110 protein-coding genes and 2 pseudogenes (1 of these 112 only partly in view) are annotated in these 109863 nt (G+C 71.1%); 57 read left to right on the forward strand and 55 right to left on the reverse strand.

All coding sequences use genetic code 11. The features are described from left to right. Positions 1-160: 160 nt before the first annotated feature. The 3 genes from ACLJQE_RS00005 to ACLJQE_RS00015 are packed head-to-tail and all read right to left on the reverse strand — an operon-like array spanning position 161 to position 2883. Positions 161-1117, reverse strand: a complete 957-nt coding sequence (locus tag ACLJQE_RS00005; protein ID WP_410636842.1) for a DNA polymerase domain-containing protein — start codon at positions 1115-1117, stop codon at positions 161-163. A gap of 31 nt (positions 1118-1148) precedes the next feature. Next, positions 1149-1952, reverse strand: coding sequence for an oxygenase MpaB family protein (locus ACLJQE_RS00010; RefSeq protein ID WP_410636843.1), 804 nt, complete (start codon positions 1950-1952; stop codon positions 1149-1151). A gap of 46 nt (positions 1953-1998) precedes the next feature. After that, the gene (locus ACLJQE_RS00015) at positions 1999-2883 is read right to left on the reverse strand and encodes a LysR family transcriptional regulator (protein ID WP_410636844.1); all 885 of its coding nucleotides are present in this window, start codon (positions 2881-2883) and stop codon (positions 1999-2001) included. A 90-nt stretch (positions 2884-2973) separates the two neighbouring features. Between ACLJQE_RS00015 and ACLJQE_RS00020 the strand changes: the two genes are divergently transcribed. Together ACLJQE_RS00020 and ACLJQE_RS00025 are read left to right on the forward strand one after the other, a co-directional pair. Then, the gene (locus ACLJQE_RS00020) at positions 2974-4266 is read left to right on the forward strand and encodes an FAD-binding oxidoreductase (protein ID WP_410636845.1); all 1293 of its coding nucleotides are present in this window, start codon (positions 2974-2976) and stop codon (positions 4264-4266) included. 89 nt (positions 4267-4355) lie between these two features. Then, on the forward strand, positions 4356-5519 hold the full coding sequence (locus ACLJQE_RS00025; RefSeq protein ID WP_410638251.1) for an acyltransferase family protein: 1164 nt from the start codon (positions 4356-4358) through the stop codon (positions 5517-5519). Here ACLJQE_RS00025 and ACLJQE_RS00030 read toward each other — a convergent pair. Then, positions 5516-5938, reverse strand: a complete 423-nt coding sequence (locus tag ACLJQE_RS00030) for a nitroreductase family deazaflavin-dependent oxidoreductase (RefSeq protein WP_410636846.1) — start codon at positions 5936-5938, stop codon at positions 5516-5518. The genes ACLJQE_RS00025 and ACLJQE_RS00030 overlap by 4 nt on opposite strands. A 94-nt stretch (positions 5939-6032) precedes the next feature. On the opposite strand from ACLJQE_RS00030, the gene ACLJQE_RS00035 reads away from it, so the two are divergent. Then, a complete protein-coding gene (locus ACLJQE_RS00035; RefSeq protein WP_091318273.1) occupies positions 6033-6497 on the forward strand; it encodes a MarR family winged helix-turn-helix transcriptional regulator in 465 nt (154 codons plus the stop codon). Here ACLJQE_RS00035 and ACLJQE_RS00040 read toward each other — a convergent pair. From ACLJQE_RS00040 to ACLJQE_RS00050, 3 genes are all read right to left on the reverse strand, one after another. Next, positions 6494-6853 (reverse strand): PLDc N-terminal domain-containing protein, encoded by a 360-nt coding sequence (locus ACLJQE_RS00040; RefSeq protein WP_410636847.1) that lies wholly within the window; start codon positions 6851-6853, stop codon positions 6494-6496. The two genes, ACLJQE_RS00035 and ACLJQE_RS00040, sit on opposite strands and share 4 nt — an antisense overlap. 57 nt (positions 6854-6910) lie before the next feature. Then, the gene (locus ACLJQE_RS00045) at positions 6911-7570 is read right to left on the reverse strand and encodes a hypothetical protein (protein WP_410638253.1); all 660 of its coding nucleotides are present in this window, start codon (positions 7568-7570) and stop codon (positions 6911-6913) included. 120 nt (positions 7571-7690) lie between these two features. Next, positions 7691-8368: a GNAT family N-acetyltransferase gene (locus tag ACLJQE_RS00050; protein ID WP_410636848.1), complete on the reverse strand. Its 678-nt coding sequence runs from the start codon at positions 8366-8368 to the stop codon at positions 7691-7693. A gap of 52 nt (positions 8369-8420) precedes the next feature. On the opposite strand from ACLJQE_RS00050, the gene ACLJQE_RS00055 reads away from it, so the two are divergent. After that, the gene (locus ACLJQE_RS00055; protein WP_410636849.1) at positions 8421-9263 is read left to right on the forward strand and encodes a PaaX family transcriptional regulator C-terminal domain-containing protein; all 843 of its coding nucleotides are present in this window, start codon (positions 8421-8423) and stop codon (positions 9261-9263) included. Here ACLJQE_RS00055 and ACLJQE_RS00060 read toward each other — a convergent pair. Next, positions 9250-9645: a RidA family protein gene (locus tag ACLJQE_RS00060; RefSeq protein ID WP_410636850.1), complete on the reverse strand. Its 396-nt coding sequence runs from the start codon at positions 9643-9645 to the stop codon at positions 9250-9252. The two genes, ACLJQE_RS00055 and ACLJQE_RS00060, sit on opposite strands and share 14 nt — an antisense overlap. 67 nt (positions 9646-9712) lie before the next feature. On the opposite strand from ACLJQE_RS00060, the gene ACLJQE_RS00065 reads away from it, so the two are divergent. Next, positions 9713-12055: a bifunctional salicylyl-CoA 5-hydroxylase/oxidoreductase gene (locus tag ACLJQE_RS00065; protein WP_410636851.1), complete on the forward strand. Its 2343-nt coding sequence runs from the start codon at positions 9713-9715 to the stop codon at positions 12053-12055. After that, a complete protein-coding gene (locus tag ACLJQE_RS00070) occupies positions 12052-13212 on the forward strand; it encodes an acyl-CoA dehydrogenase family protein (RefSeq protein WP_410636852.1) in 1161 nt (386 codons plus the stop codon). Before ACLJQE_RS00065 ends, ACLJQE_RS00070 begins: the two co-directional genes overlap by 4 nt. Here the strand turns inward: ACLJQE_RS00070 and ACLJQE_RS00075 are convergent. Both ACLJQE_RS00075 and ACLJQE_RS00080 read right to left on the reverse strand, forming a co-directional pair. Then, positions 13163-13780, reverse strand: a complete 618-nt coding sequence (locus ACLJQE_RS00075) for a DUF2306 domain-containing protein (RefSeq protein WP_410636853.1) — start codon at positions 13778-13780, stop codon at positions 13163-13165. The genes ACLJQE_RS00070 and ACLJQE_RS00075 overlap by 50 nt on opposite strands. A gap of 177 nt (positions 13781-13957) precedes the next feature. Further along, positions 13958-14356: a hypothetical protein gene (locus ACLJQE_RS00080; protein ID WP_410636854.1), complete on the reverse strand. Its 399-nt coding sequence runs from the start codon at positions 14354-14356 to the stop codon at positions 13958-13960. Positions 14357-14518: 162 nt separating this feature from the next. On the opposite strand from ACLJQE_RS00080, the pseudogene ACLJQE_RS00085 reads away from it, so the two are divergent. Both ACLJQE_RS00085 and ACLJQE_RS00090 read left to right on the forward strand, forming a co-directional pair. Then, positions 14519-14728, forward strand: a pseudogene (locus ACLJQE_RS00085) (helix-turn-helix domain-containing protein); the annotation flags it as partial. 93 nt (positions 14729-14821) lie between these two features. Further along, entirely contained in the window at positions 14822-15880 is a 1059-nt protein-coding gene (locus tag ACLJQE_RS00090; RefSeq protein WP_410638347.1) for a hypothetical protein, read from the forward strand. A 2-nt stretch (positions 15881-15882) separates the two neighbouring features. Here the strand turns inward: ACLJQE_RS00090 and ACLJQE_RS00095 are convergent, their stop codons facing one another. The 7 genes from ACLJQE_RS00095 to ACLJQE_RS00125 all read right to left on the reverse strand — a co-directional run bounded on the left by ACLJQE_RS00095 (position 15883) and on the right by ACLJQE_RS00125 (position 24439). Then, positions 15883-17286, reverse strand: coding sequence for a GH1 family beta-glucosidase (locus ACLJQE_RS00095; protein WP_410636855.1), 1404 nt, complete (start codon positions 17284-17286; stop codon positions 15883-15885). Positions 17287-17320: 34 nt separating this feature from the next. Beyond that, positions 17321-18319, reverse strand: a complete 999-nt coding sequence (locus tag ACLJQE_RS00100) for an ABC transporter ATP-binding protein (protein ID WP_410638255.1) — start codon at positions 18317-18319, stop codon at positions 17321-17323. After that, positions 18319-19305 (reverse strand): ABC transporter permease, encoded by a 987-nt coding sequence (locus ACLJQE_RS00105; protein WP_410636856.1) that lies wholly within the window; start codon positions 19303-19305, stop codon positions 18319-18321. The genes ACLJQE_RS00100 and ACLJQE_RS00105 overlap by 1 nt, the downstream gene beginning before the upstream one ends. Before the next feature lies 1 nt (position 19306). Next, entirely contained in the window at positions 19307-20287 is a 981-nt protein-coding gene (locus tag ACLJQE_RS00110; protein WP_410636857.1) for an ABC transporter permease, read from the reverse strand. Further along, positions 20284-21357: an ABC transporter ATP-binding protein gene (locus ACLJQE_RS00115; RefSeq protein WP_410638256.1), complete on the reverse strand. Its 1074-nt coding sequence runs from the start codon at positions 21355-21357 to the stop codon at positions 20284-20286. The genes ACLJQE_RS00110 and ACLJQE_RS00115 overlap by 4 nt, the downstream gene beginning before the upstream one ends. Before the next feature lie 17 nt (positions 21358-21374). Then, positions 21375-23045, reverse strand: a complete 1671-nt coding sequence (locus tag ACLJQE_RS00120; RefSeq protein ID WP_410636858.1) for an ABC transporter substrate-binding protein — start codon at positions 23043-23045, stop codon at positions 21375-21377. A 206-nt stretch (positions 23046-23251) separates the two neighbouring features. Then, positions 23252-24439 carry an ROK family protein gene (locus tag ACLJQE_RS00125; protein ID WP_410636859.1) on the reverse strand — a complete coding sequence of 396 codons (1188 nt, stop codon included), beginning with the start codon at positions 24437-24439 and terminating at the stop codon, positions 23252-23254. A 132-nt stretch (positions 24440-24571) separates the two neighbouring features. On the opposite strand from ACLJQE_RS00125, the gene ACLJQE_RS00130 reads away from it, so the two are divergent. The 4 genes from ACLJQE_RS00130 (at position 24572) to ACLJQE_RS00145 (ending at position 30438) form a co-directional block, all read left to right on the forward strand. Beyond that, entirely contained in the window at positions 24572-25807 is a 1236-nt protein-coding gene (locus ACLJQE_RS00130) for an ROK family protein (RefSeq protein WP_410636860.1), read from the forward strand. A gap of 471 nt (positions 25808-26278) precedes the next feature. Continuing rightward, on the forward strand, positions 26279-27490 hold the full coding sequence (locus ACLJQE_RS00135; protein ID WP_410636861.1) for an RICIN domain-containing protein: 1212 nt from the start codon (positions 26279-26281) through the stop codon (positions 27488-27490). Positions 27491-27730: 240 nt separating this feature from the next. Then, complete coding sequence (locus tag ACLJQE_RS00140; protein WP_410636862.1) at positions 27731-28588, forward strand: RICIN domain-containing protein; 858 nt, start codon at positions 27731-27733, stop codon at positions 28586-28588. Next, entirely contained in the window at positions 28585-30438 is a 1854-nt protein-coding gene (locus tag ACLJQE_RS00145) for a ricin-type beta-trefoil lectin domain protein (RefSeq protein ID WP_410636863.1), read from the forward strand. Before ACLJQE_RS00140 ends, ACLJQE_RS00145 begins: the two co-directional genes overlap by 4 nt. 341 nt (positions 30439-30779) lie before the next feature. Here ACLJQE_RS00145 and ACLJQE_RS00150 read toward each other — a convergent pair whose 3' ends face one another. After that, positions 30780-31502, reverse strand: a complete 723-nt coding sequence (locus tag ACLJQE_RS00150; RefSeq protein ID WP_410636864.1) for a GntR family transcriptional regulator — start codon at positions 31500-31502, stop codon at positions 30780-30782. A gap of 117 nt (positions 31503-31619) precedes the next feature. Between ACLJQE_RS00150 and ACLJQE_RS00155 the strand changes: the two genes are divergently transcribed. Genes ACLJQE_RS00155 through ACLJQE_RS00175 form a run of 5 tightly spaced genes read left to right on the forward strand, consistent with a single transcriptional unit; the run spans position 31620 to position 35857 of the window. Then, complete coding sequence (locus tag ACLJQE_RS00155; protein ID WP_410636865.1) at positions 31620-32864, forward strand: MFS transporter; 1245 nt, start codon at positions 31620-31622, stop codon at positions 32862-32864. A gap of 9 nt (positions 32865-32873) precedes the next feature. After that, positions 32874-33668 carry a putative hydro-lyase gene (locus ACLJQE_RS00160; RefSeq protein WP_410636866.1) on the forward strand — a complete coding sequence of 265 codons (795 nt, stop codon included), beginning with the start codon at positions 32874-32876 and terminating at the stop codon, positions 33666-33668. Position 33669: 1 nt separating this feature from the next. Further along, the gene (locus ACLJQE_RS00165) at positions 33670-34419 is read left to right on the forward strand and encodes a LamB/YcsF family protein (protein ID WP_410636867.1); all 750 of its coding nucleotides are present in this window, start codon (positions 33670-33672) and stop codon (positions 34417-34419) included. Continuing rightward, positions 34416-35027, forward strand: a complete 612-nt coding sequence (locus ACLJQE_RS00170; RefSeq protein ID WP_410636868.1) for a 5-oxoprolinase subunit B family protein — start codon at positions 34416-34418, stop codon at positions 35025-35027. Before ACLJQE_RS00165 ends, ACLJQE_RS00170 begins: the two co-directional genes overlap by 4 nt. Then, a complete protein-coding gene (locus tag ACLJQE_RS00175; RefSeq protein WP_410636869.1) occupies positions 35024-35857 on the forward strand; it encodes a biotin-dependent carboxyltransferase family protein in 834 nt (277 codons plus the stop codon). The genes ACLJQE_RS00170 and ACLJQE_RS00175 overlap by 4 nt, the downstream gene beginning before the upstream one ends. Before the next feature lie 177 nt (positions 35858-36034). On the opposite strand, the gene ACLJQE_RS00180 is transcribed toward ACLJQE_RS00175, so the two are convergent. The 5 genes from ACLJQE_RS00180 to ACLJQE_RS00200 form a co-directional block, all read right to left on the reverse strand. Beyond that, positions 36035-36661, reverse strand: a complete 627-nt coding sequence (locus ACLJQE_RS00180) for an alpha-ketoglutarate-dependent dioxygenase AlkB family protein (RefSeq protein ID WP_410636870.1) — start codon at positions 36659-36661, stop codon at positions 36035-36037. Positions 36662-36909: 248 nt separating this feature from the next. Further along, positions 36910-37968, reverse strand: a complete 1059-nt coding sequence (locus tag ACLJQE_RS00185; protein ID WP_410636871.1) for an alcohol dehydrogenase catalytic domain-containing protein — start codon at positions 37966-37968, stop codon at positions 36910-36912. A 29-nt stretch (positions 37969-37997) separates the two neighbouring features. Continuing rightward, positions 37998-38330, reverse strand: coding sequence for a transcriptional regulator (locus ACLJQE_RS00190; protein WP_354826286.1), 333 nt, complete (start codon positions 38328-38330; stop codon positions 37998-38000). Positions 38331-38649: 319 nt separating this feature from the next. Beyond that, positions 38650-39333, reverse strand: a complete 684-nt coding sequence (locus ACLJQE_RS00195) for a metal-dependent transcriptional regulator (RefSeq protein ID WP_086839591.1) — start codon at positions 39331-39333, stop codon at positions 38650-38652. 40 nt (positions 39334-39373) lie between these two features. Then, the gene (locus ACLJQE_RS00200) at positions 39374-39814 is read right to left on the reverse strand and encodes a GNAT family N-acetyltransferase (RefSeq protein WP_410636872.1); all 441 of its coding nucleotides are present in this window, start codon (positions 39812-39814) and stop codon (positions 39374-39376) included. 55 nt (positions 39815-39869) lie between these two features. On the opposite strand from ACLJQE_RS00200, the gene ACLJQE_RS00205 reads away from it, so the two are divergent. Continuing rightward, positions 39870-40187 (forward strand): hypothetical protein, encoded by a 318-nt coding sequence (locus ACLJQE_RS00205; protein WP_410636873.1) that lies wholly within the window; start codon positions 39870-39872, stop codon positions 40185-40187. 4 nt (positions 40188-40191) lie between these two features. Here ACLJQE_RS00205 and ACLJQE_RS00210 read toward each other — a convergent pair whose 3' ends face one another. Then, positions 40192-41778, reverse strand: coding sequence for an amidohydrolase (locus tag ACLJQE_RS00210; protein WP_410636874.1), 1587 nt, complete (start codon positions 41776-41778; stop codon positions 40192-40194). 101 nt (positions 41779-41879) lie between these two features. On the opposite strand from ACLJQE_RS00210, the gene ACLJQE_RS00215 reads away from it, so the two are divergent. Genes ACLJQE_RS00215 through ACLJQE_RS00230 form a run of 4 tightly spaced genes read left to right on the forward strand, consistent with a single transcriptional unit; the run spans position 41880 to position 45175 of the window. After that, on the forward strand, positions 41880-42617 hold the full coding sequence (locus ACLJQE_RS00215) for an enoyl-CoA hydratase/isomerase family protein (RefSeq protein WP_410636875.1): 738 nt from the start codon (positions 41880-41882) through the stop codon (positions 42615-42617). Next, positions 42614-44164, forward strand: a complete 1551-nt coding sequence (locus tag ACLJQE_RS00220; protein WP_410636876.1) for an ATP-dependent acyl-CoA ligase — start codon at positions 42614-42616, stop codon at positions 44162-44164. Before ACLJQE_RS00215 ends, ACLJQE_RS00220 begins: the two co-directional genes overlap by 4 nt. Beyond that, positions 44161-44796, forward strand: a complete 636-nt coding sequence (locus ACLJQE_RS00225; RefSeq protein WP_410638257.1) for a TetR/AcrR family transcriptional regulator — start codon at positions 44161-44163, stop codon at positions 44794-44796. Before ACLJQE_RS00220 ends, ACLJQE_RS00225 begins: the two co-directional genes overlap by 4 nt. A gap of 58 nt (positions 44797-44854) precedes the next feature. Continuing rightward, positions 44855-45175, forward strand: coding sequence for a hypothetical protein (locus ACLJQE_RS00230; protein ID WP_013230128.1), 321 nt, complete (start codon positions 44855-44857; stop codon positions 45173-45175). Positions 45176-45304: 129 nt separating this feature from the next. Here ACLJQE_RS00230 and ACLJQE_RS00235 read toward each other — a convergent pair whose 3' ends face one another. Next, positions 45305-46474 carry an acyl-CoA dehydrogenase family protein gene (locus tag ACLJQE_RS00235; RefSeq protein WP_308675995.1) on the reverse strand — a complete coding sequence of 390 codons (1170 nt, stop codon included), beginning with the start codon at positions 46472-46474 and terminating at the stop codon, positions 45305-45307. Between the two features lie 140 nt (positions 46475-46614). Between ACLJQE_RS00235 and ACLJQE_RS00240 the strand changes: the two genes are divergently transcribed. Further along, positions 46615-46935, forward strand: a complete 321-nt coding sequence (locus tag ACLJQE_RS00240; protein WP_410636877.1) for a hypothetical protein — start codon at positions 46615-46617, stop codon at positions 46933-46935. Positions 46936-47003: 68 nt separating this feature from the next. Next, positions 47004-47690 carry a 4'-phosphopantetheinyl transferase family protein gene (locus tag ACLJQE_RS00245; RefSeq protein ID WP_410638258.1) on the forward strand — a complete coding sequence of 229 codons (687 nt, stop codon included), beginning with the start codon at positions 47004-47006 and terminating at the stop codon, positions 47688-47690. A 192-nt stretch (positions 47691-47882) separates the two neighbouring features. Here ACLJQE_RS00245 and ACLJQE_RS00250 read toward each other — a convergent pair whose 3' ends face one another. After that, positions 47883-49043, reverse strand: coding sequence for an isochorismate synthase MenF (locus tag ACLJQE_RS00250; RefSeq protein ID WP_410638259.1), 1161 nt, complete (start codon positions 49041-49043; stop codon positions 47883-47885). 141 nt (positions 49044-49184) lie between these two features. After that, a complete protein-coding gene (mihF, locus tag ACLJQE_RS00255; RefSeq protein ID WP_158264088.1) occupies positions 49185-49496 on the reverse strand; it encodes an integration host factor, actinobacterial type in 312 nt (103 codons plus the stop codon). 444 nt (positions 49497-49940) lie between these two features. On the opposite strand from mihF, the gene ACLJQE_RS00260 reads away from it, so the two are divergent. The 7 genes from ACLJQE_RS00260 (at position 49941) to ACLJQE_RS00290 (ending at position 58978) form a co-directional block, all read left to right on the forward strand. Then, the gene (locus ACLJQE_RS00260; RefSeq protein WP_410636878.1) at positions 49941-51569 is read left to right on the forward strand and encodes a long-chain fatty acid--CoA ligase; all 1629 of its coding nucleotides are present in this window, start codon (positions 49941-49943) and stop codon (positions 51567-51569) included. Positions 51570-51669: 100 nt separating this feature from the next. After that, the gene (locus ACLJQE_RS00265) at positions 51670-52959 is read left to right on the forward strand and encodes an ABC transporter substrate-binding protein (protein ID WP_410636879.1); all 1290 of its coding nucleotides are present in this window, start codon (positions 51670-51672) and stop codon (positions 52957-52959) included. Next, positions 52956-53852 carry a carbohydrate ABC transporter permease gene (locus ACLJQE_RS00270; RefSeq protein ID WP_410636880.1) on the forward strand — a complete coding sequence of 299 codons (897 nt, stop codon included), beginning with the start codon at positions 52956-52958 and terminating at the stop codon, positions 53850-53852. The genes ACLJQE_RS00265 and ACLJQE_RS00270 overlap by 4 nt, the downstream gene beginning before the upstream one ends. Further along, complete coding sequence (locus ACLJQE_RS00275) at positions 53849-54664, forward strand: carbohydrate ABC transporter permease (RefSeq protein WP_410636881.1); 816 nt, start codon at positions 53849-53851, stop codon at positions 54662-54664. Before ACLJQE_RS00270 ends, ACLJQE_RS00275 begins: the two co-directional genes overlap by 4 nt. Before the next feature lie 440 nt (positions 54665-55104). Next, positions 55105-55698 carry a TetR/AcrR family transcriptional regulator C-terminal domain-containing protein gene (locus ACLJQE_RS00280; RefSeq protein WP_410636882.1) on the forward strand — a complete coding sequence of 198 codons (594 nt, stop codon included), beginning with the start codon at positions 55105-55107 and terminating at the stop codon, positions 55696-55698. A gap of 145 nt (positions 55699-55843) precedes the next feature. Continuing rightward, positions 55844-57568, forward strand: a complete 1725-nt coding sequence (locus ACLJQE_RS00285) for a TIGR03767 family metallophosphoesterase (RefSeq protein WP_410636883.1) — start codon at positions 55844-55846, stop codon at positions 57566-57568. A gap of 147 nt (positions 57569-57715) precedes the next feature. Beyond that, a complete protein-coding gene (locus tag ACLJQE_RS00290) occupies positions 57716-58978 on the forward strand; it encodes a peptidase C39 family protein (protein WP_410636884.1) in 1263 nt (420 codons plus the stop codon). A 39-nt stretch (positions 58979-59017) separates the two neighbouring features. Here ACLJQE_RS00290 and ACLJQE_RS00295 read toward each other — a convergent pair whose 3' ends face one another. Next, on the reverse strand, positions 59018-59467 hold the full coding sequence (locus ACLJQE_RS00295; protein ID WP_410636885.1) for a carboxymuconolactone decarboxylase family protein: 450 nt from the start codon (positions 59465-59467) through the stop codon (positions 59018-59020). 78 nt (positions 59468-59545) lie between these two features. Here ACLJQE_RS00295 and ACLJQE_RS00300 point away from each other — a divergent pair, with 78 nt between their 5' ends. Next, positions 59546-60415, forward strand: coding sequence for a sigma-70 family RNA polymerase sigma factor (locus tag ACLJQE_RS00300; RefSeq protein ID WP_410636886.1), 870 nt, complete (start codon positions 59546-59548; stop codon positions 60413-60415). 44 nt (positions 60416-60459) lie between these two features. Here the strand turns inward: ACLJQE_RS00300 and fdxA are convergent, their stop codons facing one another. After that, positions 60460-60876 carry a ferredoxin gene (fdxA, locus tag ACLJQE_RS00305; protein WP_410636887.1) on the reverse strand — a complete coding sequence of 139 codons (417 nt, stop codon included), beginning with the start codon at positions 60874-60876 and terminating at the stop codon, positions 60460-60462. Positions 60877-61015: 139 nt separating this feature from the next. Between fdxA and ACLJQE_RS00310 the strand changes: the two genes are divergently transcribed. Next, entirely contained in the window at positions 61016-62113 is a 1098-nt protein-coding gene (locus ACLJQE_RS00310) for an S-(hydroxymethyl)mycothiol dehydrogenase (RefSeq protein WP_410636888.1), read from the forward strand. A gap of 65 nt (positions 62114-62178) precedes the next feature. Continuing rightward, positions 62179-62733, forward strand: coding sequence for a gamma-glutamylcyclotransferase family protein (locus tag ACLJQE_RS00315; RefSeq protein WP_410636889.1), 555 nt, complete (start codon positions 62179-62181; stop codon positions 62731-62733). On the opposite strand, the gene ACLJQE_RS00320 is transcribed toward ACLJQE_RS00315, so the two are convergent. Then, complete coding sequence (locus ACLJQE_RS00320; protein ID WP_410636890.1) at positions 62711-64330, reverse strand: FAD-binding oxidoreductase; 1620 nt, start codon at positions 64328-64330, stop codon at positions 62711-62713. The genes ACLJQE_RS00315 and ACLJQE_RS00320 overlap by 23 nt on opposite strands. Before the next feature lie 97 nt (positions 64331-64427). Between ACLJQE_RS00320 and ACLJQE_RS00325 the strand changes: the two genes are divergently transcribed. The 7 genes from ACLJQE_RS00325 to ACLJQE_RS00355 all read left to right on the forward strand — a co-directional run bounded on the left by ACLJQE_RS00325 (position 64428) and on the right by ACLJQE_RS00355 (position 70100). After that, positions 64428-64991, forward strand: coding sequence for a TetR/AcrR family transcriptional regulator (locus ACLJQE_RS00325; RefSeq protein WP_410638260.1), 564 nt, complete (start codon positions 64428-64430; stop codon positions 64989-64991). After that, positions 64988-66526 (forward strand): glycerol-3-phosphate dehydrogenase/oxidase, encoded by a 1539-nt coding sequence (locus ACLJQE_RS00330; RefSeq protein WP_410636891.1) that lies wholly within the window; start codon positions 64988-64990, stop codon positions 66524-66526. The genes ACLJQE_RS00325 and ACLJQE_RS00330 overlap by 4 nt, the downstream gene beginning before the upstream one ends. Before the next feature lie 172 nt (positions 66527-66698). Then, positions 66699-66968 (forward strand): helix-turn-helix transcriptional regulator, encoded by a 270-nt coding sequence (locus tag ACLJQE_RS00335; RefSeq protein WP_410636892.1) that lies wholly within the window; start codon positions 66699-66701, stop codon positions 66966-66968. Then, the gene (locus tag ACLJQE_RS00340; protein WP_410636893.1) at positions 66965-67513 is read left to right on the forward strand and encodes a hypothetical protein; all 549 of its coding nucleotides are present in this window, start codon (positions 66965-66967) and stop codon (positions 67511-67513) included. The genes ACLJQE_RS00335 and ACLJQE_RS00340 overlap by 4 nt, the downstream gene beginning before the upstream one ends. After that, a complete protein-coding gene (locus ACLJQE_RS00345; protein WP_410636894.1) occupies positions 67506-68435 on the forward strand; it encodes an ABC transporter ATP-binding protein in 930 nt (309 codons plus the stop codon). Before ACLJQE_RS00340 ends, ACLJQE_RS00345 begins: the two co-directional genes overlap by 8 nt. After that, entirely contained in the window at positions 68432-69622 is a 1191-nt protein-coding gene (locus ACLJQE_RS00350; RefSeq protein WP_410636895.1) for an ABC transporter permease, read from the forward strand. Before ACLJQE_RS00345 ends, ACLJQE_RS00350 begins: the two co-directional genes overlap by 4 nt. Continuing rightward, the gene (locus ACLJQE_RS00355) at positions 69615-70100 is read left to right on the forward strand and encodes a GNAT family N-acetyltransferase (protein ID WP_410636896.1); all 486 of its coding nucleotides are present in this window, start codon (positions 69615-69617) and stop codon (positions 70098-70100) included. The genes ACLJQE_RS00350 and ACLJQE_RS00355 overlap by 8 nt, the downstream gene beginning before the upstream one ends. On the opposite strand, the gene ACLJQE_RS00360 is transcribed toward ACLJQE_RS00355, so the two are convergent. From ACLJQE_RS00360 to ACLJQE_RS00375, 4 genes are all read right to left on the reverse strand, one after another. Beyond that, on the reverse strand, positions 70090-71436 hold the full coding sequence (locus tag ACLJQE_RS00360) for a cryptochrome/photolyase family protein (RefSeq protein WP_410636897.1): 1347 nt from the start codon (positions 71434-71436) through the stop codon (positions 70090-70092). The genes ACLJQE_RS00355 and ACLJQE_RS00360 overlap by 11 nt on opposite strands. 61 nt (positions 71437-71497) lie before the next feature. Then, positions 71498-72814 carry a citrate synthase gene (locus ACLJQE_RS00365; RefSeq protein WP_410636898.1) on the reverse strand — a complete coding sequence of 439 codons (1317 nt, stop codon included), beginning with the start codon at positions 72812-72814 and terminating at the stop codon, positions 71498-71500. Positions 72815-73011: 197 nt separating this feature from the next. After that, positions 73012-73953, reverse strand: coding sequence for a carbohydrate kinase family protein (locus ACLJQE_RS00370; RefSeq protein ID WP_410636899.1), 942 nt, complete (start codon positions 73951-73953; stop codon positions 73012-73014). Between the two features lie 41 nt (positions 73954-73994). Further along, positions 73995-74576: a TetR/AcrR family transcriptional regulator gene (locus ACLJQE_RS00375; RefSeq protein ID WP_410636900.1), complete on the reverse strand. Its 582-nt coding sequence runs from the start codon at positions 74574-74576 to the stop codon at positions 73995-73997. Positions 74577-74677: 101 nt separating this feature from the next. On the opposite strand from ACLJQE_RS00375, the gene ACLJQE_RS00380 reads away from it, so the two are divergent. Together ACLJQE_RS00380 and ACLJQE_RS00385 are read left to right on the forward strand one after the other, a co-directional pair. Next, the gene (locus tag ACLJQE_RS00380; protein ID WP_410636901.1) at positions 74678-75814 is read left to right on the forward strand and encodes an acyl-CoA dehydrogenase family protein; all 1137 of its coding nucleotides are present in this window, start codon (positions 74678-74680) and stop codon (positions 75812-75814) included. Between the two features lie 49 nt (positions 75815-75863). Further along, complete coding sequence (locus tag ACLJQE_RS00385) at positions 75864-76397, forward strand: Uma2 family endonuclease (protein WP_410636902.1); 534 nt, start codon at positions 75864-75866, stop codon at positions 76395-76397. 199 nt (positions 76398-76596) lie between these two features. Here the strand turns inward: ACLJQE_RS00385 and ACLJQE_RS00390 are convergent, their stop codons facing one another. Together ACLJQE_RS00390 and ACLJQE_RS00395 are read right to left on the reverse strand one after the other, a co-directional pair. Next, positions 76597-77814, reverse strand: coding sequence for an amidohydrolase (locus ACLJQE_RS00390; RefSeq protein WP_410636903.1), 1218 nt, complete (start codon positions 77812-77814; stop codon positions 76597-76599). Between the two features lie 50 nt (positions 77815-77864). Then, positions 77865-78515, reverse strand: a complete 651-nt coding sequence (locus ACLJQE_RS00395) for a TetR/AcrR family transcriptional regulator (protein WP_410636904.1) — start codon at positions 78513-78515, stop codon at positions 77865-77867. A 103-nt stretch (positions 78516-78618) separates the two neighbouring features. Here ACLJQE_RS00395 and ACLJQE_RS00400 point away from each other — a divergent pair, with 103 nt between their 5' ends. Then, positions 78619-79002, forward strand: coding sequence for a VOC family protein (locus ACLJQE_RS00400; RefSeq protein ID WP_410636905.1), 384 nt, complete (start codon positions 78619-78621; stop codon positions 79000-79002). Between the two features lie 143 nt (positions 79003-79145). Here ACLJQE_RS00400 and ACLJQE_RS00405 read toward each other — a convergent pair whose 3' ends face one another. Further along, the gene (locus ACLJQE_RS00405; protein ID WP_410636906.1) at positions 79146-79631 is read right to left on the reverse strand and encodes a GNAT family N-acetyltransferase; all 486 of its coding nucleotides are present in this window, start codon (positions 79629-79631) and stop codon (positions 79146-79148) included. After that, positions 79598-80503: an aldose 1-epimerase family protein gene (locus ACLJQE_RS00410; RefSeq protein WP_410636907.1), complete on the reverse strand. Its 906-nt coding sequence runs from the start codon at positions 80501-80503 to the stop codon at positions 79598-79600. Before ACLJQE_RS00410 ends, ACLJQE_RS00405 begins: the two co-directional genes overlap by 34 nt. 66 nt (positions 80504-80569) lie before the next feature. Here ACLJQE_RS00410 and ACLJQE_RS00415 point away from each other — a divergent pair, with 66 nt between their 5' ends. The 4 genes from ACLJQE_RS00415 to ACLJQE_RS00430 are packed head-to-tail and all read left to right on the forward strand — an operon-like array spanning position 80570 to position 83875. After that, positions 80570-81148: a TetR/AcrR family transcriptional regulator gene (locus ACLJQE_RS00415; protein WP_410636908.1), complete on the forward strand. Its 579-nt coding sequence runs from the start codon at positions 80570-80572 to the stop codon at positions 81146-81148. Then, positions 81148-81981, forward strand: a complete 834-nt coding sequence (locus ACLJQE_RS00420) for an MBL fold metallo-hydrolase (protein ID WP_410636909.1) — start codon at positions 81148-81150, stop codon at positions 81979-81981. Before ACLJQE_RS00415 ends, ACLJQE_RS00420 begins: the two co-directional genes overlap by 1 nt. After that, a complete protein-coding gene (locus ACLJQE_RS00425; RefSeq protein ID WP_410636910.1) occupies positions 81978-82802 on the forward strand; it encodes an MBL fold metallo-hydrolase in 825 nt (274 codons plus the stop codon). The genes ACLJQE_RS00420 and ACLJQE_RS00425 overlap by 4 nt, the downstream gene beginning before the upstream one ends. Positions 82803-82858: 56 nt before the next feature. Next, the gene (locus tag ACLJQE_RS00430; protein WP_410636911.1) at positions 82859-83875 is read left to right on the forward strand and encodes a hypothetical protein; all 1017 of its coding nucleotides are present in this window, start codon (positions 82859-82861) and stop codon (positions 83873-83875) included. Here ACLJQE_RS00430 and ACLJQE_RS00435 read toward each other — a convergent pair whose 3' ends face one another. From ACLJQE_RS00435 to pdxH, 4 genes are all read right to left on the reverse strand, one after another. Further along, a complete protein-coding gene (locus ACLJQE_RS00435; RefSeq protein WP_410636912.1) occupies positions 83876-84430 on the reverse strand; it encodes a DUF3558 family protein in 555 nt (184 codons plus the stop codon). 23 nt (positions 84431-84453) lie between these two features. Beyond that, positions 84454-85719: an MFS transporter gene (locus tag ACLJQE_RS00440; RefSeq protein ID WP_410638261.1), complete on the reverse strand. Its 1266-nt coding sequence runs from the start codon at positions 85717-85719 to the stop codon at positions 84454-84456. 45 nt (positions 85720-85764) lie between these two features. Continuing rightward, a complete protein-coding gene (locus ACLJQE_RS00445; RefSeq protein WP_410638262.1) occupies positions 85765-86844 on the reverse strand; it encodes a transposase family protein in 1080 nt (359 codons plus the stop codon). 176 nt (positions 86845-87020) lie between these two features. Continuing rightward, positions 87021-87698, reverse strand: coding sequence for a pyridoxamine 5'-phosphate oxidase (gene pdxH, locus ACLJQE_RS00450; protein WP_410638263.1), 678 nt, complete (start codon positions 87696-87698; stop codon positions 87021-87023). Positions 87699-87927: 229 nt separating this feature from the next. Here pdxH and ACLJQE_RS00455 point away from each other — a divergent pair, with 229 nt between their 5' ends. Then, on the forward strand, positions 87928-89601 hold the full coding sequence (locus tag ACLJQE_RS00455) for a purine-cytosine permease family protein (RefSeq protein ID WP_410636913.1): 1674 nt from the start codon (positions 87928-87930) through the stop codon (positions 89599-89601). A 48-nt stretch (positions 89602-89649) separates the two neighbouring features. On the opposite strand, the gene ACLJQE_RS00460 is transcribed toward ACLJQE_RS00455, so the two are convergent. Further along, positions 89650-90360 carry a TetR/AcrR family transcriptional regulator gene (locus tag ACLJQE_RS00460; RefSeq protein ID WP_410636914.1) on the reverse strand — a complete coding sequence of 237 codons (711 nt, stop codon included), beginning with the start codon at positions 90358-90360 and terminating at the stop codon, positions 89650-89652. 88 nt (positions 90361-90448) lie between these two features. Between ACLJQE_RS00460 and ACLJQE_RS00465 the strand changes: the two genes are divergently transcribed. Continuing rightward, positions 90449-91549, forward strand: coding sequence for a lipase family protein (locus ACLJQE_RS00465; protein WP_410636915.1), 1101 nt, complete (start codon positions 90449-90451; stop codon positions 91547-91549). A 101-nt stretch (positions 91550-91650) separates the two neighbouring features. Here ACLJQE_RS00465 and ACLJQE_RS00470 read toward each other — a convergent pair whose 3' ends face one another. From ACLJQE_RS00470 to ACLJQE_RS00495, 6 genes are read right to left on the reverse strand one after another with little or no spacing between them, the layout of a single operon-like run. Then, positions 91651-92370: an urease accessory protein UreD gene (locus ACLJQE_RS00470; RefSeq protein WP_410636916.1), complete on the reverse strand. Its 720-nt coding sequence runs from the start codon at positions 92368-92370 to the stop codon at positions 91651-91653. After that, positions 92367-93062, reverse strand: coding sequence for an urease accessory protein UreG (ureG, locus tag ACLJQE_RS00475; protein WP_410636917.1), 696 nt, complete (start codon positions 93060-93062; stop codon positions 92367-92369). The genes ACLJQE_RS00470 and ureG overlap by 4 nt, the downstream gene beginning before the upstream one ends. Continuing rightward, positions 93052-93732: an urease accessory protein UreF gene (locus tag ACLJQE_RS00480; protein ID WP_410636918.1), complete on the reverse strand. Its 681-nt coding sequence runs from the start codon at positions 93730-93732 to the stop codon at positions 93052-93054. The genes ureG and ACLJQE_RS00480 overlap by 11 nt, the downstream gene beginning before the upstream one ends. Continuing rightward, the gene (locus ACLJQE_RS00485) at positions 93732-95447 is read right to left on the reverse strand and encodes an urease subunit alpha (RefSeq protein ID WP_410636919.1); all 1716 of its coding nucleotides are present in this window, start codon (positions 95445-95447) and stop codon (positions 93732-93734) included. Before ACLJQE_RS00485 ends, ACLJQE_RS00480 begins: the two co-directional genes overlap by 1 nt. A gap of 10 nt (positions 95448-95457) precedes the next feature. Beyond that, positions 95458-95790, reverse strand: a complete 333-nt coding sequence (locus ACLJQE_RS00490) for an urease subunit beta (protein ID WP_410636920.1) — start codon at positions 95788-95790, stop codon at positions 95458-95460. Positions 95791-95800: 10 nt separating this feature from the next. Continuing rightward, positions 95801-96103, reverse strand: coding sequence for an urease subunit gamma (locus ACLJQE_RS00495; protein ID WP_410636921.1), 303 nt, complete (start codon positions 96101-96103; stop codon positions 95801-95803). Between the two features lie 288 nt (positions 96104-96391). Between ACLJQE_RS00495 and ACLJQE_RS00500 the strand changes: the two genes are divergently transcribed. Beyond that, the gene (locus ACLJQE_RS00500) at positions 96392-97540 is read left to right on the forward strand and encodes a citrate synthase 2 (protein ID WP_410636922.1); all 1149 of its coding nucleotides are present in this window, start codon (positions 96392-96394) and stop codon (positions 97538-97540) included. A gap of 104 nt (positions 97541-97644) precedes the next feature. On the opposite strand, the gene ACLJQE_RS00505 is transcribed toward ACLJQE_RS00500, so the two are convergent. Both ACLJQE_RS00505 and ACLJQE_RS00510 read right to left on the reverse strand, forming a co-directional pair. Further along, on the reverse strand, positions 97645-98232 hold the full coding sequence (locus tag ACLJQE_RS00505; protein ID WP_410638264.1) for a TetR/AcrR family transcriptional regulator: 588 nt from the start codon (positions 98230-98232) through the stop codon (positions 97645-97647). A gap of 14 nt (positions 98233-98246) precedes the next feature. Further along, positions 98247-99942: pseudogene (locus tag ACLJQE_RS00510) on the reverse strand (SDR family oxidoreductase). A gap of 215 nt (positions 99943-100157) precedes the next feature. Between ACLJQE_RS00510 and ACLJQE_RS00515 the strand changes: the two are divergent. The 5 genes from ACLJQE_RS00515 (at position 100158) to ACLJQE_RS00535 (ending at position 105077) form a co-directional block, all read left to right on the forward strand. Next, positions 100158-100997 carry an ABC transporter ATP-binding protein gene (locus tag ACLJQE_RS00515; RefSeq protein ID WP_410636923.1) on the forward strand — a complete coding sequence of 280 codons (840 nt, stop codon included), beginning with the start codon at positions 100158-100160 and terminating at the stop codon, positions 100995-100997. Next, entirely contained in the window at positions 100994-101857 is an 864-nt protein-coding gene (locus ACLJQE_RS00520) for an ABC transporter permease (protein WP_410636924.1), read from the forward strand. The genes ACLJQE_RS00515 and ACLJQE_RS00520 overlap by 4 nt, the downstream gene beginning before the upstream one ends. After that, positions 101854-103014 (forward strand): sensor histidine kinase, encoded by a 1161-nt coding sequence (locus ACLJQE_RS00525; RefSeq protein WP_410636925.1) that lies wholly within the window; start codon positions 101854-101856, stop codon positions 103012-103014. Before ACLJQE_RS00520 ends, ACLJQE_RS00525 begins: the two co-directional genes overlap by 4 nt. Then, positions 103011-103631, forward strand: a complete 621-nt coding sequence (locus ACLJQE_RS00530; RefSeq protein WP_410636926.1) for a response regulator transcription factor — start codon at positions 103011-103013, stop codon at positions 103629-103631. Before ACLJQE_RS00525 ends, ACLJQE_RS00530 begins: the two co-directional genes overlap by 4 nt. A 105-nt stretch (positions 103632-103736) precedes the next feature. After that, positions 103737-105077: a serine hydrolase domain-containing protein gene (locus ACLJQE_RS00535; RefSeq protein ID WP_410636927.1), complete on the forward strand. Its 1341-nt coding sequence runs from the start codon at positions 103737-103739 to the stop codon at positions 105075-105077. 48 nt (positions 105078-105125) lie between these two features. Here ACLJQE_RS00535 and ACLJQE_RS00540 read toward each other — a convergent pair whose 3' ends face one another. Both ACLJQE_RS00540 and ACLJQE_RS00545 read right to left on the reverse strand, forming a co-directional pair. Beyond that, on the reverse strand, positions 105126-105443 hold the full coding sequence (locus ACLJQE_RS00540; protein ID WP_410636928.1) for a hypothetical protein: 318 nt from the start codon (positions 105441-105443) through the stop codon (positions 105126-105128). Continuing rightward, positions 105440-106321, reverse strand: coding sequence for a hypothetical protein (locus ACLJQE_RS00545; RefSeq protein ID WP_410636929.1), 882 nt, complete (start codon positions 106319-106321; stop codon positions 105440-105442). The genes ACLJQE_RS00540 and ACLJQE_RS00545 overlap by 4 nt, the downstream gene beginning before the upstream one ends. 68 nt (positions 106322-106389) lie before the next feature. On the opposite strand from ACLJQE_RS00545, the gene serC reads away from it, so the two are divergent. After that, the gene (gene serC, locus ACLJQE_RS00550; RefSeq protein ID WP_410636930.1) at positions 106390-107514 is read left to right on the forward strand and encodes a phosphoserine transaminase; all 1125 of its coding nucleotides are present in this window, start codon (positions 106390-106392) and stop codon (positions 107512-107514) included. On the opposite strand, the gene ACLJQE_RS00555 is transcribed toward serC, so the two are convergent. Further along, positions 107507-108718 carry a glycosyltransferase 87 family protein gene (locus ACLJQE_RS00555; RefSeq protein WP_410638265.1) on the reverse strand — a complete coding sequence of 404 codons (1212 nt, stop codon included), beginning with the start codon at positions 108716-108718 and terminating at the stop codon, positions 107507-107509. The genes serC and ACLJQE_RS00555 overlap by 8 nt on opposite strands. A 146-nt stretch (positions 108719-108864) precedes the next feature. Further along, positions 108865-109863, reverse strand: partial view of an amidohydrolase family protein gene (locus ACLJQE_RS00560; RefSeq protein WP_410636931.1) — the 3' portion only. 528 nt of this gene lie beyond the right edge of the window; only the last 999 of its 1527 coding nucleotides appear in the window; the start codon falls outside the window, past its right edge; its stop codon occupies positions 108865-108867.

The raw sequence follows: 109863 nt of genomic DNA on the forward strand, positions 1-109863 counted from the left end.
CAGCAAAACTCGTGGCCCCGGCCTGACACTCGGACAGACCAGCCTGCTCCTGCAGAACCTGCTCACCTGCTGGACCGGGGCCTGCGCACTATGCCAACAACCACTCCCGCCCTAACAAAGCCCTATTCAACGCAACCAAGGCCACATTGGGGCGCTTTGGCTAGCTTGATTCGCGGGCGGCGCGGGCTCGGCGCTTGCCCTCGTGCATCGCCGCCACGCGGGCGATCGGGATGGTGTGGCCCTCCGCGACCAGGTCGGCGGGCAGCACGAACGGCTCGGGCATCTCCTCGGTCCAGGGATCGCCGCCGTCCAGCAGGGCCGGGACCGTGTGGACGGTGAAGTCGGCCGGCTTGACGCCGTCGAGCTCGGCCCAGCGGACCGGGAACGACACCGGCGCGCCCGGGCGGTGACGCGGGCTGTAGACCGAGACGACCGTCCCGCCGCCGGCCCGCGTCGAATCCAGGAACACCTTGCCTTCGCGGCGCTCGAGCACGAACTCCGTCGTGCCCAGCGCCGGGTCGATCCGCTCGGCACGGGCCGCCACCGCGCGGGTCGCCGCCGCGATGTCCTCGACGGCCTGCCCGGGCGCGAGCGGCACGAAGACGTGGACGCCCTTGGAGCCGCTGGTCTTCACCGCGCCGTCGAGACCGTCGTTGCGCAACGCCTCCCGCACCAGCTTCGCGGCGCCCACGGCCAGCGAAAACGGCGCGTCCTGGGGTGGGTCGAGGTCGAGGATCAGGTGGGTCGCCCCGGTCGCGGGGTCGCCGCGGAACAGCGTCGTGTGGTACTCGATCGCGCGCTGGTTGCCGAACCACAGCAGCGTGCGCAGGTCGTTGCAGAGCGCGTAGGTGACTTCGCGACGCGAGCGATCGGCCCACAGCGCCCGGCGCTCCACCCACTCCGGGGTGTACTTCGGCAGGTTCTTCTGCATGAACGGCCCTTGGCCGCGCAGCACCCGCACGACGCTCAGCAGCCGGTCGTGCAGCTCCGGCAGCATCCGGCCGGACACCGCCTCGAGGTAGTCGAGCAGTTCCCGCTTGGTGACCCCCGCGTCCGGGAAGACCTCCTGGTCGAGACTGCTCAGCTTGACGCCGTGCCGGATCTCATCGCCACTCATTCGCCCACCCTCGCGTCCCCGCCCGAGGCGGTCAACTCCCAACGAGCGGACGTCCGGTGCGCAACCGCCACCGAAGATCCCGAAGGCAGAGGTTGAACGGGAACCGCCGCAGCGGTCCGGGCAGCACCCGGACGACCCGGCCGAGCACGGCGAGAAGCACGTCGAACCGGCGCTGGTCGGTGGCGGTCCAGGACAGCCGCATCTCGTCGCGGAAGCGCTGCGGGAGGAACCCGGTGGTGACGAACCGGTGGAACCGCCGTCCGGGCACGGCGAACACCGGCGGCAGGAACTCCAGGTCGACGATCCGGGTGAGGTAGCGGCGGACGGCGTCGTCGATGCCGATCCCGGCCAGCCCGCCCGCCCAGTACTCCTCGAAGGCCGCCCGGTCCGCGGGCCACATCCCGGGACGCACCTGCAGCGTGGTGCCGAGGGCGGCGGCGTCGGCGTAGAACCGCTCCGGCTCGCCGCCGACGAAGGCGAGGTAGACGTCCTCGAAGCCCTTGTACAGGCAGGCCGCGACCCACAGCTGGAGGCCGGTGTCGAAGGCGTCGTAGGCGACCGGGCTGGCCGCGGTCGAGTGCACCTGCGCGTGGGCCCGGTTGACGGCCTTCCGGTACGCCGCGCGCTCGGCGTCGGTGCCCATCGTCGCCACCGCGAGGTAGGTGAGCGTGGTCCGGGTCCGCTTCACCGGGTGGTGGAAGAGGTTGCCGCTGTCGACCCGGCTCTCCAGGACGCCGTGCCCGACGGGCGCGCGGGAGAGCTGCATGATCACGTTCGCGCTCCCGGCCAGCAGCCCGGCGCCGACGACGGCGTCGCGAAGGGCGGTTCCGGTCATCGGCGCACCTCCTCGACCCCCAGCGAACGCGGTTGTTGACTACCTGTCAAGAGCGGTACGCCGCCCGGGCGAACGCGATCAACGCGCGCGCGGCCGGGCTCAACGGCCCCTCCGCGCGCCACGCCAGGGCCAGCACACCCCGCAACCCCGGCCCGCGCAGCTCGACGACCCGCAGCTCGGCCTGGTGGTACCGGGCCAGCGACTCCGGCACGATCGCCACTCCGAGCCCCCGCGTGACCAGCTGCACCAGGACGTTCGGGTCGGCCGCCTCGAACGCGATCCGCGGCGTCAGTCCTACCCGCGCGAAGGCCGCGTCCAACGCCGTGCGCAGGCCGGTCCCCTTCGGCAACGCCATCAGCGGCAGGCCGTCGAGGTCGGGGATCTCGATCTCCTCCCGGCCGGCCAGCGGACCGGACGGCGCGGTGACGGCCAGGAACGGCTCGTCCAGCAGCACCTGCGTCGCGATGCCGGGCGGCGGGCCGGTCGCGAGGCCCACGACGGCGAGGTCGAGCCGTCCCTCGTGCAGCGCCGCCAGCATGGTGTCGGAGTTGGCTTCCGACAGCGTGATCTCCACCGCCGGGTACCGCTCGTGGAAGCCGGCCAGCAGGTCGGGCAGCCCGACCGGCCCCGCCGACGTCACCGCGCCGATCGCGACCTGCCCGCGGACCAGCCCGGCGAGCTCCTCGACGGCTTCGCGCACGCCCTGCACCGCCGCGAGCGCGGCCCGGGCGTGCGGCAGGGCCGCGGCACCGACGTCGGTGAGCCGGACCGTCCGGCCGGAGCGGTCCAGCAGCTCCTGCCCCAGTTCCCGCTCCAGTCGTTTGACCTGCGCACTCACCCCGGGCTGGGCGACGTGCAGCCGCTGCGCCGCGCGCGTGAAGCCGCCTTCCTCCGCGACGGCGACGAAGTACGCGAGCTGGTGCAATTCCATAAGCACTGATTCTAGTCGGCAGAAAAACCAGATCTTGGACTTCTGAGCGTGGGCGTCCGAAGCTGGAGGCAGCGAACGAAAGGACCCGAGATGAACATCCTCCGCCCCGGTCAGGACGGTTACGCCGAAGAAGTCGCCGGATTCCAGACGGCGGTCCCCACCGCGCCCGCGGCCGTCGTCGCCGCCGAAAGCGCCGAGGACGTCGCCGCCGCCGTGCGTTACGCGGCGGAGCACCGGCTGCCCGTCGCGGTGCAGGCCACCGGGCACGGCCTGACCGCGGGCACCGACGGCGTCCTGGTCAGCACCCGCCGGATGACCGGCGTCGAGATCGACGCGGCGGCCCGCACCGCGCGCGTCGAAGCGGGTGTCCGCTGGGAGGCGGTGATCGCCGCCGCGGGCGAGCACGGCCTGGCGCCGCTCAGCGGCTCGTCCCCGGACGTGGGCGTCGTCGGCTACACGCTCAGCGGCGGCTTCGGGCTGATGGCCCGCCGGTACGGCCGCGCCGCCGACCACGTCCGCGCCCTCGACGTGGTGACCGCGGACGGCGAACTCCGGCGCGTCGAGCCGGGCTCGGACCTGTTCTGGGCGCTGCGCGGCGGCCGTGACGGCTTCGGCGTCGTGACGGCGATCGAGTTCGGCCTCGTGCCGGTCCGCGACCTCTACGGCGGCAGCCTCACCTTCGGCAGCGCCGACGTGCCGTCCGTGCTGCGGGCGTGGCGGACGTGGTCGGCGGCCGCGCCGGACACGCTGTCGACGTCGCTGGCGATGATCCAGTACCCCGACCTGCCGGTGGTGCCCGAGCCCGTGCGCGGACGGCACATCGCCCAGGTCCGGATCGCCTACCTCGGCGAGGACGGCGACGACCTCGTCGCGCCGCTGCGGGCCGTCGCCCCGGCACTGGTGGACACGCTGCGGCCGATGCCGTTCACCGAATCCGGGTCGATCGCGGCCGAACCGCGGCAGCCACACGGCTACCACGGCACCAACGCGACGGTCTCCCAGCTGAACGACGCCGTGCTCGACGCGATCGTGGAGCACGCCGGCCCGGGCGCGGCCGCGCCGCCCGTGCTCATCGTCGACCGGCTGGGCGGCGCACTGGCCAGGGTCCCGGAGACGCCCGGTGTGAGCTGGGACTCCTCGGCCGAGTTCGTCGTCCGCGCCCTGTCGGTGGTCGGCGACGACGGTGTCGCGGCCGTCCGGCGCGCGCACGCGAAGCTGTTCGACGCGCTGGCGCCGTGGACCACTGGCCGGCTGCTGCCGTTCGTCTACGGCGAGCACGCGCCGGAGGAGGTGGCGGAGAGCGTCTTCCCGGCCGCCGACCTGCGGCGGCTCCGGGAGCTCAAGCGCCGGTACGACGCCGGGGACCTCTTCCGGGCCGGATGACCGGGTCACGGCCGGGGAAAAGACCCGGAAATCGGGGCCATATACTCGGCCGGCCTGATCACACCGTTAGGGGAACCGTCTTGCGCACGATGAGCCACGAGGACTACCTCGGCATGCGGCGGTTCCCCGGGCTCGACGGCCTGCGCGCGCTCGCCGCGACGATGGTCATCTTCTTCCACTTCGGCGGGCCGAACTGGACGTGGCTGTCGGGCTGGGTCGGCGTCTACCTCTTCTTCGTGCTGTCCGGGTTCCTGATCACGACGTTGCTCCTGCGCGAGCAGGACCGCACCCACCGGATTTCGCTGTCGAACTTCTACATCCGGCGCGTGTTCCGCATCCTGCCGCCGTACCTGGTGATCCTCGGCGGGATCGTCGCGTTCGTGATCCTGCGCGGCGAGTTCTACTCGCGTGACTTCCCGCAGGCGCTGAAGTACTACCTGACGTTCCTCAACGAGTTCCTGCCGGCGGCCACCACCGGCACGGACAACTTCTTCAGCGGCTCGTGGACGCTCGGGATCGAGGAGAAGTTCTACCTGGTCTGGCCGTTCCTGCTGGTCGCGATCGGGATCGGCGCGGCCAAGCGCAAGTTCCTGCTGGTCGGCGTGGCCATGGTGGCGTTGCTGGCCCTGGTCCCGCTGACCACCGGCGGCTGGGTCCTGGAGTACTCGCAGACGGCGATCTACCGCTCGACGATCCACTACTTCATCCTGGCGGGCGGCTGCCTGCTGGCGATCCTGCTGCACTACCGCCGCGGGTACGCGCTGCTGAAGCCGCTGACGCACCCGCTGGCGGCGATCCCGATCTTCGCGGCGTTCGCGCTGCTGCACACGAACTTCGACCGCCTCTGGCACGAGACCCGCAACAACCTCTGGCTGCTGGTGGCGTACGCGGCGCTGACGATGCTGCTGCTGATCGTGCTGGTGAGCCCGGGTCCGCTGCGCTGGCTGCTCAGCACCGCCCCGATGCGGTTCGTGGGCGAGCGGTCGTACTCGCTGTACCTGCTGCAGGGGCCGGTGCACTTCGTCGTCGTCCAGGCGGTGCCCGGGCTGGCACAGCACCGGACGGTCTCCGCGCTGACGGTGTTCCTGGTCGGCCTGGCGATCGCGGACCTGATCCACCGCTGGGTCGAGAAGCCGCTGATCGACGTCGGCAAGCAGCTCATCGCCCGCAAGGAAGCCCGGCGCGCGGAGCGGCAGGACGCAGAGCAGCGTCCCGCCGAGACACGCGCCGAGCCCGCGCCGGTCGGGTCCTAGCGCTCCAGGACCACGATCGGGATCACCCGGTCGGTCTTCTTCTCGTAGTCCGCGAAGCCCTCCGCGTGCGCCACCATGCCCGCGTACAGGCGGTCGCGCTCGGCGCGGTCGGCGATGACCGTGGCCGTCGCCTCGAACTTCTCCGTGCCGACCTCGACCGTCACCTTCGGGTTGGCCACCAGGTTGTGGAACCAGGCCGGGTTCTTCGGCGCGCCGCCCATGGACGCCGCGATGACGTAGCGGTCGCCGTCCGTGGTGTAGACGAGCGGGGACAGGCGCTCGGCTCCGCTCTTCGCGCCGATCGTGGTGAGCAGCAGCACGTTCTTGCCCTCGAACATGCCGCCGACCTTGCCCTCGTTGGCCCGGAACTCTTCGACGATCTGCTTGTTGAAGTCGTTCATGTCGGCTGGCGTGGTCATGGGATCCCCTGTTTCTGGCCGGTACGCTCGGCCGGACGCGAGTAAGCTCTTAAGCGTTTGCTTTGCAAGCAAAGCTACCGACGGGAGGGGAGCGGTGTCAACGGAGGCCGGACCGAGTGTCGAGGACGGCGTGCGGCAGCTCCTGCTGCTCATGCCGCGCCTGGTCGGCCGCGCGAAACGCACCCCGGTGCCGGCGGAGCTGGACGGCTGCGCGCTGGCGCCGCGGCACCTTTCGCTGCTGTCGTACCTGCTCTTCGACGGCCCGATGACGGTCACCGAGCTGGCCACCCGCCTGCAGGTCGCACCGACGACGGCGAGCCTGATGGTCGGCGACCTCAGCCGCCAGGGCGTGCTGAACCGCGACGAGGACCCGGCCGACCGTCGCCGCACGATCGTCAGCATCGCCGAGGACAAGCGCCCGGCGGTCGACGCCTGGCTCGCCCGCGGCGCGAAGGCCTGGAGCGACGCACTGACGCCGTTGACCCCCGCCGAACGCCGGCTGGTGATCACGACACTGGAAGCCTACGAACGCGGCACCTGCGACGGACCGGCCTGCTAGGCCTCGCCGCGCTTTTCGCGGGCCAGCTTGCGCTGGGCTTCCGCGCGTTCCCGGCACTTGCGGAGGAATTCCTCGTCGTCGTCGGCGCTCGTCGCCGCGAACCGGCCCGGCCGGTCGTACTCCGGGAACGCCGTCGCCTGCCGCTCGTACGGGCCGTGCGCCCGCGCCGCCTGCCGCGGACGGCCGGCGACCAGCCAGATGATCGAGCCGACCAGCGGCACCACCAGCACGAGCAGCAGCCACAGCCCCTTCGGCAGGTTGCGGCAGGACGATTCGTCCGTCGTGATCACGTCGACCAGGCAGAAGATCCACAACCCGAACGTGACGATGCCGAGCAGGCCGTTGAAGTACAGCAATTCCCCGCCTTCCCCCAGGAATGAACGCGGTAAGTCTTAGCAGACCTCTCCGGCAGGTCAGCCGCGGGTCACCCGCAGCACCGCGGGCATCCGGAGATTCGGCGACGAAATCCAGGAGACTTCCCCTTCTGTCAGGCGAAAATCCCGCAACGCCTCGAAAACGCCGGCCGCGAGGGCACGTGCGTGCCACGACCCCGGGCACGCGCGCGGACCGGCGCCGAACGGCGTGCCGGCGAGGGACACCGTGACGTCTTCGCCGTCGATCCGCCGGCGCGTGGCGAGCACCGGCTGCTCGGCGGGTTTTCCGGTCAGCCAAGCGAAAAGCTCGTTGCCGATGAGGCCCGCCGTGGCGTCGCAGGCCTGGACGAGCAGGCCGATCCGCGCCGCCGCGAGTTCGGAGGGCCCGCCGCAGGCCGCGACGAGCCGCGCCAGCGCCGCTTCGGCAGCCGCATCCGGCACCACGTGCGGGTGGTACGCCGCCGCGACCGGGACCACGTCGGCCGAGACGTCCGGCAGGCCCAGCGCCTCGGCGAGCACCCCGACCGGCACCGGCCGCGCGATCTCGGCCATCACCTCGACGACGTCGAGACCGGCCACGATCCGGTGAGTCCGCGAGAAAGCCTTCTCCCGCAACGAGTCCGCGTCGACCGAAGCCAGCGCGTCCACGCCGAGCGCCCGACGGCGGACGTGGTCGGGGCCGTTGCTGAAGCGGGCCACGGACGCGCGCAACCAGGCGACGCTCCCCAGCGGAACGTCAACGGGCACGGGCGGAACCGGAGCGGAAAGCGAAGTCATGCGGCGACGGTAGCCACGGAAAACGTCGGCGGCGGCCGAAGTTTAAAGCACCGACGCGGCCGGAAACCACATCGCCTGCGGGCCACCACACCGCGTCGGGCGCGGGACGTCGTGCTGGAACCACCACGCCTCGGTGACGCGGCCGTCCGGCAGCCGGTACGTCGGCGGGCCGGCGACGCGGACGAGCCCGGCGGCCTGCAGCGACCGCGCGCTGGCGACGTTGCCGACCTCCGCGCCGGCCCGCACCCGCGCCAGCCCGAGGTGGTCGTGCGCCAGCGTCAGCCCGGCCGCGAAGAGCACGCGCCCGTAGCCGCGGCCGCGGTAGCCGGGAGCGAGGTAGCCGCCGGTCTCCGGGCCGCCGTCCTCGCCGGTGTGCACGCTCACCAGCCCGGCGCAGCGGCCGGCCTCGACGTCGATCATCACCAGGTCGACGGACTGCGGATCGGGTGACGCCCAGTCCGGCCCAGTGCCGGGCACGACCCGCAGCGCATCCGCCCGCGCCGGCTCGGCGACGATCGAGTCGCGCTGCCAGCCGAGCCACCGTTGCGCGGCCGGATCGCTGCCCCCGGCCACGGCGGCGGCGTACTCCCACGCGGTCGGGGTGCGGAAGAGGAACCGCCCGCCGCGCAGCACGTGACCCTGCCGGTCGCAGGTCCGCTTGGTCATCAGGCGGCCGCGGCGGGTGAGCCGGTCGAAGATCCCCTTGGTGGCTGGCAGCATCGCGGCGAAATCGTAGCGGAGCGAACCGGGCGGGAGTTGCTATCGTGGCGCGATGACGGCCGTACCCGAGGCAACCGACCTGGACGGCTCCGGCCGGTCCGCCCAGCCTCGCCAGCTCATCGTGACGGTGTACGGCCTCTACTCGCGCACCGAGGGCGGCTGGCTCTCGGTCGCCTCGCTGATCGACCTGCTGGCCGCCGTCGGCGTCGACGAGCCCGCGGTGCGCTCGTCGATTTCCCGGCTGAAGCGCCGCGGGATCCTCGAGGCGGTCCGCCGCGGCGCGACCGCCGGCTACGAGCTGTCCGACGAAGCCCGGGACATCCTGCGCGAAGGCGACGAGCGGATCTTCCGCCGCGGGCGCGCGACCCCGGCCGACGGCTGGCTGCTCGCGGTGTTCTCGGTGCCGGAGACCGAGCGCCACAAGCGTCACCTGCTCCGGACCCAGCTCTCCCGGATGGGTTTCGGCACCGCGGCCTCCGGCGTCTGGATCGCCCCGGCCCACCTGCACGCCGCGACCGAGGAAGCGCTCACCCGGCTCGGCCTGGCCGGGTACGCCGACCTGTTCCGCGCCGAGCACCTGGCCTTCGGCGACGTCGCGGCGAAGGTGCGCGACTGGTGGGACCTCGACCGGCTGGACGAGCTGTACACGACGTTCCTCGACGAGCACGGCCCGGCGCTGCGCCGCGAGTCCGTGACCGACGAGCAGGCTTTCGCCGACTACGTTCGCGTGCTGACCGGCTGGCGGCGGATGCCCTACCTCGACCCGGGCCTGCCCGCGGAGTTCCTGCCCGGCGGCTGGTCCGGGATCCGCGCGGCCGAGCTGTTCTTCGAGCTGCACGCACAGCTGGAGACGCCGGCCCGCGCGTACGTGGCGAAGGCGATCAATCTCGGCTGAGCACCGCGAAGCCCTGGACTTCGACCAAGGCCTCCTCGTCCCACAGCCGGGCCACGCCGATGCCCGCCATCGCCGGGTACTCCGTGCCCGCGAGGCGCCGCCAGACCGCGCCGATCTCGCGCGCGTGGGCGCGGTAATCGGCCATGTCGACGATGTAGATCGTCACGCTGCAGAGGTCTGCCGGGGACCCGCCGGCCGCGCGCAGCGACGCCAGCAGGTTGCCGAGCGCGCGTTCGAACTGCTCGACGACGCCGTCCCCGGCGATCTTGTTCGACGCGTCCAGCGCGGTCTGGCCGGCGAGGAAGACGACCCGTCCCTCGGCCACCACCGCGTGCGAGAACCCGGACGGCTTGCCCAGCTCCGGCGGGTTGATGCGGTCCATGCCGGACACCGTACGCCATCTTTCGCGTTATTGACGGTCGTAGTTGCCACGACATACCCTGGACGGCGTGCGAATCGCGGTCATCGGTGGCGGCCCGGCGGGTCTGTACTTCGCCGCGCTCGCGAAGCAGCTCGGTCCCGGCCACGAAATCACGGTCTGGGAGCGCAACGCCCCGGACGACACCTTCGGCTTCGGCGTCGTGTTCTCCGACGAGACGCTCGGCGGCATCGAGCACGCCGACGCGGCGGTGCACGAGGCGATGAAGGCGGAATTCGCCCGCTGGGACGACATCGACGTGCACTACCGCGGCACGGTCACCACCTCGGGCGGCCACGGCTTCGCCGCGATGAGCCGCAAGCGCCTGCTCGGCATCCTCCAGAGCCGCTGCGGCGAACTCGGTGTCGGCCTGCACTTCCGGGAAGAGGCGCCGGCCGACCTCGCCGGGTACGACCTCGTCGTGGCCGCCGACGGCGTCAACTCGGCGATGCGCGCGCGGTACGCCGAGACGTTCCGGCCCAGCGTCGAGACCCGCCGCTGCCGGTACATCTGGCTGGGCACGGACCTGGTGTTCGACGCCTTCAAGTTCCACGTCCTCGAAACACCGGCCGGGATCATGCAGATCCACGGCTACCCGTACGGCCGCGACGGCAGCACGTTCATCCTCGAGGTCCAGGAGGACGTCTGGCAGCGGACGTTCGGGCCGATCGCGGCCACCTCGCCGAAGCCCGGCGAGAGCGACGAGAAGTCGATCGCGCTGATCCGCGAGCTGTGCGCCGACGTCCTCGGCGGGCACCGGATCATGGCGAACAACTCGAAGTGGGTGTCGTTCGGCACGGTCCGCTGCGAGACGTGGGTGCACGAGAACGTCGTCCTCCTCGGCGACGCGGCGCACACCGCGCACTTCTCGATCGGCTCCGGCACGAAGCTGGCGATGGAGGACGCGCTCGCGCTGGCCGCGTGCCTGCACGAAACCGACGGCGTCGCGGAGGCGCTCAAGGCCTACGAGCTGGAACGGCGGCCGGTCGTCACGTCGACGCAGCGGGCCGCGCAGGCCAGCCTGGAGTGGTTCGAGAACATCGCGCAGTACGCCCACCAGGAGCCGCCGCAGTTCGCGTTCAACATCCTCACGCGCAGCCGCCGCGTCACCTACGACAACCTTCGCCTGCGCGACCCCGAATTCACGGCCGAGCTCGACCACTGGTTCGCGCGCACACTCGGGACGACTTCGCGGCCGCCGATGTTCCAGCCGTTCAGGCTCGGCGAGCTGGAGCTGCCGAACCGGATCGTGGTGTCCCCGATGGACATGTACTCCGCGGAGGACGGCGTGCCGGGCGACTTCCACCTGGTGCACCTGGGCAGCAAGGCGCTGGGTGGGGCCGGGCTGGTGATGACGGAAATGGTCTGCGTCTCCCCCGAAGGCCGGATCACGCCCGGCTGCGGCGGGCTCTACACGCCGGAACAGGAAGCCGCGTGGAAGCGGATCGCCGACTTCGTGCACGCGCGGACGCCGTCCCGGATCGGTGTCCAATTGGGACACTCCGGGCGCAAGGGTTCGACGAAACTCATGTGGGACGGCATCGACGAGCCGCTGCCGTCCGGCAACTGGGAGATCTGCGCCCCTTCGGCACTGCCGTACTCCGAGCGCAACCAGGTGCCGCGTGAACTGTCCACAGCGGATCTTGCGGAGATCCGGTCGCAGTTCGTCGCGTGCGCCGAGGCTGCCGCCCGCGCCGGGTTCGACGTCCTGGAACTGCACTGCGCGCACGGCTACCTGCTGTCGTCGTTCCTCTCGCCGCTGACCAACCGGCGGAAGGACTCCTACGGTGGTTCGCTCGAGAACCGGCTGCGCTTCCCGCTGGAGGTCTTCGACGCGGTGCGTGCGGTGTGGCCCGCCGAACGGCCGATGACCGTCCGGATCTCGGCGACCGACTGGTGCGAGGGCGGCATCGACGCGGACGACGCCGTCGAGATCGCCCGCGCGTTCGCCGCACACGGCGCCGCGGGCATCGACGTCTCGACGGGCCAGGTCGTCAGCGAGGAACGCCCGCAGTACGGCCGCAGCTACCAGACGCCCTACGCCGACCGGATCCGCAACGAAATCGGCGACGAGTACGGGATCGCGGTGATCGCGGTCGGCGCGATTTCGTCCTACGACGACGTCAACTCGCTGATCCTGGCCGGGCGCGCGGACCTCTGCGCACTGGGCCGCACCCACCTCTATGATCCACAGTGGACGCTGCACGCGGCGGCCGAGCAGGGGTACCCGATGCCGTGGCCGAAGCCGTTCGCCGCGGGCAGCCGCAAGCCGCAGACGGGCCGCTCCGACGGGCCGGAGCCGCGTCTCGACCTCGTCCGGTCCGGCCCGGCCGGCACCGCACACGCCCGCTGGCGACCGGGAGCTTCGTCATGACCTTCGCGCTGAACCCCGCCCAGCAGGCGTTCGCCGCCGAAGTGCGGCGGCTGGCCGAAGAGCAGCTGCGCCCGCTCGCCGAGTCCGGTGTGGAGGGTGCGGTCAACCGCCCGCTGCTCAAGGCGATGGGTGCGCTCGGCCTGCTCGCGCGGCTCTTCCCCGGCGTCGCTTCGGGAACGCCGTCGCGGCAGGCGGCCGCGACGGACCTGTGCATCCTGCGCGAGAACCTCGCCACGGTGAGCACGGAAGCCGAGACGGCGCTGGCGTTGCAGGGATTGGGCAGTTACCCGGTGCTGCAGTCCGGAAGGGACGAACAGGTCGCGAAGTGGCTGCCCGCGGTGGCGGCCGGCGACGCGGTGGCGGCGTTCGCGCTGACGGAACCGGACGCCGGCTCGGACGCGGCGGCGCTGTCTCTGCCGGCGGAGCCCGACGGCGACGGCTGGCGCCTGACGGGGTCGAAGATGTGGATCTCCAACGCGCCGGAGGCCGACTTCTACACGGTGTTCGCGCGGACGACACCGGGGGCGGGCTCGCGCGGGGTCAGCGCGTTCGTCGTCCCCGCCGACCGGCCGGGCCTCGGCGGCGAGCACCTCGACCTGGTGAGCCCGCACCCGATCGGCACGGTGACGTTCGACGGCGTCGAGGTCCGGCGCGAGGAGCTGCTCGGCGAGGAGAACCGCGGCTTCGCGGTGGCGATGCGAACCCTCGATCTGTTCCGCCCGAGCGTCGGCGCGTTCGCCGTCGGCATGGCCCAGGCGGCGTTGGACGCGGCGGTGTCCCACACGAGTTCGCGCGAGGCGTTCGGCGGGCCGTTGATCAAGCAGCAGGCGGTGGCGCACGCGCTGGCCGAGATGGCCACCCGCACGGAAGCGGCCCGGCTGCTGGTCTACGCGGCGGCGGGCGCGTACGACGCGGGCGAGCAGAACCTCGGCGGCCGGGCGGCGATGGCGAAGCTGTTCGCCACCGAGGCGGCGCAGTTCGTCGTCGACTCGGCGGTCCAGCTCCACGGTGCCCGCGCACTGCGGCGCGGGCACCTGCTGGAGCACCTGTACCGGGAGGTCCGGGCGCCGCGCATCTACGAAGGCGCGTCGGAGATCCAGCGGACGATCATCGCGCGCTGGCTGGCTTCGGCTTCCGGTCGAGCCACCACTGGCTGAGCAGCAGCAGGACCAGGACGCTCAGCACGGCGGACAGCGTGGCCGCGTTCAGGATCATCGTCTCCTCGTCCCCACCCCGCGGCATGACGATCAGGAAGGCGAGCGGCGACAGGGCCCGGCTCATCAGCGTGCTCATGCACATGGCGAAGCTGCGGACCATCCACTTGCGGTGGTCGGCGAACCGCCGCTGCCGCACCGCCCGCCACCCGGCGATCGTGAAGCCGAGCCACAGCAAGGCGGCGAAGACGTTGAGCGCACCGACGGCCGGCCCGAGCGGGCTCACCGGCCCGATCGTCGCGGCCATCAAGGCCGACGGAATCGCCCCGCCGAAGACGTAAACCCGCCCGACGCGGCGGTGCACGACCGGGTGCCTCCGCCGCAGCCACGGCCAGACCTGCAGGACGACCCCGACGATGGCAATGGTCCCGAAGGTGATGTGCGCGACGAGGAACCAGTAGTGCGCGGCGAATCCGGCGGGAGCGGGAACCCGCGACTGCGCCGGATCGAGCGTGAGGTAGGGCGGCACGGAGAAAGCGAGGAACACGGCGACGACCAGGGCGAGTGGCACGACCCAGGGCCGTCGCCACCACTTCGGTTCCGGCTGAACGGATGCGGGTCTGATTTCGGTGCGGACGGTCATGGGCACCCCCAGGTCGGCTTTACGACCGACGTTAGGGAAAGCCCCCGGGAGGAACCATGGAGTGAGCCACCGCCGCCCTGGTGGGGCCCACCCCACCAGGGCGGCTCACAGCATCGCGAAGACGGTGGCCTCGCCGATCCGGCCGACCGGGCCGCTGCCCCGCCGGTGGCCCTTCAGTTCACACCGCACCGCCTGCGCCACCCGGTCCACGACCTCGAAGCGGGAACCGCCGCAAACGCCGACCAGAAAGCCCCCGCCGGCGATGTCGGCCAAGCCCCGGGCGAGGGTCCGGGCGGCCGCGGACAGCCCGGTCAGGTCATCGGGGAAGTGCTGGAGCACGAGACACCCGTACGGGTAACCGCCACCGACGACGAGCGGCCGGGGGAACACGATCCGGCCGGCGTCGAGTTCCCGGCCGAGCCGCTGCGCGAACGCGGCGGCGCCGCACGGATCGAAACCCGCGTCCGCGGCCGTGAACAGCGCCATCACCAACGAGCGTTCCATCCGCCTCCCCTTTCCTGCGCACGGTTACACCGAACCGCGGCTGAGGCGCTGGGCCCATCGGCCGTACCGATCGTGCACATCGTGTGCACATCCTGCAAAATCGCTCGTCAACGGTTCGTCCTGGCTACCGTGAGACCACCGACCTCGCGCGGGGAGGCCACGATGAACCGCTACGGCGCAGCCCACCCCCTGTCCGGCCCTCGACGGCCCGGCGACGTCGTCCGGAGCGCCCGGTCCGCCGCCGGCTGGACGCAGGCCGCGCTGGGACGTCGGTGCGGGTGCTCGGCCAGCCAGATCTCCCGCTGGGAAACCGGCCGGTCACCGCTTCGTGACGTCGGGGTTCTCCGCCTCCTGGCCACCGCACTGGGCTTGCCGATCGAGGTGTTCGGGCTCGTCCCGGATAACCCACACGGTGTGTCCGGCAGGACGGTGCCGGTTCGTTGGCCTACTGTGGGCCCGGTTCCGGTGACGAAACCCGAGGAGGACGACCCGATGCGGCGTCGCACTTTGCTCGCCGGGGCGGGCGGGTTGGCCGTCGGTGCGCTGGCCGGTGGCGGTCCGGCGTACGGCGCCGGCGACCCGATCCGGTCGCTCGGGGCCGCTCTGCTGAACCCGCCCATCGCGAACGCCGAACCGTTCTCCCTCGACGAGCTCCGGCGGGCCGTTGCCGTTGTCCGGTCCGCCTTCCACCAGGCGAAGTACGGTGACGTCGCCGCGCTGCTGCCGAAGGTGCTGGCCCGGACCACGGCCACTCGCGCGGAACTCGACAGCACCGGCGGTGTCGCCGTCGCCAACCGGCACCTGGCCGAGCTCTACACCCTGACGACGGAACTCATGATCAAGGTGGGCAACGACCGGCTCGCCTGGACGGCGGCGGACCGGGCGCTGCAGGCCGCGGACTCGTCCGGCGACCTGCTCACCCAGGCCACGACCCGGCGCAGCTGGGGAATCGTCCTGCGCCGCTCGGGCCAGGCGGACACCGCACGCCGGCTCGTCCTCGACACCGCGGAAGCCCTGCAACCGAACCTGCACCGCGGTCCCGAACACCTCTCCGGCTACGGAACGCTCCTCGAAACCGCGGCCTACACCGCGGCCGTGGACGGCGACCGGGACACCGCGAAGGCGCTGATCACCGAGGCGGCCGACGCCGCGGCGAGAGTGGCGGCCGGGCCGCACGCGGCCGCGTTCAACCCCACCGCCGTCGGCCTCTACCAGGTCAGCATCGCCAGGGTGCTCGGCGACTCCGGTACCGCGATCGAGCACGCACGCCGCATCGATCCGGCCTCGATCCCGGTGGTCGAGCGGCGTGCCCGGTACTTCTCGGACGTCGCACGCGCCTTCCACCAGTGGGGCAAGCCGGAGCAGTGCTACCGCGCCCTGCTGGCGGCCGAACACGCGTCACCCGACGAAGTGCGCTACCGCCCGGCCATCCACCGGATCACCGAAAGCCTGGTCCGGCACCCGAACGCGGCCGCTCTCCACGGACTGACCGCGTTCGCGCGCCGGACCGGCGTCCCGGTCTGACGTCAGCTTCCCCGCACCCGGCGGACGGTGTCGCGGTAGAAGTACCCGCTCTGCTTGATCGTCCGCTCCTGCGTCTCGTAGTCCACCCGGATCAGCCCGAACCGCTTCGCGTAGCCGTACGCCCACTCGAAGTTGTCCAAAAGGGACCAGGCGAAGTACCCGCGCACGTCCACCCCGGCCTGGCGGGCCGCCGCCACCGCGGCGATGTGGGAAGCCAGGTACGCCGTGCGGCCGTCGTCGCGGACGAAGCCCGTCGAGTCGGGGTCGTCGTCGAAGGCCGAGCCGTTTTCCGTGATGTACATCGGCAGGCCCGGGTAGTCGCGGCCCAGCCGGGTCAGCAGCTCGGTGAACTTGCCCGGCAGGATCTCCCAGCCCATCGCCGTCGTCGGCTCGCCGAACGGGATCACGCGGGAGGCCGGGACGCCGTCCTCGTCCACCGCCAGGCCCTGCTCGTCCACGCCCGAGAACTGCTGGCCGAAGTAGTAGTTCACGCCCAGGAAGTCCAGCGGGGCGGAGATGACCGAAAGGTCGCCGTCCTGGATCGGGAGCCGCACTCCGCGCGAGGCCAGGTCGTCCACCACGTCCGCCGGGTAGTGGCCGTGGACCAGCGGGTCGAGGTAGATGCGGACGCCGAGGCCGTCGGCCTGGCGGGCCGCGCGGACGTCCTCCGGCGAGTCCGTCGCCGGGTCGGCCGTGCACATGTTGAGCGTGATGCCGAACTGCGTGGGTCGCTGTGCCGACTGGCGCATGCGCTGCACCGCCAGCCCGTGGCCCAGCAGCAGGTGGTGCACCGCGTGCAACCCGGCCGCGTAGTCACGGCGGCCCGGCGCCATCACGCCGTGCACGTACCCGTGCATCGCCGAGCACCACGGCTCGTTCAGCGTCGTCCAGTGGCGGACCCGGTCGGCAAGCCGGTCGAACACCAGCATCGCGTAGTCGGCGAACCGGTACGCCGTGTCGCGCGCCGGCCAGCCGCCCGCGTCCTCCAGCTCCTGCGGGAGGTCCCAGTGGTACAGCGTGAGCCACGGCGTGATGCCGCGGCTCAGCGTCTCGTCCACGAGCCGGTCGTAGAACCCGATGCCTGCCTCGTTGACGCCGCCGCGGCCGCGCGGCTGGACCCGCGGCCACGAAACCGAAAAGCGGTAGGTGTCCGCCCCGAGTGCGCGCACCAGCTCGATGTCCGACGGCATCCGGTGGTAGTGGTCGCACGCCACGTCACCGGTGTCGTTGTTGTCGATCGCCCACGGCACCCGGCAGAACGTGTCCCAGATGGACGGTGTCCGGCCGTCCTCGGAGACCGCGCCTTCGATCTGGTACGCGGCGGTCGCCACGCCCCAGCGGAAGTCCGGCGGCAGGGTGTCGATCAGCGCCTGCTGCTCGGCGGTCGCGGCTGTGGTCTCGGTCAAGGCGGCTCTCCTCCAGAGGTACCGGGCAGGTCGTTCAGGGAGCTGTATCGGCGACGACGGGATGCAGCCAGCACGCCACTTCGCGCACCGGGTCGCCGGGCGTGCCCAGCAGCGGGACGCGGTCGGGGCACGGCTCGAAAGCCTTGGGGCAGCGGGGGTGGAACGCGCAGCCGGACGGCATCCCGCGCGTGTCCGGCGGGGAGCCGGGGATCCCGGTCAGCTCGCGCCGCGGCCCCCGCAGCGCGGGGAACGAGTTCAGCAGGCCGTGGCTGTACGGGTGCAGCGCGTCCCGGTAGAGGTCCGACGCCGGCGCCTGTTCGACGATCCGGCCGCCGTACATGATCGCGATCCGGTCCGAGAACTCCACCAGCAGCGAAAGGTCGTGCGTGATGAACAGGACCGAGAAGCCCAGCCGCTCCCGCAGTTCCACGAGCTGGCCGAGGATCTGCCGCTGCATGACGACGTCGAGGGCGGTGGTCGGCTCGTCCATGATGACGATCCGCGGCTCCAGCGCCAGCGCCATCGCGATCATCACGCGCTGCCGCATCCCGCCGGACAGCTGGTGCGGGTACGCCTCCAGCCGGTCGGCCGAAATCCCGACCAGCTTCAGCAGGTCGCGAGCCCGCGCGACGCGGCCCGCCCGCGTCGACCCGGGCTCGTGCGCCTTGATGACGTCGACCAGCTGCGTGACCACCTTGTGCACCGGGTTGAGCGAGTTCATCGCCCCTTGGAACACAATGGACGTTTCGGCCCAGCGGAAGCCGCGCAGCTGCCTGTCCGTCAGTTTGAGGACGTCGTAGGGTTCGCCGTCCGCGGGGTGGTAGATGACCTGGCCGCCGCGGATGACGCCCGGTGGCGCGAGCAGCCGCGTCAGCCCGTAGGCCAAAGTGGACTTCCCGCTGCCGCTTTCCCCGGCCAGGCCGAGGACTTCGCCGCGGTGCAGCGTCAGGTGCACGTCCCGGACCGCACGCACGGCCTCGTCGCCGACGCCGTAGTCGACGTCGAGGCCCTTGATCTCCAGCACCGGGTCCATCACGGCTGTTCCTCCCGCCCGAGCACGGGCGTGAAGCCCACGCGCATCCGATGCGTCCGGCCGTCGGTGCCCTTGACGCGTGCCTTGCCGCTGCCGCGCAGCCGCGGGCTGACGAACTCGTCGATGCCGAAGTTGAGCAGGGACAACGCCGTCCCGAGAACGGCGATCGCCAGCCCGGCCGGCACGAACCACCACCACGCGCCCTGGGCCAGCGCCTGCTGGCTCTGCGCCCAGAACAGGATCGTGCCCCAGTTCCAGTTGGACAGCCCGGAGACGCCCACGAAGGCGAGCGTGATCTCCGACATCACGGCGAAGATCACCGTGCCGACGAAGCTGGACGCGATCACCGCGGTCAGGTTCGGCAGGATTTCGAAGAAGATGATCCGCCACGTCGATTCGCCGGTCGCCCGGGCCGCTTCGACGTACTCCCGGCCGCGCAGCGAAAGCGTCTGTGCCCTGAGGACCCGCGCACCCCACGCCCACGACGTGAACCCGATGATCACCGCCACCAGGATGTCGCCGCCGGTGGGCACCGCGCTGCCGATGATGATGATCAGCGGCAGCGCCGGGATCACCAGGAACACGTTGGACAGTGCGGAGAGGCCTTCGCCCGGGGTGCCGCCGAGGTAACCGGACGTCACCCCGACGATCACCGCGAGGATCGTCGCCACGATCCCGGCGGCCAGCCCGACCAGCATGACGCTGCGCGTGCCGACCACGACCTGGCTGAAGATGTCCTGGCCGAGGTGGGTGGTGCCGAACCAGTGCCGCGCCGACGGCGATTCCAGCAGGTCGCTGCTGCGCGCGGACGGGTCGTACGGCGCGATCCACTCGCCGATCACCGCGATCACCAGGAAGAAGGCGATGACGGCGAGGCCGGTGACCGTCTTGCCGCCGGTGAGGAACCGGAACCGGCGCCGTCGCGCGGCCACCGCTTCGAGCGGGAGGGCCTGTGCGGCCTTGACGTCCGCCGCGGGTACGGCCATGTCAGCCCTCCTTCCGGGTGCGCGGGTCGAGCGCCAGGTAGGCGACGTCGGCGAACAGGTTCGCCACCAGCACCGACAGCGTGATGATCAGGAAGATGCCCTGCATCAGCGGGTAGTCCTGCGAGCCGACGGCCTGGAACAGCTGGTAGCCGACGCCCGGGTAGGAGAAGACGATCTCCACCAGCAGCGTGCCGCCGACGATGAACCCGAGGGCGAGCGCGAAGCCGGACACGCTGGGCAGCAACGCGTTCCGCGCGGCGTAGCCGACCATCACCCGGCGTTCCGGCAGGCCCTTGGCGTGCGCGACGGTGACGTAGTCCTCCGACGCGACCGTGACCATCATGTTCCGCATGCCCAGGATCCAGCTGCCCATCGAGCTGATCAGGATGGTCAGCGCGGGCAGTAGGCTGTGCTGGATCGCGCTGCCGAGGAAACCGGCGTCCCAGCCCGGGACGGTGCCCGGGTCGTAGCCGCCGGACGACGGGAAGAAGCTGCCCGGGCCGGCCAGCAGTGTCAGCGCGATCAGGCCGAGCCAGAAGTACGGGATCGACGACAGGAACGTCGTCACCGGCAGCAGGCCGTCGACCCACGAGCCGCGCTTCCAGCCGGCGACCACGCCGAGCCCGGTGCCGATCGCGAAGCCGGCGACCGTGGTGATGCCGACCAGGATGATCGTCCACGGCAGACTGTCGGTGAGCAGGTCGGACACCGGCGTCGGGAAGAACGTGAACGAGATCCCGAGGTCGCCGCGGAACAGCTGGCCCCAGTAGCCGAAGTACTGGGAGATCAGGCTTTCGTTCTTGTCGAGTCCGAAGAGGACGTACAGCGACTCGATCGCGTCCGCGCTGATCATGCCCTGGTTCTTCGCGATCAGCGACTGCACGGGATCGCCCGGGATCATCCGCGGGATGAAGAAGTTGATGGTGACGGCGGCCCACGCGGTGAAGACGTAGAAGGCCAGCCGTTGCAGCAGGTACCTCATCCGGCGGCCCCGTCGTACAGCCAGCAGGCGGCCCAGTGCCCCGGCGCGTCGCCGACGTCGAACCGCGGCGGCAGGTCGGTCTTGCACCGCGCGAGCGCGACCGGGCACCGCGGGTGGAACCGGCAGCCGGACGGCGGATCGATCAGGCTCGGCGGCTCCCCACCCGAACTGGGCACTTTCACGTGAAAGGGCCCCTCTGGCTCCGCCGGGAGGAGGCGGGCCGGGTCGGGGGCGGATTCGATGAGCAGCCGGGTGTACGGGTGCGCCGGCCGCTGCGTGACCGTCTCGCTGTCGCCGCCTTCGACCATCCGGCCCGCGTACATCACCATCGTCTCGTCGGCGAAGTAGCGCGCGGACGCGATGTCGTGCGTGATGTACAGGATCGCCAGGTGCAGGCGCTCCTTGAGGTCCCGCAGCAGGTTCAGCACGCCGAGCCGGATGGAGACGTCCAACATGGACACCGGCTCGTCGGCCAGCAGCGCCTCCGGGTCGGCGCCGAGCGCCCGCGCGATCGCGACGCGCTGGCGCTGGCCGCCGGACAGCTCGTGCGGGAACTTGTCGAGGTACCGCTCGGGCGGCGTCATCTGCACCCGGGTCAGCAGCTCCCGCAGCGACTTCTCGAGGTCGTCGCCCGCGCGGCCGTGGATCTTCAGCGCCCGCGTCAGGTGGTAGCGCACGGTGTGCACCGGGTTCAGCGACGCGAACGGGTCCTGGAAGATCATCTGGACGCGGCGGGCGTAGGCGCGGAACGCCTTGCCCCGGCGGACGTTCACGCTCTCGCCGTGCAGCCGGATGTCGCCACCGGTCCGCGGGTAGAGGCCCGCGAGCAGCCGGGCGACCGTCGACTTGCCGGAGCCCGACTCGCCGACCAGTGCGGTGACGCGGCCCCGGCGGAGCACCAGGGTGACGTCGTCGACGGCCTGGATGCTGCGGCGCGAGCCGGTCAGCGCGGCCCGCCCACGACGCCGGATAGGGAAGTGCTTGGTGAGGCCTTCAGCCTCCAGGACCACGGGGAGGTCCCCCTCCGGCCCGGCGGCGACCGGGTCGGAGGGGGACTGCTCGGTCGTCACAGCTGAGTCCGCCATCGTCACGCCGCGGGCTTGAGGTGCAGGACGATGTCGAGCGCGTTGCGCAGCGTCGGCTGGGCCGGCGCGTACGGGTTGGCCTCGTCCGGCCAGCCGACCCAGTTCTTCGTGCTGTATTCGCCGCCGGAGTTGGCCGCCGACGTGGGGATCATCGGCTGCTGGTCGATCATGATCTTCTGCAGCGTCGCCATGGCCGCGGTGCGGGCGGCGTCGTCCTCGGCGTTCGCGTAGGTCTCGAGCGCCCTGGTCGCCTCGTCGTTCTTGTAGCGGCCGTAGTTGCCGTTGATGCCACCCTGACCGGTCGGCTTGTAGCGGTTGCCGTCCATGACGTCGCGGTACATGTCGTACGGCGTCTGCCCGTCGTTGGTCCAGTGCATCAGGCCTTCGAAGTCACCGGTGTCGACCGACTTCATCCACGCGTCCTGGTTCATCTTCTCGACCGTGGCGGTGATGCCGATCTGCGCCAGGTTGTCCTTGATGATCTCCAGGTCGGTGATGTAGTCCGACCAGCCGGACGGGACGGTGAGCTTGATGGTGACCGGCTTGCCGCTCGGGTCGGCCAGCTTGTCGCCGGTGAACTTGTAGCCCGCGCCGGTCAGCAGCGACTTCGCGCCGGGGACGTCGAGCTGGACCGACTGGCCCTTGTACTGCGGGGCGATGAACGGGTCGCCCGCCGGCGTCGGGATGCCGGTGACCTGGTCGTTCTTCGGGTAGAAGTAGCCGGCCTCGCCCTGGTGGAAGATGTCGTCGCGGTTGATCACCTTGTTGATGGCCTGGCGCAGCTTGGCGTCGTTCCACGGCGCCTTTTCGGTGTTGAACCACAGCCCGTGGATGGCCAGCTGCGCGGGGAACCACAGCTTGTAGTGCTGCGGGTCCTTGTTGGTGTAGACGGCCTTGTAGTTCGGGATGAACACGAAGCTCCACTCGGAAGCACCGTTGACCAGCGCGCTGACCTGCGCGTTGTTGTCGGTGTAGGAGGTGTAGCGGATCTCCTTGACCTTCGGCGCCTCCTGCCAGTAGCCGCTGTCGCGCCGCGTGACGATCATCGTCTGCGGGGTGGCCGACTTCAGCGTGTACGGGCCGGTGCCGATCGGGTTCTTCACGAGGTCGAGCGCCGGGTCCTTGATGCCCTGCCAGACGTGCTTCGGCACGACGAGGGTCTGCAGGATCTTGACCTGGTTGACGAACTGCGAGCCGTCGAAGCCCAGGGTGACCTGGTTGCCGGCCGCGGTGATGTCCCGGTACGGGACGGCGTCGACGTTCAGCGCCTTGTTGTCGCGCAGCAGCTGGAAGGTGTAGGCGACGTCTTCGGCGGTCATCGGCTTGCCGTCGGAGAACTGCACGCCGTCACGGACGGTCAGGACCAGCTTCTTGTAGTTGTCCGACCAGTCCCACTTCGTGGCCAGCCACGGCTTCGCCGGCTCCTGCGGCTTGACGCGGTTGTGCATGGCGAGGGGCTCGTAGATCATCCACCGGTAGCCCATGTTGGACAGGGCGGAGGTCTCCAGGAACGGGTTGTTGTTCTCCGCCTGCGGGCCGTCCGGCTTGCCGACGTTGAGCACGGCGTCCGGGTTGCCCTGGGCGGCGTTGGAGCTCCCTCCCGAGCACGCGGTGAGGCCGGTCAAGGCGATCGTGGCTGCTAGCGCTGCGGCGATGGAGCGCTTGACTCGCATCGGTTCCTCCTGGTCATCGACGACTTGCGTGCTGTCGACTGGTAGCGAGCCCCGACCGCCGGCGACCGAACGACGCCCCGAAGTCAACCCGGGTGACTCGGGTCACGTCAATAACACGGCGGTAACGTTTTGTACCTAAGTTTAAGTACTGAAAGAACAACCGGTCTGGACCTGTTGATCGCAATACTTCTTGCGGTGCAAGGGTTTCAGGCGGTACGACCGCCATTGGCCAGCAGCTCGGCGATCGGCAGGGTGGCCGCACCGAGCGCCACGGCCTCGGGCCCGAGACTGCCGAGGACGACCTCGGTGCGCTCGGCCAGGTAACCGAGCGCGTGCCGGCCCACCGCGTCGCGCACCGCGGGCAGGATCGCCGGTCCCATGATCGCTCCGGCCGAACCGGAAAGCACCACCCGATCGGGGCTGAGCAGGTTGATCAGGTTCGCGATGCCGATGCCCAGGTACTCGCCCGTCTCGGCCAGCACGTCGGCGGCCGGGCCGCCGCCCTGGGCTTCGGCCACGATGCGCCCCAGTTCGTCGTCGCTTTCGTCCCCGATGACCGGTTCCTTGCCGACGCGGGCGGCGTAGTGGCGGACGACCGCATCGGTGCCGACGTAGGCCTCCAGGCAGCCGTGCGAGCCGCACCGGCAGGCCGCCCCGGCCGCCTTGACGACGGTGTGACCCCACTCGCTGGTCGTGATGCCGGGGTGCGACCGCCCGGCCGTCGCGACGGCCGCCCCGACGCCGACGCCGAGGAGGGCGACGATCGCGCGTTCGGCACCCCGGCCGGCCCCGCGCCACGCCTCGACCTGGCCGAGGGTGCGGGCTCGGTTGTCCAAATGGAGGGGCGCTTGGATGTGCGGATGGATCAGTTCGGCGAAGTTCACCCCGCTCCAGCCGAGGGTGGGCGCGTGCACGATGCCACCGTCGCGGACCGCGCCCGGTACGCCGATGCCGACGCCGAACACCAGGTCCGGATCGCCGCCTTCGAGCACTTCGGCGATGCCCGTGCACACCAGGCCGGCCACTTCGTCCGGGTCGAGCCGGGTGCCGACGAGCGGGTGGCGCACGGTGCCGAGGGTGCCGAGCGCGAAGTCGAAGAGGCCGACCTCGACGTGCGTCTCGCTGACGTCGACGCCTGCGACGTGCCCGAACCCGGGCCGGGCCGCCAGCAGCGTCCGCGGCCGCCCGCCGTCCGATTCGACCGATCCGGCCTCGGCGACGACGCCGTCCGCGATGAGCTCGGAGACAACGTTGGTAACGGTGGCGGCCGAAAGTCCCGATTCAGCTACCAGTTCCAGTCTGCTGACAGGACCGCGGAGGTAGAGCGAGGAGAGCAGCGCCGCGCGGTTGTGCCGCCTGAGGTCACGGGTCGTCTGGCGCACCACCTGGGTCACCGGGAGGATTCTGCCAGACCGCAACCCCGGCACCATGGGTTCGGGACTTAGTTCACCACTTAATACATAGCCACAACTTACGGTGATCAGGCATCCTGTCAGTGAGCCGGTAAGAGTTCAGATGGGTTGCCCATGGCGAGCAAGCGCACCACCGTCCGTGATCTGCGGCGGCACAACCGATCCCTGTTGCTGTCGAAACTGTACTTCGACGGCCCGCTGTCGAGGCACGAACTCAGCCAGCTCACCGGACTGAGTGCCGCCACGGTGAGCAACGTGACCGCCGAACTGGGCGAAGAACGCCTGATCACCGAGGCCGGCCAGGTCGAATCGGACGGCGGCCGCCCCCGGGTGCTGTTGCGCGTGGATCCGGCGTACGGGCACGTCGCGGGCGTCGACATCGGCGAAACGGGCGTCAAGGTCGAGCTGTTCGACCTGGCGATGAACCGGCTGGCGACGGTCGAGCACCCGCTCCCGAAGGCCCCCGACCCGGCGACCGCGGTCGAGCAGGTGACGTCCGGGCTGCGGGAGGTGTTCGCGAGCGCGGGCATCGACGAATCGGGCGTGCTGGGGGTCGGCATCGGCGTGCCGGGTACGGTCGAGCAGGGCGCGCAGGTGCTGGTCCACGCGCCGACGGTCGGCTGGGACGCGGTGCCGTTCGCGGCCCTGCTGCAGGAGGCCGGCGTGGGCCTGCCGCTGTTCGTCGACAACGGCGCGAAGACGCAGGGCCAGGCGGAGATGTGGTTCGGCGCGGGCCGCGGAGCACGCCACGCGGTGATCGCGCTGATCGGCTCGGGCGTCGGCGCGGCGGTGGTGACGGACGGAACGACGTACCGCGGCTCGACGAGCAGCGCGGGCGAGTGGGGCCACACGACGATCGCGTACGGCGGCCAGGAGTGCCGCTGCGGTTCACGGGGCTGCCTGGAGGCGTACATCGGCGCGGGCGCGGTCCTGGCCCGGTACCGCCGGGCGCGCGGGAAGGACATCGCGGGCGAGGACGAGCAGGCCCAGTTCTCGGCCCTGCTCGCGGCGGCACCGAAGTCCAAGACGGCAGCGCGGGTACTCGACGAAACAGCGGGCTACCTCGGCGCGGGCATCGCCAACCTGATCAACTTGTTCAACCCGGAGCGCATCGTGATCGGCGGCTGGGCAGGCTTGGCCTTGGGCGACCGGCTCCTCCCCAAGATCCGCGCGGCCGCGGGCGACCACGCCCTGCGGCACCCGTTCAGCCAGACCTCGATCCAGCTGGGCTCACTGGGCCTGGACGCGGTGGCGACGGGCGCGGCCACGCTCCCGGTGGCGGATTTGCTGGAGCAGGGAGCAACGTCGAGGATCGCCAAGCCGGGAGCCCCCAACTCCGACGCGGCGTGAATGCCGGGCTGAACCAGGCCTAGCCGACGCCCCCCAACAGAACCCACCCTCCCAGGGGGTCCATCCCCGCTCCAGCGTATCGGCCCCGCCCGACAGAAAGCCGCGCAAAGCCGCCTCCGGCCCGGGGTTGTCCACAGCACCGCTCAGTTGTGGGCAACACCGCTCCGGGACACCGGGCCACGCCCGCCCCTCACCCCGGCCGCGCCGAACCGCCACCAACGACGTCACCGAGCCGAAGCCGCCGTCTCCGGGAGTGGCGCCATCAACCAACCCTTAATTCGGGTTGAAAAAGAATGACCGTCCGACGGTTGCCCCACTTGTCTGGACCATGCATACTTTGTTGCCAGGCACAACAAAGACTCACGCACGGTCACTCCTGCCGCCGCCCCGGCAGGCGCGGCCGATCTCCCCCTCCCCGCGTTCCGTGCTGCGCGCGGAACGCCGGTCCCCACGGTGAGAGAGGCGACAACGATGTCCACCTCCAAAAAGAACCGCTGGGCGGCACTCTTCGCCGCCTGCTCATTGCTCCTCCTCGGGCAGCAGGTCCTCGCTCCGTCCCCGGCACTGGCCGCGGCCACCTTCACCGATGACTTCAACGGCCCCGCGGGCGCCGCCGTCGACGGTTCCAAGTGGCAGCTCGAAACCGGCGACAACGTCAACAACCACGAGCGGCAGTACTACACCTCCGGCACCAGCAACGCCCAGCTCGATGGCCAGGGCCACCTCGTGATCACCGCCAAGAAGGAAAACCCCGGCAACTACAACTGCTGGTACGGCCGCTGCGAGTACACCTCCGCGCGGCTCAACACCGCCGGCAAGTTCAGCCAGGCCTACGGCCACTTCGAAACCCGCATGAAGCTCCCGCGCGGGCAAGGCATGTGGCCCGCCTTCTGGATGCTCGGCGGCGGGAACTGGCCCGCCGACGGCGAAATCGACATCATGGAAAACGTCGGGTTCGAACCGAACACCGTGCACGGCACCCTCCACGGCCCCGGCTACTCCGGCGCCGGCGGCATCGGCGCCGCCTACAGCGGCCCGAACTTCTCCGACGACTTCCACACCTACGCCATCGACTGGGCCCCGAACCAGATCAAGTGGTACGTCGACGGCAACCTCTACCAGACGCGCACGCCCGCGGACCTGAACGGCAACCGCTGGGTGTACGACCACAGCTTCTTCCTCATCCTCAACCTCGCCGTCGGCGGGTACTGGCCCGGCGATCCCAACAGCAGCACGCAGTTCCCGCAGCAGCTGATCGTCGACTACGTGCACGTCACCAACACCGCGGGCAACGGCGGCGGCCGGACCGGCACGATCACCGGCATCGGCGGCAAGTGCGTCGACGTCGCCGGCGCGAACAGCGCCAACGGCACCCCGATCCAGATCACCGACTGCAACGGCAACGCCGCGCAGAACTGGACCGTCGGCACCGACGGCACGATCCGCGCCCTCGGCAAGTGCATGGACGTCTCGGGCGCGGGCACCGCGGACGGGACAGCGGTACAGCTCTACGACTGCAACGGCACCGGCGCCCAGCAGTGGGTCGTGACCGGCGCGAAGGACATCGTGAACCCGAACGCCAACAAGTGCCTCGACGCCACCGGCAATTCGAGCGCGAACGGCACCCGCCTGCAGATCTGGACCTGCGGCGGCGGCGCGAACCAGAAGTGGACCACTCCCTGACCCCACGACCTTTACCACCAGGAGTTCCCAGTGCGGCGAATCCTCGTCGCGCTAATGGGGTGTGCCCTGTTAGCGCTTTCCTTCCTCACGGCCGGATCAGCTCAGGCGGTGGTCGAAGCGGGTCCGTCCGCGAGCCAGCTGCTAGCCAAAACCCAGTCCTGCCGGCAAATCTCGAGCGGCAGTTATTCCTACGACGAAGGCGGTGCGGCCACCGTACCCGTCTGCCAGGCGAACGGTGCCGTGTTCTTCACGGCCGACATGGACATCGACTGCGACGGCGTCCGCACCACGCACTGCAACGAGAACACCGACTGCTGCTTCTACCCCGACACCGCGTTCCACACCTCGACCGACCAGCCGCTCAACGCGGCCCAGCTGCCGTACGTCGTCCTTCCCCAGCCGACGTCCACATGGGACTACCGCAACCACGGCATCGACGGTGGTTCCGTAGTAGCGGTGATCTACCACAACCAGGTGACCTACGCCGTGGTCGGTGACACCGGCCCGGCGAGCATCATCGGCGAGGCGTCCTACGCCACCGCCGTCAGCCTCGGCATCAACCCCGACCCGAAGACCGGCGGCACCGAGGGCCCGGTGACGTACATCGTCTTCCCGAACACGCACGTCGACCCGATCGAAAACCACGCCAACGCGGTCAGCCTCGGCGAACAGGTCGCGACGCAGTTCGCGGGCGGCACGACGACGCATCCGACCGGTAACGCCGGGCCGATCACCGGCCTCGGCGGCAAGTGCGTCGACGTCGCCGGCGCGAGCAACGCCAACGGCACCGCCGTCCAGCTCTACGACTGCAACGGCACGAACGCTCAACAGTGGACCGCCGGCAGCGACGGTTCCCTCAAGGCGCTCGGCAAGTGCCTCGACGTCACCGGACAGTCCACAGCGGACGGCGCGCAGCTGCAGCTCTGGGACTGCGGCGGCTCAGGCGCCCAGAAGTGGACGGCGAACGGATCGCGGAACCTCGTGAACGCCGGTTCCGGAAAGTGCCTCGACGCCACCGGCAACTCCAGCGCCAACGGCACCCGCCTGCAGATCTGGACCTGCGGCGACGGCGCGAACCAGAAGTGGACGCTCTCATGAGAAAACTGCTCACACTGCTCGGCGTGACCGCGCTCGCCGCCGCCACCTTCGCCGCGCCCGCGCAAGCCGCGGGTGAAACGGTCAACGTCTGGCTGACCACGACCAGCGACTCCGGCGGCCGGACGGTCACGCGCGGCCTCCAGCAGCAGGCACCGGTCACGTTCGCCGCGGGCACCGGCGCCGGCGGCGTGACCATCAACGTCGACGAAGGCACCACCTACCAGCAGTTCGAAGGCGGCGGAGCGTCCTTTACGGACACCGCGGCGTGGCTGATGAACTCCAGCGGGGCACTGTCGCAGGCCACCCGCGACGACACCATGCGGAAGCTGTTCGACCCGAACAGCGGCATCGGGCTGAGCTTCATCCGCAACCCGCTCGGCGCGTCCGACCTGGCGCGCTACAGCTACACCTTCGACGACCTGCCGACCGGGCAAACCGACCCCGACCTCACCCACTTCTCCATCGCCCACGACCAGGCCGACGTGCTGCCGCTGACCAAGCAGGCCAAGCAGCTGAACCCGCAGGCCAAGGTGATGGCGTCGCCGTGGAGCGCGCCGCCGTGGATGAAGGACAACGACAGCTACCTGCTGGGCTGGGTCGAATCGCAGTACTACCCGGCCTACGCCCAGTACTTCGTCAAGTACCTCCAGGCCTACCAGGCCGCGGGTGTGCCGATCGACTACGTCTCGATGCAGAACGAGCCGACGTGCTGCGCGAGCTACCCGTCGACCAACTGGAACGGCGCCGGGCTGGCGTACTTCGCGAAGAACAACCTGCTTCCCGCACTGCAGGGCGCCGGTCTGTCCACAAAGGTCCTCGCACTCGACTGGAACTGGGACACCTACGCGTCCTACGGCGCCCCCACCCTGGACGACCCGGCGATCCGCACCCACCCGAACTTCGGGGGCGTCGCGTGGCACGGCTACGGCGGCGACATCGCCCAGCAGACCACCACGCACAACCAGTACCCGAACGTCAGCGCGTACTCCACCGAGCACTCCGGCGGCACCTGGATCCCGAACCAGCAGGCCGAGGACATGAACAACATCGTGGACTACACCCGGAACTGGTCGAAGAGCTTCGTCAAGTGGAGCCTCGGCGTCGACCAGAACATGGGCCCGCACAACGGCGGCTGCGGCACCTGCACCGGCCTGATCACCGTCCACAACGGAGACTCGCGCAGCGGGCAGGTCGACTACACCGTCGAGTACTACACCATGGGCCACCTGACGAAGTTCGTGAAGCCGGGCGCCTACCGGATCGACTCGAACGACAACTCGGCCGTCCGCAACGTCGCCTGGAAGAACCCGGACGGTTCGAAGGCGCTGATCGCGTACAACTCCGGCACCGGCAACCAGAGCGTGCGCGTGAACTGGGGAAACTCGTCGTTCACCTACACCCTGCCCGGCCGCACGTCGGCGACGTTCACCTGGAGCGGCAACCAGGGCACCGGCGGCGGCACCGGCAAGACCGGCCCGATCACCGGCCTCGGCGGCAAGTGCGTCGACGTCGCCGGCGCGAGCAACGCCAACGGCACCGCCGTCCAGCTCTACGACTGCAACGGCACGAACGCTCAACAGTGGACCGCCGGCAGCGACGGAACCCTGAAAGCGCTCGGCAAGTGCCTCGACGTCACCGGACAGTCCACAGCGGACGGCGCGCAGCTGCAGCTCTGGGACTGCGGCGGCACGGCCAACCAGAGGTGGGCGGCCACCGCGGCCCGCGACCTCGTCGGCGCGGGCTCGAACAAGTGCGTCGACGCGACCGGCAACTCCAGCGCCAACGGCACCCGGCTGCAGATCTGGAGCTGCACCGGCGCCGCCAACCAGAAGTGGACCGTGCCCGCATGAAGAAACGAGCAGCAGTGGCAACCGGGGCTCCGCCACCCGGAACCCCCGAAAAGATCTTCGCCCGCTACGCCGGCTGACCCCGGCCGCTCGGCGTAGGGCTGCCGGGCCGCGGCCCTGGGGAAGCGGCGACCCGGCAGCGTGGGTCCCGTCTGCCGCTGGGGGTATCCGGCGACGGAACCGCCCCCCGAGGCTATCGACCGCACATCGCGGACGGCTCGTGCTCGGGCCGTCCGGACGCCAACCCTGCCCGAACGCCCCAATGTGGCCTTCGGTGCGCTCAACGCACCCAATGTGGCCTTCGGTGCGTTGAACGCACCCAAGGCCACCTTGGGGCGCTTGGGCTACTCTGCCGCGATCGCCGCGCGGGCCGCGTCGGCGCGGTCGGCGTACGCGCCCACCAGCTGTTCCTCCGCGTCTTCGAGGTACTTCATCAGCAGCTGTTCCGCGCCCGGCCCGTCGCCGGCCTCGATACGGTCCAGGATTTCGTGGTTGCGCGGCAGGTAGCGCTCGTGGAAGCGCCGCGGCTCGGCCATGATGTGGAACACCAGCCGCAGCTCGGCGGTCAGCCTGCCGACCAGCTCGTTCACGCGCTCGCTGCCGGACAGCGCGGCGAGTTCCTGGTGGAACCAGACGTTCGCGGTGCCGAGGTCCTTCCAGTTGCCGGTGCGCGCGGCCTCGTCCCCGATGTCGACCTTCTCCTTGATCCGCGCGAACGACGCCGGCTTGGCCTTCAGCCCGCGGACCGCGGCACACTCGATGATCTTGCGCACCCGGTAGATGTCGACGACGTCCTCGACGCTCGGGATGCGGACGAAGACCCCGCGGTTGAGCTCGTGTGCGAGCAGCCGCTCGTGCGTGAGGAGCCGGAACGCCTCGCGGAGGGTGTTGCGGGAGACGCCGAGCGCGTTGCCGATGTCCTGCTCCGACAGCCGGCCGCCGGGCAGGAAGAACCCCTCCGCGATGCGCTTGCGGAGGACGCCGGCGACCCGCTCTGCCGTGCTCTTGCGCGTGACGAGGCCGCGGTCGGCCTCCAGGCCGGGGACCACGTCGTCTTCGTTGACCACGTCACCGAGGGTACCCGGCCCGCAGAGGACGATCCAACTGGACTCTTGTGGAATTGTTCAACAATCCCTACCGTGTGAGGCACGCCACGATGAGAGACACTGGCCAGGAGGTGCCCCATGACTGCCACAACCGCTACCGAGGCCCGGCCGTTCGATTGGTTCCGCACGCTCGGGAAACGCGGTCGCCGCGCGTTCGTGGGCGCGTTCGGCGGGTACGGCCTGGACTCGTTCGACTACCAGACCCTCCCGCTCGGCCTGGCCGCGATCACCGCGTACTTCGCCATTTCGAGCGGCGAAGCCGGGCTGCTCGGCACGACGACGCTGGTCGTCTCGGCCCTCGGCGGCGTCGGCGCCGGCATGCTGGCCGACCGGATCGGCCGGGTCCGCACCCTGCAGATCACCATCGCGATGTACACGATCTTCACCGTGCTCTGCGGCTTCGCGCCCAACTTCGAGACGCTGCTGGTCTTCCGCGCGCTGCAGGGCCTGGGCTTCGGCGGCGAGTGGGCGGCCGGCGCGGCGCTGGTCGCGGAGTATTCGCAGGCCAAGTACCGCGGCCGGACCGTGGCGTTCGTGCAGAGCGCGTGGGCGGTCGGCTGGGGTCTCTCGGTGGTCGTCTACACCGTCGTCTTCAGCCTTGCCGGCGACGATCTGGCGTGGCGCATCATGTTCTGGACCGGCGTCATCCCGGCGCTCTTCGTGCTCTGGATCCGCCGCAGCGTCAAGGACGCTCCCCGCACGGAGGAACGCCGGCTCGCCACCCCCACCAGGGGCACACTGCGGCAGATCTTCAAGGGCGACCTCCTGCGCACGACCTTCTTCGCCGCGCTGCTGGCCACCGGCGTCCAGGGCGGGTACTACACGATCTCGACGTGGCTGCCGTCCTACCTGAAGAAGACTCGCGAGCTGACCGTGATCGGCACCGGCGGCTACCTCGCGTTCCTGATCACCGGCGCCTTCGTCGGGTACGTCTGCGGCGGCTACCTGACGGACCTGCTGGGGCGCAAGAAGACCTTCCTGACGTTCGCCCTGCTCTCGGCCGCGCTGATCGTCGCGTACACGCAGATCCCCAAGGGCGCCAACGGGCTCGTGCTGGTGCTGGGCTTCCCGCTCGGCTTCTCGATGTCCGCGATCTTCAGCGGGTTCGGCGCGTTCCTCGCCGAGCTGTACCCGACACCGCTGCGCGGCACCGGGCAGGGCTTCACGTACAACTTCGGCCGCGCGGTCGGCGCGATCTTCCCGACCATCGTGGGCTTCCTCGGCGCGGGCGGCGCGATCGTGTTCGGCGCGATCGGCTACGGCATCGCGGTGCTGGCGCTGCTCGGCCTTCCGGAGACCCGCGGTATCGAGCTCGTGGACTGAGGGGGCGGCATGACGACCTTCGACGAACCGGCCACCTACACGCCGGCGCAGGCACGGGCGGCGTTCCGCACCGGCACCGCCCACCCCACGACGGGCTGGGCGAACGGCTTCACCCAGACCAACCTGATCGCCGTCCCCGAAGACTGGGCCTACGACGTCCTGCTGTTCTGCACCCGCAACCCGCAGGCGTGCCCGCTGCTGGACGTCACCGACCCCGGCGACCCGGCCACCCGGCTCGCCGAGGACGCGGACCTGCGCACCGACCTGCCGCGCTACCGGATCTGGCAGAACGGCGTGCTGGCCGGCGAGGTGTCGGACGCGACCGGGCTGTGGCGCAGCGACATGGTCGCCTTCTCCATCGGCTGCAGCTTCACGTTCGAGACGGCGCTGGCCGCCGAGGGCATCCCGCTGCGGCACGTCGACCAGGGCCGCAACGTCGCGATGTACGTGACGAACCGGCAGTGTGAGCCCGCCGGGCGGCTGTTCGGCCCGATGGTGGTGTCGATGCGGCAGATCCCGGAGGACCGGGTGGCCGACGCCATCCGCATCACCCGCGCGATGCCCGCCGTGCACGGCGGCCCGGTGCACATCGGCGACCCGGGCGCGCTGGGCATCGACGACCTGTCCCGGCCGGACTTCGGCGATCCGGTGGCGGCGGAGCCGGGTGACGTCCCGGTGTTCTGGGCCTGTGGCGTCACGCCGCAGGCGGCGCTGATGGCATCGCGGCCTCCCTTTGCGATCACCCACGCGCCGGGGTACATGTTCATCACCGATCGGTACGACAGCGAATACCGGGTGGGCTGAAATGGATCTGAACAGCGATCTCGGCGAGGGCTTCGGCGCCTGGACCATGGGTGACGACGAAGCCATGCTCGACATCGTGACCAGCGCGAACGTCGCGTGCGGCTTCCACGCCGGCGACCCGTCGGTGATGCGGCGGGTGTGCGAGCTGGCGGCCGAACGCGGCGTCGCGATCGGCGCGCACGTCGGCTACCGCGACCTGGCCGGCTTCGGCAGGCGCGCACTCGCCATCGCGCCGGACGATCTGGTGAACGACGTGCTGTACCAGATCGGCGCGCTCGACGCGTTCGCCCGCGCGGCCGGCAGCCGCGTGACGTACGTGAAGCCGCACGGCGCGTTGTACAACACCGCGGCGGTGCACGCCGAGCAGGCGGCGGCGATCGTCGAGGGCCTGCGCCGCTACGACCCGGCACTGGCGCTGCTCTGCCTGCCGGACTCGGAAATGCAGCGAGAGGCGGAAAAAGCAGGCGTCGTCGCGTACGCGGAGGCGTTCGCGGACCGGGCCTACACCGCGGACGGCAAGCTCGTGCCGCGCGGGCGGCCGGGCGCGGTCCTGCACGACGCCGACGTGGTCGCCGAGCGCGCGGTCGGCATGGCGACCGGCGGCGTCGTCACGGAGAACGGCACCAAGCTCGAAGTGCGCCCGGATTCCCTGTGCGTGCACGGGGACACCCCGGGCGCGGTCGAGCTGGCCCGGCGGATCGAAGCGGCGCTGACCGAGGCGGGCATCCAGCTCGGCGCGTTCACCGGATGACCGTCCGGCTGCTGCCGTGCGGGCGGCGCGCTGTCCTGGTCGAGCCGGACGACGTGCTGGGGTTCCAGGCGGCACTGACGCAGTCGCCGCCGGACGGGGTCGTCGAACTCGTCCCGGCGGCGCGGACCCTGCTGGTCCGCTTCGACCCGGCGGTGACCACCGCGGAACGGCTCGGTGCGGTGCTGCGTCAGGTGTCCCCTGTGGACAGTGTGGCGGCCGAGGCGGGTGAGGTGGTGATCCCGGTGGTGTACGACGGCGAAGACCTGGCCGACGTCGCCGCGGAGACGGGGTTGAGCGTGGCTTCGCTGATCTCGCGGCACACCGCGGGTGCGTACGTCTCGGCGTTCTGCGGCTTCGCGCCGGGGTTCGCCTACCTGACCGGATCGGACCCCGCGCTGCACGTGTCCCGGCGGTCTTCGCCACGCACCCGCATCCCGGCGGGCTCGGTGGCGATCGCCGGCGAGTACAGCGCGGTCTACCCGAGCGCGTCACCGGGTGGGTGGCGGTTGCTGGGCCGGACCCGCGTGCCGGTGTGGGACGTCGAGCGCGACCCGCCGAACCTGCTGCCGCCGGGCACCCGGGTCCGCTTCACGGCGGTGCCGTCGTGAAGCTCGAAGTCGTCCGGCCCGGGTTCGCGACGACGGTGCAGGACCTCGGCCGCCCGGGCCACGCCGCCCTCGGCGTCGGCCGCTCCGGCGCGGCCGACCGCGGGTCGTTCCGGCTGGCCAACCGGCTCGTCGGGAACCCGGCGGGGGCAGCGGCCCTGGAGGTCACGCTCGGCGGGCTGGTGCTGCGCGCGACGGGCGTGACGACGGTGGCGGTCACCGGCGCTTCCTGCCCGCTCTCGAAGGGCGGGCCGAACGGGCCGATCACGTTGTGGCCGGGTGAAGAACTGGCGTTGGGCACGGCGGTTTCGGGGCTGCGTTGCTACGTCGCGGTGCGCGGCGGGATCGACGTGCCGCCGGTGCTCGGCTCCCGCGCGACGGACACGCTCGGCAAGCTGGGCCCGCCACCGGTGACGGCCGGGATGCTGCTGCCGATCGGCCCGGCCCCGCACGCGTTTCCCGTGGTGGACCTCGCGCCACGGGCGGCGTGGCCCGCGGAACCGGTGCTGCGCGTGACGCCGGGACCGCGTCGCGACTGGTTCACCGCCCCGGACGAACTGCTGTCCGCGGTGTACACGGTGTCCCCGGATTCGGACCGCGTCGGCATCCGGCTGACCGGGCCGGCGCTGACCCGGGCGCGCCACGACGAGCTGCCGTCGGAGGCGTGCGTACCGGGGTCGCTGCAGGTGCCGCCGTCGGGCCGGCCGATCCTGTTCCACGCGGACCACCCGACGACCGGCGGCTACCCGGTGATCGCCGTCGTCGAGGAGGAGGACCTCGACCTCGCGGCCCAGCTGCGCCCCGGCCAGACCGTGCGCTTCCGGCCGGCGTAGAGCTTTCCTCCCGCGTCGTGAGCGGCAGGCCGGTCAGCTCCGCCTGCCGCTCACGACCACCAGCCAGGCGACGTTCGTGACCGCGATCGTGAGCCACGCCGGCCGTGACGATGCCGGACCAGCCGTCGGTCCGAGCATGGTCGAACGTCCCGAAAGCACGTGCTCACCGGCCCGGACCTAGTAGCCGGACACCCGCAGCGTGATGTTCAGCCGCCCGTCGAGGCCCAGTGCCGGGTCCGCCGTGCCCGGCAGCGTCTTCGGCACGCCGTGGTAGGCGAGCCGGGACGGGCCGCCGAACACGAACACGTCGCCGGAGCGGAGTTCGACGTCGGTGTACGGCCGGCCGCGGGTTTCGGTGTTGCCGAAGCGGAACACGCAGGCGTCACCGAGGCTGACCGACACCACCGGCTCGAGGCTGCGCTCGTCCTTGTCCTGGTGCAGCCCCATCTTCGCGGTGGCGTCGTAGAAGTTGACCAGCGCGATGTCCGGCGCGTAGGCCTCGGACGGCTCGCCGTACGCGGCCGCCAGTGCGCGGCGGCCGAGGTCGCCGAGCCAGTCCGGGAACGGCAGCACCGGCGTGCCGTCGCCGGTCGTGCGCGAGTAGCCGTACGGGTACCAGTGCCAGCCGAGGCAGACCGACTTCACCGACATCACGCCGCCGTTCGGCAGCCGGGTGTGGCGGTAGCCGGACCAGCCGCGACAGGCCTCGACCAGTGCGCGCTGTTCGTCGAGACCGAGCCAGCCGGGCAGGTGCACCGCCCCGGGCGCGACTTCGGCGCGCGGGCGCGGCAGGAGGGCGTCCATCACCTCGATTGTGCCGGAAACCCCCGGCGCACACGGTAAGTGATCGTCGAGGGCACCACACGATGACCGCGGAACGTGACATCCGCAGCAGCGAACACCCGCAGAAGTCGCCCTAATGGGCCAACGGGACGCTCCTGCGGCCACATTTTCTCACCGTGGGCCACCATGAACTAGACGTTCCCACAGCGGAATGTCACAAACCAGCGTGGATCAGCTACGAACGGGTCTCTTGACCTCGCCGCCGCGTATCAGTCACGGAACGTCACGACGGTGACGCCCGCTTGCGCCGGCACCGGGTCGTTCATCGCGGCCAGCGCGGCCGGGACGTCGTCGAGCCCGATGCGCCTGCCGATCAGCGCGGCGAGGTCGATGCCCGCCGTCTCGACGACGCGCAGCAGCTCCGGGTATTCGTGGGCCTGGAGCCCGTGGATGCCGACCAGCTCCAGTTCGCCGCCGATGACGCGGTGCATCGGGATCGGCGCGATGCCCTGCGCGGGCGGCATCAGGCCGGCCTGGACGTGCCGGCCGCGCTTGCGCAGGCTGCCGACCGACGCCGCGCAGGTCGACGGCGAACCGAGGCAGTCGACCGAGACGTGCGTACCGCCGCCGGTCAGCTCGCGCACGTGCGCGGCGACGGCTTCGTGGCCGTCGAAGACCGAGGAGTCGACAGTGACGGCGGCGCCCGACTCCGCGGCCAGTGCCAGAGCGGGCAACGAGACGTCGACCGCGACGACCTTCGCGCCGGCCGCGACGGCCAGCAGCACCGCGGAGATCCCGACGCCGCCGCAGCCGTACACCGAGACCCACTGGCCCGCGGTGACGCGCCCCTGCCGCAGCACCGCGCGGAACGCCGTGCCGAACCGGCAGCCGAGGGCCGCGGCTTCGGCGGCACCGAGCGAGTCCGGCAGCGCGACCAGGTTCGTCTCGGCGTGCTCGATGGCGACGCGCTCGGCGAACGACCCCCAGTGCGTGGCGCCGGGCTGGAACTCGCGGTCGCAGATCTGCTGGTCACCGCGGGCGCACTGGGCGCAGGTGCCGCAGGCGCAGACGAAGGGCACGGTGACGCGCGCGCCGAGCTGCCAGCCGCGGACGCCTTCGCCGAGCGCGACGATCCGGCCGGCGAGCTCGTGCCCGGCGACGTGCGGCAGCGTGACGGCGGCGTCGTGCCCCTGCCAGGTGTGCCAGTCGCTGCGGCACACGCCGGTGGCGTCGACCTCGATCACCGCACCGCCCGGCGCGGCCACCGGCTCCGGCACGTCCCGCACGACGGGCGGGACGCAGAACTCCTCCATCACGACAGCTCGCATGGCGCGAGCCTAGCTTCCGTTGCCACCGCTCAATTGAGCGCGTGGAACCGTGTTCTGCTGCGCGGCGGCCCGAGGAGCTTGCTGAGCGAGCCGTCCGGCACGTTCAGGATGTCCTCGAGATTCCGCAGGGCCTCCAACGATTCCGGCCGCTCCGGCCGGCACCGTCCCGATTGCCAATGGCTGAGGGTGGCCAGGCTGACCGTGGTTCCCCTGCCGCGCAAGCGATAGCGGATCCGCTCGAGGCCGAGGCCGCGGGCCCGGATCGCCGCCCGCAGGGCCACGTCGAACGGTCCGGCAGCCAGCAGCCGGCTCAGCTCCGCCTGTTCCCCCCGGTCGATGGTGCGTGTTCGCTGACCGGTCATCACAACGCTCCGAAGCACTCCCGATTACGAACACTGGAGCGTAGGCGCAGCTCCGCAAGATCGGAAGGGCTCTCACCCACCTGCCTTGCGTTCCGCACGGCGATCGCGGCGAACGGTTCGGCGTAGCCCGAGTTGATCGTCACGGAGGAAATCCCCCACCGCTCCCGCCGGCCGGGAAGCTTTTCCGTGGCCGCGCCGGGATCCCCGGGCAGGACGGTCCCGCACCACAATGGACTGCGCCGCGGCTTTCGGTGGTCCGCGGCGGCCAGGAGAGGGGGACGATGTCGGGTTCTTGCGCGTTCATGGCGTTCGCGACCGCTCAGCGCAGGGTGACCGACAACGCCTGCGCGATCTCCTTGCCGATGGCGTGCGTGGCGGCATCCGGCGGCGACCCGACCTTGACCACCATGGGTCCCCCGAACGGCTGACGCTCCACGACCTCGATGCGTTCGCCCAGGTTGATCGCGTGTTCCGTCAGGTACCTCAGCAGCTCCGGGTCGGTGTCCCAGACCCGGACGATCTCGCCGACCGCGCCCGGCGGGAGGTCGTCCAGGATGCGGACCGGCAGCTCCTCCACGCTCCCGTCCGGGGCCGGGATCGGGTCGCCGTGCGGGTCGCGGACCGGGTTGCCCAGCTTCGCCGCGATGCGCTCGACCAGGCGGTCCGACACCGCGTGCTCCAGCGCGTCCGCCTCCGCGTGGACCTCGTCCCACGTGTAGCCGAGCTCCGACACCAGGTACGTCTCGATCAGCCGGTGGCGCCGGAGCACCGAACGCGCCAGCAGCCTGCCGTCGGCCGTCAGCTCGATGCCGCGGTACGGCGCGTGGGTGACCAGGCCGAGCTGGGACAGCTTCGTGACCATCCCCGACGCCGAGGACGGGCTGACCTCCAGCCGGCCGGCGAGCGACGCGTTGGTGACCGCCTCTCCCCGCTCGACCAGGCCGTAGATCACCCGGACATAGTCCTCGACCGACGAGGACCTCCGGACCGAACCATCTCCCATACCGCATACGATACGGGGCGGGGTTCTTTCTCGTGAAAGTTCACGGCCGCCAGCGGTAGCGGATCCAGCCCGGGACCGGCTCCGCGCCGAGCTGGGCGTAAAACGCTTCACCCTTTTCGTTGCCTTCCTGCATGTCCCATTCGACGCGGCCGGTCGTGCGGTTGCGCAGCTCGTCGAGCAGCTCGCTGCCGAGCCCGTAGCGCCGGTGCGCGGGTCGGACGTACAGGTCGTCCAGCCAGATCCCCGGCCGCGCCTCCCACGTGGAGAAGTTCCAGCTGCAGAACGCGAAGCCGGCCACCGTGCCGGGCTCGCCGGGCGGGGTCGCGATCAGCACCCACGCCTTCGGGTCCGGCCCGAACAGGTGCCCGCTCATCTCGGCGCGGTCCAGCTTCAGGTCGTGGTTGTCCTCGTAGACGGCGTGCTCCTCGATGAGCGCGCAGATCTCTTCGATGTCCTCGAAGACGGCGTCGCGGACGGGCATCTCGCCTCCCGGTTTTGTCGGTGGTGGTCGTTACTGTCGGGCTCGGAGGTGGTCGATGTCACCAGAGGAGAAGTTCGAGGACCTGGTCGACGAGTTCACCGGACGCCCGGGCATCACGCCACCCGGCACGTCCGGCGGGTTCGGGCGCACGGCGCTGCGCACGAACGGCCGGATCTTCGCGATGTTCGTCCGCGGGCAGCTGGTGCTCAAGCTGCCCGGGAGCCGGGTGGACGAGCTGGTCGAGGGCGGGCACGGCGTGCGCTTCGACGCCAACAAGGGCACGCCGATGAAGGAATGGCTGGCGCTGGACACGGGGTCGCCACAACCCTGGGCCGCGCTGGCCGAGGAAGCACTCGAATTCGTGGGGAGGTGAGTCATCAGGCTTGGTAACGCAGTTCGCCGCCGACGGCGGTGCCTTGCACGGTGAGGCCGTCCAAAGCGGACTCGTCCAGGGGCGACCCGGACAGCACGGCGAAGTCGGCGAGCTTCCCGGGTTCGAGCGTGCCCAGGTCACGCTCGGTGAAGGTCGCGTACGCGGAGCCGTAGGTGTACGCGCGCAACGCCTGCTCCGGCGTCAACGCCTCTTCGGGCGCGAAGGGCGCGCCTGACGCCGTGCGCCGACGCACCATGTCGGCGAGCGCGAGCAGCGGTGCGCCGTTCACGACGGGCCGGTCCGAGGACGCGGGGAGCACGCAACCCGCGTCGAGGACGCTTCGCAGCCGGTAGCACCAGGGCACGCGGGACTCACCGAGCGCGGCGCGCATGCCGTCGCCGAGCTCGTTGACGAACCGTCCCTGCGGTGACGGGATGAGCCCGAGCGAGGCGAGCCGCGTCAGCTCCGCGGGCTGGAGCACCGCGCAGTGCTCGATGCGGTGCCGGTGGTCCGGGCGCGGCGAAGCGGCCAACGCGGCTTCGTAGGCGTCGAGGACGACGGTGATCGCGCGGTCGCCGATCGCGTGCGTCGCGATCTGCCAGCCCGCTTCGTGGGCGCGGCGGATCGTGCGGGTCAGCTCGTCCTCGGGCACCTGGAAGTAGCCGCGGTTCTCCGGCTCGCCGTCGAACGGGTCGTGCATCGCGCAGGTGCGCCCGACCAGGGAGCCGTCGGCGAACAACTTCATCGGGCCGACGCGCAGCCACTCGTCGCCGAGGCCGGTGCGCAGGCCGAGGTCGAGGCCGAAGCCGGCGCCGTCGGGCAGGTCGTGCAGCACGCTCGCGGCGACCATCACCGTGCTGCGCACGCGCAGCACGCCGCGGTCGCGCGCCTCCTGGTAGGCGGCCAGCTCCGCGGGTGTCTCCCCGACCAGGCCGCCGCCGATCCCGGCCTCCTGGACGCTGGTGATGCCCTCCGAGAGGTACCGCTCGGAGGCCCGGTCGAGCCCGCGGACCACGCGCGGAACCGGCGTCGGGTACGTCAGCGGGCGCAGCAGCAGCTGGGCCTGCTCGCGCAGCAACCCCGTCGGCGAACCGTCCGCCGAGTGCACGACGTCCCCGCCGACGGGCACGTTCGCCAGGTCGAGCTGATCGAGCACGGCCGAGTTGACCACGGTCATGTGCCCGGACGTGTGCTTGAGCCGCACGAGCATGCCGGGGGCCGCCCGGTCGAGCCCGTGCCGGTCCGGGTGCCCGCCCGCGAGCTTGTTCTGGTCGTACCCGCTCCCGACCACCCAGCTCCCGGCCGGCAGCGTCGCGGCCCGCGCGGCGACGGCGTCGTAGACCTCCTCGACGCTGCGGCAGCCACCCAGCGGGACGTCGTCGAGGGCCATGCCGAACCACGCCATGTGGTTGTGCGCGTCGTGGAACCCGGGCACCACGAACCCGCCGGCGAGGTCGACGCGGGCGCGCGCGGAGAGCCCGAGAGCGTCGTCCCCCAGCGCGACCACCCGGCCGTGCAGCACGGCCAGTGCGCTGGTGACGCCCGCGCCCGTCCACACCGTGGCGTTCTCGTAAACCGCATCGACCCGCATTTCCGCCTTCCTCCCCACCGCCACCCTCAACGGAGGCGCTTCGCGCCGCGGCAACATTCGGAGACTATCGATCGATCGATCGAACGTCTAGCATCGGCTTCATGCCCACCGTGGAGTTCGCCGTCGAGGACGGCATCGCGCAGATCCGGCTGAACCGGCCCGAGCGGCTGAACGCGGTCGCCGCCGTCCTGGTCGACGACTTCCTCGCCGCCCTCGACGCGGCCGCCCGCAGCGACGCCCGCGTCGTCGTCCTGTCCGGGAACGGGCGCGCCTTCTGCGCCGGCCACGACCTCAAGGAGCCGACCCCCGCGGGGGACTCGCGGGCGCGGCTGGACCGGCTCCAGGACGTCACGCGGCGGCTGCGCGGGCTGCGCCAGCCGGTGATCGCGGCGGTGCACGGCTACGCGATCGGCGCCGGCGCGGAGTTCGCGCTCGGCTGCGACCTGATCCTGGCCGCCGAGGACGCCGTGTTCGCGTTTCCCGAGGTCTCGCTCGGCTTGAGCGTCACCGGCGCGGCGTCGCGGCTGCTCCCGCTGCTGGTCGGCCCGCTCAAGGCGAAGGAGCTCCTGCTGCTCGGCGAGCGCTTCGACGGCCGGAAGGCCGCCGAGCTGGGCATGGTCAACGCCGCCGTGCCCGCCGAGCGGCTGCCGGCCGAGGCGCTGAGCTGGGCCGAGCGGATCGCGGCGCACCCGCCGGCCGCCGCCGCGATGGCGAAGCGCGTCCTCGACACCCCGATCGACGTCGAGCCCGCCCTCGAACTCGAGGTCAGCCACGCCCTGATCACCGAGCACTCGGCCGCCGTCGCCGCGTCCACCGAAGCCTTCCGGAGCCGGACATGACGCCCCTCACCGAGATCGGGACCCTCGCCCAGCTCGTCACGCGGGCCGCGGCGCTCTGGCCGGACCGCACGGCCTGGGTGTTCGACGAGACCGGACGGCGCTTCACCTTCGCCGACGTCGACCGCGAAAGCACCCGGTTCGCCGCCGCGCTCGCCGGGCGCGGCATCGGCCCGGGCGACCGGGTCGCCGTGATGCTGCGCAACCAGCCCGAATTCCCCCTGATCTGGCTGGCGCTGGCCAAGATCGGCGCGCAGCTGGTGCCGGTCAACACGAACTACCAGGAGTTCGACGGCGCCCACATCCTCCGCCATTCCGGCGCGAAGCTGGCCGTCGCGGCGCCGGAGTTCACCGGCCTCCTCGGCCGCATCGCCCTCACCGAGGTCACCACCCCAGCGGCACTTTCACGTGAAAGTGCCCACCTGGGGGCGGCACTTTCACGTGAAAGTGCCGCGTTCACGCCGGTGCCGGAGACGCCGGTCAACGTCCAGTACACCTCCGGGACGACCGGCGCGCCGAAGGGCTGCGTCCTGCCGAACCGCTACTGGACGACCCTCGCGGTGAGCCTGGCCACCGACTTCCCCGCCGTCGGCGAGGACGACGTCATCCTCACCGCGCAGCCGTTCCACTACATCGATCCACAGTGGAATGTCGCGCTGGGGCTCGCCGGCGGCGCGACCCTCGTCGTGCTGGACCGCTTCCACCCCAGCACGTTCTGGGCGAAGGTGCGCGAGCACGGCGTCACCTGGTTCTACTGCCTCGGCCTGATGCCGACGCTGCTGCTGCGCCAGGAACCCGCTGACACCGACCGCGACCACCGCGTCCGCGCGATCTGCGCGTCGGCGATCCCGCACGACCTGCACGCCGAGCTGGAGGCCCGCTGGGGTGTGCCGTGGTACGAGGCGTTCGGGATGACCGAAACCGGCGGCGACATCCGGATGACCCTCGCCGACCACGACGAGACCGTCGGCACCGGCTGCATCGGGCGGCCGAGCCGCGACCGCGAGGTGCTGATCGCCGGCGACGACGGGAAGCCGGTGCCCCGCGGGGAAACCGGGCAGCTGCTGATCCGCGGGATCGGCCTGATGCACGGCTACCACGACGATCCGGACGCGACGGCCAAAGCGTTCGAAAACGGCTGGTTCCACACCGGCGACCTCGCCCGGATGGACGCCGACGGCCGCGTCTACTACGTCGGCCGCACGAAGGACATGATCCGCCGGAGCGGCGAAAACGTCTCCGCCGACGAGGTCGAGCGCGCGCTGCTGCTGCACCCGGCGGTCCGGCTGGCGGCCGTCGTCGCGGTGCCGGACGAGCTGCGCGGCGAGGAGATCAAGGCCTACGTCGTGTGCGACGGCGACCGGCCCGGCCCGGCCGAGCTCGCCGCGTTCTGCGCCGGGAAACTGGCCTACTTCAAGGTTCCGCGGTTCTGGGCGTTCCCCGACGCGCTGCCGATGACGCCGTCGGAGCGGGTCGCCAAGGGCGAACTGCGGAAAGCCGCCGACCCGCGTGCCGGATCGTGGGACGCGAAGGCGGAAGCATGGCTGTGAGCACCCGGGAGCGGGTCCGCGCGGCCGCGGTGAAGCTGTTCGCCACCAAGGGCTTCCACGGCACCGGCATCCGGGATCTGGCCCAGGAGGCGGAACTCTCCTCGGCCAGCCTGTACCACTACATGGGCACCAAGGAAGATCTGCTCGCCGAGATCATGCGCACCGCGCTGAACCGGCTGCTCGCCGCGGCCCGCGAGGCGACCGCGGGCGGCGGCGACCCGGTGCACCGGCTGCGCACGCTGGTGGCGCTGCACGTCCTCGCGCACGCCGTCGGCCCGGCGGAAACCCGGGTGGTGGACAACGAAGTCGACGTCCTGTCGCCGGCCGCGCGCGAGCCGGTGGTGGCGCTGCGGGACGCCTACGAACGGCTTTGGGCGGCCGCGATCGACGAAGGCGTGGCGGCGGGGGTGTTCCGTGTGGAGCACCCGGCGGTGACGCGCCTCGCCCTGCTCGAGATGTGCAGTGGCGTCGCGAGGTGGTATTCCCCACGCGGCCCGCTGGCGCTGGACGAGCTGGCGGAGCACTACGCGGAACTGGCGTCCAGGGCGCTGGGCTGCACGTCCGCGCCCGGCGTGACCGACTTGCGACGGTGCCGGGAAATCGTCGCGAAAGAGTGGGGAGCGTCCGTTTAGCGGCGCTTTTACCTGTGTACGCCTTGCCCAGACGGCGTGCGTGGGGGACGCTCGAAGGGTGACTGAGGAAACGATCCAACTGGAACTGGACGACTCGGGTCTCGCGCCGGGCCTCCCGGCGCCGGAAAACCCCCGCGATCAGGTGCAGGATGTCCCCTATCGCCCCGTCGAGTTCCGCGATGACGATCTCCCCACCGCCCTGGCGCGGTGCTCCGCTTGGCTACGGCAGGCGCAGGAGTGGCTGGGCGAGCCGCTCGACGTCCTGGCCATTCACCTCGACTACGACGACCGCCAGGGTTCGCCGTACTACGACGTGAAGCTCCTGTGCAACGAAGAGGACCTCGCGGGCGTCCCGATCGCCATTCGCAACAAGAAGTAAGCAGGTTGAAGGACCGTCAAGGCCACCTCACGGACAGCCGGGAGGTGGCCTTGACGGCTTTGACATCCGGGGCTTCGCCCCGGGCCGGGGGCTCCGCCACCCGGACCCCCGAGAAGCTTTCCGGCGCTCTCAGCCCAGAGTCCCGCCGACCTTGACGTGCCCCTTGAGCAGGTTGCGGGCGATCGTCCGGCGCTGGATCTCGTCGGTGCCCTCGTAGATGCGCAGCAGCCGCAGCTCGCGGTACCACCGCTCGACCGGCAGCTCCCGCGTGTAGCCCATGCCGCCGTGGATCTGCAGGACGCGGTCGACGATTTCGTTGGCCTTCTGGCCGCCGTACAGCTTCGCCATCGACTGCGCGTGCCGCGAGTCCAGGCCCTGGTCGACCTGCCAGGCGGCGTGCAGCACCAGCCAGCGCAGGGCTTCCAGCTCGACGCCGGAGTCGGCGATCATCCACTGGATGGCCTGCCGCTCGGCGATCTTCTGCCCGAACGTCTCGCGGGTGTTGGCGTGCTCGATGGCCATCGAGATCAGCCGTTCGCAGGAGCCGATCGCGCGGGCGGGCAGCAGGTAGCGGCCCTGGCCGATCCACTGCATGGCCAGCTCGAAGCCGCGGCCCTCCTCGCCGAGGATCTGCGTCTCCGGGACGCGGACGTCCTGGAAGATCAGCGATGCCGGGCCCCACTCGCCCATGGTGTCGATGTACTCGGACTTCCAGCCGGCTTCGCGGTCGACGAGGAAGCAGGTGACGCCGCCGTTCGCGCCCTTCTCCGGGTCGGTGATCGCGAAGACCATGGTGAAGTCGGCTTCGTTGCCGCCGGTGATGAAGGTCTTCTCGCCGTTGATGACCCAGTCGGTGCCGTCCTTGCGGGCGGTGGTCCGGATGGCCTTGGCGTCCGACCCGGCGCCCGGCTCGGTGATCGCGAAGCACGACTTCCGCTCGCCGGAGATCGTCGGCAGCAGGTAGGTCTGCTTCTGCTCTTCGTTGGCGTGGAACAGGATGTTGTCGGCGGCACCGCCGAAGCGGAACGGCACGAAAGTGCGGCCGAGCTCGGCTTCCAGCAGCGCGGCCATGACGGCGGACAGGCCCATGCCGCCGTACTCCTCCGGGGTCAGCACGCCCCAGAAGCCGGACTCCTTCGCCTTGAGCTGGAGGTCCTTGAGCTCCTCGCCGGTCAGGCCGGGCTGGTGGGCGCGCTCGCGCCGGAGGACTTCCTGCTCGAGCGGGATCAGCTCCCGCTGGACGAACGTGCGGACCCAGTCGCGCACTTCCCGTTCTTCGGTGCTGAGTGAAAAGTCCATGAGAGAGCTGCTCCTCCGACACTGGCTAAGCGCTTGCTTACCCTATAGTGCGCCACACGTCGTGCAGGCGCAAGAACGCTGCTGGTCCGGCTCGCGAAAAGGCCGCGCGAACGGGGTACCGCTCTGGTTACCCTCGCGAGGTGGCGCGCCGCATCATGTACCTCCAGCTCAAGACGGGCTTCGACACCGATCGAGGCCCGTCCTGGATTGCCTGGGTCCGGTTCTCCCCCACCTGGAAGACCGCGTACGTCCACGACCGCACACTGCGGCGTTGGCCGGGCATGTTCGACGCCAACTTCTTCGACGTCGACACCGGCGAGGAGTTCTGGCTGTCCGGCCCGAAGCGGGACCGCACGGACGGCCGCTACAGCCGCGCCGCACCGGCGGTCGACGACGACGCTCGGGGACCCTACGAGGCTTTCCTCCGGGGCGAACCGCTGCCGGGCCGGGACCGGGGCTAGCTCCTTGTCCGGGATAACCCCCGAAAATCGTGACAACGGCTTCCCGGGCCGGGAAGATCGGGGGTGTGATGGAGATCGAGGTCCGCTGGTCGTCGCCGTTGCCCACCGAAGAACGCTTCATGCGTCTGCTCGACGACGTCGAACAAGGGCGCTTCGACGCGTACCGGCAGGACGCGGACAAGCGGCGGTTCCTCACCGGCCGCGTCCTGGCGAAGACGGTCGCGGCCGAGCGGCTCGGCTTGGCCGCCGAGGCGGTGAAGTTCGACGCGACCTGCGAAGACTGCGGCAAGCCGCACGGGCGGCCGCACATCCCCGGCGCGGATCTGACGCTGTCGATCTCGCATTCGGGCGACCTGATCGGCGTCGCGGCGACGCCGTCGGTCCCGGTGGGCCTCGACGTCGAAACGGCCGCCCGCCGCGCGGACGACGGCCTGATCGAGTACGCGCTGAGCCCGGTGGAGGCCGGGCACCTGGCGGGCCTCGACCCGGCGGAGAAGGCCGCGGCGTTCTTCGTCTACTGGACCCGCAAGGAAGCCGTGATGAAGGCCACAGGCAAGGGCCTGCGCATCCCGCTGCAGAGCATCACGTTCTCCCGCTACGACGAGCCGGCCCGCTTGGCCGCCTCGGGCGACCCGGCCCTGAACCCGGCGACGACCCGCTTGGCGGACCTGAAGGCCGCGGACGGCTACCGCGCGGCCATCGCGGTGCTGACCACCGAGGAACTGTCGGTCACCGAAGAACACTGGGTCCCCTGACCCACAGCGCCCCAATGTGGCCTTCGGTGCGTCCAACGCACCCAATGTGGCCTTCGGTGCGTCCAACGCACCCAAGGTGGCCTTCGGTGCGTCCAACGCACCCAAGGTGGCCTTCGGTGCGTCCAACGCACCCAATGTGGCCTTCGGTGCGTCCAACGCACCCAAGGCCACCTTGGGGCGCTTGGGGGCCGGTCAGACCGGTAGGTCCGCCAGGCCCATCGCCGTCAGCAGGGTGCGGAACTTCGCCGTCGTCTCGTCCAGTTCGGCCTTCGGGTCCGACGCCGCCACGATGCCGCCGCCCGCGTACAGCCGCATCGATGTCGAGGCGATCTCCGCGCAGCGGATCGCCACCGCCCACTCGCCGTCGCCTGCCGCGTCCACCCAGCCGACCGCGCCCGCGTAGTAGTCGCGGTCGAACGGCTCCAGCTCCTGGACCAGCTCGCGCGCGCCCTCGGTGGGGGTGCCGCAGATCGCCGGCGTCGGGTGGAGGGCCGCCGCCAGGTCCAGGGCCGTGATGTCCGGGTCGATCAGCTCGCCGGTGATCGGCGTGCGCAGGTGCCAGATCGCCGGCGTCGTCACCAGCTCCGGGCCCGCCGGGACGTCCAGCGTGCGGCAGAACGGCCGCAGCGCCTCGACCACGTAGTCGATCACCACCGCGTGCTCGAGCTGGTCCTTGCGGGACGTCCGCAGTGCCTCGCCGTTCGCGCGGTCGGTCACCGGGTCGGCCGACCGCGGCATGGATCCCGCGTGCGGCGACGAGAACACCGTCCGGCCGGTCCGGCGCAGCAGCAGCTCGGGCGTCGCGCCGACGAGTGACCGGCCGCCCGGCAGCTCGGCCGCGTACGTGAAGTGGCGGGGGTTGCCGACGGCAAGGTTCCGCACGATGCTCTCGGCGGGCACCGGCGCGGCGAACTCGAGGTCCAGCGCCCGCGCCAGGACGGCTTTGCGCAGGCCACGCGCGGCCAGCGCGTCGACGGCCGCCGAGACCGCCGCCATGTGCAGCGCCGGAGACGGCACCGCACGCACGCTCACGGGCGCCGGCAGCACCTCGCGCGGCAGCGATGGCGCCCCTTCGGACCGGTGCACGGTCCGGGGTACGACGAGGTGGCCCGGCACCTTCGTGTCGGGCCCGGTGTCGAACGGCAGCACGCCGACAGCCAGGGGTGCACCGGTCTCGGCCAGAACGCCGGGGATCGCCGAGGCGAGCCGCCGGGGGTCCGTCTCGGTCACGGTCCGGATGACGCCCTGCGCGAGGAGTGCGCGCTCGGCCGTCGTGAAGAGGAAGTCGCCACGCTGGTAGCGGGCGGCGAGGTCAGCCGGGGTTGCCGGACTGGCCGCCTTCGGGGGGTCCAGGGGGGCTTGCCCCCCGGCCGGGGTCTGGGGCTCGGCCCCAGGGAACGCAGCACTCACCAGACCAGCGTCCCAGGCTCGGGGAGATCCGCGAGGGGAGTGTCACGAGCGACACTCCCCTCGCGGTCAGCTCCTGGTGACGGGCTACTTGAGCGCGTCGATGAGCGCCTCGCGCTGGCGCTCGCCCAGACCGGCCGCACGCCGGTCCGGGTCGATGCCGGCCTGCTCGAGCAGGGCGGCGACCTTCACCGCGCCGAGGCCGGGGACGGCCTTCAGCAGCTGGGTGACCTTCGTCTTCCCGATGGTCTTGTTCTCCTTGGCCTGCTTGAGCACCTTTTCGATGCTCTCCTGGCCGGACTTGATCGACGCGAGCAGCTCCGAACGCGCCTTGCGAGCCTCGGCGGCCTTGGCCAAGGCATCGGCGCGCTGCTCCGGAGTCAACGTAGGCAGAGCCAACGTAGTGTCCTTTCCTCTCAGGTCTCCGCTTTCGCGGCCGACAGCTTTTACGAGTGCTTGCTCCTGCAAGCGCTGCTCAGCCGTCTCTTGCCACGGGCCCAGTAAACGCCACCGGGTTCGTGGCCGTGCAACCGACACGCACTTATTACCCCCGGAGGTGATACCGGGCAACCCGCCCCGGCCTGCGGAAACGCTCCCAAGAACGGTCCCGAGTGGCCTCACTCACCCGGAAGTGGAGCCTCCACTACTCACTGTTCTCGTGCACATTTCCTTGCACATAAGGAAAAGCCGAAAAACTGATGATCTTGATCATCAGTCGGTCGTCGCCCGATCGCGCGACGACCGTGACCGAACGGAGCCGTAGTTGACCATGCCCGCTTCACCCGATCCGCACTAGAGTCGGCGCAACCCCAGTTCACCGGCGAGCGACCCCCGGGAGCGACCATGTTGAGCACCATGCAGGACGGCCAGCTGTCGCTGGCGAACCTGCTTCGCCACGGCACGTCGGTGCATTCGGCGAGCGAAGTCATCACCTGGACCGGTTCAGAAGCCCGGCGCGAGAGCTACCGCGAGCTCGGCCGCAACGCCGCCCGGCTCGCGAACGCCCTCCGGAGCCTCGGCGTGACCGGCGACCAGCGCGTCGGCACGTTCATGTGGAACAACGCCGAGCACATGGCCGCCTACCTGGCCGTTCCGGCGATGGGCGCCGTGCTGCACACGCTGAACATCCGGCTGTTCCCGGAGCAGCTGGTGTTCGTCGCCAACCACGCCGAGGACCACGTCGTCATCGTCGACGGCACCCTCGTCCCCCTCCTGGCGAAGCAGCTGCCGCAGTTCACGACGGTCCGGCACGTCATCGTGGCCAACGGCGACGCCGCGTCCCTCCAGGCACCGGACGGCGTCGAGGTGCACTCCTACGCCGAGTTACTGGCCGCCCAGCCCGACACCTTCGACTGGCCGGACGTCGACGAGCGGTCCGCCGCCGCGATGTGTTACACCTCGGGCACGACCGGTGACCCCAAGGGCGTCGCCTACTCGCACCGGTCGATCTGGCTGCACTCGATGCAGGTCTGCATGACCGACAGCATGAAGCTCGCCCAGCAGGACAAGGCCCTGGCCATCGTGCCGATGTTCCACGCGATGGCGTGGGGCCTGCCGTACGCGGCGCTGATGGTCGGCGCGTCGCTGCTGATGCCGGACCGGTTCCTCCAGCCGGCGCCGGTTTCGGCGATGCTCGCCGCGGAGAAGCCGACCTTCGCCGGCGCGGTGCCGACCGTCTGGCAGAGCCTGCTCGCCCACCTCGAAGCCCACCCGCAGGACATCTCGCACCTGCGCGAGGTCGTCGTCGGCGGGTCGGCGGTGCCGCCGTCGCTGATGCACGCCTTCCAGGAGCGGCACGACGTCCCGATCCTGCACGCCTGGGGCATGACCGAGACGTCGCCGCTGGGCAGCGTCGCCCGCCCGCCGGCGGGCGCGACCGGCGACGACGCCTGGAAGTACCGCTACACGCAGGGCCGCTTCCCGGCGTCCGTGCGCGCCCGGCTGATCGACGACGACGGCGCGGTGCTGCCGTGGGACGGCGAGGCCGTCGGCGAGCTCGAGGTCCAGGGCCCCTGGATCGCGGCTTCGTACTACGGCGGGGAAGCGGTCGACCCGGAGAAGTTCCACGACGGCTGGCTGCGCACCGGCGACGTCGGCAAGATCAGCCCGGACGGCTTCCTGACGCTGACCGACCGCGCCAAGGACGTCATCAAGTCCGGCGGCGAGTGGATCTCCTCGGTCGACCTGGAGAACCAGGTGATGGGCCACCCCGCGGTGGCCGAAGCCGCGGTCGTCGGCATCCCGGACGAGAAGTGGGACGAGCGGCCGCTGGTCGCCGTCGTGCTCAAGGAGGGCCAGCACGTCACGCCGGAAGAGCTGCGGGACTACCTCGGCGACAAGGTCGCGAAGTGGCAGCTGCCGGAGAACTGGACGTTCGTCGACGAAGTGCCCAAGACGAGCGTCGGCAAGTTCGACAAGAAGCGGATCCGCGCGTCCTACTCCGAGGGAAAGCTCGACATAGCGCAGCTCTAACGGGTAAATCTCCGGCGAGTCTTCATACCTCTGGCGGTCACCATAGGGGAGCCTGACGCTCCTATGGTGGCCTTCGGAGCACGTCGGAGAGGTTCTGGGGATGCAGCGGAACAGGCGGAGTTTCCTCGCACTCGCGGGGATGGGCGCGCTGGCGACGGCGTGCGGGTCGAACACCGGGCGGCAGGGTGACCCGCCGCCCTCGACGGCGTACTCGGCGGGGCCGCCGCCGTCGAACGCCCCGAAGGTCACGCTCCAGCAGTGGTACCACGCGTACGGCGAGGAAGGCGTCCAGGACGCCGTCAAGCGGTACGCCGCGAGCTACCCAGGCGCGACCGTGAACGTGCAGTGGAACCCGGGCGACTACGACTCGAAGATCGTCACCGCCCTGCAGAACAGCAAGGTGCCGGACGTCTTCGAGGCGCAGGTCAAGATCGACTGGGTGCGGCAGAAGCAGGTCATCCCGCTCGACGACGTCATCGGGCAGGCGAAGAGCGACTTCAGCCCGGCCGTGCTGGCCGCGCAGACCGTCGACGGCCGGGTCTACGGCATCCCGCAGGCCACCGACACGCAGGTGCTCTTCTACCGCAAGAGCCTGCTGCAGGCCGCGGGTGTGCAGCCGCCGCAGACGGTCGACGAGCTCATCGACGCGGCCGCGAAGCTCACGAAAGACGGCGTCAAGGGCTTCTTCGCGGGCAACGACGGCGGCGTCGGCGTGCTCACCGGCCCGCTGCTGTGGTCGGCGGGGCTGGACTTCCTGAAGAACGGCAACCGCGAGGTCGGCTTCGACGACCCGCGCGCGGCGACCGCGCTGGCGAAGCTGCACACGCTGAACGCCAACGGTTCCCTGCTGCTCGGCGCGCCGGCGGACTGGTCGGACCCGGGCGCGTTCATCGACGGGCTGACCGCGATGCAGTGGACCGGGCTGTGGAACGTGCCGAAGATCCGTTCGGCGTTCGACGACGACTTCGGCGTCCTGCCGTTCCCCAAGCTGGACGCCAGTGGCGCGCCTTCGGTGCCGGTCGGCGCGTACGGCGCGATGGTGAACGCCAAGAGCGCGCACGTCACCGAGGCCAAGGCGTTCGTGAAGTGGCTGTGGGTCGACCAGACGCAGAACCAGCTGGAGTTCGCGACGAAGTTCGGCTTCCACGTGCCCGCCCGGCAGAGCCTGATCGGCCGCGCGGACAACCTCAAGTCCGGCCCGGCCGCCGACGCGGCCCGGTTCGTCCAGGAGAACAGCCACCTCGTCGGCGGCCCGGTGTGGACGCAGCAGGCGAACACGGCGCTGTCCGACGCGGTCGCGAAGATCGCGAAGGAGGGGGCGGACCCCGCGGCGCAGGTGAAAACCGCCGTCGAGGTCGCGAAGGCCGAGCTGAAGCGCCTCTTCGGATGAAGCGGCGCGACACGCGCGCGTTCTGGCTGTTCGTGGGGCCGTTCCTGATCGGGCTGGCGATCTTCGCGTACCTGCCGATCGGCTGGAGCGCGTACCTGTCGTTCTTCGACGCGCGCAACACGGTGACGCCGACCGAGTTCGTCGGGCTGGCCAACTACGGGCACATGCTCACCGACGAGCCGTTCCTGTCGAGCCTGGGGACGTTCAGCGTGTTCGCGGTGTTCATCGTGCCGTTGACGTTCGTGTTGTCGCTGGCGCTGGCGCTCGGGGTCAACCAGCTGCGGTTCGCGCGGGCGTTCTTCCGGTCGGTGTTCTTCCTGCCGTTCGCGTGCTCCTACGTGGTGGCGTCGCTGATCTGGAAGACGTCGTTGTTCTCGGGTGTCCGCTACGGGCTGGCGAACACCGTGCTCGGCGTGTTCGGCGTCGACCCGGTCGCCTGGACCGGAACGGTCGATCCGCCGCTGTACTGGGTGGTGCTGGTGACCGCGCGGCTGTGGCTGCAGCTGGGCTTCTACATGATCCTGTTCATCGCGGCACTGCAGCGGATCCCGGTCCAGCTGTACGAAGCGGCGTGGCTGGACGGCGCCAAACCGGGCTGGCAGGTGTTCCGGCACATCACGCTGCCGCAGCTGCGCGCGACGGCCGTGGCGGTGCTGCTGCTCAACCTGATCAACGCCTACCAGGCGTTCGACGAGTTCTACAACATCATGGGCGACGCACGCGGCTACCCGCCGTTCGCCCGGCCACCGCTGGTCTACCTGTACTACACGTCGCTGGGCTCGGGCGGCCAGGACCTCGGCCGCGGCAGCGCCGGCGCGGTGATCCTGGCGCTGATCATCGCGCTGGTGACGGTGCTGCAGGGCCGGGTGCTGCGGTTCGGGCGGGCGTCATGAGGGCGTTCCTGCGGTGGACTTGCCTGGTGGTGGCGGCGGTTCTCTTCCTGCTGCCGTTCTACCTGCTCCTGCGCAACGGCCTGGCGTCACGCGCGGAAATCACGGCTCCACAATGGACGTTCTTCCCGGCCACCGTGCACTGGGAGAACTTCAGCCTGCTCTTCTCTTCGGAGGACGTCCCGTTCGCCCGCAGCCTGCTGAACTCGGCGCTGGTCGCGACCGCGCAGACGGTCGGTCTGCTGGTGGTCTGCTCACTGGCGGGCTACGGGCTGGCGCGGATCCCGTACCGGCATTCCAGGATCGTGTTCTACGCGGTACTGGCGACGCTGATGATCCCGACGTCGGTGACGTTCGTGCCGAGCTTCGTGGTCGTCTCGTCGCTGGGCTGGCTGTCGGACTTCCGCGGCCTGGTGATCCCCGGGTTGTTCAGCGCGTTCAGCGTGTTCCTGTTCCGGCAGTACTTCCTCGACTTCCCCCGCGAACTGGAGGAGGCGGGCCGGGTCGACGGGCTCAGCCGCTGGGGCGTGTTCTGGCGGATCGTGGTGCCCGGTTCGAAAGGCTTCTTCGCGGCGATCGCGGTGATCACGGCGATCGGCAGCTGGAACGCGTTCCTGTGGCCGCTGATCATCGCCCAGTCGCCGGATTCGTGGACGGTCCAGGTCGCGCTGTCGGGCTTGCTGACGGCGCAGAACCCCCAGCTGAACCTGCTGTTCCTGGCGGCGGCGGTGTCGATCCTGCCGATCGTGCTGCTGTTCGCGTTCCTGCAGCGGTACCTGGTGCGCGGGGTGGCGGAGTCCGGCTTGAAGGGCTGAACCGCCACCACAGCAGGACGAACGTCAGTACCAGCGCCCCGCCGTCGGTGACCAGGGAGGGCAGCAGCCCCGGCCAGCCGTACAGGTCCACCGTCGCCCGCCACACCGACGGCGGGATCGCGAACACGCCGGCCGCCTGGGTGGCGTTCACCGCCAGCACCGGCCAGAACACCCACCGGCGCCCGGTCAGGACGAGCAGCCCGAGCAGGTTGCCCACCAGGTAGACATCGCCGACCAGCCGCAACCCGGTCAGGAAGCCGCCGGACAGCGGCGCGCCCGCCAGGAAAGCCGCGCGTGCCACCAGGTCGTGGTCGATCACCACGAAGTTCTGCACCGCCGTGCCGATCGCGAACACCAGCGAACAAACCGCCACCCACCAGCGCATCCCGGCCCCCTCTATCAGCGATAGAGACCAATCTATCACTGATAGAGTCCGCCGGGTGCCCCTCGATCGCCGTCAGATCACCGAAGCCGCCCTCGCGCTGCTCGACGAGGTGGGCCTCGCCGAGCTGAGCACCCGGCGGCTCGCCGCGCGGCTCGGCGTCAGCTCGCCGACGCTCTACTGGCACGTCAAGGACAAGGCCCAGCTGCTCGACCTGCTCGCCGAGGTCATCTGCGAAGACGCCTTCGACATCGACCGAACCGCGGACTGGCGAGGACAACTGGAACAGGGCCTGGCCCAGTTCCGCGCCCTCCTGCTCAAGCACCGCGACGCCGCGATCCTGCTCCGGGACCGCCCGCCGGGACCGAACCGCCTCGCGCACATCGAAACGACGTGCCGGATCCTGCTCGACGCCGGCTTCACCCCCGATGACACCGCCGGGATCGCCCGGCTGCTCACCGCCCACGTCCTCGCTTCGGCAGAGACACCGCCGCGGCCGGATCCCGAAGCGGCGCAAGCCTTCCAGGACCGGCTCGACGACTACCCCGCCGTCAAGGCACTCGGCCCGATCTTCGCCCGCGCCACCGCCGACGACCTCTTCGCCCTCGGCACCGAGGTGATCCTCGACGGCCTCGCGCAGCGGCGGAAATGACCACGACCTTCGGCGGTACACCACACCTCGAAACCTGTGACAGAGTGAGCTGAACTGTCACGGTGAATGTTTTTCACGTTCACCCCGCGTCCACCCAAGTCCGGCACCGTGCCGGGCAACCGAGAAGACTGGGGAGCGAACAACCATGGCCGAACTCACCCGGCGCACCTTCGCCACCGCGGGCGCCGCGGGTGCCGGGCTGCTGCTCTGCACGCCCACCGCGAACGCCCTCGACCGCGCGCTGCGGCTCACCGGCGCCCGCTCGGTCACCACCGCCGGCACCACGCTCGAACAGGTCGCCACGGGTGGGGGCACCAGCACCTACTCGCGCCTCTCCGCGGGCCCCGGCTGGCCACTGGTCGTCCGGAGCGAGCTCGCCACGCCGAAGAGCGGGCGCGACGACCGGCGCCGGGCGCTGTCCGCCTTCGTCCAGTTCACCGACCTGCACATCACCGATGCCGAAAGCCCCGCGCGGTTCGAATACCTGCACCCCTTCATCGGTTCCGCGCACCGGCCGCAGGAGGCGCTCGGCACCGTCGCCACCAGCGCACTCGTCGAGCGGGTGAACAGCGTGCGGCAGGGTCCGTTCACCGGGCGGCCGTTCGACCTCATGGTCACCACCGGCGACAACACCGACAACCACGAGCTGCTCGAACTCGACTGGTTCCTCAAGGTCCTCAACGGTGGCACCGTCACGCCGAACTCCGGCGACGCGAACGCCTACGAAGGCGTCCAGAGCTCGGGCAACGACGAGTACTGGAACCCCTCGATCCCCGGCGTGGGCGACAAGTACTCGGCGAAGGGCTTCCCGCAGCTCCCCGGCCTGCTCGAAGCGGCCATGCGGACGTTCACCGCGCCCGGCCTGGACGTCCCGTGGTTCTGCACCTTCGGCAACCACGACGACAGCATCGTCGGCTCGCTGCCGGCGCACATCCCCGGGATCGACGCCTGGTACACCGGGAAGTACAAGGTCATCGGCAAGGACGAGACCACCGCGAAGAAGCTCGCCGACGCCGTCAAGAAGGGCTCCGGCGTTCCGGTCGCCGAACTGTTCGGCGGCAGCGGCACCCTCCGCGAGATCACGCCGGACGCGCGGCGGCGCCCGTTCGGCACCGGCGAGTTCGTCCGCGCGCACCTCGACGCGGCCAACACCGGCCCCGGACCGGCCGGCCACGGCTTCACCAGCGCCAACGCCGACGGCAAGAACGTCTACTACACCTTCCGGATCGCGCCGGGCATCACCGGGATCAGCCTCGACACCACCACCGACGCCGGCTTCGCCGACGGCTCGATCGGGCTCGCGCAGTACTCCTGGGTCGAGTCGACGCTCAAGCGCGGCAGCTCGGCGTACTACGACTTCTTCGGCCGCAAGGTCGCCCACGCCGTCACCGACGAGCTGTTCATCCTGTTCAGCCACCACACCAGCGGCTCGATGACCAACCTGCTGCCGGACTCGCGCCACCCGCTCGACCCGCGCCTGGACGGCAACGCCTTCGTCGCGCTGCTCAAGCGGTTCCCGAACGTGCTGGCCTGGGTCAACGGCCACACGCACCTCAACAAGATCACGCCGCACACCGGGAACACGCCGCAGCAGGGCTTCTGGGAGATCAACACCGCGTCCCACGTCGATTTCCCGCAGCACGCCCGGATCGTCGAGGTCGCCGACAACGCCGACGGCACGTTGTCGCTGTTCACCACGTTGATCGAGGCCGAGGCGCCGTACGCCGTGGACTACGACGCCCGGACGCCGCAAGCGCTTGCGTCGCTGTACCGCGAGCTGTCCTACAACGACATCCACACCGACCTCGGCCGGGTCGGCGCGGCGGCGGACCACAACACGGAACTGCTGCTGGTGAACCCGCTGTCCTGAGTCCGCCGGCCGTCGATTCGAAGACGACGACGGCAAGTTGGTCGCGAAAGCGACACAGACTCGGGCCGTCCGGTCGGTACCTGTTTACAGGCCCGGCCGGACCGGCGAAAATCCCTGGCTACTGGGTGGGTCGATCAGGGAGCCGGGATGCGGGTACGCAAGTTGTTCACCTTATTGTCAGTGATTGTGTTATCTGCGGCAACCACGCAAGCCGCCGAGGCCGGACCCGTCCGGCCCCGCGACGACGAAGCGATCGACTACCACGAATGGACCGGTGGTCGTTTCCACGAAGGCGGCTTCGCCGGGCTCGCGCTCACCCGTGACGGCTTGCGCATCACGCGCCCGGCCGGCACGGTCGAGCACACCGAGCCGGAGCTCGGCACGACGAGGACGTACGAGTACGGCCAGTGGACGTCACCGGAGTACCGGCAGGGCTTCGGTGCGACGCAGCTGGTCGCGTCGTGGAACGCGAAGACGCCCGCGAAGACCTGGCTGCAGGTCGAAGCGCAGGGCCGGACGTCGGCGGGCACCGAAACCGCGTGGTACGTGCTGGGGCGCTGGGCGAGCGGCGACGCCGACATCCTGCGCACCAGCGTCGACGGCCAGGACGACGCGAACGCCGTGGTCGACGTCGACACGCTGGTCATGAAGGCCGGTGTGACGCTGAAGTCGTACCACCTGCGGGTCAGCCTCTACCGCGAAGCGGGGTCGGGCGCGACGCCGTCGGTGAGCCTGCTGGGCGCGATGACCTCGGCCGTCCCGGACCGCTTCGAGGTGCAGCCGACGAAGCCCGGGCGCGCCACCGGCATCGAGCTGAAGGTGCCCGCGTACGCCCAGAACCTCCACAAGGGACAGTTCCCGGAGTACGGCGGGGGCGGCGAGGCCTGGTGCAGCCCGACGTCGACCGAGATGGTGGCCGAGTACTGGGGCAAGAAGCCGTCGGCGGCGGAGATGGCGTGGATCCCGGCGGGCTACGTCGACCCGCAGGTGGCCTTCGCGGCGCGCTACACCTACGACCACGCCTACGACGGCACCGGCAACTGGCCGTTCAACACCGCGTATGCGGCGTCACGCGGGCTGCGCGGCCACATCACGCGGCTGCACTCGCTGAACGAGCTGGAGAACTACATCGCCCGCGGCATCCCGGTGATCACGTCGCAGTCGTTCCTGTCCTCGGAGCTCGACGGCGCCGGGTACGGGACGGCGGGCCACATCATGGTCGTCATCGGCTTCACGAAGGACGGCGACGTGATCGCGAACGACCCGGCGTCGAGCAGCAACGACCGGGTCCGCAACGTCTACCAGCGCGACCAGTTCGAGACGATCTGGCAGCGGACGAAGCGGTACCGCGCGGACGGCACGGTGGCGGGCGGCCCGGGCGGCATCGCGTACATCATCACGCCGGCCTGAGGAAGACCGGCGGGGCGCCTCGACGGCGCCCCGCCGGGCTCACCAGGTCTTGCCCGCCTGCTCGCGGACCGCGCGGTTGACGTGGTTGAAGAAGGCGGTCAGCGCGATGTGCGTGACGAGCGCGGACAGCTGCTTCTCGTCGAAGTGCCCGGCGGCGGCCGCCCAGACCTCGTCGGTGACGCCCGGCCTGCCGTCCTGGATCCGCGTCGCGGCTTCGGTCAGCTCGAGCGCGGCCCGCTCCGGCTCGGTGAAGAACGGCGTCTCGCGCCAGATGACGACGCTGTGCAGCCGGTCGTCGGTCTCGCCCTGCTTCTTGGCCGCGTGGACCCCCGCGTAGGCGCACGGGGCGCAGCCGTTGATCTGGCTGGCCCGCAGGTGGACCAGCTCGAGCAGCAGCGGGTCGAGACCGGCGGAGTGCACCACCTTGAACAGCTGCTGGATCGCTCCCGTCACCTCGGGCGTGCTCTTGGTCTTCAGCCGTGGCTCCATCGGTTCCTCCATCGGTTACCTGTGCCCTTCCGGGCTCGTCATGTCCACGACGGAGCGGGAGCGAGGAAGGTAACGACCATGTCCGACAGGTTGACCGAGACGTTCGAAGCGCAGCGAGACCGGCTGCGGGCGGTGGCCCGCCGCGTGCTGGGCTCGCACGCGGACGCCGAAGACGTGGTCCAGGAGGCCTGGCTGCGCCTGTCGCGCCAGGACGCGGCGTCGATCGAGAACCTCGAGGGCTGGCTGACGACGGTGGTCGGCCGGATCAGCCTGGACGTGCTGCGGACGCGCCGATCGCGCCCCGAGGCACCGTACGAGGAGATCGTCGTGACGGTCGACGACGGCCCGGAGACGGACGCGGAGCTCGCCGATTCGGTCGGGCTGGCCCTGCTGGTGGTCTTGGAGTCACTCGGCCCGGGCGAGCGGCTGGCGTTCGTGCTGCACGACCTGTTCGCGGTGCCGTTCGAGGAGATCGGCCGCATCCTCGGCAAGTCCACGGCGGCGGCCAAGATGCTCGCCAGCCGCGCCCGCCGGAAGGTCCGCACCCCTGCACCACCGGCGGCGACCGGAGCATCGCAGCGAGAGGTGGTCCAGGCCTTCCTGACCGCGGCCCGCGACGGCGACTTCGAGGGATTGCTGCGGCTGCTCGACCCGGAGGTCCGCCTGACGGTCGACACACCGGACGGCGTGGTGGTGGTCCTGGGCGCGACGAACGTGGCGGCGGGAGCCCGTTTCGGCGCGGCCAACGACGGCCGCCGGGTGCTGGTGGGCGGCCTGCCCGGCGTGGTCGCGTGGCGCGAGGGCGGCACACCGCTGTCGGTGGTGGCGTTCACGGTGACGGACGGCCGGATCACGAACATCGCGGCCGTGGCAGACCCGGCGAAGCTGGCGTCGATGAACCTGCCCGAGCCGCCCTCGCCGCCCGGAACTGTCGGTGGCGCTCGGTAAGCTGGAAACCGGGGGCCGGAGGCCCGCCCGCGCCACCTCTCACCTCAGCCGTGCCGATCACCCGAGCAGCAGCCGCCGCCGTCGCCCCGGGGCTCCTTTCGCGGCGCCGGCCGCTCCGGCGGGCTCTGCGGCGGCAGCGCCGCGACCATCGCCGTGTCCGCGTTCAGCGGGCCGATCGCCGCCGCCCCGCCCGGAGAACCCAGTGGCCCATCGCGTCCCGGGAGCACCTCGGTGAAGAACCGGCCGTTGTCCGGGGCGTGCTCCCGCAGGGCCGGTGGGAGCTCGTCCGCGTAGTAGACCGCCCCGACCGGACAGGCCACCTCGCACGCGCCGCACTCCATGCACTCGTCCGGGTGGATGTAGAGGCTCCGGGCTCCCTCGTAGATGCAGTCCAGCGGGCACTCGGCCACGCACGCGCGGTCCTTCACGTCGACACACGGAAGCCCGATGACATACGCCATGCCGCCAACCTAGCCACACCGGCACAGTTGCGGAGCACGCAACATGTTGCGCAAAACCTCACTCATGCGGATGTCGCCATCTCCGCATGATCCGTGATTAGCTGCGGTCGACCAGCAGTGCAGCCGGAAGGTGGTTCGAATGCCGTACGAGGTCCAGGGAGTCGTTTCGCGGGCGAAGGGCGAGCCCGTCTCGCTGGAGACCGTCCTCGTGCCCGATCCCGGTCCCGGCGAAGCCGTCGTGAACGTCCAGGCCTGCGGGGTCTGCCACACCGACCTGCACTACCGCGAAGGCGGGATCAACGACGAGTTCCCGTTCCTGCTCGGCCACGAGGCCACCGGGGTCGTCGAGGCCGTCGGCGCAGGCGTCAGCGACCTCGAGCCGGGCGACTACGTCATCCTCAACTGGCGCGCCGTCTGCGGCACCTGCCGGGCCTGCAAGCGCGGCAAGCCGTGGTACTGCTTCGCCACCTTCAACGCCACCCAGCCGATGACGCTCGCCGACGGCACCAAGCTGTCGCCCGCCCTCGGCGTCGGCGCCTTCCTCGAGAAGACCCTTGTCCACAGCGGACAGTGCACGAAGGTGGACCGCGCGGCCGAGCCCGCCGTCGCCGGGCTGCTCGGCTGCGGTGTCATGGCCGGACTGGGCGCCGCCATCAACACCGGCGCCGTCACGCGCGGGGATTCGGTCGCGGTCATCGGCTGCGGTGGCGTCGGTGACGCCGCCCTCGCCGGCGCGAAGCTGGCCGGGGCCACCACGATCGTCGCGATCGACATGGACGACCGGAAGCTCACGTGGGCGAAGGACTTCGGCGCGACGCACACCGTCAACAGCAAGGGCCTCAGCGAGGAGCAGGTCGTCGAAGCCATGCAGGACGCCACCAGCGGATTCGGCCCCGACGTCGTCATCGACGCCGTCGGCCGTCCCGAAACCTGGCGGCAGGCGTTCTACGGACGCGACCTCGCCGGCACCGTCGTGCTGGTCGGCGTGCCGACGCCGGAGATGCGGCTGAACGACCTGCCCCTGATCGACTTCTTCTCGCGCGGCGGCTCGCTCAAGTCGTCGTGGTACGGCGACTGCCTGCCCAGCCGGGACTTCCCGATGCTTGTCGACCTCTACCTGCAGGGCCGGCTGCCGCTCGACAAGTTCGTCACCGAGCGCATCGGCGTCGACGGCGTCGAGCAGGCCTTCGAGCGCATGCACCACGGTGACGTCCTGCGCAGCGTGGTGACCTTCTGACCCTCTTCACCGACGACGAATACCCGGCCGAGCCCTACCCCGGGGCCCGGCCGGGCCACTCGTTCGTGCACGTCGACGGCGTGGGGCACCCCCTCGACGCGGCCCCTGAAGGCTGGCGCGAGCGGATGGCCGTGCTGGCCTACGGCTCGAACGCGAACCCGTCGAAGATCACCTGGCTGCGCGCCCGGCTCGGCCTCGGAGGCCCGGTCGTCGTGGCGCACGCGCGCTGCGCCGGGCTCGCCGCGGTGTGGGCGGCCGGTTTCCGCGTGGTCGACGACCAGCGCCCGGCCACGCTCACCGCGCTGCCGGGCGTCGAAGACCACGCCATCTGGTTCGTGACGCCGGACCAGCTGGCGGTCCTGGACCGCTGCGAAGGCCGCGGCACCCGCTACCACCTGGCCCGGCTGACCGAACCGGACGTCACCCTCGAAGACGGCACGCGCCTGACCGACGTCCACACCTACGTCGGCGCCGCGCCGATCCGCTACCCGCTGCTGGTCGACGGCGCGCCGGTGCGCACCGCCGACGTCCCGCAGGCGGCCGCGAGCCGGCTCGAAGGCGTCGCGGCCGACGGCCACGGCGTGCCCTGCGAAGTCGTCACACCAGCTTTCCGGGGTTGAGGATCCCGGTCGGGTCGACCGCGGACTTGGCCGCCCGCAGCACCTCGACCCCCAGCGCACCGATCTCCGCACTCAGATAAGGCGCGTGGTCGACGCCGACCGCGTGGTGGTGGGAAATCGTGCCCAGCCCGGCGATCGCCTCGCAGGCCGCCGCCTTCGCGCGCTGCCACTGGCCGGCCGGGTCGGCTTCGTCGCGGGCCGTCAGGACCGTGAAGTACAGCGACGCACCCGTTTCGTACGCGTGCGAAATGTGGCACATGATGATCGCCCGGCCGAGCGCCGCCGTCAGCGCCGCGCGGACGTCGTCGCGCAGCTCGTCCACATTGGACCAATAGGTGGCCGTTTCGAGCGTTTCGACGCAGACACCCAGGTCCAGCAACGCGTCCCGCTGCCGGGGACCGGCGAACCGGCCGTGCCGCCACGACTCGCCGAGCGCCTTGCCGACGCGCACCGCACCCGAGGCCTTCAGCCTGCGAGCCGTCGCACGGCGGCGCAGCGCCACGTCGTGCGCGGTGCCTTCCCAGCCGACGATGAGGAAACACGGCCGCCGCACGCCCCGCGCGGCGAGGTAGCGGCGCAGCGCCGCCGTCTTCAAGCCCGCGTTCAGCGCGATCGACACCGCGGTCTCGTCCACATCGGACAGCCGGGTGACGTCGGCGAGCGCGTGGTGCTGCGCGAGGTCCCGCACCGCTTCGGCACCGGCCGCCCAGCCGGGCAGCGCGTAGCCTTCGTAGCGCCGGACCGGCGGCGCCGGCCGCACCCGCAGCGCGACTTCGGTGATCACGCCGAGCGTGCCCTCGCTGCCGATCGCGAGCTGGCGCAGGTCCGGCCCGGCCGCGGACGCCGGCGCGACACCGAGCTTCCACGGGCCGCGCGGGGTGGCCAGCCGCACGCCGGTGACCATGTCCTCGAACCGCCCGTAGCCCGAGGACGCCTGGCCCGCCGAGCGCGTCGCCGCGAAGCCGCCGATCGTGGCGCGCTCGAACGACTGCGGGACGTGCCCGAGCGTCAGGCCGTGCCCGGCGAGCAGCCGCTCGGCTTCGGGGCCGCGGACGCCGGCCTGCAGGACGGCGATGCGCGACTCGGCGTCCACCGACACCAGCTCGTCGAGCCGGACCAGGTCCAGCGCGATCACCGACGTCTTTTCCCCGCGCAGCGCCGCGACGCCGCCGACCACCGACGTCCCGCCACCGAAGGGCACGACCCCGACGTCGTGCTGGACGCAGACGTCGAGGACCGCCTGGACCTCGTCCGGGCCGGCGGGGAGCACGACCGCGTCGGGCACCGGGAAGTCCGCCGAGGGCGAACGGCGCCGCAGGAGGTCGAGGTAGGACAGCCCGGTCGCCCGCGCGAGCCGCGCCGGGTCGTCGACCAGCACGTTCTCCGCGCCGACCACCCGCGCCAGCGCCTCGCCAGCAGGTTTCGGCAAGTTCGGCGACGGTATTTTCACCGGCACGTCGCCCGCTGGGACGGCGGCGGGGACCACGGGGCCGATACGCTGGTCGAGCCACCTGGCCGCACGCGCGGGCAGCGGGGCGGCGCCGGCGGCTTCCGCAGTCCAGGACCGGCGGAGGCGGTGGTCAATGAGAGCGTTCACGACTACAGTGTGACATATGGACGTAAAACGTCACACAACGCAGACGGCGGGTCCCTCCGCGCTCGCGGACACCCGCAACCGCCAGACGGCCACGCGGGTGGCCGATGACGTGCTGCTCGACGCCGCGCGCTCGTGCGTGCTGGCCGTCGGTGTGCGCCGCACCACACTCGCCGAGATCGCCCGCACCGCCCGCGTCAGCCGGATGACGGTCTACCGCCGCTTCCCCGACGTCCGCAGCGTGCTCGCGGCGCTGATGACCCGCGAATTCAGCGGGTTGCTGCGCACGGCGAGCGAACGCGGCGCCGACGCCGCGCACAGCCGCGACCGGCTCGTGCTCATCGCGGCGGCCGGCGTGCGCGCGCTGTCGGCCGACCCGCTGTTCCGCACGCTGCTCGACGTCGACCCCGAGCTGGTGCTCCCGTACATCGTGGAGCGGCTCGGCGCGACGCAGAAGTTCGCCGAGCAGGCACTGCACCAGCTCCTGGAGGCCGGCCACCAGGACGGCTCGATCCGGCGGGCGGCGGTCGCGGTGCAGTCCCGATCGGTGCTGCTGGTGGTGCAGTCCTTCGCGTTTTCGCTGCGCCCGGCCACCGCGGACGTCGACGAAGCGGCGCTGCTGGCGGAGTTCACCCACGTGCTCGACGCGGCATTGCGGCCATGACGTCCGGCTCGCTCAACGCGCGGCGCCGCGAACGCGAACTCGCGGAGCTGGCGGCGGGCGAGCGCGTCGACATCGTCGTGGTCGGCGGCGGCGTCACCGGCACGGGCATCGCCCTGGACGCGGCTTCGCGCGGCCTGTCGGTGGCGCTCGTGGAGGCGCACGACCTGGCGTTCGGGACGTCGCGCTGGTCGTCGAAGCTGGTCCACGGCGGCCTGCGGTACCTGGCGCACGGCGAACTCGGCTTGGCGCACGAAAGCGCCGTGGAGCGCGGGGTCCTGATGACGCGCACGGCACCGCACCTCACCCGGGCGATGCCGCAGCTGTTTCCGTTGTACCCCGGCACTTCCCGCGGTCAGGAGCGGGTGGTCGCGGCCGGTCTGCACGCCGGCGACGTGCTCCGCCGGGCGGCGCGCACGCCGTCGTCGGTGCTGCCGCGGCCGCGTTCGATCCCGGCCGCTTTCGCCTTGGCGCTGGCGCCGGGGCTGTCCCCGCACGGGTTGCGCGGCGCCTTGCTGGCTTACGACGGCGCCTTGGTCGACGACGCGCGGTTGGTGGTTTCCCTCGCCCGCACGGCGGCTTCCTTCGGCGCCCGGATCCTCACGCGGCTGTCGGCTTCGTCGCTCGCGGCGGACCGGGTAACGGTCGTCGACGGCCTTTCGGGCGGCTCCCTGGACATCCACGCGCGGCAGGTGATCAACGCGACGGGGGTGTGGGCGGGAACGCTGACGGGTTCGGTCAGGCTGCGGCCGTCGCTCGGTTCGCACCTGGTGCTGGCGCCGGGAACGGTGCCGCTGGGGACGACGTCGGTGAACATCGGCGTGCCCGGGGAGACGAACCGGTTCGTCTTCCTGCTCCCCCAGCCGGACGGCCGCGTCTACCTGGGACTGACCGACGAACCGGTCTCGGGCCCGATCCCGCCCGTGCCGGTGGTGCCCGAGTCCGATGTGGACTTCCTGTTGTCGCTGGCTTCGACGGTGCTCGCCCGGCCGCTCACCCGCGCGGACGTCGCCGGTTCGTACGCGGGCTTGCGCCCCTTGGTCGAGGGCGGCGGCCGCTCGGCCGACCTGTCCCGGAGGCACGCGGTCCTGGCGGGACCGGACGGCCTGTTGACGGTGGTCGGCGGCAAGCTGACAACGTACCGCCGGATGGCGGAGGACGCGGTCGACGCGGCGGTGCGCTTGGCGGGCCTGTCCGGCCCGCCTTGCCGGACGGCCCGGTTGCCGTTGCTGGGCGCGGCTCCGCGGCCGGAACTGTCTCTTGTGGACGCGGCACCGCGGCTGGTGGCCCGGTACGGCACGGAGGCCCCCCGCGTGGCGGCACTGGGTCAGCTGGACGCGGAGTTCGCGGCCCCGGTGGCGACGGGAACGGACATCACGGCGGCCGAGGTGGTGTGGGCGGTCCGGAACGAGGGGGCACTGGACGTGGACGACGTCCTGGAACGCCGGACCCGGCTGGCGTTGATCCCGTCGGACGCCGACGCCGCACGGCCGCGCGTGGCGGACCTTGTCGACAAATCGCTGGCAGGCCTGGTCTGAGCCTGGCCCCAAGCGCCCCAATGTGGCCTTCGGTGCGTCCAACGCACCCAAGGTGGCCTTCGGTGCGTTGAACGCAACCAAGGCCACATTGGGGCGCTAGCCGGCATGCGTCTACCAGTCTTGATGTTCTCTTAAGTTGACGACCCGTTGGGTTTTTGCAACAGTTGGTGTCATGAGTCCGGTCAGACGCGGCAAAGAGCTGCCGATCTACAACCGGCTTCCCGTGCTCCGGGCCGAGCGCGGGATGACCCGAGCCGCGCTTGCCGGGGCCGTCGAAGTCAACCCACAGACCATCGGCGCGCTCGAGCGGGGCGACCACTACCCGAGCCTGGATCTGGCCTTCCGGATCTGCGCGGTGTTCGACCTGCCCGTCGAGGCGGTCTTCAGCCGCGAGCCGTTCACGCCGCTTTCGACCCAGGTCTACCGCGAGGGGGGAGCATGACCGAGCAGCCGGGCCGCCTCGCGGCCTACTGGGAACGCCAGCTCGACAAGATGGAAGAAGCCGAACGGAAACGAGCCCGGCGGCTGCCCGGCTGGCGCACCCGCAAGCACCGCCGGGCGCTCGCCGTCGTGCTGGTCCTCGCCGACCTGACCTTGGTCTTCGGCGCGACGTGGTTCGAGACCGGGCCCAAGTGGGTCTTCCCGGCCTGCTGGCTGACCGGCCTGGTGACCGGCGGGTTCGCGTTCATCACGCTGCGCGTCCTGACCGGCCGGATGAGCGGCAGCTTCTCGCGCCTGCTGGACGAACGCGAGCGCGAGTGGCGCCACCGCGTCACCTACATCGGCTACCAGGCGCTCAGCTACCTGATGCTGATCGCGATGCTCTACAGCCTGTTCGTCGCCCACACCGAAGACGGCGGCGTCCGCGGCGCGATGATGATGTCCGCGCTGCTGGTCACCGGCACGACCATCCCGGCCATCGTGCTGGGCTGGTCGCTGCCGGACGACGACCCCGAGGATTTCGAAGAGGGGATGGGAAATGCCTGAGGGGACCCTGGAGATCGACCGGATCTCCAAGCGCTACGGCGCCAAGGTCGCGCTGGACGGCGTCTCGTTCGACGTCCGCGCCGGCGAGCTGTTCGGCTTCGTCGGCAGCAACGGCGCCGGCAAGACCACCACCATGCGGATCGTGCTCGGCGTGCTGGCCGCCGACGGCGGTGAAGTGCGCTTCGACGGCCAACCGGTCACGCACGAGACGCGCACCCACATCGGTTACATGCCCGAAGAACGCGGGCTGTACCCGAAGATGAAGGTGCTCGACCAGCTGGTCTACCTGGCCGAGCTCCACGGCCTCAGCGCCGGCGAAGCCCACCGCAACGCCGAAACCTGGATCACCCGGCTCGGGCTGGCCGAGCGCCGCAAGGACGAGGTGCAGAAGCTCAGCCTCGGCAACCAGCAGCGCGTCCAGCTGGCCGCCGCGCTGGTGCACGACCCCGCGGTGCTGGTGCTCGACGAGCCGTTCTCCGGCCTCGACCCGCTCGCCGTCGACGTGATGAGCGGTGTCCTGCGGGAGAAGGCCGCCGCGGGGGTGCCGGTCGTGTTCTCCAGTCACCAGCTCGACCTCGTCGAGCGGCTGTGCGACCGGGTCGGGATCATCCGCGGCGGCCGCATGGTCGCCGTCGGCACGGTCGCCGAACTGACCGCGGATGCGCGCAGCAAGCTCGTCGTGACGGCGCCGTCCGCGAACAACGGCTGGGCCGCGAGCCTGCCCGGCGTGCGCGTGCTGGAGCAGCACGGCGCCACCACGGTGCTCGACCTCGAACCGAGCGCGGACGACCAGGCCGTGCTCGCCGCCGCGCTGGCGACCGGGCCGGTCACCGAGTTCAGCCGCCGTCGCCGCTCGCTCACCGAGCTGTTCCGCGACGCCGTGTCCGGCAACGCCGCACCGAACGAGGGGGAACCGCGATGAGGACGTCGAGTGGCCGCCGCGCCGTCTGGCTCGTGACGAAGCGCGAGCTGAACACGCGGCTGCGCACGAGGTCGTTCGTGGTCGGCACCGGCGTGCTCCTGGTGCTGCTGCTGGGATACGTCCTCCTCCAGACGTCGCTGGCCGGCTCGTCGGACAAGAACACGGTCGGGCTGACCGGCCAGGCGATCGGCATCGCCCGCCAGCTGCAGACCGAAGCGGCGCTGTCCGGCCGCGAGATCAGCACGGTCGTCGTCACCGATCCGGCGGAAGGCCGGAAGAAGGTCGAAGACGGCGACCTCGACGCGCTCGTCTCGGGCAGCGCGGCGCAGCTGACCGCCACCTACAAGTCCTCTTTGGACGACCAGCTGCGCCGGGTGCTCGACCAGGTCGCCCAGCAGCAGGTGCTCGACGGCGTGCTGTCGTCCGCGCAACTGGAACCGGCCGAGGTGATGGCCAGGGTCAACGGCACCCACGTGCGGGACGACGCCCTTTCGCCGGAGCCGGCCGACCAGACGCAGCGGCTGGTCGTCGGGCTGGTCGTGGCGTTCCTGCTGTACATGAGCATCATCACCTACGGGATGATGGTCGCCCAGGGCGTCGTCGAGGAGAAGTCGAGCCGGGTCGTGGAGATCCTGCTCGCCAGCGTGCGGCCGTGGCAGCTGCTGCTGGGCAAGGTGATCGGGCTCGGCCTGGTCGGCCTGACCCAGCTGGTCATCCTCGCGGCGGTCGGGCTGGGCGCCGCGACGGCGACCGGCGTGTTCACGCTCTCCGGCTTCGCGACGGGCGCGGTGCTGTGGGGCCTGCTCTGGTACCTGCTGGGCTTCCTCTTGTACGCCACCATCTACGGTGCTCTGGGTTCGCTGGTGTCCCGGCAGGAGGACACCCAGTCGGTGGTGGGGCCGCTCAACATCATCCTGGTGGTCGGGTTCATCGCGGGGTTCAACCTGCTGGTCCAGAACCCGGCGGGCTCGGCGACGCAGATCGTCTCGCTGATCCCCCTGCTGTCGCCGATCCTGATGCCGGCCCGCATCTCGACGGGCGCGGCGGCGGGCTGGGAGATCGGACTGTCGCTGGCGCTGACCATCGCGCTCGTCGCCGTGCTCACCTGGGTCGGCGGGAAGATCTACGGCAACAGCGTGCTGCGGATCGGCAGCCGCATCAAGCTGTCGGAGGCCCTGCGTGGCTGAGGTGCGGGCGGCCGCGTCCGGCGACGTGGGCGCGATCCGCCGATTCGGCGAGACGCACGTCCGCGCCCACTACGCTCCGCTGATCGGCGTGGCCGCAGCGGACGCCCAGGTCCGCGACTGGTGGAACGAAACGCACATCGGCGCGGCCGTGGCGGCCGGGCTGGTGGTCGTCGCCGAGGCCGGAGGGGAGCTCCTCGCCGTCGGGCAGCGCGGCCGCAGCGGTGCCGACCACGTGGTCTACAAGCTCTACGTCCACCCCGCCCAGCGCGGCCGCGGACTCGGCCCGCGGCTGCTCGAAGCACTGGCCGCGCAGCTGCCCGCCGACGCGGAACGGCTGTACATCGAGCACTTCGCGGACAACGAACGGGCCGGCGCGTTCTACGAGCGCGAGGGCTTCACCGTCGAACGGGTCGAACCGAGCCATACCGGCGACCCCGCGCTCGCGGTCGTGTGGCGCGCCAAGCTCATCACGACGTGATCTTGCCGTACCGCTCCAAGGACACCTGGCGCTCGTGGGCGTGGTCGACCATGGGTTCCGGGTACTCCTTGGGGCGGTCCTTCAGCTGGTGCACCGCCTTTCCGGCGACGGAACGCAGCTCCGGCACGTACTTGCGCACGTAATCGCCCTGAGGATCGAACTTCTCCCCCTGGGTCGTCGGGTTGAAGACGCGGAAGTACGGCGCCGCGTCCGTGCCGCAGCCCGCGACCCACTGCCAGTTCAGCTGGTTCGACGCCAGGTCGCCGTCGACCAGGTGCTTCATGAAGTGACGGGCGCCCAGCCACCAGGGCAGGTGCAGGTCCTTCACCAGGAAACTCGCGACCACCATCCGCACCCGGTTGTGCATCCAGCCCTCGGCCAGCAGCTGCCGCATCCCGGCGTCCACGATCGGGTAGCCCGTCTTGCCCTCGCACCACCGTGAGAAAGCCTCGCGGTCGTCGTCGTACTTCATCGCGTCGAACCGGCGGTCGTAGTTCTCACGCGCCGTTTCCGGGCGGTGCCACAGGACGTCGGCGTGGAACTCGCGCCAGCAGACCTCGCTGCGCAATGACTTCGCGCCGACCCGGTCGTCGCCGGACAGGTCCGCCAGGATGGTCCGCGGGTGGATGCACCCCCAGCGCAAGTACGGCGAAAGCCGGGTGGTGCCTTCGCGGTCCGGCCGGTCGCGATCCTCGTCATAAGTCTCGATGCCGTCGTCCAGGAACTCGTGCCAGACGTCGAGCGCGGCCTGCTCGCCCGGCTCGGGCAGCACCGCGGAAACCCGGGGCGGACGCGGGACCTCCAAGGACCGCGGCGGCGGCACCCAGTCCACAAGAGACGGTCCGGTGTCGGCGGGAGAGTGCCACCCGTGCGCCGTCCACGCCCGGAAGAACGGCGTGAAGACGCGGTACGGGCTGCCGTCCGGCTTGGTGACGCGGCCCGGTGTCACGGCGTACGACGAGCCCGTCTCGACCCAGTCGATGTTGTGCTCCGCCAACGCATTCGCCACGGCCGCGTCCCGGCGGCGGCCGTACGGGCCGGTGTCGGCGCTGACGTGCACCGCGGCCGCGCCGATCTTGCGCGCCGCGCGGACGACCTCGGCCGCCGGGTCGCCGCGGACCAGCATCAACCGGCCGCCGAGCTGCTCGTTCAGCTTTTCGAGACAGCCGTAGAGGAACGCTTCCCGCGGCGCGCCACCGGGCTTCAACAGCGCGTCGTCGAGGACGTACAGCGCGAGCACGTGCCTGCTGCGGCGGGACGCCTCCAGCAGCGCGGCGTGGTCGCCGAGCCGCAGGTCACGGCGGAACCACAGGACGACCGGCGCTTCTCGAGTCACGACGGTAAACGATAAACGCCCCGCCGTGCAGGTGCACGACGGGGCGTTTCCGGGAAACGGATCAGCGTTCGGACATCGGGATGTAGTCCCGGGTCGCGTAGCCGGTGTAGATCTGGCGCGGACGGCCGATCTTGGTGGCCGGGTCGTTGATCATCTCGCGCCAGTGCGCGATCCAGCCCGGGAGCCGGCCCAGCGCGAACAGCACCGTGAAGAACTTCGTCGGGAAGCCCAGCGCCCGGTAGATCAGGCCGGTGTAGAAGTCCACGTTCGGGTACAGCTTCCGCTCGATGAAGTAATCGTCGGAAAGCGCCGTCTCTTCGAGCTTCTTGGCGATGTCGAGCAGCTGGTCGCCGCCCTTCAGCTTGCCGAGGATTTCGTCCGCGGTGTTCTTGATGATCTTCGCGCGCGGGTCGTAGTTCTTGTAGACCCGGTGCCCGAAGCCCATCAGCTTCACGCCCTTTTCCTTGTTCTTCACCCGCTCGACGAACTTGGCGACGTCGCCGCCGTCGCGCTGGATGCCCTCGAGCATGTCGAGCACCGCGGAGTTCGCGCCGCCGTGCAGCGGGCCGAACAGCGCGTTGATGCCGGCCGAAATCGACGCGAACAGGTTCGCCTCGGACGAGCCGACCAGGCGCACGGTCGAGGTCGAGCAGTTCTGCTCGTGGTCGGCGTGCAGGATGAACAGCAGGTCGAGCGCCTTGGCGGCCTCGGGGTCGACGTCGTACGGCTCGGCCGGGAAGCCGAACGTCATCCGCAGGAAGTTCTCGACCAGGCCGAGCGAGTTGTCCGGGTACAGCAGCGGCTGGCCGACGGACTTCTTGTAGGCGTACGCGGCCAGCGTCGGAACCTTGGCGAGCAGGCGGATCGTCGACAGCTCCACGTTCGGCTCGTCGAACGGGTTGAGCGAATCCTGGTAGAAGGTCGACAGCGCCGACACCGCGCTGGACAGGACCGGCATCGGGTGGGCGTCGCGCGGGAAGCCGCTGAAGAACGCCTTCAGGTCTTCGTGGAGCAGCGTGTGCCGCTGGATCTTCTCGGTGAAGTCGGCCAGCTGGGTCTGGGTCGGCAGCTCGCCGTAGATGAGCAGGTACGAGACCTCGATGAAGGTCGACTTCTCGGCCAGCTGCTCGATCGGGTACCCGCGGTACCGGAGGATGCCCGCGTCACCGTCGATGTAGGCGATGGCGGACGACGCCGCACCGGTGTTGACGAAACCCGGGTCGTAGGTGATGTACCCCGTCTGCGCCAGCAGCTTGCCCAGCTCGATCCCGGGCGCGCCCTCGACCGGGTGGACGATCTTGAACTCGTGCTCGCCACTCGGCAGGGTCAGCTTCGCGGTTTCGCCGCCGGACTGCCCCGCAGTCGTCGCGTCGGACATGCAAGTCCCTCTCACGTTGGGCACGGGCCGGCGGCGCCTGTACGTTTCACAGGTAGCCACGTGTTCACGCGAGGAAACACTGGCGCCTCGCTGCACACCGCCCCGCTGGGGTATGAAGAATGCCCCTCAACGTTAGTCGAGAAACCCGCCTTCGCGCAGCGGTGACGTTGCTCCCGGGGCCCCCTTTGGGACCAGGTTCACACGGTGGCCGCCATGTCGGCGGACGTGGGCGGCTCGGCGCCGCTGCGGGACACCGTGATCGACGCCGCTTTCGCCGCGAACTCCAGCGCCTCGCGCCAGGCGCCGGCGTCAAGGGACGCCAGGTCGGCGGCCTCGTGGGTGTGCAGCCAGGCCAGCAGCGCGCCGTGCACGGTGTCGCCCGCGCCGATCGTGTCCACGACGGCGACTTTTCGCGACGGCACGTGGGCCAGCTCACCTGCGGCGGTGATCACCGAGAGCCCGTCGGCGCCCCGGGTGAGCACCACGGCGTCCACACCGGACTCGATCCACGTCTTCGCCGCGGCGACCGGGTCGGCGCCCTCGGTGAGCCACGCGGCGTCGTCGTCGGAGATCTTCAGCAGCCGGACGTCCGGCAGCCAGGACGCGAACCGGGCCCGGTAGGCCGCCGGGTCGGTGATGAGCGCCTCGCGGATGTTGGGGTCGAGCACGGTCAGCACGCCGCGGGCCGCTTCACGCCGCAGCATCGCCTCGTACGCCGAGGCGCCCGGCTCGAGGACCATGCCGAGCGTGCCGAGTGAGAGCGCTGTCACACCTGCGGCCAGCGGACCCGGATCCGCGACCAGCCGGTCGGCGGTGCCCTCGACGTAGAAGGTGTAGCGCGCGGCACCCTTCGCGTCGAGCGCCACGACGGCGAGCGTCGTCGGCTCGTCGCCACGCTGCAGCAGCGAGGTGTCGACGGCGGAAGCGTGCAGCCGCTCGATCATCGCGTCGCCGAACCGGTCGGTGGAAATGCGCGACAGGAACGCCGCCGGCACGCCGAGCCGCCCGGCGGCCAGCGCGACGTTGTACGGGCCGCCGCCCAGCCGGGGCAGCAGCGCGCGCAACCCACCGTCCACAGTGGAATCCAGGGGGTCGCCGGGAACCAGGTCGACCAGAGCTTCTCCGCCTACGACGATCACACCCGGAGTTTAATTGACGGACGCCTGACAATTCCTGTCCGCTATTTGTTCAAGCCGCCGAGCAGCAGTTCGCCCAAAGCGGTGAACGCGTCGGCGTCGGACACGTCGGTCCGCTGCGCCAGCACGCCGGTCTGGATGCCCTCGATGATCAGCCCGGTCATCTCGGCCACCAGCCGGGCGTGGACGTCGCGGAACACCCCGTCGGCAACGCCCTTGTCGATGAACTGCCGGAGCCGTTTCGCGGCGAACCGGCTGTTGAGCTGGTAGGCCTCCCGGGCCGGGGCGAATTCGGCGAGGTCGCGCATGAAGGCCGCGGACGCCCGGTTGAGGTGCTCGGCGACGCCGGCCAGGTACTCCCCAATGAGCTTGGGGGCGTCGTCGATGCCGTCGATGCGTTCCTCGATCCGCTCCGCCGCGCCCCGGAAGAACCCGGTGACGACCTTGACGGCGAGCTGCTCCTTGCTCGGCGCGAGCGCGTAGAGCGTCGACTTCGAGCAGCGCAGGCGGCCGGCGAGGTCGTCCAGCGTGAAGGCGGCGAAGCCCTCGGCCAGGAACAACGCCTCGAGGTCACCGAGCAGCGCCTGCTGGCGAGCGGTCGGCCGTCGGCGGCGTTCGGGGCGCATCGGCTCACTATCTCCTACGTCTTCCGGCCACCCCAGGCCTGTCGTACTGTACTCTTAACCGACCCACAGTACTGTTTTCAGTACGGTTTTGGAGGACAAAGATGCCCGCCGAACGCCTGCTGCCCGATTCCGACGCCGAAGCACTGGTCGCGTTGGCGACGGAGATCGCGCGCGACGAGCTCGCCCCGCGGGCGGCGGCGGCCGAGGAAGCCGAGCAGTTCCCGCGCGAGCAGTTCCGCCTGCTCGGCAAGTCCGGCCTGCTGGGCCTGCCCTACAGCGAGCGCTGGGGCGGCGGCGCGGTGTCGTACGAGGTCTACCTGCAGGTCCTGGAGGAGATCGCGACGGCGTGGATGACCGTCGGCGTCGGGCTGTCGGTGCACACGATGTCCTGCTACGGGCTGGCGGAGTACGGCACCGGCGAACAGCGCGACCGGTGGCTGCCGGACATGCTCGAAGGCTCGCTGCTCGGCGCGTACGCGCTGTCGGAGACGCAGGCGGGCTCGGACGCGGCCGCGCTGTCGACGCGCGCGCGGCTCGACGGCCCGGACTACGTCGTCAACGGCACCAAGGCGTGGATCACGCACGCGGGGGTGGCGGACTTCTACGCGACGATGGTCCGCACGGGCGATTCGGAGATCTCGTGCCTGCTGGTCGACGGAGCCACCGAAGGCCTGTCGGCCGCTCCTCGCGAACGGAAGATGGGCCTGACCGGCTCCCCGACCGCCCAGCTGATCTTCGACGGCGCCCGCGTCCCGGCCGAGCGGTTGCTGGGTGCTCCGGGTGACGGGCTCCGCATCGCCCTGTCCTCGCTCAGCTCGGGACGGCTCGGGATCGCGGCGTGCGCGGTCGGCCTGGCGCAGGCGGCGCTGGACGAAGCGGTGACCTACGCCAAGGGCCGCTCGCAGTTCGGCCGCCCGATCATCGACTTCCAGGGCGTCGAGTTCCTGCTGGCGGACATGGCGGCGACGGTGGAGGCGTCCCGGGCGCTGTACCTGGACGCGGCCCGGCGGCGGGACCGCGGGATGCCGTTCAAGCGCCAGGCGTCGATCGCCAAGCTGGTGGCGACCGACGGCGCGATGAAGGTGACGACGGACGCCGTGCAGGTCCTCGGCGGGGCCGGGTACACGCGGGACTTCCCGGTCGAGCGGTACATGCGGGAGGCGAAGGTGCCGCAGATCTTCGAAGGGACGAACCAGATCCAGCGGCTCGTCATCGCGCGGGAGCTGAAGCAGGCGTAGCCCGATCCAGCGACCTGTGTCGCATTTCGGGGACAGCTACGTTGGCGTCATGCCCGGTCATCTGCTGACCATCGAGGAGTACGCGGCACTCGGTGGTACCGGTTTCACGGAGCTGGTGGAAGGCCGCGTGGTGACATCGCCCAGCTCCGGCCGCCGGCACGACCTGGCCGTCTGCCTGCTGGCCGCCGCGCTCGAACGGCAGCTGCCGCCCGGGCTCGCGTTCGTCGTCGCCAACGACCTGGACCTCGGCCTGGCACCGGACGGCGGCCCCGGCTTCGCCCGCCGTCCGGACCTGCTGGTCCTCGACCGCACCGCCCTCGACCACGGCGACCGCCTGCTCCACGCGAAGGACGTGGTCCTGGTGGCCGAGGTCGTGGCACCGGGCTCGAAGCGCACCGACTACCAGGTGAAGCACGACGAGTACGCCGACGCCGGGATTCCGCACTACTGGATCGTCGACATCACGGGCCCGGTATCGCTGGTCGCCTGCGCCGGCCATCGCGACGCACCGGCGGTCACCGGGACCTTCACCACCGACGTCCCGTTCCCGGTGCGGATCGACCTCGACGCCTTGGTCTCCTGAAGGGCACGCGGTTCACCAGGTCAAGGGATAAGGTGTCACACGCTCGCTGGTCGCCTGCAACGGCTATCGCGACGCACCGGCGGTCACCGGCACCTTCACCACCGACGTCCCGTTCCTGGTCAAGATCGACCTGAACGCGCTCCTCGACTGATCGGGCAGCACGCCGGAACCGCCCGGTTACCGGCGTGCCGCCCGAAACTCAGCGCGCCTCCCCGTAGCGGCGGTCCTTCGACACGCCTTCGCCGAGGGACTCGTCGAAGTGGTACACCTCGTCGCCCCGGACGAAGACGCGCAGCGCGCGGTTCATCACGTCGAGCGGGTCGCCGGACCACAGCACCACGTCGGCGTCCAGGCCCGGCTTCAACGAGCCGATCTGCCCGTCGAGGTTCAGCATCGACGCCGGGTTGACGGTGAGCGACCGCAGGGCCGTCACCGGGTCGAGGCCGTCCTTCACCGCGAGGGCGGCCTGGTACACCAGGAAGTTGATCGGGATCACCGGGTGGTCGGTCGTGATCGCGATCTTCACGCCCGCGCGGGCCAGGATGCCGGCCGACCGCAGCGTGCGGTTGCGCAGCTCGACCTTCGACTTCGTCGTGAACAGCGGGCCGAGGATCACCGGCACCTCGCGCGAAGCCAGCAGGTCCGCGATCAGGTGGCCCTCGGTGCCGTGGTTGATGACCAGCTTGTAGCCGAACTCGTCGGCCAGCCGGATCGCGGTCACGATGTCGTCCGCGCGGTGGACGTGCTGGTCCCAGAACAGCTCGCCGTCGAGGACCTTCGACAGCGTCTCCAGCGTCAGGTCCACCTCGTGCGGCTTGCCCTCGGACTCGGCGTGGGCGCGTTTCGCCTGGTAGTTGCGGGCCTTGGTGAAGGCTTCGCGCAGGATCGCCGCGACACCCAGGCGAGTCGACGGCGTCTGCTTCTTGTCGCCGTACACGCGCTTCGGGTTTTCGCCGAGCGCGCTCTTCACGCTGACGTGCTCCGCGAAGACCATGTCCAGGATGCTGCGGCCCCACGTCTTGACGCCGATCGTCTGGCCGCCGATCGGGTTGCCGGAGCCCGGCTTGATGACGACGCTCGTGACGCCGCCGGCGAGGGCGTCGTCGAAGCCCGGCTCGTAGGGGTCGATGCCGTCGACGGCGCGGAACCGGGCACCGTTCGGGTCGGTCATCTCGTTGGTGTCGTTGCCCGCCCAGCCTTCGCCGTCCTCGTGGACGCCGAGGTGGGCGTGGGCGTCGATGAAGCCGGGCAGCACCCAGGTGCCGGCCGCGTCGACCAGTTCGGCGTCTTCCGGGATGTCGACGTCGGCCTCGGTACCGACCGCGACGATCTTGCCGTCGTCGATCAGGACCGTGCCGCCCTCGATGGGATCACCGTCGATGGGGACGACATAGCCCCCGACAATTGCCTTCGCCATAGTTCGCCACGCTAACGAACTCACCCGGGTGCGTGCACACGGGCCTCGGCTCAGGACGGCTGAGGGGTGACGTCGCCGGACAACCCGGCCTCCAGCAGATCGAAGGCCCGGGTGGCCTCGGCGGCGATGACGGCGGCGATCCGGTCGTTGGCGTGCCCGGCGAGGGTGAGGGCCTGGATGCGCTGGAACAGCACCCGGTGGACGGCGCCCAGCAGGCCGGCGGTGGTCTCGACGGCGATGTCGTCGGGCCGGGCGCCCTCGGCCTCGGCCAGCGCCTGGGCCAGCCGGTGTTCGCGTTGGTCGTGCAGGCCGCGCAGGCAGGCGGTCAAGGTCGGGCTGTCGGCGATCATGCGGGCGAAGTCCGGGCCGGAGAAGCCCGCGACCGGGTTCCGGGTGGCGACCGCGTCGGCGAACGCGTCGCGGAGCGCGGCCAGCGCCGATTGCCCCGGAGCACGCGTGGCCACGGCGTGGGCCAGGGAGGCGGCGAACTCCTCCTGGTGGTCCAGGGCCAGGTCTTCCTTGCGCGCGAAGTAGTTGGTGACGGTCTTCTTGGCGACGCGGGCGGCGGCGGCGATCTCGGCGATGGTCGTCTCCTCGAAACCCTGGGCCATGAACAGCCGGGTCGCGTGGTCGGAGATGAGCTGCCGGGTCTCCTGCTTCTTGGTCTCGCGGAGCCCGCCGCCGGTGGTCTCGATAGTCATGACGCAATCTTACCCTCGTAGCAAATTTATGTTGACACCTTCCGTCAGCTCAGGCTAATCTTACGTCGGTAGCAAGTTTACGACGCACCACCCAAGGAGTCCCGTGCAGTTCACCGCTTCCACCGTCTCGCTGACCATCGACGACGTCGCCGCTTCGCAGGAGTTCTTCACCACTCACCTCGGCTACACCGTCCAGCAGGCCGCCGAGGGCTTCGCGTCCCTCACCCGTCCCGACGCCTTCGACGTCGTCCTGCTCGCCCGCGGGATCGAGGTGCTGCCGCCGGAGCAGCGCGACCAGCGCGCCGGCGGCCTGATCCTCGCCTACACCCTGGCCGAGGGGCTCGACGAGGAGGAGGCGCGGCTGCGGGCCGCGGGCGCGCCGATCACCATGCCGCTGCGCGAGGAACCCTGGGGTGAACGCCTGTTCCAGGTGACCGACCCCAACGGCGTCATCGTCCAGGTCGTCCAGTGGGCCGACCACCACTGAACACCCCTCGCACTACCCCGAGACGCTGCCCGCCCCGGCCCGCGCCGCGCGGTCGGTGACCGCCGAAGGCACCTGCTCCATCGGCACCGCCTTCCTCACCCACGACCGCACCACCGCCGCGTGAGGGCACGGGCCGGTGCCGCCTAAGGAATCCGGGGCTTTTCCAGGTGCACCAGCTCGTGGTTGTTCTCGGGCGTCCGGTGTGTCTCCCGGTACCCGTGCTTGGCGTACAGGTGCAGCGGCCCGGCGCTCTTGGAGCCGGTGAAGAGCCGGAACAGCGTCACCTCCGGCGGGGCCGCCGACTCGGCCAACCGCAGCAACCCGCCGCCCAGCCCGGCACCCTGCCGGTCCGGGGCGACGACCAGCCTGCCGATCACCCCGACCGGCCCCGTCACCGTCAGCCGCACCGACGCCACCAGGCGGCCCGCCTCCCGCAGTCCCCAGGACCAGCCCGCCAGCGCCACCCGCGTCTCGTCCAGGGTTTCCAGCAACGGTGGCAGGTCCAAGTCCCCGTGCGCGCGAGCCTCGGTGACGTACGCGGCCCGTTGCAGCGTCAGGACTTCGCCCGCGTCGGCGACGCTCAGGCGAAGCGGCGTCACCGGACCCGGATGCCCCAGCTGCCCGACCACGACGCCGACGGCTCCAGCTCGATCAGGTCGGTGCCCGTGTTGAGCGCGTCGGCCGGGCAGGTCATCGGCTCGATCGCGACCGCCCGGCCGCGGCCGACCAGGTCGTCCGGGGTGAACACCTGGGCCCAGCGGAAGTCGGGGCCGGTCCAGACCAGCAGTTCCTGGCCCTCATGGCTCAGGACGACGTGGTGCCGGCCGTCCTCGGCCGCCGCGAGGCCGCCGAACGCCGTGTCCAGGTTGACCCCCGCCAGCAGGCGGCCGGCGCGGAAGTCGTACTCCGTGCCGTCGACGTCCTGCTCTTCGGCGTACGGCATCTGCTCGTCGGGCAGGGACGGCCGGACGCGGCTCGCCGGCAGCGTCAGCGTCAGCTCGTCGGTCGGGACGTCGCCGATCCGGAAGTACGGGTGCGTGCCGACGCCGACACCGACCGGCTGCTCGCCTTCGTTGCGGATCTCGTGGGTGACGGTCAGTTCGCGCGGCGCGAGCTCGTAGGTCACCGTCGCGCGCAGCGGCACCGGCCAGCCGGGCTGCACCGCGACGTCGACGGCCAGGGTGACCGACGATTCGGCGTGCTCCAGCAGTTCCCACTCGAGGTGGCGGGTCAGGCCGTGGATGGCGTTGCCGCGCGCCTCCTCGGTGACCTCGAGCTGCTGCGTCTCCCCCTGGAACGTCCACTGGCCGCCCTTGGTGCGGTTCGGCCAGGGCAGCAGCACCTGCCCGGCGCCCTTCGGCGGGTGGGCGTCTTCGGGGAACTCCTCGACGTACGGCACGCCGCCGACTTCGAACGCGCGCAGCCCCGCACCGATTTCGGTGACGACGGCACGCGCGTTGCCGCGGGTGATCTCGAACTGCTGACCGGTCGGGTTGCCCATGCGCACGACCTTACCGATTCACAAAGTCACTAGACCGGTCGTCATAATTTGCGCTACGGTCAGGTCATGGTTCGCCGCACCGACACGCGGCAGCGGATGCTCGACACCGCCGCCGACCTGTTCCAGACCCAGGGCTACCACGCCACCGGCCTCACCCAGCTGACGACGGCCGGTGGTGCGCCGAAGGGGTCGCTCTACTTCCACTTCCCCGGCGGCAAGGAGCAGCTCGCCGCCGAAGCCGTCCGGCTGTCGAGCGAACGCACGGGCGCACTCCTCGTGGCGATCATGACCGATGCGCCCGACGCCGCGACCGGCATCGACCGCGCCGTCGACACCCTCGCGGGCTTCCTCACCGGGTCGGACTTCCAGCGCGGCTGTCCACTTGCGACGGTCGCGCTGGACGCCGCCGCGGCGAGTGAGCCCATCCGGGAAGCCTGCGCGGACGGCTACTCGTCCTGGCACGGCATCCTCGCCGGTTACCTGGCCGGGCAAGGGCTTTCGGCCGAACGCGCGGACGAGCTGGCCACCGTCGTGCTCGCCGCGATCGAAGGCGGGCTACTGCTGGCCCGCACCCGGCGGGACGTCGCGCCGCTGCGCGCCGTCGCCACCCACCTGCACGCCACCCTCGACCGGGAGTTCTCCTGATGCGCGTCCACCACCTCAACTGCGGCACCATGCGCCCGCTCGGCGGCAAGCTCATCGACGGGCGGCCGGGCCTGTTCCGGCGCGCCACCATGGTCTGCCACTGCCTGCTGCTCGAAACCGCCACCGGGCTCGTGCTCGTCGAAACCGGCATGGGCACGCCGGCCGCGGTCGACCGCGCCGCCTGGCTCGGCGCCGGGTTCGTCCGCCAGTCCAACCCGATCGCCGATCCCGCGCAGACCGCCGTGGCCCAGATCCGCGCGCTCGGCTTCGACCCGGCGGACGTCCGCGACATCGTGCTCACCCACCTCGACCTCGACCACGCCGGCGGGCTGATCGACTTCCCGTGGGCGCGCGTGCACGTCTACGCCGAGGAGCTGCGCGCCTTCACCGAGCCGCGTGACGCCGCCGAACGCGGCCGCTACCGCCGGATCCAGTTCGCCCATGGTCCACAGTGGACGTCCTATGCGGACACCGGCGAGCCGTGGTTCGGCTTCGGCGCCGTCCGGCAGCTCGACGGCCTGCCGCCGGAGATCCTGCTGGTCCCGCTGTCGGGGCACACGCGCGGGCACGCCGGGGTCGCCGTCGACACCGGGCACGGCTGGCTGCTCAACGCCGGTGACTCGTACTTCTTCCACGGCCAGGTCGCGGCCGAGCCGCACTGCCCGCCGGGCCTGAAGTGGTTCGAGGGCCGGATGGAGACCGTCGGTGGCGCCCGGCTGGACAATCACCGCCGCCTGCGCCAGCTTGTTCAGGAGCACGGCGACGAGGTCACCGTCTTCGCCGCGCACGACGAGACCGAATTCCTCCGGCTGAGCACCAGGAGCAGCGTATGAAGGTGCACCACCTGAACTGCGGAACGATGCGCCCGGCGGGTGGCAAGCTGCTCGACGGCGAGCCCGGCCTGCTGCGGCGCGCGGAGCTGGTCGCCCACTGCCTGCTGATCGAGACCGGCGACAGCCTGGTGCTGGTCGACACCGGGTTCGGCAGCCAGGCCGTCGCCCGGCCCCGCGAGTGGCTCGGCAGCTTCTTCCTGACGGCGGTCGGCGCCCGGCTCGAAGCGGCCGAGACGGCCGTCGCGCAGATCGAGGCGCTCGGCCTGGACCCGGCCGACGTCCGGCACATCGTGGCGACGCACCTCGACGTCGACCACGCGGGCGGGCTGGCCGACTTCCCCAACGCCGTCGTGCACGTCCGCGCGGAGGAGCAACGATCCGCGACGGCGCCGGCGAACGCGGCCGAGAAGAACCGCTACCGCGCGGCGCAGTTCGCGCACCGCCCGCTGTGGAGCACCTACGACGAGACGGGCGAGCCGTGGTTCGGCTTCGAGGCGGTCCGGTCGCTCAAGGGCCTGCCGGAGGAGATCCTGCTGGTCCCGCTGACCGGCCACACGCGCGGCCACACGGGCGTGGCGGTCGACACCGGCGACGGCTGGCTCCTGCACGCCGGCGACGCGTACTTCTTCCACGGCCAGCTGGACCCGGTGGCCCCGCACTGCCCGCCGGGCCTGACGGCGTTCCAGACCCTCGTCCAGACCCTGCGCGGGCCGCGGCTGGAGAACCTGGCGCGGCTGCACGAGCTGGCTCGGGCCCACCAGGACGACGTCACGGTGTTCTCGGCGCACAGCCCGGTCGAGCTGGCCGCACTGCGCCGATGATGCCCGGAACCGAATGATCTCCCGCCCCATCTGAGCCTTCGACGACGGGAGGTTCGATGGTGGCGAAGATCCGCTGGTGCGCGGTCGTGCTCGGGGTGGTGGCCGCGGTGACGACGGCGTGCGGGAGTGACCCGGCGCCGCGTCCGGCCGCGGCCGCGACGCAGGAGGAGGCGCCGCTCGACCTCTCCGGTGTCGTGCTGCTGCAGCGGCAGAGCGGGGCCGGCCTCGACGAGGTGGCGTTCGCCGACCCGGTCACCGGTGCGCTCGGGACGGTCCTCCCGCTGCCGGGCCGGGACACTTCGCTGCACCGCTTCAGCACGCCGACGTCGAAACTCGACGTCATCTCGCCCGACGGGCAGTACGCCACGCTCGAGACCGGTGAAGGCGTCGAGGTGTTCCGGCTCAACACCGCCGACCGGCGCTACGAGCGCACCGGGGTCGTCCCGGCCCCGGACCGGACGATGAGCGAAAAGGCGGCCCGCTTCCGGAACCCGCGGTTCGGCCCGGCCGGCTCGAAGCTGTTCTTCGACGACGGCCAGGCGGTGTACTCCGTCGACCACCGGCAGCTCGGCACGCCGGCCGAGGAAGCGCGCATCGTGCCCAACGGCCACTCCGACCAGCACGTCCGGGACTGGTGGCTCGGCCCGGACGACCAGGTGCTGACCTGGCGGGACGCGAAGCGCGCGGGCGACGGCCTGGCCTACCTGACCGACTCCGCGGGCGCGATCGCCTACGCGGTCTACGAAGAACCGGGCGCGACCTACAACTTCGTCGCCGCGCTCGACGCGACGACGGTGCTGCTGTCCGCCGTCACCGGCTCCGACGAGCACGGCGTGCTGCTGCGGCTGCACCTCGACGGCGGGACACCGCAGCTGACCAAGCTCGTCGAGCGGTCCGAGCCGCGGATCGCCAAGGCGGCCGCCGCACCGGACCGGACGACGGTGCTCTACCAGACCGCGCAGGGCGAGTGGTTCGCGTCGCCGGCCACGCCGGGCGCGATCGCACGGCCCGCGTTGCCGCAGCTGGCGCCCGCGGGGACGCTGTCGGAGCGGCGGCTCGTCGGCTGGGCTTGATCAGCCGGCGGCGAGGGCCTGCTTGACGAGCGGGGTGAGCTGCTCCGCCGTCATCTTCGCCGGACCGGTGTAGTTGATCAGCACCGGCGTGCCCGCCACGAGTTCGGCCGAGGCGAGGGTGGCCGTCTTCTGGCCGTCGACGTAGTAGACGGCGCCGTCCGGGAAGCCCGGGACGTCCTGGGCGCCCGGCTTCGCCTTCTTGATCGAGGCGAGCATTTCGGCGGGCTTGCTCTGCTTGCCCTCGTAGCGCGTAACCGCGAGCGCACCGGCGGCCTTGCCGTCGTGCTGGTACTCGCAGCTGCGGGCCTTGCCGCCGTTGGCCGCGGTGTCCTGGACCGGACCCGGCACCGCCTTGAGGTTGTCGAGGAACAGCGCCTTCGACACGGCCTCCGCGGGCAGCAGCTTGCACGGGTCGAGCGACGCCGCGGCGGCGGCGTTCGAGCTCGGCGCCGGCTTCGGGGCGGCGGACGGCGACGGGGCCTTCGACGGCTCGTCCCCCGAAGAGCAGGCAGTCAGCGCGACAAAAGCGACAAAAGCGACGGCAAGGGTTCGCATGTCCGCACCCTAGCCCGGATGAATCAAACCGTCGGTGCCCGGTATCGCCAGAATGCCGGGAGCAGGAACATCGACGCGCACACGAGCACGATGACCAGCAGCCCGCCGACGCTCGCCGCGGCGGCGGTGCCGAACGCGGCGGCGCCCCAGCCGTGGGTGACGTCGGCGATCCGGGGGCCGCCCGCGACGACGACCGTGAAGACGCCCTGGAGCCGGCCGCGCATCTCGTCGGTGGTCGCGACCTGCAGGATCGCCATCCGGTAGACGGCGCTGACCATGTCCGCGGCACCGGCCAGCGCCATGAAGACGACGGCGAGCCAAAGCGAGTGCGCGAGCCCGAACGCGGCCACCGCCGCACCCCACGCGCAGATCGCGACGACGACCGCGACGCCTTGGCGGTGGATGCGCGTCAGCCAGCCGGAGAAGAGCCCGATCAGCATCGCCCCGGCGGGCAGGGCGGCGTAGAGCCAGCCGAGCGCGGGGCCGCCGCCGGGCGGGTCGCCGAACGTGCGCTCGGCCATCTCCGGAATCAGCGCCCGCGGCATCCCGAAGACCATGGCGATGATGTCGGCGACGAAGGAGGCCAGCAGGACCCGCTGCCCGGCGAGGTACCGGAAGCCGTCGACGACGTCCCGGAGGCCGGCCCGGCGCGAGGGGCCGTTGAGCGGCGGGATCGACGGCAGCCGCCAGACGGCGATGAGCGTGATCGTCAGTGCGACGACGTCGACCAGGTAGAGGGTGGAGAGGCCGAGGACGGGGATCAGCGCACCGGCGAGCAGCGGCCCGAAGACGGCCCCGAAGGTGGCCATGGTGGTGTTAAGGGCGTTGGCCGACGGCAGCAGCTCGGCGGGCACGAGCCGCGCGACCACGGCACCGCGGGTGGGCATGTTGATGGCGAAGAAGGCCTGGTTGACGGCGAGCAGGCCGAGCACGAGCCACACCGAGCCGAACTGCGCGAAGGCTTGCACCCAGAGGAGCGCGGAGGTGATCGCGACGCCGACGTTGGTGACGAAGAGCAGCTTCCGCCGATCGACGGCATCGGCGACAGCGCCGCCCCAGAGCCCGAAGATCAGGAGCGGAACGAGCGCGACGAGCCCGGTGAGGCCGACGTAGGCGGAGGACCCGGTGAGGTCGAAGACCTGCTTGGGCACGGCGACGGCGGTCAGCTGAGTGCCGACGGCGGTGACCACAGTGGACAGCCAGAGCCGCCGGAAGGCCGGAATCTTCAGCGGCCGCGTGTCGACGATGACGCGGCCGAGGACCTTGCGAATGCCCGAGCGGGGCGGCAAGGTCCCCGGTTCACCAGTCACAACCCATGAGCTTAGCGGGGCTAACTATCTCGGGTCGCGTGATTTGTGTCGCCCGGGGAGGCAGAGCCCACCAGCGCAGCCCCCGCCCTTCCCGGCAGGGGTCCGGCAAAGTCGTTGTGCTGGTCGGGTGGTGTTTCGGGCCATGTGGCGTTGTGCTGTGGCGATGTTGGTGTGGCCGGTGGTGCGTGGGGCGTTGATGGGGAGGTTGCGGAGGGTGGTCATGGCGCGGGGTGTGGTGTCGGTGCGGACGCGGGGTGCGTCTTCGCGGTAGGTGATGTCGCGGACCCGGTGCAGCCGGTTTTCGATTTCCCGGTGTCGGCGTAGGTGGGTGGCGATGTCTGCGGGGTTGGTGTCGGCGGGCAGGTTGGTGACGCCGTGGGTGGTGTGGGTTTCGCGGGTGCCGGTGGTGGTGTGGTGGGTGTGGTAGCGGGTGATTCGGAAGACCTGTGTGGTGGCGGGGAAGCCGGGATCTGCCGGTGCGGGCAGGACTTCGGTGGTGCGTTGTTCGAGCCGTCCGTGCCCGATTCCGGTGCTGGTGTGATGGTTGGCTTGGGTCCCGGCGGTGACCTGCTGTTGGGTGAGGACGGTCCCGTTGTGGCGGGTCAGCGCCGAGAGCAGATGCACGCCTGCGCCGCCGGTGCGGGTGAAGGTGCCGCGCAGGGATTTGCCGTCCACCGCGATCGCCGGTGCGGTGGTGGTGGTGATCCAGTCGCTGATTGCGGTGTCGGGGTCGTCGGCGTCGATGTTGGAGAGGACCCGCCGCAGGGTGGCTTCGTCCGGGGCGATGTGCCGGTTGCGGCGGGGGTCGAACCGGGCGCCTAGGCGGGCCAGTACTCGCTGTGGTGCGTCTGCGGCCCATTCCCCGATCGCGGTGAACGACTGGGCGCCCGCTGCGGCCGCGGCCGCGGCCGGCGCCAGGATGGATCCCAAGGAGTGCCGCACCCCGCGTTGCTGTCGCGGGTCGGGCACCGAAGCCAGGTATTCACGCAGGTCAGCTACCTGTTTGAGGTCGGCGGAGGCCAGTCGGGTCAACACGGCAGGAATGGGAGAAGGTGCAACTGCAGGCACGGCTTTCTCACAGATCATGGGCTTCGACAACCACATGATCAGCACCGAGAGCCGTGCCTGCCTGCAACGACACGACTTTGCCGGAACCCCGCCCTGTCCCGGGGGGCGTGCCCTTGTCCAGCGTATCGCGCCCCTCCGGGAAAAAGCCCGAAAAGCCGCCGCAGGAGCCGGGCTGTCCACATGGCCGGCGACTTGTGGACAGCCCGCCGGGCCTACGGGGCCACGCGCTCGATGTTCCACCCGTCGTCGTTGCGCACGTACCGCAGCCGGTCGTGCATGCGGTCCTCGCGGCCCTGCCAGAACTCCACCAGGTCCGGGCGGATCCGCCAGCCGCCCCAGTGCGGCGGGGCCGGGATCTGCTCGACGTCCGCGAAGCGCCGCTCGATTCCGTGCAGCGCGTTTTCCAGTGCCCGGCGGCCGTCGACCACGCGGGACTGCGGTGACGCCCACGCCCCCAGCTGGGAGCCGCGGGGGCGCTGGGCCCAGTACTCCGCCGTTTCCTTGACGCCGACCTTCTCGACCTCGCCGCGGACGTGGACCTGGCGGTGGAGCGCGTACCAGGGGAACGTCACCGACGCGTACCTCGTCGCCGTCAGGTCGTGGCTCTTCGACGACGTGTAGTTCGTGTAGAACACCACGCCCCGGTCGTCGAGGCCCTTGCACAGGACCGTCCGGGACGACGGGCGGCCTTCGGCGTCCGCCGTCGCCAGCACCATCGCGTTCGGTTCGGGTATGCCGGCGGCCACGGCCTGGTTCAGCCAGCCCTGCAGCTGGTCGGTCCAGGTGGCTGCCAAGGCGGTTTCGTCGAACGCCGCGCTGTCGTAGGCGACGCGCATTCCGGGCAGGCGCACTACGGCGTCTTCCACCTGGTCCTCGATCTCCGGCATCATCGCCAAACCTCCGTACCCGGTCGGGGCAGCTGTCACTTCGGCTCCTGCGCACGTTAGGGCCTCGCGCGCGGCAGCGGAACCCACTGAACGGTGACACCCGCCACCCCCTTTCCGCCACCAGCCCGTAACCGCTGGACAACAAGCTGTAACCCTCGCGTTACCCGCCGGACCAGGATCGATACAGGAAACCCCTACCTTCGGCGCGTTCCCCACCACCCCGGAGGCAGGCATGACCGAGACCCTGTCCAACGCAGAAGAGAGCGCCCCGCCGAAGCGCCGGTACGCCCCGCTCGCGGCGAACGAAAATCGCGAGGACTACTCACTGCGCTTCGCCGCTCATTCGTTCCGGAAATGGTCGCCGTTCGTCGTCGCGACGACGGCGCTGGGCGGCATCGCCTACCTCGCCGACTTCGCCATCGGCGCCAGCATCGTCCTCTCCTACGGCTTCACCTCCGGCGTGCTGGCGATCCTCGCCGCGGCCGTCGTCATCTTCGTGACCGGCGTGCCCATCGCGGCCGCCTGCGCGAAGTCCGGAGTGGACATGGACCTGCTGACCCGCGGAGCCGGCTTCGGCTACTTCGGGTCGACGCTGACGTCGCTCGTGTACGCGAGCTTCACCGTCATCTTCTTCTCGCTCGAAGGCTCGATCATGGGCCAGGCCTTCGAGCTCGCCCTCGGCATCCCGCTGCCCATCGGCTACCTCCTGTCCACGCTGATCGTGCTGCCGTTCGCGCTCTACGGCATGGGCGCGGTCGCGAAGATGCAGACCTGGACGCAGCCGCTGTGGATCGCCGGCCTGGTGCTGCCGTTCGTCGTCGTGCTGGTCCGCGAGCCGGGCAAGTTCGCCGAGTTCGCCCGGTTCGGGGGCACCGAAGGCGCCGGCTCCGGGTTCTCCGCGATCGGGTTCGGCCTCGGCATGGGTGTGGCGCTGTCGCTGATCGGGCAGATCGGCGAGCAGGCCGACTACCTGCGGTTCATGCCCGAAAAAACCGCGGAGAACAAGCGGTCGTGGTGGGCGGCGGTGCTCGCCGCGGGACCCGGTTGGGTGATCCTCGGCGCCGCGAAGCAGATCGGTGGCGCGCTGCTGGCGTTCCTCGCCCTCGGCGTGGTCGGGAAGACGCACGCGCTGGAGCCGATCGCGCCGTACCTCGAAGCGGTGAAACCGGCGCTCGGACCGGTGGCGCTGACGTTCGCCGCGCTGTTCGTCGTCGTCTCGCAGATCAAGATCAACACCACCAACGCCTACTCCGGCTCGCTGTCGTTCGCGAACTTCTTCTCCCGCGTGCTGCACAAGCACCCCGGCCGCGTCTGGTACGTGCTGGTCAACTGCGGGATCGCGCTCGCGCTGATGGAGTTCGGCGCGTTCGGCTTCCTGAACAAGATCCTGGGCTTCTACTCGAACGTCGCCATCGCGTGGATCGGCGCCGTCTGCGCCGACCTGGTGATCGCCAAGCCGCTGGGCCTGTCGCCGCGCTACATCGAGTTCAAGCGGGCCTACCTGCACAAGATCAACCCGGTCGGGTTCGGCTCGATGGTGGTCGCGTCGGCGGTGTCGATCGTGGCGTACTTCGGTGCGTTCGGACCGTTCCTCGCCGCGTTCAGCCCACTGCTCGCGCTGGTCATCGCCATCATCCTGGTGCCGACGCTGGCCGTCGCAACGAAGGGGAAGTACTACCTGGCGCGGCCGAACACGGTCGCCGGCCCGGACACCGACGTCGACCTGCGCGCCACGCACCTTTGCTCGGTCTGCGGCGACCCGTACGAGCTGCCGGACGTCGCCGACTGCGCGAAGCAGGACGGCCCGATCTGCTCGCTGTGCTGCACGCTCGACAGCACCTGCCACGACGTGTGCCAGACGACCGGCCCGGTCGCGCTCGGCCTGCCTGCCGTCCGGACGCCGTAGCGTCTGTGAAGGCCCCTTCCCCGGCGTTCGCGGCCGGGGAAGGGGCCTTCACGTTCGCCGGGTTCCCCCCTGCTCTCCCACCCGGCTCGACTGTTCCACGCCGGAGGGCACGCCGGGGTTGCCCGGGATCTCTGAGATTTTCTCCGGCCGCATGATGGCCGCCAGCATCATCGCGCGCAGCTCCGCGCCGACGTCTTCCACCGGCAGCGGCGGCTCGTGCGCCTGCCACTCGCGCAGCAGGCCGGTGGCCGCTCCGACCAGCGCGATCGCCGTCAGCCGGTAGTCGCGGTCGGGCGCGGCGCCGTGCGCGGCCGCGCGCCGGGCCTCCGTCTCGATGAACGTCGCCCAGCGGTCGACCCACACCTGGTGCTGCTCCTCCAGCTCCGCGCTGACGCCGACGGCTTCGACGTAGTTCAGCCGCGGCAGCCGGGGGTCCACGGTGACCGTGTCGATGAAGACGTCGAGCAGCGTGGCGATGCGGGTGACGGCGTCAGCCTCGGCGACGTTGTCGAGCGCGGCGGTCACGTGTTCGAGCGCGAGGCTGTTGATCCGGTCGTGGAGGGTGCGCAGCACGTCCTCCTTGCCGGTGAACTCCTCGTAGAAGTTCCGCGTGGACACCCCGGCGCGGGCGCACACCTCGGTGATCTTCGTCTGCCGGAAGCCGGTCGTGGTGAACAGCTCGAGACCGGCCGCGAGCAGCCGCTCCCGGCGGTCGGCGCGACGTTGTTCGGGTGCGACGCCGCCGTACGTGCGAGCCAACGGGTGTGTCCTCCTTCTGAGGGATTGCCGGATCCTACCGGGCTGGCTAAATTGTGAAAACCTCGATTACCAAACACCGGAGGCAACGATGCTTCGTCGGTTACTGGTCGCCGTCGCGCTCTTGTTCGTGACAGCCGCCCCCTCGGCACACGCGGATCCGGGCGTGCTGCTCGAACAGCGCCCGACGACGGTGTTCGTCGGTCCGTTCCCGGCTCCCGTCAAGGCCTGGCACCTCCTCTACCGCTCGACATCGGCCACCGGCGAGCCGAACGCCGTCTCCGGCACGCTGCTGGTACCCGCGACGCCGTGGCTGCGCGGCGGCCCGCGTCCGCTGATCAGCTACGCGGTGGGCACGCACGGCCTCGGCGACCAGTGCGCGCCCTCGAACCTCCTGGCCCACGGCATCGAGAACGAGAGCGCGTTGCTGGCACAGGCGCTGTCGCAGGGCTGGGCCGTCGTCGTCACCGACTACGAAGGGCTCGGCACGCCGGGAACGCACACGTACGCCGTCGGCCGGTCCGAAGGCCGGGCGGTGCTCGACGCGGCGCGGGCCGCTTCCCGGGTGACCGGCGCGGGACTGTCCCCCGCCGGCCCGGTGGGCGTGTTCGGCTACTCGCAGGGCGGCCAGGCCGCGGCGTGGGCCGCCGAACTGCAAGCGACGTACGCGCCTTCGCTGAACGTGGTCGGGGTGGCGGCCGGCGGGGTCCCGGCGGACCTGAACGCGGTGTTCGCGTCCAACGACGGCGGCGCGGCGTTCGGCCTGGTCCTCGGCGCGGCCACCGGCTACGCGGCGGCGTACCCCGACGTACCGTTCGCGTCGATCCTGAACGACCGCGGCCGCGAAGCGGTGGCCCGGGTGTCGAAGGCGTGCACCGTCGAACTCGGCGCGGCGGCACCGTTCGCGCACCTCCAGGACTTCGTGACGGTGCCGGACCCGATCCACGAGCCGCGGTGGCAGGCCCGCCTCGCGGAGAACTACCTGGGCACGACCGCCCCGAAGCCGCCGGTGTACCTGTACCACGGAACGCTGGACGAGCTGATCCCGTTCAGCGTCGGAACGGCGTTGCGCGACCGATGGAAGGCCGTGGGCGCGAAGGTGACGTGGCAGGAGTTCCCGCTGCTGGAACACATCGGCGGCGTCTCGATCGGCGGCCCGGCGGCGATGACCTGGCTGGGCACCAAGTTCTGACGGCGCCGCTCGCCGGGGACCTCCTGCGTCCGTCCCCGGCGAGCGGCGCGATCCACCCGAAACCGTCGGTCCCTCCCGGTAGCGTGGAAATCGGGGGCTGCTCAGAACGCCACGACCCCCGCCTCGCTCAGCCCCTTCATCGCCGTCACCGCGTCCGGAGCCAGCGAAGTCACCAGCGTGCCGCCCGCGGCGAGGGGGCTGCGTGACCACCACTCACCGGATGCCGCGGGCAGCTCCGGCCCGCCGACCACCAGGTCCGTGGCCAGCACCCGGCGGCTCGCGAGCACCGCCAGGCTCCCGTCCAAGCCCGCGTCCCCGACCGACAGCGTCTGCCGCAGCACCGGCACCGCGCCCCGGGTGACCGACAGCGAAGTCGTCATCGAACCCGGGCTCTCCCCGGCCCGCCCGAGCACCAGCACCTCCCGCGTGTGCAGGTACGCGTCCGGCGCCAGCGAAGCCCGGAACACCGCGGCGTGCCGGGCTCGCGCCGTGACCACCGTCGGCTCCGGCAGGTACTCCAGCGACCCACCCTGCTCCACCACCAGGTCCACAGTGGACAAGGAGCCCTCCCCGTGCAGGCCCGGCAGGGCCAACGTGGCCGCCACCCCCGACAAGCGCAGGGAAGCACCCGGCCCGACCCGCACGGTCAGCAGCAGGTCGTCCCCGCCCAGCGGAGACGTCGCCGAGTTGACCAGGTGCACCACCGCCGTCGCCCCGGACCGGCGGCGGGGGAACAACGTCAGCGGGGCCATCGAGCTCAGCTCCCGCAGCACCGTGCGCGAGCCGTCGAAGCACGCCGTCAGCCGCGCGTGGGCCTTCACAGCAGGGAACGGACCCAGCCGGCGACCGCGGGCGCGTCCGGGGTGTCCACAAGGGACTGGGTGATCACCGGCAGCGAACCCCGCATCCGGTGCGCGTCCGACGTCATCACGGCCATGTCCGCACCGACCAGGTGGGCGATGTCGATCTTGTTGATGACCAGCAGGTCCGCCGTCGTGACGCCGGGGCCGCCCTTGCGCGGCACCTTGTCGCCGCCCGCGACGTCGACCACGAAGATCTGGCTGTCCGCCAGGCCGCGGCTGAACACCGCGGTCAGGTTGTCACCGCCGCTTTCGATGATCACCAGGTCCAGGCCGGGGAACTTCTCCTCCAGCCGCTCGACGGCGTCGAGGTTCGCCGTGATGTCGTCGCGGATCGCCGTGTGCGGGCAGGCGCCCGTCTGCACCGCCTCGATCCGTTCCGGGTCCAGGACCCCGGCCCGGCGGAGGAAGTCCGCGTCCTCCGTCGTGTAGATGTCGTTCGTGACGACGGCGAGGTTCACCTCGTCGCCCAGCGCCCGGCACAGCGCTGCGGTCAGCGCCGTCTTGCCGGAGCCGACCGGGCCGCCGATGCCGATCCGGTACGCCCGGCCCGCGGTGGGCGCCGCGTCGTAGTGGTCCGGCTCGGCGGCCGTCGGATCGAAGTTGACCGGGTGGACGTGCCCGTGTCCGTGACCGTGACTTTCAGCTGGCAAAGAGACGCACCTCTTCCTGGTGGTGCCGGGCGTGCGCCTCGGCGAACAAATCCAACGCGGGCGACCCCGGCGACGGCAGCGACGCCGGATCGTCTCCCGCCACGGCGGCCGCATCCGAACAAACCGAACGCAGATCGAGCCGCGCGACCACGGCGTTGACCGCGAACGGGTCCAGTCCCAGCAGCCGCACCGCGGCACTCGCCGGACCACTCACGGCCAGGTAGGCCACCGCCATCGCCGCGTCGTACGGCGAACCACCGGCGACCCCGGTCAAAGCACCCAGGACCACCGGGTGGTGCGGGCGCGGCGTCTCCGCCAGCATTGCGGTCAGCACCGGCGACGGCCAGGCGATCCGGCCGGCGCGCGCGGTTCCCCGCCCCTGCGCCCGCGACGCCTCCCGCTGCCCGAGCGACGGCGTCCGCGCGTCCAGCTCGGCGTCCAGCCGCGCCCAATGTCCGGACGGGACGGACCGCGCGGCCGCGTGCGCCGAAGCGGCCGCGAAGACCGCGGCCAGGAAACCCGCCGTCCGCAGCCGTCCGGAAAGGAACCCCGGCAGATCGCGCACGGAAGTCACCAGCTTCCGCGAAACGACTTCCTCCAGCCCGCCACTGTGGACGTGCCCACCGCCGGGAAAGCGGGAGTCCGCGAGGATCAGCGCCGAAAGGTCCATCAGAAGAGGAAGTACCTCTGCGCCATCGGCAGTTCCGTCACCGGCTGCGGTTCGATCAGCTCGCCGTCGACGTGCACCGCGAAGCTGTCCGGCTCGACTCGGACGTCCGGCGTGGCGTCGTTGAGCACCATGTCGGCCTTGGTCCGCGCGCGCATGTTCGACACCGCGACGAGCGGACGCGTGATGCCGAACGTCTCCCGCAGGCCGCTGTCCAAAGCGGACGGTGCGACGAAGTGCAGGCTCAGCGCGGCCCCGATCGAAGCGCCGAACATCGGCCGCGCCATGACCGGCTGCGGGGTCGGGATGGACGCGTTCGCGTCGCCCATCGCCGCCCAGGCCGGGAAGCCGCCCTTCAGCACCACGTGCGGGCGGACGCCGAAGAACTTCGGCTCCCACAGGACGAGGTCCGCGAGCTTGCCGACCTCGACCGAGCCGATTTCGGTTTCCATGCCGTGCGCGATGGCCGGGTTGATCGTGTATTTGGCGACATAACGACGTGCGCGCAGGTTGTCGGCCGCGCCGTCGCCGGGCAGCGCGCCGCGGCGGCGCTTCATCACGTGCGCGGTCTGCCAGGTCCGGATGATCACCTCGCCGATCCGGCCCATCGCCTGCGAGTCGGAGCTCATCATCGAGATCGCGCCCATGTCGTGCAACACGTCTTCGGCGGCGATCGTCGTCGGCCGGATGCGGCTCTCGGCGAACGCGAGGTCTTCGGGCACCGACGGGTTGAGGTGGTGGCAGACCACCAGCATGTCGAGGTGCTCGTCGAGGGTGTTGACGGTGTGCGGGCGGGTCGGGTTGGTCGACGACGGCAGGACGTTCGGCAGCGAGACGACCTGGATGATGTCGGGCGCGTGCCCGCCGCCGGCGCCTTCGGTGTGGTACGCGTTGATCGAACGCCCGCCGATGGCCTCCACAGTGGACTCCAGGAAGCCCGCTTCGTTCAGCGTGTCCGTGTGGATGGCCACCTGGACCCCGGCTTCGTCGGCGACGGTCAGGCACGCGTCGATGGCGGCCGGCGTGGTGCCCCAGTCCTCGTGGAGCTTGAACCCGCCCGCGCCCGCCGCCAGCTGCTCGCGCAGTGCCTCGTGCCGGACGGTGTTCCCCTTGCCCAGCAACAGGACGTTCACCGGATAACCGTCCATGGCGGACAGCATGCGACCGAGGTTCCACGCGCCGGGTGTGACGGTCGTGGCCTTCGTGCCCTCGTTCGGGCCGGTGCCGCCACCGACCAAAGTGGTCAGCCCGGCGGCCAGCGCCGTGTCGACGAGCTGCGGGCAGATGAAGTGGACGTGGCAGTCGATGCCGCCGGCGGTGAGGATCTTGCCGTTGCCGGACAGCACCTCGGTGGACGGCCCGATGACCAGCGCCGGGTCGACGCCGTCCATCGTGTCCGGGTTGCCGGCCTTGCCGATCCCGACGATCCGGCCGTCGCGCACGCCGACGTCGGCCTTCACCACGCCCCAGTGGTCGAGGATCACCGCGCCGGTGATGATCAGGTCGGGCGCGCCCTCGGCACGGGTCGCCGTGCCCTGGCCCATGGATTCGCGGATGACCTTGCCGCCGCCGAAGAGCACCTCGTCGCCCGAGCCGCCGGGGCCCATCGAGCGGTCCTCGGTGACCTCGATCAGCAGGTCGGTGTCGGCGAGCCGGATCCGGTCGCCGGTGGTCGGGCCGAACAGCTCGGCGTAGCGCTCACGGTCGATCTGCGGCATTCAGCAGCTCCTATGCCTTCTCGGCGGGAGGAAGAACCTCGAAGGATCCCGAGAATTCGGACCGCAGACCGGGAACGCGGCGCGCCCCGGCGAGCGGGACAAGATCGACTTCGCGCTCGATGCCCGGCTCGAACCGCACCGACGTCCCCGCCGGGACGTCGAGCCGGTGGCCGCGAGCGGCGTCCCGGTCGAACTCGAGCCCCGGGTTCACCGCCGCGAAGTGGTAGTGCGAGCCGACCTGCACCGGCCGGTCGCCGAGGTTCCGGACCGGCAGCCGGACGCGCGCGCGGCCGGGGTTCAGCTCGACCGGCTCGTCGCCGGGGATGATCTCGCCAGGACGCATCAGCCGCTCCTCACACGATCGGGTCGTGCACGGTGACGAGCTTCGTGCCGTCCGGGAAAGTGGCCTCGACCTGCACGGAGTCGACCATCTCCGGCACGCCGTCGAGCACCTGCGCCCGGGAGAGCACGGACCGGCCGCCGGCGACCAGCTCGCTCACCGTGCGCCCGTCGCGGGCGCCTTCGAGGACGTGGTCGGTGATCAGCGCGACCGCCTCGGGGTAGTTGAGCCGGACACCGCGGTCCAGCCGCTTCCGCGCGACGTCGGCCGCCACGTGGATGAGCAGCTTGTCGCGCTCCTGCGGGCTGAGGTGCATGCGCTAGGTCTACCACCCGAAACACGGCGGCGCCGGGTTCGGAAACACAGGATTTACCTGGACTTCGTCACACTGAGTGGTGAAAATTCTCCTGACTGGCGACCTCGGTGACTGAATCGTTCTCGTAATCGTGACCGAAACCACCGTATCTTTCGATTGCCAGTGGCCGGTCAAGAGAGCAAGGTCTATCCATCCGTGCGATGTGGCGCGCATTCAGTGCGCTTCCTCCAACCGCGCGACCAGCAGCAACCAGCCGGGGAAAAGCGCACCGAAAGGTTCCGCGAAACAGTGACTACCTCCACGATCAGCAAGCCACAGCCGTCCGGCCAACCCGACGACGGCTTCCGACCGGGCCTGGAGGGCGTCGTCGCCTTCCACACCGAGATCGCCGAACCCGACCGGGACGGCGGTGCCCTGCGCTACCGCGGCGTCGACATCGAGGACCTCGCCGGCAAGGTGACCTTCGGTGACGTCTGGGGCCTCCTCGTGGACGGCCGGTTCGGTCACGGCCTGCCGCCCGCCGAGCCGTTCCCGCTGCCGGTGCACACCGGCGACGTCCGGGTGGACGTCCAAGCCGCGCTGGCCATGCTCGCCCCGATCTGGGGGTACCGCCCGCTGCTCGACATCACCGACGACGAGGCCCGCGAACAGCTGGCCCGCGCCTCGGTGATGGCGCTGTCCTACGTCGCCCAGTCGGCCCGCGGCATCGGCCGGCCCGCCGTGCCGCAGGCCCGCGTCGACGAAGCCCACTCGATCACCGAGCGGTTCCTCGTCCGGTGGCGCGGCGAGCCGGACCCCGCGCACGTCAAGGCCCTGGACGCGTACTGGGTGTCGGCCGCCGAACACGGTCTCAACGCCTCGACCTTCACCGCCCGCGTCATCGCGTCCACCGGCGCCGACGTCGCGGCGGCCATGTCGGGCGCCATCGGCGCCATGTCGGGCCCCCTGCACGGCGGCGCCCCGGCGCGCGTGCTGCCGATGATCGAAGAGGTCGAGCGCACCGGCGACCCCGAAGGCCTGGTCAAGGGCATCCTCGACCGCAAGGAACGCCTGATGGGCTTCGGCCACCGCGTCTACCGGGCCGAGGACCCGCGGGCGCGCGTGCTGCGCCGGACCTGCCGCGAGCTCGGCGCGACCCGCTACGAGGCGGCCGCCTCACTGGAACAGGCCGCGCTGAAGGAGCTGCGCGAGCGGCGTCCGGATCACCCGATCGAGACCAACGTCGAGTTCTGGGCCGCGGTCATCCTGGACTTCGCCCAGGTGCCGCCGCACATGATGCCCGCGATGTTCAGCTCGGCCCGCACCGCCGGCTGGGCCGCGCACATCCTGGAGCAGAAGCGGACCGGGCGCCTGGTGCGGCCGTCGGCCAAGTACGTCGGCCCGGCGCCGCGCAGCCCCGAGGACGTCGAGGGCTGGGAGCTCGTCACCAAGCACTGACGCACGCCGAAGACCGCACTTTCCCTAGGAAAGTGTTCCGGAGATGCCCCCTCCACATCACTTCCTAGGGAAAGTGATCCGGAGAGGGGGCCTCCGGGGCACTTTCACGTGAAAGTGCCGCTTCGGTCGTGGGCGGCCGTGGTGGTGAGCATGGCGGTGAGCTGGTCGACGAGCCAGGTGTCCAGGGACTCGCGCGGTAGCGTGCGTTCCTGGAGCCAGCTCAGGAGGGCGCCTTCGACGACGGCCGTCCAGCAGCGGAGCGTCAGGGACAGCAGTGGTGAGGGGTCGGTGACGTCGAGGGCGTCCAGGATCAGGGCCACCGCGCGGTGGCGGACCTCGTCGATCGCCGCGTCCGTTTCGGACGTCGCGATCACCGAACCACTGCGCAGCAGGGCGATGTACCCCGCCCGGTAGTGGTCGGCGACGTCGATCAGGCCGCGCACGGCGGCGCGGAGCCGGGTTTCGGGCGGGCCCTCCTCGAGCCCGGCCAGGCCGTCGATCAGCCCGTCGGTGACCGTGCGCAGCGCTTCGACCTGCAGGTCGCGCAGGCTCGAGAAGTACCGGTAGAACAACGGCCGCGACACCTCGGCGCGCGCGACGATGTCGTCCACCGTGACCAGCTCCGGCGCCCGCGAGCCGAACAGGTCGAGGGCGGCGCGGATCAGGTCGTCGCGGCGGGCCTGCGGCGACATCCGCCGCGGCCGGCTCACGGCGTCAGGTCCAGCTTCGCCGCCGCACGCAGCAATCCGGGCGTCAGTCGCGAAAGGACCAACGCGGCCTTCGCCTCCGGAGTGGACGGAGCGATCGCGAGGTCCTTTTCCACGGCACGCAGGATATCCCGCGCGACGCCCTCGGGACCGAACCAGCGCCGCGCGTACAGCTTCGAGCTCTCCTCCTGCCGACGGCGTTGCTCCTCTTCGGACACCCCGACGAACGTCGTCGTGCCGGTGATGCCGGTCTTGACGATGCCCGGGCACACCGCCGTGACGCCGATGTGGTGCGCGGCCAGCTCGGCCCGCAGGCAGACGCTCAGCGTCAGCACGGCGGACTTCGTGGTCGCGTAGGCGGAAAGGATCTTCGACGGTAGGTAGGCGGCCGCCGAAGCGAGGTTGACGATCTGGCCGCCTTCGGCGCGCTCGACGAGCATCGGCGCGAACGCGCGGCAGCCGTGGATCACGCCCCAGAGGTTGACGTCGATGACGCGTTCCCAGTCTTCGGCGGACGTGTCGAGGAACGGGCCGGACATCCCGATGCCCGCGTTGTTGACCACGATGTCCGGGACGCCGTGTTCGGCGCGGACCCGCTCGGCGAAGCGGTGCACGGCCGCGCCGTCGGAGGAGTCCACTGTGTACTCGGCGAGTCCGTGTTCTCCGAGCAGCTTCAGGGTTTCCGCGGCACTGGATGCGTCGATGTCGGTGACGACGACGTCGGCGCCCCGCTCGGCGAAGGCCAGCGCGGTGGCGCGGCCGATGCCGCTGCCCGCCCCGGTGACGACGACGAGCTTGTGCGCGAACGGCCCGGCGCCGGCGCGGGACCGGCGCAGCGCGCGGCTTTCGGTGCCGGTTTCGGCGTGTTCGATCAGCTCGGCGGCCGCGGCGGCGACCACGTCCGGCCGGGCCCTGGTCACCCAGTGCGACCCGACGATCCGGCGGATCCGCAGGTCGGGCACCCAGCGGGCGACTTCGGTCTGCAGCGGCGCCGTGACGTAGGAGTCGCCGGTCGGGGCGAGCACCTGCACCGGGATGTCGGCGGGACGCGGGTGCGGGCCGCGAAAGCCGGGTGAACATGTTGGCGCGGTAGAGCTGGAGGCCGTGCAGGCCGTCGGACTTCTCCGGGCGGGCCGCGTCCGGCTCCATGCGCTGGATCTGCTTGCCCAGCAGGCCGGTGCGCCACAGCAGGTCCGGGACGATCGGCACCTGGAACGCGAGGATGTACCACGAGTGCAGGAACTGGCGCAGCGCGTTCTTGAGCCGCCTCGGCGTCGGGCGGCGCAGCTGGGCGCGGAACCACGCGCCGGCGTGGTCGAGGCTCGGGCCCGAGAGCGACGTGTAGGAGGCGATCCGCCCGCGCAGCCCGTCCCCGGTGACGGCGTGCCAGGCCTGGATCGAGCCCCAGTCGTGGGCGACCAGGTGCACCTTGCCGGTGGGCTGCACCTCGTCGACGACCGCCCGCAGGTCGTCGGCCAGCTGGTCCAGCCGGTAGGACGCGCGTCCCGGCGGCTTGTCCGACTGTCCGGCCCCGCGGACGTCGTAGGTGACGACGCGGTGTTTCGCGACCAGCCCGGCGGCTACCCCACCCCACATCGAGCTGTTGTCCGGATAGCCGTGCACGAGCACGACCGTGGGCACGTCGCTCCGGCCGTCGACGGTGACGGAGAGGCGGACACCGTCGCTGGCGGTCACCCACTTGTGAGACATTCTGTCATGTTAGACAACTTGTCAACAGCGAGTTCACCCGCGCGGCGGTTCCACAGGCTCGGATGTTCGGATTTTTGCTTGTATGACAGCGTTTTCGTGGTTCCACGGGAAACCAAGCGCCCGTGTCCACCGATCGGTGGACAGCCGGATTCCACTGGCCGTTGGTCGGCTTCGCCGTCGACGGCGGCCAGGCTTGAGCCATGACCACAGCAGTCAGCGTGCGCGGCCTGCGCAAGCAGTACCCGGGTCACCTCGCGGTGGCCGGGCTCGATCTGGAGATCGCCCAAGGCGAAGTCTTCGCGCTGCTCGGCCCGAACGGCGCCGGCAAGACCACGACGGTCGAGATCCTCGAAGGACACCGGCGGCGGACGGCGGGCGAGGTCACCGTGCTCGGCGAGGACCCCGGCCAGGCCGGCCGCGCCTGGCGGGCCCGGCTCGGCATCGTCCTGCAGACGGCGACCGACGCCGCCGAGCTGAGCGTCGCCGAGACCGTCCGGCACTTCGCGAAGTACTACCCCGACCCGCGTGATCCCGACGAGGTGATCGAGAAGGCCGGGCTCACCGAGAAGGCCGGGACGCGGGTCAAGGCGCTCTCCGGCGGGCAGCGCCGCCGCGTCGACGTCGCACTCGGCATCATCGGACGCCCCGAACTGCTCTTCCTCGACGAGCCGACCACCGGCTTCGACCCCGAGGCGCGCCGCCGGTTCTGGACGCTGATCAGCGACCTCGCCGCCGAGGGCACCACCATCCTGCTGACCACGCACTACCTCGACGAAGCCGAAGCGCTCGCCGACCGCGTCGCGGTCATCGCCCGTGGCGAAATCGTCGCGCAGGACACCCCGCAGAACCTGGGTGGACGGGCCGCCGCCGAGGCCACCGTGCGCTGGGTCGACGAACGCGGTGCGCACGTCGAACGCACCGCGTACCCGACCAAGCTCGTCACCGAGCTCTCTGCCGGGGGCAGGGAGCTCGCCGGGCTGACGGTGACCAGGCCGAGCCTGGAGGACGTCTACCTCGACCTGATCGGAGACAAGGCATGACCGTTGAGTCATCCGGGGCTTCGCCCCAGGCCGGGGGCTCCGCCACCCGGAACCCCCGGACAGCGCTGCCCGGCCCCCTTCCCCTGGGACTGGCCCGCGGCGGCACCGAGCTGCGGCAGTTCTTCCGGCACAAGGAACAGGTGGTCTTCACCTTTTCCCTGCCCGCGGTGCTGATGATCCTGCTCGGGTCCATCCTGGACGGTCCGACGCAGCTCGACGGCGTCACCTCCGGCCAGCTGCTGGCGGCCGGGATGATCGGCTCCGGCATCGTGTCGACGTCGTTCAACAGCATCGCGACCGGCGTCTCGGCCGATCGGGAGACCGGGGCGCTGAAACGCCTGCGCGGCACGCCGATGCCGCCGGCGGCGTACTTCATCGGCAAGATGGTGCTGGTCGCGGTGTCGAGCCTGGCCCAGACGGTGCTGATGGCCGCGGTCGCCGTGCTGCTGTTCGGGCTGGAACTGCCGTCGGAACCGGCGAAGTGGCTGACGCTGCTCTGGGTGTTCGCGCTCGGCATCGTCTCCTGCACCCTGCTCGGGATCGCGGTCAGCTCGCTCGCGAAGTCCACCAACGGCGCGGTCGCCATCGTGCAGCTGCTCTACCTGGTGCTGCAGTTCATCTCCGGCGTCTTCGTTTCGCCGATCACGAGCCTGCCGAAAGTTATGGTGGACATCGCGTCGTTCTTCCCGCTGAAGTGGATCTGCCAGGGGTTCCGGTCGGTCTTCCTGCCGGACGGCGCCGTGAGGATGGAGATGGCCGGGACATGGGAACTTCCGCGGGTGGCGCTGGTGCTGGCGATCTGGTGCGTGGCGGGCGCGGTGCTGGCGCGGCTGACGTTCCGGTGGACCGACGGGAAATGAAGGACGCCTGGGACCGGTTCGACTGGCTCTGGGAGATCCTCTTCGCGGTGGCGTACCTGGCCACGACCGTGCTGGTGATCCTCGACGGAACCGACCCGGTGCGCACGGTGGTCGCGGCCGGGGCGCTCACCGCGCTGGCGCTGACCTACCTGCTGTGGGGCCGCCGGCTCGTCCGGGACGAAGACTCGCCCGCCGGGCCGCGGTGGGCGTTCGCCGCCGTGGTGCTGGCGCTGGTCGGCGTCGCCCTGTTCGCCGAAGGGACGTCCGGTTTCATCCTCTTCATGGCGTGCCCGTTGCTGTTCTCGACGCTCGAGTTCCGCCCCGCGGCGGTCCTCACCACCGTGGCCATCCTGATCAACCCGGCCGCGGCGATCGTGAACGACGGGTTCACCGGCCCGACGCTGCACATCATGCTGCCGATGACGGCGATCCTGGCCGTCTTCGGCGTGCTGTGCGGCAAGTTCATCGGGCACGTCATCGACGAAAGCCGGGGACGCGCGGACCTGATCGCGAAGCTCGAAGCGAGCCAGGCGGAAGTCGCCCGGCTCTCCCGTGAGGCGGGCACCGCGGCCGAGCGCGAACGGCTCGCGCGCGAAATCCACGACACCCTCGCGCAGGGGTTCACCAGCATCGTCACCCTCGCACAGGCCATCGAGTCCGAATTGGACAGCGACCCGGCGGCCGCGCGGCGGCACGCGGAGCTGGCCGCCCGCACCGCGCGGGACAACCTCACGGAGGCACGCGCGATGGTCGCCGCGCTGGCCCCGGCGGACCTCGCGGCCGGCTCGCTCGTCGACGCCGTCCGGCGGCAGGCCGACCGGCTGGCCGACGAGACGGGCGTACCGGTCGAGTACGAAGTGGACGGTTCGCTGCCGTCGATCGGCATGGCGGGCGAAGTGGTCCTGCTGCGCGGCGCGCAGGAAGCGCTGAACAACGTCCGGCGGCACGCGGCCGCGTCGGCGGTCTCGGTCCGGCTGTCCGTTGTGGACGGTTCGGTCCGGCTGTCGGTGCGCGACGACGGCGCCGGCTTCGACCCCGGCCACGCCACCGGGTTCGGGTTGCGCGGGATGCGGTCCCGTGCCGAGCAGGTCGGTGGCAGACTGAGCGTCCGGAGTGGCCCCCGCGGCACCGAACTCACCCTGGAGGTGCCGGCTTGATCCGCGTCATGCTCGTCGACGACCACCCGGTCGTCCGCGAAGGCCTCCGCGGCATGCTCGAGGCGGAACCGGACCTGACGGTCGTCGGCGAAGCGGGTTCCGGTGACGAAGCCGTCGCCCTCGACCGGGTCGCCGGGCCCGACGTCGTGCTGATGGACCTGCGGATGCCCGGCCTCGACGGCGTCGGGGCCACCAAACGGATCCTGCGCGAGCAGCCCGGCCGCCGGATCGTCGTGCTGACGACGTACGAGACGGACGCCGACATCCTGCGCGCGGTGGAAGCCGGCGCGTCGGGCTACCTGCTGAAAGACGCGTCCCGCACGGAGCTGGCGAACGCGATCCGCGCGGCGGCCCGCGGCGAGACGGTGCTCGCGCCGTCGGTGGCCGGGAAGCTGGTCAACCGCGTCCGCAACCCGGAGCCGCACCCGCTGTCGGCCCGCGAGGTGGAGGTGCTCGGGCTGGTCGCGAAGGGCGGCACCAACGCCGACATCGGCCGCGCGCTGCACATCAGCGAAGCCACGGTGAAGACCCACCTGCTGCGGGTGTTCGGCAAGCTCGGCGTCTCGGACCGCACCGCCGCGGTGACGACGGCGATGGCCCGCAACCTGCTCGGCTGACCCGCCTGCCGTGACCGAAGGGCCGGCACGCGTGATCAGGAAGCCGACACGCGTGATTGCGAAGCCGACACGGCTGCGGTGGGCGGCGCGCGGCAGAATGCCTCCATGCTTGCCTCGACCGAACTCGCCCTGCTCCGCCGGATCGCGCACGAGCAGGCCGCCTGCCGGGCTCCGTCGCTGGTCGCCGCCGTGGTGCGGGACGGGGAGATCGCCTGGTCCGGTGGCCGGGGACGCGTCGGCGGCGAAACGCCCGGTACCGACACCCAGTACCGGCTGGGCTCGATCACCAAGACCCTCGTCGCCACCGCCGTCATGCGGCTGCGCGACGAAGGCCTGCTCGACCTCAACGACCCGCTGGAAAAGCACGTCCCCGGCACGCCGTTCGGCGCCGCCACCGTTGCCCAGCTGCTGTCCCACACCTCCGGCCTGACGTCCGAATCACCCGGCCGGTGGTGGGAGCGGACCCCCGGCGCGGACTGGGACGCGCTGGTCGGCAGCCTCGCCGAAGGCGCGACCAAGCACCGGCCGGGCGCGCGGTTCCACTACTCGAACGTCGGCTACGGCGTGCTCGGCGAACTCGTCTCCCGCCACCGCGGCAAGGGCTGGCTCTCCGTGCTCGACGAAGAGATCCTCGGCCCGCTCGGGATGACCCGCACGACCCCGCACCCGGTCGGCGCGCACGCCGAGGGCTTCGCCGTGCACCCCTTCGCCGACGTCCTGCTGCCGGAGCCGAGCCCGGACGCCGGCGCGATGGCCCCCGCCGGCCAGCTGTGGTCGACGGTCCGGGACCTCGGCCGCTGGACGGCGTTCCTCGGCGGCGAAACCGGCGGCGTGCTCGCCCCGGAAACCGTCGCCGAGATGCGGACCATGGTCACCGTCGACGACACCGACGTCTGGACGACCGGCTTCGGGCTCGGCCTGATGCTCGTGCGCTACCAGGGCCGCCGGTTCGCCGGCCACACCGGCTCGATGCCCGGGTTCCTCGCCGTGACGCTGGTCGACCCGGCCGCGCAGACCGGCGCGCTCGCGCTCACCAACTCGACGTCCGGCGTCGGCATCACCCAGCTCTGCCTCGACCTCATCACCATGACCGACGAGCTGGAGCCGCGGCTGCCCGCCGAGTGGCTGCCGTCGCCCGCCGACCCGGAGCTGCTCGCGCTGACCGGGCTCTGGCACTGGGGCCCCACGCCGTACCACCTGCGCATCCAGGGCGACGGGCTGCTGCTGCTCGCGCCGGTCGAAGGCGCCGGGCGCAGCTCACGCTTCCGCGCGACCGGCGAGGACACCTACGTCGGCCTCGACGGCTACTACGCCGGCGAGACGCTCGTAGTGGGCCGGAACGCCGACGGCGTCGCCACCCACCTCGACCTGGCGACGTTCGTCTTCACCCGCACGCCGTACGACCCGGCCGCGCCGGTGCCCGGCGGCGTCGAAGACTGGCGCTGACCCCCGGAACGGGTCCCGCTCGCACCCCCAGGGTGGCGAGCGGGACCCTCAGGTCAGGGCGGCGGTACCCGCCGCGTAGGCGACGGCCGCGGCGTAGCGGCGGGCGAGGCGCTTGCCCTCGCCCCAGTCGAAGACGCCGAGCTTGAGCACCGTCATGATCGTCAGCGTCGAGCCGCCGTTGACCGGCGACACCGTCACGTTGACGTGCTGTCCCCAGCTCAGGAAGGACATCCCGGTGCGGCAGGTGGCGAACCCGCGGGGCCCGTCGTAGAACGGCTGCTTCCCGCCGATCGCGGCGACTCCGGCCGGGAGCGCGTGCCACAGCACTTGCGGCGGCACCGGGAAGGTCTGCTGCACAGTTGTCACGGCCGGGACGCTACCGGTGGCCGGGGCGGTCGGGTAACCGTGTTTTTACCCCCACCGCGGTGGACGCCGATGAGCCCGACGGCGTAGCTCTCCCCGTCCGGGAGGCCGGCGACCAGCTCGTCCGAAGGCCACCCGGCGAGCCACAGCCGTCGCCGGTCCACCAGCTCGGCGGCGATGTCGGCGGGCACCGCGGGCAGGTGGAACTTGACCCGCACGTCCCCCGGCAGCACCGCCCAGCCGTCGACCGGCCGGCCCGGCCGCACGTCGAGCGCCGCGGCCGCGACCGGCGTCCAGTGGCCGCTCGCCAGGCACCGCGCCGGGCCGGCCAGGCCGGCCCGGCACCCGGCCAGGCCGAGCACGACCAGCACCGCCGGGACCGGCAGCACCCAGGGCAGCCAGCCGCCGTCGCCCACGATGGTCGCGACCTCGAGGCCGAGGAAGAGCAGGCCGGCCGCCCACACCGCTGCCGTGGCGGACGCGAGCCGTCGCCGCAGGACCGCTCGCCGGGTGACCGGCTGCTTCGGCCGCAGCCGGACCAGCCCGAACAGCGTCGCGCCGAGGAAACCCGCGACCAGCGCCGCGGCGTACCAGACGTCACGGCCGTGGGGCGGGTGTTCGACGAGCGCGGCGACGAGCGCGGCGGCCACCATGAGCCACAGCACCCCGAAGACGGCCACCTGCACGCCTCGACGGCCGTCCGGGCGCGCCTCGCCGGTCGCCCACCACGGCACGCGGCGGACGAAGACCAGCGCCAGCGTGACCGCGAACCCGATCGGGAGCCCGATCGCCGTCGTTTCCGTCCAGCCTTCGATGGCGAGGTGCGCCGCGGCCACCACGGCGAACCACGCGAAGAAGCGCCAGCGAGGTCGATCGGTCATCAGTTCCACATGTCGGACACCGCCCCACCTCTGTTACCTGCCGCGTCCCGACCTGAGAGACTGGCCACATGACCGACGCTGAGTTGACCATCCCCGCCGACCTCAAGCCGGCCGACGGCCGCTTCGGCTGTGGCCCGTCGAAGGTCCGCGCCGAGCAGCTGAGTGCGCTGGCGGAGTCCGGCTCCACCTACCTCGGCACGTCGCACCGGCAGAAGCCGGTCAAGTCCCTCGTCGGGCGCGTCCGTGCGGGTCTGTCCGAGCTGTTCTCCCTGCCCGAGGGCTACGAGGTGATCCTCGGCAACGGCGGCACCACGGCGTTCTGGGACGCGGCCGCCTTCGGCCTGGTCCGCGAGCGCGCGCAGCACTTCACCTACGGCGAGTTCTCCTCGAAGTTCGCCACCGTGACCAAGGGCGCGCCGTTCCTGGCCGACCCGATCGTGGTCAAGGCCGAGCCGGGCAGCGCGCCGGACATCGCCTACGAAGCCGGCGCCGACCTGGTCGGCTGGGCGCACAACGAGACGTCCACCGGTGTCGCCGTCCCGGTCCGCCGCCCCGAAGGCAGCGAGGGCGCCCTGGTCGCGATCGACGCCACCTCGGGCGCCGGCGGCCTCCCGGTCAAGGCCGAGGACTTCGACGTCTACTACTTCGCGCCGCAGAAGTCGTTCGCCGCCGACGGCGGGCTCTGGATCGCGCTGGCCTCCCCGGCCGCGGTCGAGCGGATCGGCGAGATCGGCGGCGGCGACCGCTGGATCCCCGAGTTCCTGTCCCTGACCACCGCGCTGGACAACTCCCGCAAGGACCAGACGTACAACACCCCGGCCGTGGCCACCCTGTTCCTGCTCGCCGAGCAGATCGAGTGGATGAACGGCCAGGGCGGCCTCGCCTGGACGACCTCGCGCACGAAGGACTCTTCGTCGCGGCTGTACGAGTGGGCCGAGAAGACGAGCTACACCACGCCGTTCGTGAAGGACCCGGACCTGCGCTCGCAGGTCGTCGGCACGGTCGACTTCAACGACGACGTCGACGCCGCCGCGGTCGCGAAGGTGCTGCGCGCCAACGGGATCGTCGACACCGAGCCGTACCGCAAGCTGGGCCGCAACCAGCTGCGCGTCGGCCTGTTCCCGGCCATCGACCCGGACGACATCACGAAGCTCACCCAGAGCATCGAGTACGTGGTCGAGCGGCTCAGCTGACCTGAGGCTCCGCGGAGGGGACCTGCACCGCTTCGGCGGTGGGGGTCCCCTTCTTCGTGCTCAGGCGGCGGGCGCCGAACGCGGCGATGGCCAGCAACGCGAAGCCGTACAGCTCGTAGGACTCCGTCGCCAGCCACCAGCCGGGCGAAGGGGCCGGCCGCGGGGCGAACCACATCGGGCCGGCGATGAACAGCGCCAGGCCCGTCACCACGACGGCACCGGACCACCACGCCACGACCCGGTCGGTGCGCCAGGCCCGGACGCCGTAGTACCCGGCGAGCACCAGGATCGGCACGCACCACGTCCAGTGGTGCGTCCACGAAATCGGCGACACGAGCAGCCCGCCGAGCGCGCACGCGGTGAGCGCGAGCACGGGTTCCGCGGCCCGCACGATGATCACCGCGACCACGGCCATCACGGCGACGGCGGCCAGCAGCCAGACGACGTTGCCCGCGGTTTCCGCCAGCCCGGTCCGCGCCACCAGCCCCTTCAGCGACTGGTTGCCGACGTAGTCGACGCCGCCGATGCGGCCCGCGTCGAAGACCAGCTTCGTCCAGTAGGTGAAGGACGCCGACGGCCGGATCAGCCACAGCAGCGCCCCGGCCACCACGAACCCGGCGACCACCCGCGCGGCCGAGCGGAAGTCGCGGCGGAACAGGAAGTACACGACGAAGACGGCCGGGGTCAGCTTGATCGCCGCGGCCACGCCGATCAGCAGGCCCTTCGTCCGCTTCCGCTCCCCGGGCAGCAGGACGTCGAGCACGACCAGGACCATGAGCAGCGCGTTGATCTGCCCGAAGCCCAGCGTCGAGCGCACCGGCTCGAGCAGCGCCCCCGCGAGCTGCGCGCCGATGGCCACCAGCACGGCCACCGTCCGGCCACGGACCTTCGTGGCGTCGGTCAGCGAGCCGTTGAGCGTCGCGACGTAGAGGTACGCGACGACGCCGGTCGCGAGGATCGACGCGATGCTGACCAGCTTCATGGTCACCGCGAACGGCAGCAGCGTGCCGGGCAGGAAGACCGCGGCGGCGAACGGCGTGTAGGTGAACGGCAGCAGGATCCGGTGGCTGGTCGGCACCCAGGCGTCGTACGGCGAGCCGTGCTCGGCCAGCGCCTTCGCGCCGCCCAGGTAGACCTCCAGATCGAGGCCGTCGAACCGCTTGAGCACGAGGACCAGCACGACGGCGGCGACCTCGAGCACCAGAAGCGACCACGCCAGCTTCCGCCCCGACTGTGATTGGGGCTCCGCCCCAGGCCGGGGGCTCCGCCACCCGGACCCCCGGAAAAGCCCTGTGAGCGCCACACGTCCCCCTCGAACCAGGTCTTCGACCGGCCGAGATTACCGGGCGCTCAGCAGCAGCCGTGCACCGGCAAGCGCACTGACCTGGCGTTCGCCGTCGCGGCCGGCCGGTTCGCCGCGGCTTCGGCGTCGGCCAGCATCCGGTCGAGCGCGGCCCGGCCGAGGACGCGGCCGGCGGTCACGACGGTGTCGATCCGCCGGACCGCGCGGATGTCGGCGAGCGGGTCGGCGTCGAGCAGCACCAGGTCGGCGACCTTGCCGGGGGTGATCGTGCCGGCCGTGTCCGCCCGGCCGAGGAACGCGGCCGCGTCCCGGGTCACCGCCTGCAGCGCCCGCCGCGGGCCGAACCCGGCCGCGACGAGGAAGTCGAGCTCGTCGTGCAGGCTGAACCCCGGGAAGACGTACGGGTTCAGGCAGTCCGTCCCGCCGAGGACCCCGACACCGGCGCGGTGCGCCTCCCCGACGAGCCGCAGCTGCGCCTCGAAGTAGGCCTCCTGCTGGGCGATCTGCTCGGGCGTGACCGGCGTGAACAGCGGCAGCCGGTCGGCCCAGAGGTCGAGGACCTCCTGCGGGACGTACTTGTTCCGCGGATCGTGCGCGAACGCGCCGGCGGGCCGGGAAATGACCCGGTTGACCGCGAAGGTCGGGCTGAGCCAGCTGCCACCGGCCTTGAGGCCGGCGAAGTGCCGGGCCGCCGTGGCCGGGTCGTAGGCATGCGCGGCCTGCCGGTCGAGTTCGCGGGCCAGGTTGAAGAAGTCGCGCGGGGCCTTCGGGTCGAACGGCGTCGCGTCGAGGCGGGCGAGGAACTCGTCCCGGCGGCTCGACGTGGCGATCGGCAGCCCGAAGTTGTGCTCGAAACTGCGCTGCCCGGCCCGGGCGGCGTCGAGCGGGCGGAGCCGGTAGGGCCAGTGCCCGGCGAACGGCAGGCCGTGGCGGTGGCACTCGTCGGCGATCGCGGCGAACAGGTCTTTCGGCAGGTAGAAGTACACCTTGACGAAGTCCGAGCGCTGGGTGACGGCGGTCCGGACCGCGGCCCGCGCCTCCTCGGC

It is taken from the genome of Amycolatopsis sp. lyj-346, from assembly GCF_046548975.1.
Classification (GTDB): domain Bacteria; phylum Actinomycetota; class Actinomycetes; order Mycobacteriales; family Pseudonocardiaceae; genus Amycolatopsis.

What these genes read in the sequence shown, in the direction of transcription:
- ACLJQE_RS00005 (WP_410636842.1), bottom strand. Translation starts at nt 1,117, where the DNA reads ATGAGTGGCGATGAGATCCGGCACGGCGTCAAGCTGAGCAGTCTCGAC.
- ACLJQE_RS00010 (WP_410636843.1), bottom strand. Translation starts at nt 1,952, where the DNA reads ATGACCGGAACCGCCCTTCGCGACGCCGTCGTCGGCGCCGGGCTGCTG.
- ACLJQE_RS00015 (WP_410636844.1), bottom strand. Translation starts at nt 2,883, where the DNA reads ATGGAATTGCACCAGCTCGCGTACTTCGTCGCCGTCGCGGAGGAAGGC.
- ACLJQE_RS00020 (WP_410636845.1), top strand. Translation starts at nt 2,974, where the DNA reads ATGAACATCCTCCGCCCCGGTCAGGACGGTTACGCCGAAGAAGTCGCC.
- ACLJQE_RS00025 (WP_410638251.1), top strand. Translation starts at nt 4,356, where the DNA reads ATGAGCCACGAGGACTACCTCGGCATGCGGCGGTTCCCCGGGCTCGAC.
- ACLJQE_RS00030 (WP_410636846.1), bottom strand. Translation starts at nt 5,938, where the DNA reads ATGACCACGCCAGCCGACATGAACGACTTCAACAAGCAGATCGTCGAA.
- ACLJQE_RS00050 (WP_410636848.1), bottom strand. Translation starts at nt 8,368, where the DNA reads ATGCTGCCAGCCACCAAGGGGATCTTCGACCGGCTCACCCGCCGCGGC.
- ACLJQE_RS00055 (WP_410636849.1), top strand. Translation starts at nt 8,421, where the DNA reads ATGACGGCCGTACCCGAGGCAACCGACCTGGACGGCTCCGGCCGGTCC.
- ACLJQE_RS00060 (WP_410636850.1), bottom strand. Translation starts at nt 9,645, where the DNA reads ATGGACCGCATCAACCCGCCGGAGCTGGGCAAGCCGTCCGGGTTCTCG.
- ACLJQE_RS00070 (WP_410636852.1), top strand. Translation starts at nt 12,052, where the DNA reads ATGACCTTCGCGCTGAACCCCGCCCAGCAGGCGTTCGCCGCCGAAGTG.
- ACLJQE_RS00080 (WP_410636854.1), bottom strand. Translation starts at nt 14,356, where the DNA reads ATGGAACGCTCGTTGGTGATGGCGCTGTTCACGGCCGCGGACGCGGGT.
- ACLJQE_RS00100 (WP_410638255.1), bottom strand. Translation starts at nt 18,319, where the DNA reads ATGGACCCGGTGCTGGAGATCAAGGGCCTCGACGTCGACTACGGCGTC.
- ACLJQE_RS00105 (WP_410636856.1), bottom strand. Translation starts at nt 19,305, where the DNA reads ATGGCCGTACCCGCGGCGGACGTCAAGGCCGCACAGGCCCTCCCGCTC.
- ACLJQE_RS00110 (WP_410636857.1), bottom strand. Translation starts at nt 20,287, where the DNA reads ATGAGGTACCTGCTGCAACGGCTGGCCTTCTACGTCTTCACCGCGTGG.
- ACLJQE_RS00120 (WP_410636858.1), bottom strand. Translation starts at nt 23,045, where the DNA reads ATGCGAGTCAAGCGCTCCATCGCCGCAGCGCTAGCAGCCACGATCGCC.
- ACLJQE_RS00130 (WP_410636860.1), top strand. Translation starts at nt 24,572, where the DNA reads ATGGCGAGCAAGCGCACCACCGTCCGTGATCTGCGGCGGCACAACCGA.
- ACLJQE_RS00135 (WP_410636861.1), top strand. Translation starts at nt 26,279, where the DNA reads ATGTCCACCTCCAAAAAGAACCGCTGGGCGGCACTCTTCGCCGCCTGC.
- ACLJQE_RS00145 (WP_410636863.1), top strand. Translation starts at nt 28,585, where the DNA reads ATGAGAAAACTGCTCACACTGCTCGGCGTGACCGCGCTCGCCGCCGCC.
- ACLJQE_RS00155 (WP_410636865.1), top strand. Translation starts at nt 31,620, where the DNA reads ATGACTGCCACAACCGCTACCGAGGCCCGGCCGTTCGATTGGTTCCGC.
- ACLJQE_RS00160 (WP_410636866.1), top strand. Translation starts at nt 32,874, where the DNA reads ATGACGACCTTCGACGAACCGGCCACCTACACGCCGGCGCAGGCACGG.
- ACLJQE_RS00165 (WP_410636867.1), top strand. Translation starts at nt 33,670, where the DNA reads ATGGATCTGAACAGCGATCTCGGCGAGGGCTTCGGCGCCTGGACCATG.
- ACLJQE_RS00170 (WP_410636868.1), top strand. Translation starts at nt 34,416, where the DNA reads ATGACCGTCCGGCTGCTGCCGTGCGGGCGGCGCGCTGTCCTGGTCGAG.
- ACLJQE_RS00180 (WP_410636870.1), bottom strand. Translation starts at nt 36,661, where the DNA reads ATGGACGCCCTCCTGCCGCGCCCGCGCGCCGAAGTCGCGCCCGGGGCG.
- ACLJQE_RS00185 (WP_410636871.1), bottom strand. Translation starts at nt 37,968, where the DNA reads ATGCGAGCTGTCGTGATGGAGGAGTTCTGCGTCCCGCCCGTCGTGCGG.
- ACLJQE_RS00190 (WP_354826286.1), bottom strand. Translation starts at nt 38,330, where the DNA reads ATGACCGGTCAGCGAACACGCACCATCGACCGGGGGGAACAGGCGGAG.
- ACLJQE_RS00195 (WP_086839591.1), bottom strand. Translation starts at nt 39,333, where the DNA reads ATGGGAGATGGTTCGGTCCGGAGGTCCTCGTCGGTCGAGGACTATGTC.
- ACLJQE_RS00200 (WP_410636872.1), bottom strand. Translation starts at nt 39,814, where the DNA reads ATGCCCGTCCGCGACGCCGTCTTCGAGGACATCGAAGAGATCTGCGCG.
- ACLJQE_RS00205 (WP_410636873.1), top strand. Translation starts at nt 39,870, where the DNA reads ATGTCACCAGAGGAGAAGTTCGAGGACCTGGTCGACGAGTTCACCGGA.
- ACLJQE_RS00210 (WP_410636874.1), bottom strand. Translation starts at nt 41,778, where the DNA reads ATGCGGGTCGATGCGGTTTACGAGAACGCCACGGTGTGGACGGGCGCG.
- ACLJQE_RS00215 (WP_410636875.1), top strand. Translation starts at nt 41,880, where the DNA reads ATGCCCACCGTGGAGTTCGCCGTCGAGGACGGCATCGCGCAGATCCGG.
- ACLJQE_RS00220 (WP_410636876.1), top strand. Translation starts at nt 42,614, where the DNA reads ATGACGCCCCTCACCGAGATCGGGACCCTCGCCCAGCTCGTCACGCGG.
- ACLJQE_RS00235 (WP_308675995.1), bottom strand. Translation starts at nt 46,474, where the DNA reads ATGGACTTTTCACTCAGCACCGAAGAACGGGAAGTGCGCGACTGGGTC.
- ACLJQE_RS00245 (WP_410638258.1), top strand. Translation starts at nt 47,004, where the DNA reads ATGGAGATCGAGGTCCGCTGGTCGTCGCCGTTGCCCACCGAAGAACGC.
- ACLJQE_RS00260 (WP_410636878.1), top strand. Translation starts at nt 49,941, where the DNA reads ATGTTGAGCACCATGCAGGACGGCCAGCTGTCGCTGGCGAACCTGCTT.
- ACLJQE_RS00265 (WP_410636879.1), top strand. Translation starts at nt 51,670, where the DNA reads ATGCAGCGGAACAGGCGGAGTTTCCTCGCACTCGCGGGGATGGGCGCG.
- ACLJQE_RS00270 (WP_410636880.1), top strand. Translation starts at nt 52,956, where the DNA reads ATGAAGCGGCGCGACACGCGCGCGTTCTGGCTGTTCGTGGGGCCGTTC.
- ACLJQE_RS00275 (WP_410636881.1), top strand. Translation starts at nt 53,849, where the DNA reads ATGAGGGCGTTCCTGCGGTGGACTTGCCTGGTGGTGGCGGCGGTTCTC.
- ACLJQE_RS00285 (WP_410636883.1), top strand. Translation starts at nt 55,844, where the DNA reads ATGGCCGAACTCACCCGGCGCACCTTCGCCACCGCGGGCGCCGCGGGT.
- ACLJQE_RS00290 (WP_410636884.1), top strand. Translation starts at nt 57,716, where the DNA reads ATGCGGGTACGCAAGTTGTTCACCTTATTGTCAGTGATTGTGTTATCT.
- ACLJQE_RS00295 (WP_410636885.1), bottom strand. Translation starts at nt 59,467, where the DNA reads ATGGAGCCACGGCTGAAGACCAAGAGCACGCCCGAGGTGACGGGAGCG.
- ACLJQE_RS00300 (WP_410636886.1), top strand. Translation starts at nt 59,546, where the DNA reads ATGTCCGACAGGTTGACCGAGACGTTCGAAGCGCAGCGAGACCGGCTG.
- fdxA (WP_410636887.1), bottom strand. Translation starts at nt 60,876, where the DNA reads ATGGCGTATGTCATCGGGCTTCCGTGTGTCGACGTGAAGGACCGCGCG.
- ACLJQE_RS00310 (WP_410636888.1), top strand. Translation starts at nt 61,016, where the DNA reads ATGCCGTACGAGGTCCAGGGAGTCGTTTCGCGGGCGAAGGGCGAGCCC.
- ACLJQE_RS00330 (WP_410636891.1), top strand. Translation starts at nt 64,988, where the DNA reads ATGACGTCCGGCTCGCTCAACGCGCGGCGCCGCGAACGCGAACTCGCG.
- ACLJQE_RS00335 (WP_410636892.1), top strand. Translation starts at nt 66,699, where the DNA reads ATGAGTCCGGTCAGACGCGGCAAAGAGCTGCCGATCTACAACCGGCTT.
- ACLJQE_RS00340 (WP_410636893.1), top strand. Translation starts at nt 66,965, where the DNA reads ATGACCGAGCAGCCGGGCCGCCTCGCGGCCTACTGGGAACGCCAGCTC.
- ACLJQE_RS00345 (WP_410636894.1), top strand. Translation starts at nt 67,506, where the DNA reads ATGCCTGAGGGGACCCTGGAGATCGACCGGATCTCCAAGCGCTACGGC.
- ACLJQE_RS00350 (WP_410636895.1), top strand. Translation starts at nt 68,432, where the DNA reads ATGAGGACGTCGAGTGGCCGCCGCGCCGTCTGGCTCGTGACGAAGCGC.
- ACLJQE_RS00365 (WP_410636898.1), bottom strand. Translation starts at nt 72,814, where the DNA reads ATGTCCGACGCGACGACTGCGGGGCAGTCCGGCGGCGAAACCGCGAAG.
- ACLJQE_RS00375 (WP_410636900.1), bottom strand. Translation starts at nt 74,576, where the DNA reads ATGCGCCCCGAACGCCGCCGACGGCCGACCGCTCGCCAGCAGGCGCTG.
- ACLJQE_RS00380 (WP_410636901.1), top strand. Translation starts at nt 74,678, where the DNA reads ATGCCCGCCGAACGCCTGCTGCCCGATTCCGACGCCGAAGCACTGGTC.
- ACLJQE_RS00385 (WP_410636902.1), top strand. Translation starts at nt 75,864, where the DNA reads ATGCCCGGTCATCTGCTGACCATCGAGGAGTACGCGGCACTCGGTGGT.
- ACLJQE_RS00390 (WP_410636903.1), bottom strand. Translation starts at nt 77,814, where the DNA reads ATGGCGAAGGCAATTGTCGGGGGCTATGTCGTCCCCATCGACGGTGAT.
- ACLJQE_RS00395 (WP_410636904.1), bottom strand. Translation starts at nt 78,515, where the DNA reads ATGACTATCGAGACCACCGGCGGCGGGCTCCGCGAGACCAAGAAGCAG.
- ACLJQE_RS00410 (WP_410636907.1), bottom strand. Translation starts at nt 80,503, where the DNA reads ATGGGCAACCCGACCGGTCAGCAGTTCGAGATCACCCGCGGCAACGCG.
- ACLJQE_RS00415 (WP_410636908.1), top strand. Translation starts at nt 80,570, where the DNA reads ATGGTTCGCCGCACCGACACGCGGCAGCGGATGCTCGACACCGCCGCC.
- ACLJQE_RS00420 (WP_410636909.1), top strand. Translation starts at nt 81,148, where the DNA reads ATGCGCGTCCACCACCTCAACTGCGGCACCATGCGCCCGCTCGGCGGC.
- ACLJQE_RS00425 (WP_410636910.1), top strand. Translation starts at nt 81,978, where the DNA reads ATGAAGGTGCACCACCTGAACTGCGGAACGATGCGCCCGGCGGGTGGC.
- ACLJQE_RS00430 (WP_410636911.1), top strand. Translation starts at nt 82,859, where the DNA reads ATGGTGGCGAAGATCCGCTGGTGCGCGGTCGTGCTCGGGGTGGTGGCC.
- ACLJQE_RS00435 (WP_410636912.1), bottom strand. Translation starts at nt 84,430, where the DNA reads ATGCGAACCCTTGCCGTCGCTTTTGTCGCTTTTGTCGCGCTGACTGCC.
- ACLJQE_RS00445 (WP_410638262.1), bottom strand. Translation starts at nt 86,844, where the DNA reads ATGTGGTTGTCGAAGCCCATGATCTGTGAGAAAGCCGTGCCTGCAGTT.
- pdxH (WP_410638263.1), bottom strand. Translation starts at nt 87,698, where the DNA reads ATGATGCCGGAGATCGAGGACCAGGTGGAAGACGCCGTAGTGCGCCTG.
- ACLJQE_RS00455 (WP_410636913.1), top strand. Translation starts at nt 87,928, where the DNA reads ATGACCGAGACCCTGTCCAACGCAGAAGAGAGCGCCCCGCCGAAGCGC.
- ACLJQE_RS00465 (WP_410636915.1), top strand. Translation starts at nt 90,449, where the DNA reads ATGCTTCGTCGGTTACTGGTCGCCGTCGCGCTCTTGTTCGTGACAGCC.
- ACLJQE_RS00480 (WP_410636918.1), bottom strand. Translation starts at nt 93,732, where the DNA reads ATGGACCTTTCGGCGCTGATCCTCGCGGACTCCCGCTTTCCCGGCGGT.
- ACLJQE_RS00485 (WP_410636919.1), bottom strand. Translation starts at nt 95,447, where the DNA reads ATGCCGCAGATCGACCGTGAGCGCTACGCCGAGCTGTTCGGCCCGACC.
- ACLJQE_RS00490 (WP_410636920.1), bottom strand. Translation starts at nt 95,790, where the DNA reads ATGCGTCCTGGCGAGATCATCCCCGGCGACGAGCCGGTCGAGCTGAAC.
- ACLJQE_RS00495 (WP_410636921.1), bottom strand. Translation starts at nt 96,103, where the DNA reads ATGCACCTCAGCCCGCAGGAGCGCGACAAGCTGCTCATCCACGTGGCG.
- ACLJQE_RS00505 (WP_410638264.1), bottom strand. Translation starts at nt 98,232, where the DNA reads ATGTCGCCGCAGGCCCGCCGCGACGACCTGATCCGCGCCGCCCTCGAC.
- ACLJQE_RS00515 (WP_410636923.1), top strand. Translation starts at nt 100,158, where the DNA reads ATGACCACAGCAGTCAGCGTGCGCGGCCTGCGCAAGCAGTACCCGGGT.
- ACLJQE_RS00520 (WP_410636924.1), top strand. Translation starts at nt 100,994, where the DNA reads ATGACCGTTGAGTCATCCGGGGCTTCGCCCCAGGCCGGGGGCTCCGCC.
- ACLJQE_RS00525 (WP_410636925.1), top strand. Translation starts at nt 101,854, where the DNA reads ATGAAGGACGCCTGGGACCGGTTCGACTGGCTCTGGGAGATCCTCTTC.
- ACLJQE_RS00535 (WP_410636927.1), top strand. Translation starts at nt 103,737, where the DNA reads ATGCTTGCCTCGACCGAACTCGCCCTGCTCCGCCGGATCGCGCACGAG.
- ACLJQE_RS00545 (WP_410636929.1), bottom strand. Translation starts at nt 106,321, where the DNA reads ATGACCGATCGACCTCGCTGGCGCTTCTTCGCGTGGTTCGCCGTGGTG.
- serC (WP_410636930.1), top strand. Translation starts at nt 106,390, where the DNA reads ATGACCGACGCTGAGTTGACCATCCCCGCCGACCTCAAGCCGGCCGAC.